Source organism: Streptomyces sp. CA-106110, assembly GCF_050936285.1.
Classification (GTDB): domain Bacteria; phylum Actinomycetota; class Actinomycetes; order Streptomycetales; family Streptomycetaceae; genus Streptomyces.
In genome coordinates this window covers 12,327,230-12,408,889 of record NZ_JBNJNB010000001.1, presented here as the reverse complement: position 1 = coordinate 12,408,889, position 81,660 = coordinate 12,327,230, and the positions used below count along the sequence as shown (strand labels likewise).

Here is an 81,660-nt window from a genome sequence, read left to right as displayed (position 1 = left end):
GCCGCCACCGACCTGGGTCGCGCCGACGTCGAGCGTCGCCGCTTCCTCGCGGTGGCCGCCTTCACCACCGCCGGCGTCGCCATGCCGCTCGCCTACGAGCACGAGGCCACCGCCCGCATGCTCCGCGCCCGCACCGGCACGTCCATGGTCGGCGCGGAGAACGTAGACGTCATACGGCAGATCACCGCCGCCTTCAGCGCCGCCGATGAACGCCTCGGGGGCGGGCATGGCCTGACCACGGTCACCGCCTACCTGGCCGACACCGCCGCCCCCATGCTCCGGGGCCGCTTCCCGAACGAAGCGTTACGCCGGGCGGCGTTCGGGGCCGTTGCCGAACTCGCCTACCTGGCAGGCTGGAAACACCACGACCTCGGCCAGGAAGGCGCCGCACAGCGCTACTACCAGGTCGGCTACCAACTCGCCTGCGAAGCCGACCCGCACGGCCACGCCGCCTGGATGATGCGCGCCCTCGCCCACCAGGCCCTCATCCTCAAACAAGCCCACCACTGCGTCGACCTCGTCGAAGGAGCCCTCACCCGCGACCTCGGCCACGTCGACGGCCAGACCGAAGCCCTCCTCCACATCACCCACGCCCGCGCCTACGCCGCCGTCGGCGAAAAGGCCTCGGCGGCCCGCGCCCTGCTCGCCGCCGAAGACGCCCTGCTGCGCGACGACGACCCTCAGCCCAGCTACTCCCGCGTCAGCGGCCCCGCCGCCGGCACCGTGGCCAGCCACACCGCCCGCACCCTCACCGACCTCGCCGACCACATCGGCACCGAGCAACAGCACCGCGACGCCCTCATCCGCTGGGACCCGAGAAGTACAAGCGCGTCCACGCCCTCACCTACGCCGACCTCGGCGACAGCCTCGCCGCCCAAGCCCGCGCCGACGAAGCCGTCGCCGCCTGGTCCCAGGCCCTCACCCTCATGGACGGCATGACCTCCGACCGCACCCGCAAGGCCATCACCTCGCTCCGCTCCACCCTCTCCGTCTACCAGCGCCGCAAAGTACCCGGAGCCACCGAACTCGCCCGCCGCGCACGCGAAGCACTGGCCTAAGCTGCCCACCAACCGGCCGACGAAGGGACACCAACCGTGGCTCAGCCGACCACCGACGACCAGGCCACAGGTCGCGTCGTCCTCCTCCAACGCAGCCACAACGCCACATTCGCCCAAGGCATGTGGGACCTGCCCGTCGGCAAGAGCGAACCCGGCGAACCCATCACCGAAACCGCGGTGCGCGAGCTGCATGAGGAGACCGGCCTGACCGTGAAACCGGAATCCCTGAAGGTCGCCCACATCATCCACGGCGCCTGGGGCGTCGAAGCCCCAAACGGCTTCCTCACCGTCGTCTTCACCACCCACGAATGGACCGGCGAACCCGAAAACCGCGAATCACGCAAGCACGCCCAGGTCCACTGGGTCGACATCGACGCCATCCCCGCAAACTTCGTCGACACCACCGCCAGCGCCCTCCACCGCTACCTCACCAACGGACCCCAGGTATCGCTGGACGGCTGGACGTAGACATTGCCACCAGCCCGTCCCTGTGCCTTCTGGCTCGCCCGAACCTGGACGGGCAGCTGGTGCTGATGCTGGAACGGCCCTTGGCCAGAGAGAAATGCACCGCGTGAGGGCAGCTACTCAGTGACCTTCCCTCCTGGTCATCGGGCCCGCGCAGCGCTCGGTGCGGAGGCAAGGCGGCGTGGATGGGCCGATGCAGAGGTCGCTGCAGACTGCCCGGCTATCGCCGAGCAATTTGGGTTGCAGCCGCTGGCCGTCGGTCCTGTCGCGCTGACGCTGCGCAATCAGATCGCTGCATGCACGGACTCCAACGCCGCCGTGAGCTGGAGGAGCCGGTCAGGTCTAGCCCGGCCGCGGGTGCTACACGTGGCGAACGAAGCGGTGGTACTGGTGGACCGAGCGTCGTTGGAAGAGGCGACCGCCGCTGAGCACGCTCGTGGACCCGTACAGATCCTCCCCGCCGCCGGCGGGGGATGTTCGGCATCGCCAGCTACTTACAGGCTGATGTGGGACGCGAAAACGGCAGTTCATCCAGCGGCTGGGAGTCAAGAATCTTATTGAATGACTCCCATGAAAATGTCCGTGGATAGTAGCTGAATTTCTTGAGGTTAAAGTAGTCCCGATCGGACATGTACCGTCTCGATATTCTGCGGGTCAATTCAATAGCCCGTTCATGCGGGATACTCGAATTGAGGTGAACGAAAGAGTATCCATCTCGTTCCAGCCGCTCACTGTCGACCAGAGTAGCGCCCGCCCGCGAGAGTTCAGACACGTAAGAATAGACGTCACCGCTAGATCTATAGACAATCAGAGGGGTCACCGATACACCCTTTATGCAGTCCCGCCGGCCGTCAAGCCATTGAACGGTCTCGGCGATCGTGTCTTCCGTCTCCCCGGCATACAGCAGCACATTCACTTTCGCCCATATTCCGTTATCCCTGCAAGCATGCAGTAGTTCGTTCGCCCTCTCGAGGTATCTCGTAGGGTTTTTTGTTTTCCCCATCGCCACCAACTGCCGGGGGCTGCCGGATTCGAGACCGAGATCGATCACCTTCAGGCCACACGCGGCCAGGTCGGATATATCAGAAACACGCCACGAGTCCACCCTGGTCTCGCAACGCCAGGTCACTTCCAATCCGTTACTTCGATATTCTTCCTCGAACTCTCGCACCCATGCACGTGAAGGGCGAAAATAGGACGCCTCAAAGTACGGGTGAATAAACTCCGACTCATATTGCTGAATATAGCGACAAAGTTCATGCACTGTCGATGCGGGACTTCGTATAGTCTGTAGCTTCACATTCCGCTCTAGGCAAAAGGAACAACTAAATCCACATCCTCGAGACATCTCGAGACTTGGATGATAATCTCGATAATCATCCATCAGGAAGAAATTAAGGTTCGGTGGCTGAACAAGCGCGGCTTCCGGGGAGCGATCTGGAGATGCACTGCACGAACTGATTGCGCTCCAACGCTGAGGGCCACCCAATAGACTGAGTATTCGACGCTCTGCCGTACCATAAACGAATAGGTCCACATCGGGGAGCCGCTTTTTCGCCCATGCCGGATCAGGGTCGATGACCCAGCGCCCTCCGGCGATAATGGATACTTCCGGAAAACGCTCTTTGAGTGTACGCGAAAATACATGCGCCCATTCAAGGCAAAAACTGCTCGGCAAGGAGAGCATCACCGGGTGGCGAGTTGGAATAATCCCCGACTGCTCTAACTCGCATAGGATGTCAGCCGGATCAGAAAAACCGCCGTGTACAAGTTTGACCTTATAGCCGTTGCTCTCCACCAATGTAGCCAGCCCCAGCAGCCCATAATTGAGATAGAGGTTCAGGCGATTTAGAGGGCTATTGCCCTTCTTCGGCTCGGTGATGCCTGCTGAAACGAAAATGACCGAGTCACGTCCGCCCAACGCTACTCAACCCCTCCAGTACGCAGGCCACACGTTCCGACAGATCAGCGCTTGTGATCGCTATGTAGTGCAACCCCCATTCCCCAAGCAGGCTCCGTATGCGTCGATCGATTCTCTCATGGAAGGAGACATCCTCCGACCTCCAACCGTCTGGATAAAAGGGAATGCTGCCGAAAGACAGATAGATGTGGATATCGTACGCTCGCGCATTCTCGGCGCACGGGTCGATCAGCATCATCTTCTCAAAGTGGGAACGATCGTGAGTGTCTCGCTCTATCCAATAAGCGGCAACGTCCACAAAGGACCGTTCGGTTATAAACCCTTCCCGGCATTTCCTTTCGTCACTCTCTTTTTGAATATAATAAGCAAGTTGGAAGTAGCGAGCCTCCTCGCGGCTCATCTTGTCCATCGCCGAGAAGCCAAGCCTCGCCAGAGTGTCACGCGCATTGATCGACCTTATCTCTGTCGCGTACTTCTGAAATCTGGCATCTCGAAGGAGCGCATGTGCAAGTGTTGTCTTTCCCGTACTCGATGATCCTGTGAGGGCGATCCTCATGAAGCATCCTTCTCCCAGAAAATTCGAGTGTGCTCGGGACTCGCCAACAGGTGTTCAACGTGTCGGCAAATTGCCCGCCCAATCTGTCCCTGGGCAGAGCACCGAAGCGTTGGATTGTTAGTACTGTCAGGTCCTGCGAGAAACGGGAAAAAGAAAACCTGATCGTCCACGATCAGGCACGTAAAATTTGCAACATGAGTGATGTCGACGATCCTTACACGCCCCGCGAGTTGAGTACCAATCCGATCGACAGCCTCTTGGACCTGTTCCTGCCGTACCCGAACCGTTTGCTTCAGGTCGTCGGACGATATATGTTTTCCTTCAAGTTGACTCTGGACTGAGAGAAGGTTTACGGATCCACTGGAAGAACCAGGCGCCGTCGGCCTCGAAACGGTGGTGTCCGGATCCCAAAAGGCAATTACCACATCCAATGGCTGTCTGTGTAGCCGCGCACAGATCTCCTGTAGGTGTTGGTGCACGAAATGACCGTTGGTCATACCGATTGCCCAAATTCTACTTTCGGCGCCGGAGATTAGCCGCTCATAGAGCGCCAGAACTCGGTCATCTCCGCGCTGGCTGAATACCTCCAGTATTCCTTGTTCTTCTACGATCTCTCGGTACGCGTTTTTCTCTACGCTTTCCTCTACTCCTTTCACGGCCTGAACAGCAGATTCTATAAATAGAAAGAGGGCCGTCGCGAACACGGATCCTGCCACATTGAGCCAGGTGTCCTTGCTTAGTCCGAGAATCTTTGCGCTGCTGGAAAGTTGTATGACGAGAAGCAAGAGAAACGAAATTAAGCATGTAAGGACAATGGCGGTGGTTCTTGCACGCTTTATCAGGCCGCGCAGCGTGCGCCAATAGGCGCCGAGGAAGAATCTCGCTGCTTCCGTACGTGAAATCGACACGCTGTGCCACTCCTACGTCTCTGAGAAGCCCGCTAATTTTCCGGAGTTATTCCTGTCCCAGCAGTGCCAGGACGCCACGCCTGCCCGTTCCCCTCCCCAAGGTCCGCCTACTCGCAGTGCCGCAGACATACCCGCTTTGTTCAGCGCCTACGCTGGCATACGACGGCTAAAGCTTGTCCCGTTACCTTGTGCGCCGGATCAGGCTCCGTTGCGGTCCGGTGAGGCCATGCACTCCAGCCACTTGTCCACCACTTCGTGGGACTCGTCCAGAGCCGGGTTGCGACTTCCACCAGGTGCGTAGGCCGGAGACCGGTGGGCGCGCAGCGGCAAGTGGGCGCAGTACCAGGCCCGCTTGGCGCCCGCTTGCTCCGCGTCCGTGCCTGTCCGCGCATAGTTGAGCAGTGCCGTCATGACTCGCCGACGCCCGAAGGTGTAGAGGGCGGGCTCGATGAACCAGCGGCAGAAGCTGGGGTCAGGGTCATAGACGGCTGCGGCCATCAATGGTGCGAAGAACTCCTCGGACAGGCTCAGGCCCCTTCACACGAATCAGCGTCTGCTGCCCGTTCGCGACGAGCTTGCGCCGGCGTCATGGACGACGAACACCTCCAGCTGGCACACCGTCAAGGTGCGCCCCGACTTCAGGACCGTCCCCACTGCCTCGATGCAGTCACCGACCGCGGGCGCAAGGAGGTTGATCTTGTACTCGACGGTGAGCACCTCGGTGTTCTCAGGGAACAGCGTGAACGCGGCGTAACCACCGGCACTGTCCGCGACGGCGCTGGTGGCGCCGGCGTGGAAGTAGCCGTGCTGCTGGGTCACTTCGGGCCTGCCCGGGAGTTCGATGTGGACGCGGCCGGGCGCGATGTGCCTGATCCAGGCACCGAGATGGTGAGCTGCACCCCTGGTCACTGTCGCTGATCGCCGCGGCCTTGATGCCGGTGACCGTCACGGGCTTTCGCACGGGGCTGTGGCTGTGCGGACTTTGTCCCGCAGCACCCGCGTCGCTTCCCGGGCTGCAGCGGGTCGCTGGGCGGGTTCGTGGTGCTGCCGATGTTCTCAAGGTTCAAGATCAAGCTCAGTGGGCCAGACCGAGCAGCAGGGTGGCGGCGGCCAGCAGCAGGAACGGGTACTGCAGACCGAGCGAGTAGTCGCGCATCCGGAGGTGGGTGGCGACTGCGGCGAGGAAGAACGCAACCAGACCGGCCGCCGCGGCCGTGCCCAGCGCCGGGATCCAAAACCCGGCGAGCAGTCCGAGTGCGGCGGCGGCCTTGGGAACCCCGAGGGCGGGCATCCAGGAGCGGGGCACACCCGCCTTGTCCATGCCCAGGGCGACCCGCTCGAAGCGGACGAAGTCGCAGCCCGCGGAGAAGGCACTGTAGGCGATGGTCAGAACCGCGAGGACCACGTAGGCGGCGAACATGACAACCCTCCTGGTCAGTTCTGGAACGCGGCGGCGTGGTCGGCGGCCCACTGGGCCACGGTGCGGGCGGGCCGGCCAAGCATGCGCTCCACCTCTCCCCTCACCCAGGCAGGCCGGCCGACCGTCCGCGCGAGATAGCCGGGCAGGGAGTCGATCGCCGCTTCGTGCACCCAGGGGTTGTGGGACAGCATGGCCTGCCCGGCCCTCTCGGAGGTGATGTCCTCGTAGCGCGGCCAACGGCCCGGCACCTGCCCGAGGATCTCCACCCGCTGCGTGGCAGTGAGCCCTTCAGGTCCTGTCAAGGACGGTTTGCGGCCGATCAGTTCATCGTCCACGAGCGCCCGCAGCGCGAGGGCAGCGAGATCCGCGTCGACGATCGGTGCGGTGCTGGATTGCGTGTAGGGGTCGCGCACCACATTTGACGCCTGCAACTGCGGCTTGCACTGCACCGCATGGGAGGCGAAGGCGCCGGGACGCAGATACGCCAACTGCCCGAATGCGGTCTCGACCGCCTCCCCCAGCTCCTGGTGGATCGCAGCGGTGCTGCCCCGTTCTGCGTCCGGGGTGGCCGGCAACGACCAACGAGGAGAGGGTGACGCCCCTTCGGACGCCTGCCGCCTCGCCGCCATCCAGCAGCGTCTGGGGGCGTTGCCGGAGGGCGGCGAGGTTGAGGAGGAGGGGGCGGTGACGCCGTCGACGTCGGGCTGCACGCTGTCGCACACCTCGACGCCGTCAGGGACGCGGGTGGTGGCGGGTGTGCGGGTCAACGCGCCTACCGTCGCGCCCTTGGCGGCCGGCTCCGCGACGAGCGGGCGCCCGAGGTTTCCGGTGGCCCGGGTGTTCAGGATCATGGTCTTCCCTTTGTTGTTCAGGGTGTTTGCCGGTCAGTTGATCTGAGTGAGCTTGTCGGGATTGGTGACGGCATAGATCTGCGAGACCTGCTGCTCGTCCGGGGTGAGTTCGATGACCATGACGGCGAACGCGGAGTCGTCCTTGGCGAGCACGGCGGCGGGGTCACCGTTGACCGTTCGGTAGCGCAGGTCGACGCCGTCCGGGGTACGGCCGGCGACGCCGGCGATCAGACGGGCGACCTTGTCCCGGCCGTGCAGCGGGCGCAGGATCGTCTGCCGTACCTTGCCGCCACCGTCGGTCCACAAGGTCACGTCCGAGGCGAGAACGTCCATGAGCGCGTTCAGGTCGCCGCCGAGCGCGGCGGCCAGGAACCGTTCGGTCACCTGCTGCCGGACCCGCGGCTGCGCCGGATACTTCGGGCGGCGCTCTCGGACGTGCTTGCGGGCGCGCCGGGAGAGTTGGCGAACCGCCGACGGCGCGCGGTCGAGGATCTCGGCGATCTCGGTGTGCCGGTAGCCGAAGACCTCGTGCAGTACGAATACCGCACGCTGCAGCGGAGTCAGTGATTCCAGGACCACCAGCAGCGCCATCGACAGGGCCTCGGCTCGCACCACGGCCTCGGCCGCATCACCGAACTGCGAGGTTTCGGCCGCCACAGCGCCGCCGGCCGGCGTCGTGATCACCGGCTCCGGCAGCCAGGGGCCGACATAGTCCTCCCGGCGGCGGCTGATGCTCGCCCGGCGGGCCAGCGCCTGGTTGACCGCGATCCGCACCAGATAGGCCCGCACCTGCGCGATCGGCTCCCCCGCCCCCTTCCGGCTGCGCGCCGACCAGGCCAGCCAGGCATCCTGCAGCACATCCTCGGTATCCGCGACGCTGCCCAGCAGGTTATAGACGATCGAGAACAGCAGTTCGCGATGGGCGACGAACTCATCCGTCACCCGCTCGATGCCCTCTGCCTCGGACTGGGACATGGCGGCCTCTCTTGTTCGCTGCGCGTGTCGCAAGCTATGAGCGAACCCGCAGCACGGAGTGTGACGCGGATGCCGAGATGTGGCCCACATCACCCGCGCGCCGGACTCAGCGCAGGGCGATGAGCAGCTTCGCAGCGCGGTCTGGATCGTGGCGGCCTTGGCGGTCCGGTTGTACCGGCGGTGCCGGGCCAGGACGGCGGTGATCTGCGTCCGGGTCAGTCACGCCGCCGCGGCGTGTATAGGCGGGCCCACCATCCGCTCGATCCGCGCCCTGGTCGTTCGCCTGGCGCGCGAGAATGCCTGGTGGGGCAACCGGCGGATCCACGGCGCGCTGGCGGCACTCGGCATCAAGCTCGGCGTTGGTCAGTCCGCCACCCTGTGCGTACCTCACATGCAAGGGCTACCGCCACCGAGGCCGCCTTGTCAGGCAACCGATCCCGACGTCCCCCAAGGTGTCAGGGTGTCCCTGATACCTTGGGGGGTCAGGTGACAACTGGTATGTGCGTGGCACCGCTCTCAACACTTCGCTGACAACACCCCAGCAGCTGGGGAGTGTCGTGAATCAGGTGCAGCAGGCCTCCAACGCCCAGAGGCCGGTCGGGGCGGGCGAATCGCGACGCGGGGCGTGAGCGCCACGATTCGTCGCTTCATGGAATGAACTTGACCTCTGGGAAGGCCGCGTTCGGGCCGTCGAGCAGGTGCTCCCGGTGGTGCCGGAGGTGCAGGTCGAAGAACGCGAGCGGGTAGGCCTGCTGGATGTGCACCGCCCGGGCGGGATCGAGTGTGCCGATCCAGCCCTGGAGGTCCGTGTCGCTCATCCCGACGGCTTGTGCCAGTTGCGGGATCAGGAACTGGACGTCGCAGTACGACGAGTGCACCGCGCCCTCTGCCTGGACGTTGAGCCGCCATCCCCGCAGGTGCGACCAGAACTCGGCGACGCTCGGCTGCGTGGCCCGGGGGGACTCGGCGGTCATCAGCATGAACGGCCGGTCCAGGTCGGTGGTGACCATTGGCTGCATCGGCCCGTCGAAGCTCAGACCGGCCCGAACGCGCTGGTCCTCGCTCATCACGAAGGCCGTCGCCGTCGCGCCTTTCGACCAGCCGAACATGCCGATGCGCTGCGGATCGAGGGCGCCGAGCAGGCCGGCCGGCAGCGGCCGGTATTCGGCGTCGGGGTTGCGGCCGGCCGCGAGGTCCTCGACGCGGTCGAGCACGAATCGGATGTCAGTGGCGAAGTCCCGTGGTGTCAGGGCGGGTACGTCGAGCGGGACCGTGAGCCTGCCGTCGGGGAACTCGCTGAAGGCGTCGTATGTGTGATCCACCGTGACCACCACATAGCCGTGGCTGGCGAGCTCCTGCACCACGATGGTGGTGTCCGCGCGTTGATCGTGCGCGCCGTGCGAGAAAACGACGACGGGCAGTCGTCCGCGGGTTCGCCGAACCGGCGCGCCCTCGTGGCCGGCCGTGAGTGGCGCCACCGCGACGTCGGCGGGAAATCCCGCCGACATAAGGAGCGCTCGTGTCACGGCCGGAGACGTCCAGCGGGCCAGTGGATACCGTTCGACGCCCCGGGCGGGGTACCAGAGGGCGGCCATCAACTCGCGGTGATGCCCGGGGCCGGCCACTGGATCCGGACGGGAAGCGTCGACCAGGTGCAGAGGCACCGTGCCCACCGGGTACGGTCCGGTGGGCACCGGCACAGTGAGCTGCACCGGGCCCGGGGCGGTCGAAACCCCCCACGCCTGGTGTGCGGCGCCCATCGGCACGGCGACCCCAACTGCCAGCGCGGCTTTGAGCATGCGACGGCGCGTCATTCCTTCTCGGTTCATGAACGGTGTGGTTGTCACGGACCCTCCCTGGGTTTCTGGACAGCACTGGGCTACGCCCGGCACTTGGGCCGCCGGGCGCAGCCCGGCCATGGTTTGGTCTTGATCAGCTCAGTGGCGTGACCAAGTGCAGCCTTCACGCGGCACGGACATGAGGTAGGCGAGCACGGCCAGCACCCGGCGGTTGTCGTCGTCGGAGGGGGCGAGCTCCAGCTTGGTGAAGATGCTGGTGCTGTGCTTGGACACGGCCTTCTCGCTGATGAACAGCCGGCCGGCGATGGCGCTGTTGGAGCGTCCCTCGGCCATGAGCTCAAGCACCTGGCGTTCCCGCTCGGTGAGTTGGGAGAGGGGTTCGCGTTCGCCGCGGCGGCGGCCGAGCAGCTTGGTGACCACCTCGGGGTCCATGACCGTGCCGCCCGCGGCGACCGTACGGATCACGTCGACGAACTGGTCGTCGCTGAACACCCGGTCTTTGAGCAGGTAGCCGACCCCTCCGCGCTGGTCGGCGAGCAGTTCGCGGGCGTAGATCTGCTCGACGTACTGCGACAGGAGCAGGATCGGCAGTGCGGACATCCGTTCCCGGGCGGCAAGCGCCGCCCGGAGCCCGTCGTCGGTGTGGGTGGGCGGCAGCCTGATGTCCACGATCGCCAGGTCCGGCCGGTGCTCCAGCAGCGCCTGAAGCAGGCCCGGCGCGCTGTCGGTGGCAGCCACGATCTCGAACCCACGCGCTTTGAGAAGCCTGACCAGCCCCTCCCTGAGCAGAAAGAGATCTTCCGCGACCACTACGCGCACGGCACCTCCATGACCACGATCGTCGGCCCCCCGGGCGGGCTGCTGACCGCCAGGATGCCGTCGAAGGCCGCCAGCCGTCGCTCCACCCCGGCCAGCCCGGTGCCCTGGGCCAGATCCGCGCCGCCCACCCCGTCGTCGACCACCTCGATGCGCAGCATCCCGTCCGCGCGGGCCATGCGAATCTGCAGACCGTGCGCCGAGGCGTGCCGGACGGCGTTGGTGACCACCTCGGCGACGGCGAAGTAGCAGGCCGACTCCAGCGGGGCGGCCAGCCGCTCGGGCAGATCGATGTCGGTCTCACACGGCAGGGGCAGGTCCAGTGCGAGCGCCCGGACCGCCTGCCCCAGGCCCCGGTCGGCCAGCATCGGCGGGTGCATCCCTTTGATCAGGCCGCGCAGTTCCTTAAGTGCCGCCGCCGAGGCGACGCGGGCCTCCACAACCAGTGCGGCGGCCTCGTGCGGATCGCTGTGGATCATCTCCTCGGCGACCCTGAGGTTCATCCCGATGGTGACCAGCCGTCCCTGTGCGCCGTCGTGCAGGTCCCGCTCGATCCTGCGCAGCTCCGCGGCCGCGGAGCTGACCGCATCGGCCCGCGTCTCGGCCAGCTTTTGTATCCGCCGGGCCAGCGCCGCATCCGGCCCCCGACCGAGCAGCCGACCAGCATCCGCCAGCACGGTCCTCGGCAGCAGCCACAGCCCAAGGGCCAGCAGCACCGCCCCCTGGATGCCGCCGAGGACCGACGCATGGTGAGCAACCATCTCCAAGGGGAGGGACGGCGCCGGCATGCGTGGGGAGCCGAACTTCCGTACCTCCACCAGGTGTTGCCCGAACCCGCTCTGGGCGACGTCGTATGCCCCGATCCCCACCAGTGCCAGGACAGCCAGGTTCGCCGCCGCCCCGGGCCAGCGCACCAGCCCGGCCACGACGGCCGCCAGCAGCGCCAGCCCCACCAGGTAAGCCATCACCGCCGGCCCGATCCCGGTGCCCGGCGGCGCCGACTGCCACAGTTCGAGGCCGAGCAGGTCGCCGGTCATCACCACGACGGCGGGCAGCAGCAGGGCCCAGCGCGCGGACCTCGACGCGTCGGCTCCGGCCAGACGCGCGGGGCCGCCGCTTACCGGCCGGAGCACAGCCGCACCGGCAAAGGCGGCGAGCGCCGGGACGCTCACGCAGCCCACCAGGACATTCAGGGGCGTCAGGGCATAGAAAGCAGGGGAATGCGTGAGCGCATGCGTGAGCCAATACGTCCATTCCAGCAGTTCGCCGGTCACCGCTGCGACCACCGGCAATACCCACCGCCTTATCACGCGCGCCGAGAAGGGCAGCGTGGTGGCCAGCAGGCCGGCCATCAGCAGCGCCGACGCGAGCAGCCCGTCGGGTTGCAGATCCGGCGCGGTGACGATGTAGCCGCCCGTTCCGGCGGTGTTGTGCAGGGCGAACAGCAGAGCCGGCACACTGCCGTACGCGGCCACACCCACCAGTCCCGCCACGAGGGGCCAGCCGATCCGCCCAGCCGCTCGCGCGGTACGCCCCGGCCGCTCTCGCGCCTGCTCCGCCCTGAAAGCCAGCACCGCGCAGACCGCGGTCAACGCCACGAGCACGCCCCCCGGCCAGGGCGCCCCGTCCACCGGAAACGGCCACATATCCGCCCCCCGTCTCGTCTTCCGGGCCACGCGCTGTGGCCTGGAGATCATGCTGCTTCCAGCGGGCCGGCAGGCGCCATGGGCCGAAACCTACTTTCGAGGTAGGCAAACACCTACCCCGACCGGGCAGCCTCTGCCGGACGTTTCGACCGGAAAGCGACAGGCGCAACGTGCGGGAGCCAACGACCGAGGTGGCGCCTCCAACCGATACTCACCATGATCGGTACGACAACGGCTTCTTCCTGAGACACGCCCTGGCGGCGGCCAAAGGGAGGCGGTGTCGACGCTGCGGCCGCGCTCGCTGCGCAGGGCGGCAGGGTGGCAGGGTCACCGTCGGGGTTTTCACACGCAGGCGCGAGGGTCCTGACAGAGGCCGGTGCGACTGTCACAGCCGATACCCGGTGCGGATGCGCCCGCTCACGTGCGATCAGCCGGGCAGACTCCACTGCCCGCCCCGCAGGCAAGGAGCGTGGCGGGGCGGGCACAACGCACTCGATGCGTGGTACCCGGGGCATCCAGCCCGTGTGGCCTGGATGCCCCGGCGGCAGGCCAGGTCAGCCGATGCCGGTGACCTGCAGGGCCGTGGTCCAGTTGTTCTTGATCGCGCTGCGGGCGGAGGACAGGGTGATGGTGCCCGCGCACACCGCGTTCTTCAGCTTCGTCTCCACCCCGTCCTTGGAGTGCGCGGTCTGCGAGCCGGAGTAGGGCTCGGGCCACAGGTTCCCCGTCGCCCGGGGCGCGCCGCCCAGTTCGAGGGGGACGAGGTGGTCTTCCTCGTAGTCGGCCATGTTGGTGTCGGAGTAGCCGTAGTCGATGATGCCCTGGGCCTTCAGCGGGTTGGTGTAGGACGTCGGGGGGCGCACGGTGGCGGTCCAGCCGGACACGCAGATGGTGCTGTGGATGTTCGACTGGGTGACGTCCGGGTTGTAGGCGCCGGGCGTGCACGAGGAGTCGGGCAGCGGCAGGTAGGCATGCGAGCAGGTCGACGCCTGGGCGGTGCCCGTGGAGGCGGCGATCAGACCGGCGGCCGCCAGGGCCAGGGCGCAGGTGGTGGCGGTGAAACGACGCATAAGGAGGTACTCCCGCAGGGTCGGCCCGGACAGTGGGGTACCGGGCGGCTGACGGCATGACACCACCACCCAGGTCTATGCGAGTAGACCCCTCGGGTGAACAAGAAGCGACCTGCGCAATCCTTACCTCGCCCTGACCAACCCTTTCCGAAGTTCCCTGTCCCGTCGTAGAGTTGGGCGCCGTTCAGTCGAACCTCGACACAGGCCACGTGGCACAGGGGTGGTGGCCTCTGCGCCCCGCCTGAGGGGCCATCTCACGGGAAGCACGCCAACTCTCCTGGCACGGAGATCAGTAGTGCTTGACCGCACCGCATAGGTTCGCCGAGTTGGTGCTCGCGGCTGTCGTGCCGGTTGGATGTGATGACACGTCCGATCAGTATGGGGAGGCGGGATGGCACAGCCGGTCCGAGTGCGTAGATTGACCGAGCAGGAGGGGCAGAAGCTGCAGCGGATCGTGCGCCGGGGCAGCACCAGCACGGTGCGCTTTCGTCGCGCGATGATGCTGCTCGCGTCGGCGGGCGGCAACAGCGTCCCGGTGATCGCGAAGCTCGTGCAGGCAGACGAGGACACCGTCCGCGATGTGATCCACAGGTTCAACGAGATCGGCCTGGCCTGCCTGGACCCTCAGTGGGCGGGAGGCCGTCCCCGCCTGCTCAACAATGATGACGAGGATTTCGTCGTCCAGACGGCCACTACACGCCCGACTACGCTCGGCAAGCCCTTTACCCGCTGGTCGATCCGGAAACTCGCCGATCACCTGCGTCGCAACGTCTCCCGTCCGGTGCGGATCGGCCGTGAGGCCCTGCGCTGTCTTCTCGCCCGCCGCGGGGAAGAAGTCCACCGACCCGAACTTCGACGCGAAGCTCGACCGGATCGAGTACGCCCTGAACGAGCGACCCGACCGCACCTTCGCATTCGACGTAGTTCGGGCCGCTCGGCATCCGACCGACCGTCGGGACCTGCTGGGCCGGGCAGGGTAGGCCCGACCGGTTGCCGGCCACCTACCACCGCACCCACGGAGTGCGCTACTTCCACGGTTGCTACTCGGTCGGCGACGACGCTCTCTGGGGTGTCAACCGGCGCCGCAAGGGTGCCGACCACAGTCTCGCCGCGCTCAAGACCATTCGGGCGGCCCGTTCGGACGGCGCCCCGATCTACGTCATCCTCGACAACCTCTCCGCCCACAAAGGCAGCAAGATCCGCCGGTGGGCGGCCAGGAACAAGGTCGAGCTGTGCTTCACGCCGACCAACGCCTCCTGGGCCAACCCGATCGAGGCGCACTTCGGGCCGCTGCGGCAGTTCACCCTCGCCAACTCGAACCACCCCAACCACACGGTCCAGACCCGCGCGTTGCACCGCTATCTGTACTGGCGCAACCAGAACGCCCGCCATCCTGACGTCCTGGCCGCCCAGCGCCGGGAACGCGCCCGTATCCGCAGCGAGAAAGGCATCCGCTGACGCGGCCGCCCTCTCAACCCCGCGGCCTGACCGCCCGCCTCCCGTGATCGTCAGTGACCCAGCTCGGGCGGCCTCGCCGCAGGAACCTGCCCTGTCAGGGCCTTTCGGGCTTGCGGGCCAGGAGGCAGGCGTGCGGTCTGTTCACCCGTCCGCCGGGCTCCTGCTCCAATCGCGCGGTGACGACGAGCCCGGCCTGGCCCAGCAAGCCGACCATGCGGTCCAGTGGCAGGAGGTGTGACTCGTAGGACACCACACGGCCATAGCCGCGGGTCGGCTGCAGCCGTTCATCGCCGACGTAGTCTCCCCAGAGCAGGAAGCCGCCGGGCGCGAGCGTGCGGTGGAATTCAGCGAACACCGCCGGCAGCCACTGCGGGGGCGTGTGGTGGGTGGAATACCAGGCCAGGATGCCGCCGAGTTCGTCGTCCCCCGTCTCCAGGGCGGTCATCGAGCCCTCGGTGAACCGCAGGTCCGGATAGGCGTTGCGGGCCAGCTCGATCATCTTCGGTGACAGATCGACGCCGAAGGCGGACACCCCCAGCCCGGCGAGGTGCGCCGTGATGCGGCCGGGGCCGCACCCCAGGTCCGCGACCGGCCCCAGACCGGCCATCCGCACGAGTTCAGCAAACCCCGCCAGCATCGCGCGGGACATCGGGTCCATCTCAGCTGGAGGCGGGACGCGTTCGACGTAGTCGGCGGCGACCGTGTCGTACGACTCCCGAACAGCGGTCAGAAACGAGGGCTCGGCCATGCGGGCGACCCTAGACCAGACAACTGACAGGCCGTGGCGCGGCCTTGCTGGCCTGCCTGACATCCACCACTGCAGACACCCGGCCCTCACACTGACCCGACGAACCTATGCGGTCACAGCGTTAGCGAAGCCCAGCCGCTCCACCGACGCGCCGAACATCGTCACCCCTCGCGCACTGAACGACGTCAGGCCCGTCACCTCGAGGGTGTGACGGGCCCGGCCCACGTCCACGCTGCCACACCCCCAAAATCCCCGCCCACGCTTGGGAAGGACCGCTGCCCCCCAGGCGGGCGGTGCCTTTCCCCGTTGGGTCCGGGGACGGTCTCAGCCGATGCCGAGGCTGCTCAGGGCCGTGGTCCAGTCGGTGACGATGACGCGCTGGGCGGCGGCAAGGGTGACCTGGCCGGCGCAGACCGCGGTGTGCAGCTTCGTCTCCACCGGATCCTTCTTGTTGTTGACCCCACCGCCCGCCTTGTGGCCGGGGTCCGGGGGTTCGACCCACAGGTTGCGGGGGTCGTTGGGGTCACCGCCCAGCTGCAAGCTGATCAGGTGGTCGTATTCTGCGTCACCCATGCGGCCGGTGTAGCCGTAGGAGGCCGCATTCCCTTCCTTCTCCTTGCCGGTGATGGAGACGGGCGGGCGGATCCCGGCGGTGTAGCCGCCCTTGCGGCAGATCGTGGACTTCAGGTTCGCCTGCGTGACAGCCGGGGAGATCGCGCCTGGGGTGCACGCCGGATCCTCCAGGGGCTCGCCCTTCTGGATGCGGTAGTGGCAGCTGCCCGCCGCGGGCTGCTGTTGCACGGTGTACGTCTTCTGCGGACCAGCCCCCACAGCGATCGCCCGCTCAGGCGACCCGCCCAGCGCGCCGGTCCCCGCCGCCGACGCGCTCGTGGACGGCGCCGGGGAGCCGAGCGACGTGGACGAGCATCCCGTCAGGAACACAACAGCGAACAGCACCGACGACACGGTGTGCACAGCAGAGCGCATGACGACCCCTCACCGACAGGCAATAGCTGGGCAGATCTTGCCCGACCACGTCGTCACCATGCCGAGCAGGGGCCCGCGCGAGGAAGCACGGTCGGCGGCAGAAAGGCGCTCTTCGGCATCAGACGGCCCGAACCTGCCGCCGCAGGATCCGAGCGTCCGAACGGCTTGGCTCGCGCCGACCGGACACCCCAACCTGCCTACAAACGACGATAGTTGGGGACATTCGATGAGAAAACAAGCAACAGTTGGCAGCCCCAACGCACAGCGTGTGACCGACTGGTTGAAGTCTGCAGAACACACAGCAGCCCCACGGGCAGACCACGGCGCGGACTGCCACAAATTTCCGACACGGAACACAAGCATGAAAATGAGCGACCACACAAAAATCATCGTTCTGGGAGCAGTCGCCCTCTTTCTCGCCGGCGGCCTCATCGTGATGCTTCAACACGCCTACAAGGCCTGAGAAGCCATCCGCTCACCGATCAACGGGCTTGTCTGGTCGAACGGGGCAGTCGAAGCCGTCCTGAACCGAGCCCGCTCGATCACCGAGCAGCGGGAGCCAGGCCGACCCTCCCTGGTCCAGCACGAACCGAGCGGTGCGCTCAGCAGGATGCGCCCGGACCCAACCGGACACCTGCACGTCATGGCGCGGGACATCAGACTCATCCTGCGCGAACACGACCAGGAACGGCTGGACCGGCTCGCCGAAGTACGCAAGGACAAGGCGGTCTCAAAACACCAGCGCAAGTACGAGCAGAGAAAAGCATCAATACCTGAGCGACGACGCGCTGAAGAACACCGGCAGTGCGGTCGTCCGACGGCTCGCCAAGAACGACGACCTGTGGAGAAGACCATGGCGGACCTCGGTCTGCTCGCCCGTCTGAGCTCATGTGGTTCCACGCGCGGTGTTCGGCGCGGGCCACCAGGCTGCGTCTGAGATCGGGGTCGCCGGTGAGCCGGTGAGCCGGGGGACGACGTCGGTGACCACGGAAACCTCGCCCCTCTCGATCGCCTGGTACCACGAGATCCAGGTCTCGATCTGTTCCCCGCTCATGCCCAGCCGCCACCGCCGCGCGAAGGCTTCCTCAAGGGTTTCGGGTTCGTAGCGGTAGGGCCGGCCGGTGGCCACGGCGATCCGGGTGACCGCTTCGTCGAGGGTCAGGGCCTGGGGCCCGGTGATCTCGAGGATCGCGCCGTCGTACTCGGAGTGGGGACCCTCGTCGAGGGCAACAGCCGTGATCACGTCGGCGATGTCCTCGTGGGTGACGAAGGCGGCCCGGCCGGTGCTCGCGGGGCCGCTCACGACGAACTCCTCGTCGGCGAGGGCGGCCGGCGTCGACGTGTAGAAGCCCGCCCGGAGCACCGTGTGGCGGATCCCGGCCCCCGCCAGGAACTGTTCGGTCAGCCACTGGTCGCGGGCGTTGAGGTAGGTGGCGACCGGCGCCGCGCCCACGAGGGACACATACAGGACCCGGTCCACGCCGACCGCGATCGCGGCCTCGACCGCGGTGGCGTGCTCCTCCAACCGGCGCCCCGTGCGGTGTGCGGAGACCAGGACGAGGGTCGAGGCGCCCTCGAGCGCCTGGCGCATGTCCGAGGCGTCGGCGTAGGCGGCCGGCCCGCGCCGCTGCGCGCCCGGCAGTTCAGGCATGCGGCCAAGGCTGCGTCCGACGAGGAGTTGGGGGACGCCATGGTCGGCGAGTCGGGCCGCGATCCGGCTGCCCAGCGCCCCGGTCACCCCGGTGACCGCCACCGTGGCGTGGTTCTTCTCAGACATGGGTCTCCCTCCATCCGGGGCCGCTGTCGATCGCGGAACCCCTGTTTCCGATGACGTCCGGCGAAGAAAGCGATACCTCGGCTGCGTCCTCCCGCTGTGCGAGGGCGCGATAGTTCACCGCCACACGCATGCCCCGGCCCGCCGGGAGCCGCAAGTCGGCCGCCCCCATGCCGCCGCCTTCCACCAGCGACCAGCGGCAGAGACGTCGTGCCATCCACCGACCCGCAGACATACAAGGAACCGATAACCCCCAGCGCCGCCCCTGCCCGTGATCGGGCCGCGTGACAGGTCGGTGAGCGGTTCAATAACGCATCAGCTCGTGCTGCCATTCGGCCTCGGGCTGGTTGTGCAGTTCGAGGTATGCCTGGGCGAGCACTGCCGGGTCGAAGCGCGCTTCGCCGCCGCCGATGTCCCTCGTGATCGTGACGCTGGTCGCGTGCACGCCCGTTCCCGCCAGTTGGTCGTGAAGCACGTGCACATACGCGCGCAGCGCGGCCTTACCGACGGACAGGGATGCGTGTTCCTTGGAGGGCGACAGCGCATAGCCGCCGCCTGTGTCAGGTGCCCCATGCTCCGGCTCGACCTGGCCCAGGAGCCCCGGCTGCTGGAGATCGAGACCAACACCCGCCAGCGCCTCGGAGAGGCCCAGCGGATGCAGTGGCTCGGTGAGGTCGCCGGCCTGCAGGAGAGCCTGCGGCACATCGCCGACAAGAAACAGCAGGCCGAACGTCTACGAGCCCAAGCCGGCCGAGGTGAGGACGGCGTCGCTGCCCTGGGATAGCCATCACGCCTCCGCGATCCGGAATACTCCCTGGGGCGTCAGGCCACCGCCTCCTACGATCATCAAATGATTAATCCCCTCTATCCCCCCAAGCCCCGCCCCGGAGACCGGGTCGCGGTGCTGTCCCCCTCCTCCGGTCTGCCTGGTCTCTTCCCTATGCCCTACGAATTGGGCCTGCGCAGGCTCCTGGAAGACTTCGGTTTGAAGGCAGTCGAATATCCGACGACCCGGAAGATGGGTGCCACGCCTGAAGAACGGGCCGCCGACATCCACGCGGCCTTCGCGGACCCCGACATCAAGGCGGTGATCGCCAGCATCGGCGGGGACGACCAGATCACCGTTCTCCCGCACCTCGACCACAGTCTCCTCCGCGCCAACCCCAAGCCGTTCTTCGGCTACAGCGACAACACCAACCTGCTGCTGTTCCTGCGGAACCTGGGCATCGTCGGCTACCACGGCGGCTCAGTAATGGTCGAGCTCGGCCGGCCCGGCGCGATGCACCCGATGACCGAGGACTCCCTTCGGTCGGCGTTGTTCACCTCTGGCGAGTACGAACTCACCTCTTCAAGCACCTATGGGGACGTCAGCCGCCCGTGGGAGGACCCGCACACCTTCGAGTCCGAACCGGAGATGGAACCCGCCGACGGCTGGTCCTGGCACAATGGCGACCGGGTGGTCGAAGGCATCAGTTGGGGCGGCAACCTGGAGATCATCTCGTGGCTGCTGATGGCCGACCGCGCAGTGCAACCGGTTGACGCCTACGCAGGCAACGTGCTTTTCCTGGAGACTTCCGAGGAAATGCCACGCGCCGAAGAGGTCTACCGGATCCTTCGCAACATGGGCGAACGCGGGCTCCTGCAACAGTTCCCCGCGCTGCTGATGGGCAGGGCTAGGAGCTGGTCGTTCGAGAACCCGCTCAGCACCCAGGAGAAGGCGCACTTCCGCCAGCAACAGCGAGAGGCCGTCATACGGGCTCTCCAGCAGTACGCCCCCGACACCATGGCAGTGTTCGACGTCGACCTTGGCCACACCGACCCGCAACTCGTGGTCCCCGTCGGAGGACGAATCCGGGTGGACGGCCCGGCACGCCGGATCATTGTTACCTACTGAGCCTGAGCCGTTCGGATCACCGTCACAGTGACGGCGATCCGAACGGGCTCTCACAGATTCGCGACAAACGGACCCCGTCGAAACTCCTGACGATCACACTCCACCAAAGGTTCAGAAGCACATCGCGACTACTGAAGTGCAGAGAAGGATCACCGCGTCCTGCGGGCAGGAGGCCTTCCTCGACGGCCACGTCCACGCTTTTCGCACGCTGGGAGGTATCCCGGCTGGCCAGATCCGCTACGACAACCTGTCTCCGGCGGTCTCGCGGGTGATCCGCAAGAGCCGCTCGCGCGAAGAGCATCCTCGCTGGGCCGACTTCCGCAAGCACTTCTCGATCACCCCTTTCTACTGCGAGCCGGGCCTTCGCGGGGCGCACGAGAAGGGCGGAGTGGAGGGTCAGGTCGGCTACTGGCGCCGCAACTACCTCACCCCCGTGCCCCGCGTCGACAGCCTCGACGAGCTCAACGAGGCCTTCGCCCGTTTCGAGCAGGCCGAGGAGAGCCGCCGGATCGGGTTGCGGATCCGCACTATCGGCCAGGACTTCGCCCACGAGGCCCCCCTGCTGCTGCCGCTGCCCGGGGAAGGGTTCGAGACCGGCCTCGCCTTCAGTCCGCGCGTCGACCGCTACGGCATGGTCGCGGCCGGGTCTGCCGTTACTCGGTCCCGGCCCGGTTCATCGGCCGCACCGTCCACGCGCTGCTGCGGTCCGACGAGGTCGTGGTCTTCCACGGCCGCACGGAGATCGCCCGCCACCCGCGGCTGACCGCCAAAGGCGCCGAACGGATCGTGCTGGACCACTTCCTGGAGGTCCTGCTAGCCAAGCCCGGTGCCCTGGCCGGCTCCGAGGCCCTGGACCAGGCCCGCCGCGAGGGCACCTTCACCCCCGCCCACGAGGCGTTCTGGGCCGCCGCCAAGCACACTCTCGGCGAGACGGACGGCACGAAAGCCCTGGTCCACGTCTTGTTGCTGCACCGGCACCTGCAGCACCGCGACGTCGTCGCCGGGATCCGTGCCGCCCTGGCTGTCGGAGCCTGCACTGCGGACGTGGTCGCGCTGGAGGCCCGCAAGGCCGCCGAGACCGAAGGCCGGTCCCCGACGGTGACCGCGAGCGCCATGCCGGCGGAGCTGGTCACACCGCCCGAGCTGCCGCTGCCCAGTTTGACCGAGCGCCGGGCCAGCCGGCTGCCCGCCGACCAGCGACCCCTGCCCGCCCTCGAACGCTGGGACCAGCTGCTGCACCGTCCAGGAAAGGAACAGCCATGACCGGCCCGCACCACACCCTGACCGAGCCCGCCTCCGATGCCGCGATCGATACCGCCTGCCGGGTCCTGCGGCTGCCGACCATGCGGGCCCAGTTCGCCGACACCGTCAACCGAGCCGAACGCGAGCACCTGTCCTACCGCGGCTTCCTTGCCGAACTGCTGATGGCCGAGTGCGAGGACCGCGACCGACGCCGGTCCGAACGCCGCATCCGCGCGGCCGGCTTCCCACGTTCGAAGTGGCTGTCCGACTTCGACTACACCGCGAACCCCAACGTCACCCCAGCCCTGGTCAACAACCTCGCCACCTGCGAATGGGTCAAGAAGGGCGAGCCGCTCTGCCTCATCGGCGACTCCGGCACCGGCAAGACCCACCTGCTGATCGGGCTCGGCTCCGCCGCCGCGATGGCCGGATTCCGGGTCCGCTACGCGCTCGCCGCCCGCCTGGTCAACGAGCTCGTCGAAGCAGCCGACGACAAGCAGCTGACCAAGACCATCGCCCGATACGGCCGCGTCGATCTCCTTTGCATCGACGAGCTTGGCTACCTCGAACTGGACCGCCGCGGCGCCGAGATGCTATTCCAGGTTCTGACCGAGCGCGAGGAAAAGAACAGTGTTGCGATCGCCTCGAACGAATCGTTCGGAGGCTGGACCAAGACCTTCACCGACCCCCGCCTCTGCGCGGCCATCGTCGACCGCCTCACCTTCAACGGCACCATCATCGAGACAGGCACCGAGTCCTACCGACTTGCCCAGACCAGAGCCAAACAGCAGGCCAAGCGATAGAAGCAGCCCATCGCACCCGACCGCCAGCCGTGTGGTTGGATCACGCGGAACGAATCTTCGCGGCGGTGGGAGGACACGATGGCGGCTCGCGCGGTGCTCTTCGCTCTGGAGGCCCAGGACGCCGAACGCTTCCTGGCCTGCCAGGACGACGACGAGGTCATCGAACTCGTCGCAGAGGTCGAGGACCAGTGGGACATGGACCACCTGTTCGAACTCGACAAGTCCTGGGACGCCCTGCACCGGTGCTTCACTGACGGCGACCTCGCCTTCGACAACGGCGACTACCCGTTGTCGCACGTCATCCTCGGCGGAGTGCCGTTGCACGAAGGTGACAACTACATCGTCTGCTACGTCACTGCGGATCAGGTCCGCGAGGTCGCGAAGGCCCTGGAGCCACTGGACGGGCAGTGGCTGAGCGATCGCTTCGTCACGCTCACGTTCGACGCCTACCAGGGCACCGGCGACGCCGACGACATCGCCTACACTCAGGCGTTCCTGCCCGGACTGAGGAGCTTCTACCTCACTGCGGCGCAGAACGGCCGAGCGGTCATCTTCACCGTCAGTCAGTAGACCGGGGCCAACTCAAGCCGGAACCCGGGGCCAACTCAGACCGGAAGCAGCTCTCGCTCGATCTTCTGGTGGGGCCAACTCGGGCCGGAAAAGTGGGGCCAGTTCAAACCGTTAACGCCACTCACGTGCGATCAGCCGGGCAGACTCCACTGCCCGCCCCGCAGGCAAGGAGCGTGGCGGGGCGGGCACAACGCACTCGATGCGTGGTACCCGGGGCATCCGGCGCGTGTGGCCTGGATGCCCCGGCGGCCGGCCAGGTCAGCCGATGCCGGTGACCTGCAGGGCCGTGGTCCAGTTGTTCTTGATCGCGCTGCGGGCGGAGGACAGGGTGATGGTGCCCGCGCACACCGCGTTCTTCAGCTTGGTCTCCACCCCGTCCTTGGAGTGTGCGGTCTGGGAGCCGGAGTAGGGCTCGGGCCACAGGTTCCCCGTGGCCCGGGGCGCGCCGCCCAGTTCGAGGGGGACGAGGTGGTCTTCCTCGTAGTCGGCCATGTTGGTGTCGGAGTAGCCGTAGTCGATGATGCCCTGGGCCTTCAGCGGGTTGGTGTAGGACGTCGGGGGGCGCACGGTGGCGGTCCAGCCGGACACGCAGATGGTGCTGTGGATGTTCGACTGGGTGACGTCCGGGTTGTAGGCGCCGGGCGTGCACGAGGAATCGGGCAGCGGCAGGTAGGCATGCGAGCAGGTCGACGCCTGGGCGGTACCGGCCGAAGCGGCGATCAGACCGGCGGCCGCCAGGGCCAGGGCGCAGGTGGTGGCGGTGAAGCGACGCATAAGGGGGTTCTCCCGCAGGGTCGGCCCGGACAGTGGGGTACCGGGCGGCTGACGGCATGACACCACCACCCAGGTCTATGCGAGTAGACCCGTTGGGTGAACAAGAAGCGACCTGCGCAATCCTTACCTCGCCCTGACCAACCCTTTTCCAAGTCCCCTGTTTCGTCGCAGAGTTGGGTGCCATTGAGACACACGACAACACAGGCCACGCGGCAGAGGGGTGGTGACCTCTGCCCCCGCCCGAGGGGTCATCTCACGAAAGGCACGACAACTTTGCGGGCGCCGATTATTCATCCATCCTGGTCACGCAGTATGTTGGCCGCAGCCGCCGATGGTGATCATCCACAGCGGTGCTGGATGCGGGTGCGGCCGATCGCCCACCGCCGAGCGGCGGAAGATGTCGTCGTGCTCGGTGCGCACTGTGTCTTCCGTGGTCTAGGGACGGTGGCCGCTCGGGCGGAATCTCTACATCCGTGAGGCGGCGGCTCCGGCGGGCAGACCGCAAGCGGCGTCGTCCGCCGCACCACACACAGTGTTCAGGAACAGTTGCCGGTAGCGTTCGCGGTCGACGCCCATCGCCACTTTGGCGTGCGGGCCGCCGTCGCGACCGGACAGATCGATGTCGCCGTTGCTCGTGCGGTGGTCGACGATGGTCTGCCCGCGGGCGGGCCCGTCGGCCAGGCAGACCTCCACTGGCAACGTTCGCGTGCTGAGTCCGGCGGGGTCAGCGACCGCGCACACCGCTCCGGCGTCGCCGATCGACGCTCCCCCCGCCACCGGGATACGGGCCTCACCGGCGCCCGATACCGTCAGGTGGCGCAGAAGCCTTCCTGCCAGCCTCGGCACGTGGTTCTCGCGGAGGATGAGCTTCTCGATGTCCTCGCCGCTCACAGCGACCTCGTAGGAGACGTCGAGCCCGTACATCGTCGTCGGCACACCGGATCCGAGCACGATCGCGGCGGCCTCTGGGTCATGCCATACGTTGAACTCCGCGACGGGTGTGGCGTTGCCGAAGCCGGCCGAGCCGCCCATGAAGACGATGTGTTCGAGGTTCTCGGTCACTTCGGGGTAGGTACGCAGGAGCAATGCGATGTTCGTCATCGGCGCCAACGGCACCAGCGTCACCGGATCGGGGCTGGTGAGTATCTCACGACGCATCAGCTCCACCGCGTGGACGCCGACCGGCTGCCCGCTCGGCGCGGGCAGGCCGAGATCGGCAAGCCCGTCCTGACCGTGGAAGTGAGTCGCGTCGTGCGGCGCGGAAAGCAGGGGGCGTTCCGCGCCGCGTGCGACCGGCACATCGACTCCGGCCGCGTCCAACACGGTGAGGGTGTTGCGGACGACGGCGTCCACGTGCGTGTTGCCGGCGACACAGGTGACGGCCCGGAGCCGCAGGCCGGGATGGCGCACGGCGAACAAGAGGGCAAGCGCGTCGTCGACACCCGTGTCCACATCGAGGATGAGGTTTTTCATGGCTGGGGGTTCCTACTCCTTGTTCTCCATGGCTTCGGCGACCTCGTCCAGTGGCGACTCACCGGTGAAGGTGATGAACACGTGGTCGAGCGCGTGGGACGGAAAGGGGAAGTCGCCTGCGTAGGCGGCTGAGACCTGGCTGACCGCATCGCGTCCGACGTCCAGACCCCAGAAGGACAGATGCGGGGAGGTGAGGGGTACTGCGGCCTTGCCGACCGGTTCGGATCGGTGGAGCAGTGTGAGCTGCGCCGAGCGGTCGGCGTGACGATGCAGGGCGAAGCCCACCTCGCAGTCGTCCGTGGGCAGTTCGCTGTCGGCGGTGCACACGACACGCTCGCCGAGTGCGAGATGCTCGAAGGTGAGCCGCCCTTCGAGGACGTAGAGAACGTAGCCGCCCTGCACGCTACCGCTGGCCAGCAGCACACCCTCGTCGCTGGCTCGGTGACCTCGCAGGCTGGCGGTGACCCGCATGGAGCGGTCGGTTCCGGTGATCATGCTGGAAAATGGGACGTGCCCCTGTCCCGGACGCAGAACGATGTGGTCGCGGCCCATCAGTCCGTTTGAGGGGCGCACTCCCTGAAGTTCGACGAGTGTGCGGTCGTCGAGCGGTAGCACGTCGTTGGCGCGTGCCACCACAGTTCCTGCAGAACGGCCAGGCGTTGCGGGTGCCGGGTTGCGACGTCGTGGCTCTCGGAGAAGTCCGTGGCCGTGTCGTAAAGCCGCCATGTGTCCTCCTCGTAGGGAGTCCCCTGGTCATGCTCGGTGACCGCCTTCGAGCCGCGGTGCCAGATCCCGCGGTGTCCGATCATCTCCCCGTACTGGGTGTCCCGTGTGTGGGTGCGGCGGGATCGGCGAAAGAGCCATCACCACACCACTTCCCCGCCAACCGCACCCGACATCGACCGGCGATGACGGTTGGTGTCCGACTGAGCCGCCGGACTCGCGTTTACGGCAGCGGCTTGACGTCCACTCAACTCCCGTGCGATTGCGGTGTCCAAGCATCCGTCCACGCATGTAGGCGAGCCGTCTCCGGGAGGAGCCCGAAGCGACCTGCATGCGGTGGTCAGTCTGCGAGCGAGTCGAGTTCCTTCTCGAGGTCGGCCTTCGGCCTGGCGCCCACGATGGTCTTGACCACCTCGCCCCCGCGAAAGAGCTTCATGGTCGGGATGGACATGATCCCGTAGTGGGCCGCGATGGCGGGATTCTCGTCGATGTTGAGCTTCGCAACGGTGAGGCTGTCACGACGTTCAGCGGCGATCTCCTCGAGAACAGGGGCCACGACGCGGCACGGGCCACACCAGGCGGCCCAGAAGTCCACCAGGACGGGCTTGTCTCCCTGCATGACTGTCTCATCGAAGTCGGCGTCGGTCACTGTCACGGTGGCGTGAGGCACAGAAATCTCCTTGTACACGATTGTGGTCACCGGGCTGTACGCCGCTCGGCTGAAGGATGTCGGCCAGTCAGGCCGGCAGGGACCCGGGGGCGCAGCACCATCAGCCGTTGAGAACGTGCTGCGCTGCTCCGGGAGCTTGGGCGCCGCCCTCTCGCCCGTGTCACCGCCTCAGCGGAGGGATGCCCGCCGATCACGGCGAAAGGATCGGCTCCGCCGGCCGCCGGCCGCCGGCAGGTGCTTGTCCAGCTTCACCTGGGCCTCCGCACGGCGCAGGCCTCCGATATCCACCCCGTGCGTAGAAAGGGCGCGCGGGCCGCCGGTCGGCAGGACAGGGGTGGCGGCCCGCGCGGCTGGGGGTGTCAGGCGTGCTGGTGCGGTGTGACGAGGGGGAATTCGTTGTCGGTGTCGGCGACGATGTTGAAGTAGTTGGTCAGGATGTTGAGGGCGAGGTTGCCGATGACCTCGGCGATTTCGGCGTCGGTGACGCCGGCGGCGCGGGCGGTCTTCAGTGTGGTCTCGTCGATGGTGCCGCGGCCGCGGGCGATGGCGTCGGAGAGGGCGAGCAGGGCGGCCGTGTGCGGGTCGGTGGACTGTGCGTGACGGGCGCGTTCGACCTCGTCACTGTCGAGCTCGGCGACGTTCTTGCCCAGGAAGGTGTGGGCGGACAGGCAGTAGGAGCAGCGGTTGTACTCGGCGGTGGCCAGGGAGAGGCGCTCGCGGACCGGGCCGGGCAGCACGCCACCGGCGAGCGCCTCGGACAGGCCCATCCACCCCTTGAGCAGGGCGGGGCTGTTCGCCATCGCCTTCGCCATGTTCGGGACGGAGCCGATGCTCTTCTTGAGTTCGGCGAGCAGGGCGGCGGCCTCGCCGGTGGCCTCTGCGGGGTTTATCTCCGGCAACGTCGACATTGCAGTCTCCTCCTGATGACAGAAACCAGCCACTAATGGCTGCATCAACTTTTTGGCGTTAGGATCGTGGCATGCCGCACGACCGATCGTCAAATGGATAGAGACAACGGCATCCATTAGTCTGGTGTAGTGTGGAGGCATAATGCCGAGGCCGCGACCACAAGCGCGGCGCTGCTGAGTGAATCGCTGCCGCTCGAACTGATGAACACCCCACCCTCGACCGCGGCCGCGATGCCCTCGGCACCGCAACCGAGACCACAGCTTGGCTGCGGGCTCTTGGCGACCGGAAGCAAAAGGGTGCAGACGGGACCACGGCAGGGTCACGCACAGGACCGTCGGAGTGCTGCGGCCCTACTCAGCGGCCTCAGCTGCTACGGCGCCGCGCACCGCCCTCGCCGCCGCGCCCCACGACGAACCACGCCCGACCCCCTCAGCGACCCAGCCTCCAAGCAACGGCCACGGCACGGACAGCATTGATCAAGGACGAATGGCCGCATGTGGAAATGGCCCTGCCCACGACCGGTTGCGCAGTACCGACTGCAACGCCAGGGGTGCTGGCGCTCCGCTTCACCCCGTAGGAGTTCTCGTGCCCAAGTCCCGTAAGCGGGTGCCCGACAAGCGCAAAATCCGTCAGCCGGCAGCCAGTCCGCCCGGCCGGCACGGGGGTAGCCCGAGTCGGCCCACACCACAGCCCCCTCAGGCGCGGATCATACTTCCGCCGCTGGAGCAGATACTTCCCCCCGGCGTGTGGCCGCCGTCGACCACGCCCGCGTCGACGTCCCCCGCGACGGGTGTCCCACCGGTACCGATCCCGGCACCTTCGGCGACGCATGCAAGGGGTGCCTCGCCCATCCGCCCCGCACCCCAGGTCACTGGGACAGAAGCGGCCCCAACTTCCGAGGTTCGGGGCACAGGACGGGCGACCTGGCGGCAGGAGTTTGCCGAGCAGGTACCCGGACTGGCGGCAACCTACTGGTTCGACGCTGGACCGGATACCCATTCCGGCCCTTACACGGTGGCGATCACATTCGTCGGCCTCCGCGAGGGCGGCGAGCCCGGAGAAGATGCGCGGGACCGGTTCGAGCGCGTGGAGACCGTGGAAGGGATAACCCCGGGCAGCGGCCGGATATCGGTCACTGCGAAGGTGGAGGACATCAACCCGGGGACCTGGCATGTCACCGCGACACCGGTCACCCTCGCGCCTGCCGGGCACAGTGGCACCCCTGAACCAGGGCCCCGGCTGGAACCCACGGTGGTGACGACCTCGACGCGCTTGGCGCCGCTGGTCCGTGGCCCGGGCGTACGCCCGTTCGCCTGGCCATTGCTGGTCGCTGTCGGTGTGGCGCTCGCCGTTGTCGTGCAGGTGTTGCTCGCCGCCCGGGCCGGGCTGGACACCGGGACGGCGGTCGTCGCCTCGCTCGCGGGATCCGTGGTGGGTTACTTCAGCGCGAAGGCTTACTACATGGTCCAACACCGCCAGCACCTCCGACGGTTCGTTGGCGCCGGTACCTGTATCCAGGGCTTCCTGCTGGGAGCGTTCGGCACCGCGCTCGCGGTGGTCGCAGCGGCGGGCATCCCCGTGGGGACGTGGCTGGACGTGGCGGCACCGGGAGCGTTCTTGGCCATGGCTACAGCCCGGCCAGGATGCTTCCTGGGCGGCTGCTGCGTGGGACGGCCCACCACCTCACGATGGGGAGTCTGGTCATCCGACCGAAGGGTGGGCATCCGACGCGTACCCACCCAACTCATCGAAGCCCTCCTGGCCCTGACTCTCGGCGCGGCGACACTCGCCGCGGACCTGACATGGCGCCCTGCCATTCCAGGCATGCTCTTCGTCGCGGCCATGGCCGCCTACACCTTGGGACGGCAACTGCTGTTCCCGCTGCGCGCGGAAACCCGCAAGACGAAGGCCGGTCGGCCGCTCACCGCTGCCGCCACGCTCCTTGTACTCCTGGCCGCGCTCACGGCACCCATCCTGGCCTGACACCGGCCGTCCACATACCTCCTCATGCTGCAGGGGCAGGGCAATCGTGCCGCTCCTGTCGCAGGCGTCAGCAACTCGAAGACAAATCCCCACGAGGAGTGGGCGCCGGGACCGGGTAGGCAGCGGGTCCCCCTGGACTCGCGGCCGCGGCGCCAGTGGACCGGCCTGCAGAGGCATCTTCGACACACAGGCCGGAACACTTGGCAAGTCTGGTGGGGAGGACATCACCTGCGCATCAGTCACACGACGGTGATCGTGGTGGAGCATCAGGACCGGCTGACCCGTTTCGGCGTCGAGGGCATCGAGGCCGCCTCTCGGCATCCGGTCGGCGCCTGGTGGTCCTTGACCCGCAGGAGACCACGGACGAACTGGTGCGGGACACCACCGGGGATCTAAATGGGTGCCGCCTGTACGGGCGCGCGGTCGCAAAGAACCGCGCCGCGCACGCCGCCGCTGTCATGACCGGCAAGGCTCCCGGGTGAAGTCACTTTGCAAGGGAACTCTTGCGGCAATCGCTTCGCCCAGGCGCAGATGGGCGGTCAGCCAAGGGCAGGTGAGCAGGCGATCAGCAGCGACGTCAACGGCAGTAGCGGGATGGTCACGGCCATCACCGCAAGAGAGCCGCGCAGGACGGGGTGCGGTGCCTCTCGCGAATCGAGAACGCGCTGGATGCGGATCACGGCGCTGTTGCCGCCTGCAGCCAATGCCCCCTTCGGGGCGCGCGCCGCGGCCATCTCGTACATGGCGGTGGCCAGTACCTCGTGGGAGTGGCTGCTCAGTGCTCGATCGTCCGCGATCATTTCCAGCAGCAATGTCGTCTGCTCCTGGGCGTGGCGAGCGAGTGGCACCCATCGGAATATGGAACGGAAGGCTTGCATTGCGGCCAGGGGAAGGTGGTGGCGGCCCCTGATGTGGCCCTGTTCGTGTTGCAGCACGGCGCCCAGTTGCTCGGGCGTCAGCTGCCGCACCGTCGCATCGGTGATCACGATGCGGGGACGGCGACCGGGTAGGCAATAGGCCGCGGGGGCGTCGTGCGACAGCACGATGGCGCCCAGCTGAGCGGAGTGGCGCCCCACCAGGTCGACGGCTTCCTGGTGTCGGGTCCGTGCACGTCGGGCTCGCGTGAGGTGGAAAGCGAAGCTTGCGATGAGGGTGACTCCGATGGCCGCGGATACGTTGGCCCCCAAGTGGCTTCCAATATCGGGGGCGAGCCGGCCCACGCCCGTGCCCACCGTCCAACCGTCCAGAATGCCCACCAGAGGTTTGATCGGCATGGCCAGGTTGCAGACGGTAAGCGCCACCGCGATCGAGAAGGAGATCGCGAGCGACTGCCACACTGCCGTTGCCAGAGCGGGAGCCCGATACGGCCAACGGCTGCGAAGCATGATCCGTGGGGCAGCGAAGCCCACGGCTGCTGTGTAGCCGACCAGGGCGGGGGCAACGTTCATGGCATTCCCTTGACTTGTCGTCCCACGTTCCGCAGGGCTTCGCGCAATGCGGCGACCTCTTCCTCGGACATGTTCTCGACGAAGTGGACAAGCGTTGCTGGGCGATCTTTACTTTCTCCCAGGGCATCCTCCATGAGCGCGGCGGCGTACGCCTCGCGGCTGCGTACCGGCGTATACAGCCAGGCCCGACCATGTTTGGCTCGGAGCAGCCAGCCCTTGGTGTAAAGGATGTTCGTGACGGTCATGACCGTGGTGTAGGCAACGGGACGTGTCTCGTTGATGTCGTCGACGATCTCGCGGACTGTCGCTGGGCGGTTCCAGGTCCAGAGACGATCCATGATCTCCGCTTCAAGATCCCCCAGCCGCCGCATGGCCCTGACTTCCCTTCGCCACTGAATACGCAAGGTCATGGTAGATGCCTGCCACGCTGGGCCTCCGAGAAGGAAGCGGAAAGGCGCACTGCGCAGGACCCGAAGTCCGGATCTGGTCTGTGCCCCACCAGCCCATCGTGGGAGTCGAGTACAGCTGCGGGGGATGGCTGCGCCAGGGCGAAGGCCGAACGCGATGGTTGCGTTCCTCTCCCCCGGCGGCCGGGCCAGTCATCGCCGCCGCACGTCAGGCTCGCTCCTACTCCTTCTCGGGGTAGACGAATGCGCGGACCACCAAGTGGTTGGGACTTGTCTCCGTCTCGCGCACGATCCGCCCCTCGGCGTCCAGGGCAAACTCAACCTGTACCTTCTCCGAGGGGTAGCCGATCAGCAGCGTGGCGGTTCCCCCAGGTCCGGGTACGAGGTCCGCGTAGGCGGCGCGGCCGCCGCTGTAGGGCTCGGAGGCCAGGAGGTACTTTCCGGTGATGTGTGTGGAGTAGGGGCTGCCGCTTCGGGCGGTGTCGCTGGTGACCCGCTCGTACAGGGTGAACTCACTGCGGCGAAGGATCTGTACGGTGCGTTCCAGCGCCTTCGCGCCGTCTCGGGCGGGCCAGGGTACGGCCAGCGAAACCGTGCCCCCGTCCCATGCGCGGGAATCGGCGCGTAGGGTCACTTGGTTGGTGCCGGACTCCCAAGCGACCGGGGCAACGAAGCAACCAACGCCACAGTCCCGCAGCCGCAATGGGCGTAGCTTGCCGGAGGGGGTGGCCAGCGTCGCAGCCAGCCGGTATCCGGCGTCGGCACCGGGCATGTCCGCGCCCGGTGCGGTCAGCCACACCACGACCTGCCCTGCGCTCGCCTGTACGCTCAACCCGATTTGGCCGATCCGCGCACCAATGGGCACCACCAATCCGGAGGGCGGCGGCGCTGCGGACAGCGCCGCCGCTGTCTGCCCGGGCGGAGCTGCTGCGGTCAGGGAGGCGGTCACCGCCAGCACCCCGACCAGCAGCCACGTTTCCGCACGAACCAACCGCACAGGCAGTCCTCGCTCTCTACGACCCCCTAGCCGAGCGCGGGCCGCCAGCGCGCACCCGGCCACTGCCACCACGAGCGCGGCCTTCAGAAGCACGAGCCGTCCGTAGTCCGTGGTCACCCAGGCGTCAAGCGGTACCACGATCAGTGCCGACAGCACTCCGGACAGCACCACTGCCCCGAACAGCCACGCCGCCATCCACGCGTAGGTGGTCAACGCCGCCCAGGCCGCACCTGGTGCGGACCGCCAGGCCCTCACGCAGCGCAGTACGTAGACCAATGCGCCAGCCCAAAGCCCGGCGGCGACCAGGTGCAGCATCGTGGCCAGAGCGCCCCATCCGGGGAGGAATGACTCCGGATGAGCTCGCCAGCCTTCAGCGACGACCACCGCCACCAGCGGCATCCAGGACGAACGTGGCCGCACGCGCCCGAGTACGGCCGCGACCGCGAACGCGCCGGCTTCCACCAGAGTCAGGACAGCGGGACGGCTGGTCAGCTCACCTGCTGCCGGATCCACGAAGGCAGCGAGCAGGCTGCCTTCACCGACGATCAGCCCGACCAGCCCGAGGCTGGCCAACGTCCCAGCCAGCGAGGCGGGCAGCATCCATGATCGTGGCACCGCCATCTCATCGGGTCGATACCGTCCGACCAACCGCAGGGCCGCCGCTCCCCCGACGGCCAGCGCCAGGGCCGCGAACAGCACCCATCGCAACACCGTCGTTGCCGCCTGACCGCTGGTAGCGGACGCCCCGAGGCTGCCGGTCGACAGCCTGCTGGATGCCCTGGGGCCTACCCCGAACTGGTAATTGCCGGTGACCACGTCCCCGTCGTCAGCGACCACTTGCCAGGTCACCGTGTACACCCCAGGTGCCATTGCCTGCCGGACCGCAACGGTGACCACACGTCCGGCCTTGTCCCGCGCGGCAGAGCCCACTGCCGCTGACGCTCCGTTCTGCGCGGCGATGCGCACTGTGTTACCGGTCAGGGTCACAGGTTGATCGAAGATCAAAGTCAAGGTCCTCGGTGATGACGACACACTCGTGCCTGCACCGGGTGTGGTGAACAGCAGTGACGCGTGCGCGGACGCCGACGGGGCTCCACCCATGGAGAGCGCGAACATGGCCAGAGCAGCGGCGAGCACGACGAATACCCGCTGTCGCACTCCTACCGCACGGCGGCGCCCCCACCCATCCGGTCGCGAGTTCATGCAAAACACTCCAAGCTCTTGGCTCTGAACCCTCAAGATCTAGTAAGCTACTTAGTAGATTAGATGCAGCACTTTGAGCCCTATCAAGCGGGGCCGTGGAACAGGTCGCGAGCGACCGAACCTGGGGTGCCTGGCCAGGTGAGCAGCACTGAAGAGAGCTCAGGGGGTTGGAATGGTGGAGGGATTGGCCAGCAGACGCGACATACCGCGCCCCGCCGCCGTGGCCGGCGGCTTGGGTGATACGCCTTCAGGAGCAACACGGGGACGGTCGGCCGCCCCTGCCCGGGGAGCGCCACCGCGGCGTGCGGCCCGGCGCCAGAACAGACGTGTGGGCGCGCTGGTTGCTGCGCTCATCCTGTCAGCGAGTGCCTGCGCTTCCGGCCACCAGGCCGAGGGCACGGCCCCTCGGTCCCCGGACGTCTCGGAGTCGGCCACGGCGGGAGCCCTGGTGTCCTCGGTTCCCGGTCACCTGACGGTCAACGTTCTCGGAGGACGGGATCTGCCGGCAATTACGGTCGCGCACGCGAGGGTCAGCCTCCTTGCCAGTGGCGACGGCGAATTGTCGATGTCCGTGGTCAACGACGGTAGCGCGCCCGAGCACCTCGCCTTCGTCTCTACCCCGGATGCGGCCCGCACTTCGTGGCGCGGCGCCGTATCGCCTGCCGGAGTGGAGCTCCCCACCGGCAGGACTGTCACCCTCGGCAGCCATGGTGCACCGCAGGTGTCCTTGCACGGTGTCCATGGCATCCATGCCGGACGCGCCGTTCCGTTCATCCTCGGCTTCGCCAACGTCGGGTTGGTTCATCTGCAGGCCCTGCCGCCACCTCGCTGACTGTCTTCGGCAGAAGGCACGTGCCTGTGCCGTCGCCATGTGGACGAGTCCGCGACGCTCGAGACCCCAAATGTACTGTCCTGCCACGACAGTTCGGCACAGCCGCCAACACCGCCACGTCTTCGGCCGCGGAACCACTTGCTACGAAAGCGGCCGCCGTCCGATGACCCACAGTCTCGGGCATCTCGACGCGGCCCTCCGTCGGCACCAGGTAAAGCGAGCCTCGTGAGATCCGGGTGGCCGCGACCTTGTCCATGCCGCAGGTGAAGCAGTGTGCGAACAGGGCGTACGCCCGCGGCTTGCCCTCCGGCACAGTTCCAGTCGTGCAGCGAGCGGTGCGTCCTGCGATCCTATGAACTCGACCTTCTTGCTCCGCATCGGGCGTATCCCTTAGCTCTGCGGGGCTGGGTGGTGGCGCCGGTAGTGGCGGGCGACGCGCACGCGGTTGCCGCACGCCGGAGAGCACCATTCCCGGCGAGCATGGTTCTTGACGAAGAAGAGCGGACAGTTGGGCGCCAGGCAGGGGCGCAGGCGGTCGCGGTCGGCTCCGGTGAACAGGTCGACAGCCTGGTGCGCGATGAACTGCACGGCAAGGTCCGCGGCCGTCCCGGGGCCCCGATAGGCACGGGACGGTTGCCCGTCGGCGGGCCAGACGAGCTCGGGCCAGGCTTGCGCGAGAGCGTTCAGCGTGGCAATCGCCTCCCCTCGCGCCAGCTCCGGCGCCGTAGCCGCAGGGCGCGGATCGTCGGTCGCCTCCGCTGCCAGGTGTCGCAGCGCGTCACGCAGCGCACGCAATGCTCCGGCGACCGGGCGCACCATGTCCTCGTCCATCTGATCGGCCTCGACCGCGGCCTCGACTCCGAGCCGGTGGGCCACCGCGCGAAGCCAGGCGGTGGCCCCCGCGTCGCCGTCAAGGGCGTCGTGGGTGCGGCCGCGATCGAGGGTGACGGTGTTCATCAGCTCGACCGGCAGCGGTTCCCCCAGCAGCGTCGCGCTGGTGGTCACACCTTCCGTAGTCATACGTCCACGATATCACCTGACTAATGGATGAAGTCCGTCTCAATCATTTAACGAAAGGGGAATGGCGTGCCACAGCCCTAACGTCAGAACGTCGCTTAACGGCGGCAGGTGCTGGAGACGTTCTCGGCGGGGATCGTGCGAGACGTGGCGGCGGAGCTGTGCATGCTGTCGTCGGCGCGGGTGCGGGGTAAGCGGGGCAGCGCAGGGACTGCTGCGGTTCTCCACCACGCGGGATCCGGTGCAGTTGGCGGCGTTCGTCCGCGCACGCGTCCTCAAGCCCGAGGGCGAGTACTGGCGGCGCGGGCTGCAGGCGGCGATCGCCTACCGTGCGGACCAGGACCATCTGCGGGTCCCTTACGGGCATACGGCGCCCGACGGGTTCGCGTTGGCGTCGGATTGCCGTGGCTCTCGGCCCGCGCTGCCGGCGTTGCCACTGTGGCCGCAATGCGTATCGGCTGGACCGCGGGTGCGCAGGTCGTCACGCGTGGACGGGATCGCCGGCGTCGAGGGGCTCGGCATGGCGTCGGTAGAGCCATCCGTACGGAAGCAGGTCCATACCGCCTTGCCGCTGCCGGTGGGGGTAGTACGGACTCCCCACTCGTCGCTGAGCTGCTGGACGATGCTGATGCCTCGCCCGGCTTCCTCGCTTGGTGAGGTGTGCGGAGTGTGGACAGGAGTGTGGGTGGTGGTGTCGTGCACTTCAACGTGAAGGCAGTATGGGTTCTGGACGAGCCGGATCATGTAGTCCCGGTGTTCCGGGCTTCCGTGTTCGACGGCATTGCCGGCCAGTTCCGAGACGCATGTCCGGATGTCGTCGCGGCGGGGGCATACGCCCCAGTTGTCGAGGGTCTTCATCGCGAAGTCTCGGGCTGCGCGCACGGTTTGTGGAGTGGCCTTGAAGGTGCGTTGGGCCAGGTACTGCATAGCGGATCCTTGCTGGCGGCGGCACTCAGAGCGTGGGTCTGGTGCCACTGGCGGCCCCGGAACTCGCCGTTAGCACCCAGACTGTCAGGAGGAGGACCTGACAGTTGCGTCAGCTGCGGGGGGTGACGAGTTCGGGGTACTCGTTCTCGGGGCCCACGAAGACGTTGAAGTAGTTGGTCAGAACGTTGAGAGCGATGTTGGCGATGATCTCAGCGATCTCCGCATCGGTGACACCAGCGTTGCGAGCGTCGTCGATGTCCTGCTTGGCAACCGAGCCGCGGCCGCGGAGGATCGCGTCGGACAGCCTGAGGATCGCGTCCACGTGGGCGTCGTTGGAGGCGGCGTCGCGGGCTCGGTCGATCTCGGTCTGGTCCAGCTTGTGTTCTTCGCGAGGAAGGTGTGGGCGGACAGGCAGTAGCTGCATCGGTTGTATTCAGCGGTGCTCAGGGCCAGGCGCTGGCGGACAGGTGCAGGCAAGGTGCCCTGGTTGAGAGCCCCGGACAGCTCGAGCCATGCCTTCAGGACGGCGGGGCTGTTTGCCATGTGCTTCGTCATGTTCGGAACGGCCCCGATGGTCTTCCGCAATGTGGTTGTACAGCTCGGCGACCTCACCGGTGGCGGCGGTGTGCTCGATGCGGGCGAGCTCGGTCATGGTGGGCTCCTTTTCGTCTGGGGGAGCTTTCGCTTCCATTGACGAGTCTGCGCCTTACCAGATGACACGGCCAGCTCATATCAGATCCGATTTCGGCCTCAGAGTCTCACCGATGCGCTGTGGGCTTCGGGTGAAAGGGCCTGAGAAGACGGAGCGGGGACTGCTCCCCCGCACCTACCTCGCCAGCGGGCTGAGGCCGCCACCGACCCAGAGCGCGGCGACCTGAACGGGCTCGGCAACCAAGTCCGCCCTGATTGAAGCGGCTCGACCACAGCGCAGCTGCACTGCGCTGTCCGGACTCCCCCACCCACCGGAAGAACCAGTTCTGGGCGGCAGTTGAGCACCACCGGTTGTCGGTCGCAAGAGCTGACTCGCGCACGCGGTGAGTGCTTCGTCTGGTACAGCGCTGGAACTGGCGGACAGCCGAGGCGCCGGCTGGGGCGACTTCGCCGGCATGGTGGCCGACGAGGGTTCCTGCGGCTCTTGTGCGCTCGACGCCGCAGAGGCGTCTCCCGAAGGCCTGGGCCTCGCGCGGGTCCTTCGGTCCTCGTCGGGCCCTGGGTCCGATGTCCGCTGCTCTGCTCGGGGGAGGCGCACTCAAGGCGTGGAGTGGATCAGGGAACTCGCCGGGTGTAGGTCTCTATCTCGCAGGCGTGAAGGGAAGAGCAACATGACATCCGATCGCGCGTATGCGAGCACTGGGCGCGAACGGGCTCGGGAAGCTGTTCGGCCAGGCGCATGGGTCAGCCGCGATGTCTGGCCTCCGCAGGGGCGCTACTGCGGCCCTGCTACGCGATCTCGCTGCTGCTGGCCCCGTCGGAACTTCGCCGGCGTCGTGCCGATCTGGGCACGGAAGGCGCGCGAAAAGGCGGACTCCGACTGGTAACCGACTCGGAGAGCGATCGCGGCGACCGTGGCGTCTGTGGAACTCAGAAGTTCGGCTGCAGTCATCAATCGAGCTTGGGCGAGGAAGCGCCCCACGGTCATTCCGGTTGCCTTCCCGAAGCGGCGCAGGAAGGTCGCGCGCGACATCGCCGTCTCGCGACTAAGCCGATCGATTGTCCAGTCCGCTGCCGGGTCGCTCAGGACGGAGTCGATGGCCTCCGCGATTCGTTCATCGGCCGCTGCGGTCCACAAGGTGTTTGCCGTGATGGCGCCCGGCGAGGATCGCAGCATCATCGCGAGCAGCGCCGTGCAGAGTGCCGAGAGGATCGCCGCGGTTCCCCTGCCTTCACGCTGAGCCTCCCCTCGCATCAGGGCGCTCATCATGCGCAGGACCTCATCGCTGTCGGCCGACTGCCCGAAGGAGACGTGGATCGGCTCGGGGAGGCTGCGGAACAGCATCTCCCCGGCGCCGGCGTCGACCGTGTAGTGACCGCAGAAGAGGTCGATGACTGCGTCTCCTCCACCTTCGCTGCGCGTAGTTACAAACGCATCGCCGGCGACCTCGGCTATACCCTGCTTCGGGCCCGGCCCGGGGACGATCACTCGATGGGGGGCGCCACTGGGAATCAGGGCGACATCTCCCGGTCGCATATCGAGCACAGTGGCCCCGACGTGCAGTTGGCACTCGCCCTCCAACAGCACATGGAAAGGTGCCTCCAGCTGGTGGTACCGAGCGACATCCATGCGCGTGGACTCGCCCAACAAACAGCGCTTATCAAGGCTGGCCCGGAGACGTGCCATGCGCAGCAGATAGCTCACTGCGTCCATTGTTGAAACTTTCAGGCTAAAAAATTTATTTTGTTAGCTCACTTGTATCACTTATGTCGGATTGCCTCAAGGGAAAGCAGGCGTGCACTGAACACAACCGGGCCGTCACCTCGGGGGTGTGACGGGCCCGGCCCACGTCCACGCCGCCGTGGCGCACAGGCAACGGCATGACCGCGCCCCAGGACGGTGCGCTGCCGGCGCAGGATGGTGTCCGGGCGCTCCAGCAGCCGAAGTCGTCGAACCTTGCCCAACGGCAGGTGATGGAGCAGTCCGGCGACCAGAAACCGGTCGCCCGGCGTGAACACCGGCTTTGCTGCCTGGCGTTGCAGGATCGAGATCCTGGTGCCGGAGCACCAGGATCTCGATCTCCTTCTCACGTCCACTCATCGGCAGCAGGCGTATCAGAGAGAACGTGCTGGTGACGGCGAGGGAGGCCAGGCGCAACAGCACGGCTGATCATCATGCCAAGGCAAGGGCCCCGGCAGTAACGGGCCGCGGACAGCTGATCGCTGATCAGCGGCCTGAACCGGGCGGATGATGTACCGGCCCCCGCATTGGGACTGCGTCTTGTCGTACTGCCGCACCAGCGCCGGATCCAATCGGGGGTATTCCTCCCCCTGAGCGGCTCGCCCGATTGCGGGCCAGGTGACGTCACCTTAGCTTCAACACGGGCGGAGGAGTCCTGAAAAAGCCGAGATAATCCCCTTATGTCGGCTTCCCCTGGCGTCGAATGGAGCATTCATGTCGGTGATGACCGGTACACCACCCCAGCAGCAGATCGGCCAGCAGATCGGGGCGCCGCAGCAGCAGCTCTCGCAGGTGGTCCAGCAGGCGATCCAGCAGGCGTGCCAGCAGGCCAGCCAGCAGGTCGCGCAGCGCATGCAGCAGACGCTGCAGCAGATCCAGCAGGTCCAGCAGCAGCTGCAGCAACAGGGCTTGGCCCACCAGGCGCACCCGTACCTGGCTGTCGCCCTGCAGCACACGCTGCGCGAGGGCGTGCGGAACGCTGTGGAGCAGTCCGTGCAGCAGGCGCTGCCGACCGCGATCCTGACGCTGGTCCAACAAAGCCAGCAGGGCCAGCAGGGCCAGCAGGGCCAGTGGGGCGGCGGCTACGGCCAGCAGCAGTTCGGCCAGCCGTTCCCGCAGTTCCAGCAGCCCGGCTTCGGTTTCGGGCAGCTGGGTCAGCCCTTCGGTATCGGCTGACGCCCGGGCGGCTCCCTGTGCGGTGTGCCCGGAGGGTCGTCCCGGGCACACCGCATCACCGTGAAAAGCGCGAGCCGCCCGTCCCCGGACCAGGAGCACAAGGACGACGTAGACGTAGGCGTGGTGAAGGTGGACGTGATGGTCAAGGAAAGGCCCGGGAACAATCGCGAGAGCGAGTCCGGGGGCGCGGCGGCGGGTGGGCCGGGACCCGAGGGGAAGGAAGCGGGAGAACGCAAGGAGGGCGCACCGTCACCGTTCACGGTGCGGCCGCGCCGACAGCGGTACATGGTGACACCGCTGCCGCAGCATCTGCTCCCCCTGGGAGTGCCCGAACTGAGCATGGACGCGGTCTGCGACCGCCTCGAGCGGATGCCCGAGGTCAAAGTGATCCGCAGGCTCCGGCCCTCGGAAAAACTCCAGTCGAGCGGACTGCAGCCCTCCTGCCCGGAGATCGCGGTCGTCGAGGCGGCCGAGGCCCAGGTGCCGGCGATGCGATCGCTGCATGTGCACATCGAACCGGACCTGCCGCTGTCCGCGGCCGGGCCGATCGCCACGCCGACCGCCGCAGCCGTGCCGCTGCGTGATCCGGGGCTGGTCATGCCCCTGGAACACCCCGTGGACATCACATTGCGCGTCTGCGGCCCCGGCGGCGAACCGCTGGCGGGCGCCGGGGTGTTCCTGATCGGCTCGACCTGGCCGGCCCAGGGCATCACCGGGGCCGACGGGACGGCCACCATCACCCTGGCGACGGAATCCGAACACTCCGTCCAGTCCCTCTACATCCGGCCCAAGGACGGCTACACGGACCGCTGGATCCACCACCCCGACCTGTCGGCGACCCAAGAGAACGTCGTCACCCTCACCCCGCTCGCCAAGGTGTACCCGGAACTGGAACAGCGCCAGCAGTACGGCTGGGGCCAGCAGGCCATGCGGCTGGACCGGCTGCCCCCCACCTTCCGCGCCTTCGGCGTCAAGATCGCGCTCATCGGCTCCGGCGTCAGCGCCGAGCACCCCGATCTGAAGCAACGGGTGCGTTCCGGGACCGATCTCGTGCACGGCACGGACGAGGGCTGGGCGAAGGACGAGGTGGGCACCGGTACGCATGCGGCGGGCGTCATCGCCGGGGCGGACACCGGCAAGGGCGTCATCGGCATCGCGGTCGACGCCGAGATCGACGTCTGCAAAGTGCTGCCCGACGGCCACTTCAGCGACCTGATCGCCGCCCTGGACCACTGCATCGACCGCGAGATCGACATCGCCCACATCGCGGTGGCCACCCCATACCCCTCGGCACTGGTCTCCCGCAAACTCGCCGACGCCGGCGCCGTGGGCATCGCCTGCGTCGCCCCCGCCGGCGACACCGGCGGACCGGTCACCTTCCCGGGCTCGCTACCCACCGTCTTCACCGTGGGCGCGCTGGGCACCTACGGCTCCTACCCGCCCGACACCTCCCAAGCCACCCATACCGGGCCCCAGCTGACACCGGAAGGCCTCTTCGTCGCACCGTTCAGCTGCCACGGCCCCGGAGTCGACGCCGCCGCACCCGGTGTGGCGGTCCTGTCCTGCGCACCGCACGGCGGCTACGCGGCCCTCGACGGCACCGGCACCGCCTCGGCCCACATCGTGGGCCTGGCCGCCCTCGTTCTCGCCCACCACGAAGACTTCCACGGACAACTGCTGCCCCGTGGCCCCGGCCGGGTCCAGCACCTGTTCGAGATCATCGCCGCCAGCTGCCGACAACTCGCCGCCCTGGGCACGGTGGAGGCGGCACGCGTCGGCCGCGGCCTACCCGACGCCCTCGTCGCCCTGTGGCTGGTCCCCGGAGTACAACTCCCCTCGGCCCTGGCACCCTACGTCCTGTCCATCGCCGGGTAGATCCCCACCCGGGCCAAGCACACGGAACGGCACCCGCCTCCAGAAAACGGGTGCCGTTCGGCCTGCAGGCCATCCGGAGGAACCACAGGACTTTGTCAGGGGCCGAGAAAAGCCGCCGCCCACCCACCGACAAAAACCAGAGCAATCGACTCCCCCCACGCCGTGGCCAAGACGCACGGCGATCCCTTCCGCCCCTACGACGGATGCGCCGCCCCGGGCGCCGCCCCGTCGACGCCCCTCTCTTCGAGAGCGCGCCGGCGGCGAGCGGATGCGACCCACGCCAGACGGCGCCAGCCGAAATGGACCAATGACATCGCCGCTCAATGGCCCAAGCCGGCAGACCACTGCGCGACTAGCGTGACGGACATGACGAACACCGCACCCACCCGTGTCGACTTCTACTTCGACCCCGCCTGCCCCTTCGCCTGGATCACCTCCCGCTGGCTGCTGGAGGTCGAACGCGAGCGCCCGCTCGACCTCCGCTTCCATGCGATGAGCCTGTACCTGCACAACACCGGGAACGAACTCCCCGGGTGGTACAGAGAGTTGGTGGACAAGTCGATCGGCCCGGTGCGGGTCGCGGCGGCCGCCGCCCAGCGGCACGGCGACAAGGTGCTGCGGGACCTGTACACCGCGTTCGGCACCCGAATCCACGAGCGCAAAATAGAGGACTTCGACCAGGTGGTGGCCCAATCCCTCGCCGAACTCGGACTTGCGGCCGACCTCGCCGCCGCCGCGCACGATCCGGCGTACGACGAGGCCGTACGCCGCAGCCACGACACAGGCGCCGAACCCGACTCGGGCGGCTATGTCGGCACACCCACCCTGCACGTCGACGGCGCCGTATGGTTCGGTCCCGTGCTACGAGCCATCCCACGAGGCGCCAAGGCCGCACAACTCTTCGACAGCTTCCGGGTACTGGCCGCCCACCCCGACTTCTTCGAACTCAAGCGAACCAGGACCGGAGGGCTTTCGTTCGACTGAACGGGTCCGGCGCGGCCAGACTCCAACCCACGCCCCCCGCGTCGAGGACGCCCTGCCACAGGGCGCTCAGGGGTGGGAAGAGCCCGTTGCCCAAACCCGCCCGACGTACCGGCCGCTTCCACGCTCCCCCGCGCCACACCCTGACCGAGAGTCAACAACGCTCAGCCAAATGTGTATGTCACGGCGGCGAAAGCCTCACCGGCGAGAGCCACCCCGGCCTCGGCGAGCACAGGAGCTCCCTACGCGGCTCCACCACGCCTATACGGTGGTTCGCGCGTGCCTGCCACACCCGTCGCCAACCACGCCCGCCACGGCCTGTTCGCCCCCTACACGACGTGCACCGGCGGTGCGGACGAGGCCGGCCGGTGCGAGAGGGGGCAAGGCCAGTACCGCCTCGTCAGGAAGTGCCGCCGATGATCCGCGCACGCTGCTGCGAGTGGTGGATCAAGCCCGGCCAAAACTACGTCAAACGCGACGTCGAGACAGGGTCGGCGGCCCTCTACCTGCACGCCCGGTGCCGACAGGCCGCCGAGCACCTCGCCGCCCGCCGCACCTTGACACCCTGACCACAGCTCACCGGGCCGCGGGCGCGAGCGGGACACCGTAAGACCGCGGCATCAGGCCCGAAGGGAACGACGAACAACCAGCGGGCCGAACGCCAAGCTGGCGGCAGCAATGGCGGCCGCCCCGTCGGCTTCGGCAAGACGATCTACAGGCGAAGGAACGAAGTCGAGAAGGCGATCAACGCGCTGAGGAGCTCCGGGCCGTGGCCACGCGGTATGACAAGCGCGGCTACGTCTTCCTGGGCAGCGTCACCGCGGCGGCGCTCATGATCTGGCTGCGCACATAGCCGTGCCCCGGTTCTGGGGGTTGAGGAACGTCGGGACGAACGTCGTCATGCCAGGACCGACGCCCCTCAGCGGCCGAGGTACCGGGAGCCGGCCCGGGGCATCTGGAAAACTTCGGGTAAGCCTGTCGAATGCGCGTCGCCCGTCCGACGTAGAGGCGTACCGACCAGACACACAGCCAGAAAGACCCGTGATGGCCCAGTACGCGATCCTCATCTTCGACAACGCCGCGGCCGGCGACTACACCCTGGACCAGCAGGCGGCGAGCAAGCGCCACGCCGACGACCTCATCGACTCCGGCGCCATGATCACGGCGTACGCGCTGCAGTCCGCCGACACCGCCACCTCGCTGCGCGGTGATGTGGTCACCGACGGCGCGCCGCCGGCTACATCGTGCCCTGACCGCCGTCCCGGCCTGACGGCCCTACCGGCTCGGGGGCCGGGCTCAGTTCACCAGAGCGGAGCGCCGCAATCACGCCGCCGTCGATCGGACCCGAGAGCAGCGGTCTTTGCGGATATGAAAGACACGAGAATCTTGGTCTGATTACCCACAGCAGAGGAGAGACCAGCTCACCGCGAAAGAGTCGGTGTGCTGCCGATGTGCACACTTGTGTAAGGTGGTGTTCATGACGGAGACGACCTACTCAATCGTGGAAGCTCGCGCCCGGCTGGGCGCCATCGCGCGCGAGGTCAGCGCCACCCGTGAACCGGTCGCCATCACCGACCACGGCCAGACCATCGCCATACTGGTCAGCCCCGCCGATGCCCTCGAACTACAGGAGATGCGGGCCCTGGCCGCCTACCGCGCGCGCCAGGCGCAGGGCGAGAACGCTGGAGTCCCGCAGGCCGAGGCGTACCGCCGCGTATTCGGCGGAGATGAGGCGTGAGCTACGAAGTCATCTGGGAGCCCGAGGCTCTCGCTCAGGCCGAGCGGTTCGCCAAGGACGACCCTCGGGGCGTGCGGCAAGTGTTCACCGCCGTCGACCGCCTCGCCGACGACCCGCGCCCCGAGGGCGCGTTCGGCAGCGCCGACGTGCTACGCATCCACGTCGGCCGCTACCGCGTGATGTACGAGATCAGCGACCAGCAGGTCCGCGTCAGCGTGATTCACCTCGGCCGTCTGCGCTGAATACGACGGATGGGGGCGACCTCTGCACGAGGCCGCCCCCATCCGTGTTCGCGGACATATCCCCGACCGGGACCAGACGGAAGAAGCGCCCAGGGTGGTGTTCAGCGTGTTGCCAGACGGGGTCATGCGTGCGTGCAGCAGGGCGCTGCGGGTGAGCTCGGCGCCGCGCTTGCATTCCTTGTCGAAGTCGAACAACGCGGTCAGGCCGGAAGCATCAGCGGTGATCACATCCTGGCCGCACCCCGGAGCCGGGAGCTCACCTGACGCGGGCCCCTGCGGCCCGGCCGTCTGCGGTCTCAGCGAGCCGTAGGATCGGGCTGAGGGCGGCGCACCGGATAAGGCTGGGAGAGCACGCGCGGCGGGGAGTGCGAGGGAACGGCTGGCCGAAGTGCTCTGCGGGTCGTAGCAGGCAGGTGCCTTCAGCGCCCAGGTCAAGGCACCCGCGCATATGCTCGGGCTCGCGGGGGCCGGTGTCGGGCCGGTGAGTCTTCCACTGCGCGCGCCACAGGCGAAGAAGCTGATCGCGGTGGCGCGCCCGGCGTTGTTCGGCCGGGGCGAGGAAACACTGAGCGACACCAGCGTCCGCGACATCTGGCAGATCGCGCCGGATCAGATCACCCTGGCAGGCCCCGCGCTGCCAGGGGCTGTGCGGGTCGGCGAAGTAGACCTGGAACCCGGCGTCGATGCGGAGTTGGGCGTGCTGGGCCAGTTCCGTGCCGCGGTCCCAGGTCAGTGACCTGCGCAGTTGCTCGGGCAGCGTGGTAATCGTCGTGGTGATCGCGTCCTTCAACGGCCTCGGCGCCCCGGCCGGCCAGGGCGGGCCCGTTCTTGGTGCGTGGTTCAGTGCCGAAGCCCTCCATCCGGGGCAGATGTAGCAGCATCGTGAAACGTGTGGTGCGCTCCACGAGCGTGCCGATCGCGGGGGTAGGGGACGGGGGTAGGGGACAATCGCTGTGGGCGAGCGCTCACGTAGAGCGTGTCCGGCCAGCTCCATTCGGGCACCACACCATTGCCGCGCGGACACGAGCCGAAGCCGGCCGCCGTGCCACGAAGCTGCCCTTTGACGCAGTCGGGTGCCTCACCGTGTCTTGTGTGTGGAGACCACGGCCCAAGCCTGTCGGCGCGACCAGCGCCCCGGGCGAAGCCGGCGCTGGGACGCTGGGCCCGGCGTCCTGCCCCTCGGGGGACCGTGATGCGCTGCAGCCGCAGGCCGACCCTGAGATGCCGGCGGCGCAGGCCCTTGACATGATGGGAGAAGTGCCAAGGAAACGTCCCTCCCGCTCGGTCGAGTTGAGGGACACGGGTTGAGGCCGGTGCACACACGATACGCGGGCAGAGTCCGCCTCGGGCCTGCGGCTGCGCCGGGAAGCGCAGACGCCACCACGGACCGGCCGTCGGGGCAGCCATTGTGCGAAGACAGGAGAAGCCATGGCCGCGCACACAGCTATCGCTGGGTTGCACTCCGGAGGGATCACGGCGAGCCGATTCGGACTCGCGCTGAACCTCGCCAGCATCGGACGGCTCAAGTTCGAGGATTACGAGGTGGAGAACATCCGTCCTGTGGTCGTCTCGAGCCCACTGCTGCGACGGCCGTTGAGAAGGCTCGGAGAGACGAGACTGGCCAGAGCAATCGGGATCACTGAGATCACGATCGCCGGGATGATCTCCACCGGACGGTGGGCGCCCAGAGTCTCGGCGGCTGGCAGCCTACTCGCGGCCGGGATGTTCACCGTCACGCTCAGTTTCCTGATCAGCACTCCGGAGGCGTGGCACCAGCGGGTCCGAGAGCCGAAGCTCTCGCCGGCCGGCCAATTTCTGATCAAGGACGTGGTGCTGCTGGGCGCTTCCCTGATCACCGCCGCGGAGTCGCTGAGCAGAAGCCGACGACCATGGCCTGTCACGGCTCCCCAGCCGTGAGTGGCTCCGCCCGTGACGCCACCGACGTCCATTGACCCCCTGACTTGCCGGTGGCCCAGCACTGGATTCATCTCCAGACCACGAACCCGATCGAGTCGACGTTCTCCACGGCGAAGCTGCGGACGAAGGTCACCCGGGGCGTCGGCAGCCCGGCCGCTGCCCTGGCGATGGTGTTCAAGCTGGCCGAGGCCGCCCAGGCTCGCTGGCGGGCGGTCACCGCACCCCACCTCGTCGCCCTGGTCCGCTCCGGCGCCCGCTTCGAAAAGGGGCCGGCCGTCGCCGGGCGCCTACGTGAGACGTCGGCGTCTGGTGACGGTGACCCACGAGCTGGGCCGGCACTGCCCAGAGGCACGATCGGCACACTGCCAGAGTCGTAGGACGGCCTCGACAGTGAAGCGGAGGACCACCACTGCGTTGGTCAGAGCCGTCACCCCTGCCAGAGTGACCTGCTTCGTCCCGCGTTCTGCGAGGAAGTTACACAAGGCGTCGTCAAGGCGGCCGGCCGCCGAGGCCGCCCATCGGCGCTCGGCCTTCGGCACAGAAACCGACCGCACGAGCCCGTCGTCACGGGTCAGCGCGAACTCGACCGCGCTCTGAAGGTAGCGGGCGTCGAGGCGTGGCGGATAGCGTTGGTGACCATCTCCCTGACGATCAGCACCGTCCCGAGCTAGACGCCCTCTCCTGGACCCCATGTGTCCCGTTGGCACTGCACAAGGGCCCACGCGGTGCCGACGACGGCGACGTCACTCGCGAAAGCCCAGACCGCCAGGTGGTCAGGACGCGGTGCGCGCGACGACCAGTCGGCCGTCGCTGGACGCGACGGCGCCAGCACGATCCCTGCCGCCTGGAAGCACGCGTCCACATCCGTGCCCGGCCTGTCGAGGGCGACCTGCAACAGCGTCGCCGCTACGGGCCGGGCACGAGCGATGGGGGCAGCTTGAGCGGCCCTTCCTCGTTCTCCCGTCCCGGCTGTGGGGGGAGGCAGCCGGGCTCGCGTCGGGCGGCCGCCTCTGACCACCACTTCAACGGTCCGCCCGTGCACCGCGCCCTGGGCAGGCCCTCGCCCTCGGCCCCAGCACCCCTCTGCCACGCGGTAAGAGTCCGGGCGATGCATGACGCGAATAGGGTAGAAGAGACACTCCAGCACCGTCTGGGAGGTAGGCATGCCGGAGTACAGCAAGAGCCAACAGCGCATCTCACAGCTCACCGACCGGCAGTACCGTGTGACCCAGCGGGACGAGACGGAGCCCTCGTTCTCCAACGCCTACTGGGACAACAAGGCACCCGGTATCTATGTGGACATCGTGTCCGGGGAGCCCCTCTTCGCCTCGGTCGACAAGTACGACAGCAGGACCGGCTGGCCCAGCTTCACGAGGCCTCTGGAGTCCGGCCACGTCGTCGAGAGGCCCGATACCAGCCACGGCATGGTCCGTGTCGAAGTACGGTCGGCTCAAGGGGACAGCCACCTCGGGCACCTGTTCCCGGACGGGCCCAGCGACCGCGGAGGACTGCGGTACTGCATCAACTCCGCCTCGCTGCGCTTCGTCCCCCTGGAGGATCTGGAGCAGGAGGGGTACGGCCAGTACCTGAGCGTCTTCGAGACGACGGAAGAGGACACCGCCGAGAGCCGATGACCGGCGACCAGGGCAAGGCCCCGGAGCCCGAACGGCATGGTGGCTCGGCGCACCGTCATGCGGCTCGGGGCCCAGCAGGGCCCCAGCCGATACCCGTGTACAGCAGTACGGAAAACGCTCATGTGCTGCGGAACCCAAGGGGTCGAGTCACCTCCACGGAGCGGAGGCAGCCAAGACAATAGAGCAGACCCCCTCCAATAGGGTCATCTTCCGCAGCGCTGAGCCATAAGACGCCCGCCGGACCTCACGAGCAACGGAACCTTCGGGCCCGGAAGAAGGACCGCACAGTGACCAGGAACATCGACAGCCTGCACCCAGAAGACGGCGCCATCGTGCCGCCTGAGCAGATCCCCACCGCTGTCACCGCAGGCCGCCTGGCCTACGGCGATGGCACGACCCAGATCTTCCAACCCGATGGGAGCACGTCATACTTCGAGACAAGACGCCAGACGGAGGGCACCTGGTCCGTCGACGAGAATGGGCGCTTCTGCTCCTTCTGGCCGCCCTCCTACCAAGCGTCCTACGATCTGCGCTGGGTGGTGGAAGGGGGAGCAGTCGTCGGCCTGCGGTTCTCCGACCTGAGGAGCGGTACCTGCTTCGACGGCCGTTTCCAATAGCCCCAGGTTCCGCTTGATGTGGCAAACCCGAGCGGTGGCCCGCCAGCTTCCAGCGGCCCCGCCTTCCGGTCGTGGCCGGCAACACCGAGCGGAAGGGATGACCGTTCTTGCCGCCCCGACGGCGATGGCGTGCCATCCGCGGGAGAGGCCTCTCTCACCGTAGGGACGTGTCAATAGCCCCTGGTCCCGCCCCCCAGGGCGCTCTCGGTCGATCAGGCCGGTCTCGACCTCCTGCGCAAGCGCCTCCGCCTGGCCGGGTGACGGGCTGCTGCCAGTACGGACAGTGGCCTCTCGCCAACTCAGCACCAAAAGTGATCCAGAACCCAAATTCAGCGGTTGCCGACAGCCGGGCATACGATTCAGGAGAGCCGTGTCCCGTCGTGGGGAACCCAACAAGAGGCACCATCGTCCGTTCCGCCGATGAGGTGCCGGTCCATTCCGCGTTCCGCGCTGGGTGCCCCAGTACCCCGTTCCGTCGATGTGTCGGCGAGATGACAGCCGTCGGCAGTCCCGTGCCGGAGCTGGGCGGCGCCTCCCAGCAGTCAGACAGGCGGTGGTCCCCCAGAGAAAAGGCCCGGCCGCGTAAGAACTCGACCGTCCACAGCGCTAAAGACCCGGGCTTGAGTCGGTCGCTGACCCGTCTCGGGGCAGTGCCGGCGCGGCCGGCTGTCCCGCACAGAACGAGGCGCCCCGCTGCCGCCGACGCCGCGGCGGTGCCCGACGAGGAGAGAGAGCGTTATGAGAGCGACCATCCAGGGCCGAGTGCTGGCCGAGGCGTCCGACGACGAGATCGTCATGATCGAGGGGAACGTGTACTTTCCTCCGGGCACAGTGGCGCACGAACTCCTCAGCGAAAGTGAGACCCCCTACGTGTGTCCCTGGAAGGGACGCAGCCAGTACTTCAACGCTGTCATCGACGGGAAGGTCGTGGACGATGTGGGTTGGAGCTACCCCGCCCCTCTCGCCAGCGCCGTGAAGCGCGTCGGGCGAGACTTCTCCGACTTCGTTGCCTTCAGCCCCTTCGTAACCGTAGACAGCCACGGCTGATCTCACGTACAGACACACCGGATGCTCCTGGCACCGCACCCGCGCTGCGCAGTCGCACCGTCACGCCCCGTCGCCTGCGCCAGTGCGACTCGTCGGCCATGAGATGCAACGGAACAGCGCCCGTGCCCAGGACATGTCCCTCCGGCACCCCGCCCAAGCGGGCCAGCAGACAGGTTCAGGGCGGACGAAAGCGCGCCCTCTGAGCGTCGCCGTACTCCCAGCTGCAGGCGGGACCGCCGTGGACACAGGCGGAGCGTCCCGACTGGCGGTCCAGCCCGGGTCGGCGTAGGGATGGTCTGGTGGGCGTAGGGCACACCGCCAGGGCCGCCACTGCGCAGACGTGGGCACGCTCGGGCGGTCTGCACGGCTCGCCTCACCACCCCTGGAAGGTGCGGGAAACATGACGAGCGCGTTGAAGGATCTCTCGGACGCTGGTGTGTCCGTGTGGCTGGACACCCTGTCGCGCGAGCGGATCATCTCGGGCAGCCTGGCGGAGCTGATCAGCAGCCGGCACGTGGTGGGCGTCACGACGAACCCGACGATCTTCGGGGACGCAATATCGCACGGAGCGGAATACGGGGCCCGGATGTCCGAGCTCGCGGTTCGCGGAGTGTCAGCCGAGGAGGCGGTCCGCACCATCACCGCGTCGGATGTACGCGATGCCGCCGACATCCTTCGCCCCACTTTCCTCGCGTCCTCCGCCGGCCAGGACGGTCGCGTCTCCATCGAGGTCGACCCCCACATGGCTCACGACACCACGGCGACGATCGCCGAGGCACGTCACCTGGCCTGGCTCGTAGACCGCCCGAACACATACATCAAGATCCCTGCAACCAAGGCGGGCCTGCCCGCCATCGCCGAGACCATCGCCCAGGGCATCAGTGTCAACGTGACCCTGATCTTCTCGCTGGCACGCTACCGGCAGGTTGCTGACGCCTATTTGACGGGCCTCGAGAAAGCCCGTGCCGCTGGGCGCGACTTGTCGCAGATTTCCTCGGTCGCATCGTTCTTCGTCTCCCGCATGGACACGGAGGTCGACAGGCGCCTCGACGCCCTCGACACGCCGGAAGCCAGAGCCCTCCGGGGCAGGGCCGCCGTCGCCAACGCCCGCCTGGCCTACGAAGCCTTCGAGGAGGTCTTCTCCAGTGAGCGCTGGAACCGCCTGCACCGTTCGCGGGCGAACAAACAGCGCCCGCTGTGGGCCTCCACAGGCGTCAAGGACAGCGCGTACGAGGCCACCAAGTACGTCGCCGGGCTGATCGCCCCCGACACAGTGAACACCATGCCCGAGGCAACGCTGCTCGCCGTCGAGGCACAGGGGCTGGCCGCAGGCGGCGACGTCCGCAGCACATACGACGAGGCCCGGGCCGACCTCGAAGCGATCGAGCGCCTGGGGATCCCCTACACCGAAGTCGTCCAGCAGTTGGAGGACGAGGGCGTGGCAAAGTTCCAGGAGTCCTGGGACAGCCTTCTCACAGCGACCGCGGCCCAGCTCGAAACCGGCACACACAGGCTGCACACGCGGCAATGAGAAACGCCCCTCCGGAACACCCCGATTCCCGGGGGCTGCCGCACCTCCCGCACGCTGTTCCCTCCTCCCGGGAGGGCAGGGTAAACCGCGTCCAGGGAGACGGCAGCGGCATTCCGACATGGCTCGAAAGCGCGGCCTGCCGGGATCTCGTCACCGAACTGTTCTTCCCCGTAAGCCCGAAGTGCCCCGGCCGGCGTCAGGCCGACGAAGCGAAGGCCGTGTGCAAGCCGTGTCCTGTCCGCCAACAGTGCGCCAGTTGGGCTCTCGCCACAGCACAGCAGTACGGAATCTGGGGCGGAATGGACGAGGAAGAATTGGTCCTGGCCCGCAGCAGAATACGCCTCAGAACCCGGAAACGGTCCAGCTCCCGGCCTGAAGCCTGAGCCCGGATCCACCGGCTTGATGCCTGTGGATCCGGGTTCAGGGAAGCGGCCGGGCGGCCGTCTCGGGAGCGGCGGGTGTGGATGGCGTCAGCGACGTGGTCCCGGCCGTCGTCCAGGTGGTTGGGCGGGTTCGGATCGGGCTGTGGGCGGCTCGACAGATCGGGTCTGCACCGCTTCTTTGGACAAGACTATGACCTCCCCGCGGTGGCTGATCTGAAGGGGTTCGCCCTCCAGCAACGTATAAGTCACCTGCGAGCCGGTGAGATCGATCCGCAAGCAGCGTTGCCTGAAGTCAAGCGAGAACGAAAGTCGGTTGAGCCTTTCAGGCAGGCTGGGAGCGAAGTGCAGGACCTCTCCGTGGTCGCGCATCCCGCCGAAGCCGGCAACCAGTCCGATCCAAACGCCTGCGAGGGAAGCAATGTGCAGGCCGTCGCAGGTATTTTTCGCAAGGTCCGCGAGGTCCACCAGGGCGGCCTCCCCCAGGTAGTCATAAGCCAGACTCAAGTGGCCGACTTCGGCGGCCATGACGCATTGGATACAGGCCGACAGTGAGGAGTCCCGGACGGTCAGCGGTTCGTAGTAGGCGAAGTTCCGTGCCTTCTGTTCTTCTTCGAAGGCATCACCGCACAGGTACATCGCCAGGACCAGGTCTGCTTGTTTGACCACTTGTTTTCGGTACAGGTCGAAGTAGGGGAAGTGCAGCAACAGGGGGTACTGCTCGGGGCGTGTGCCCGCGAAGTCCCACACGTCGAGGCCGGTGTACCCCTCCGCCTGCTCGTGGACGCGAAGCGCGCGGTTGTAGGGCACAGCCATCGCCTTGGCCGCGTCACGCCAACTGGCGGTCTCCTCCTCGTCGACGCCGAGCGCAGCAGATTGCGCGGGGTGGCGTTCAGCGGCCTCGGCGGCGGCCTGCAGGTTCGCCCGGGCCATGAGGTTGGTATAGGCGTTGTCGTTGGCTACCGCGCTGTATTCGTCGGGACCGGTGACACCATCGATGTGGAAGTGGCCACCAGGGTCGTGGTGGCCGAGGGAGCGCCACAGCCGGGCGGTCTCCACCAGCAGTTCCAAACCGGTCTCGCGTTCGAAGTCCGCATCGCCCGTGGCCCAGACGTAGCGCACGACGGCGGCCGCGATGTCGGCGTTGATGTGGAAGGCGGCAGTGCCTGCCGGCCAGTATCCGGAACACTCTGCTCCATCGATCGTCCGCCAGGGGAAGGCCGCCCCGCGCAGTCCGAACTGGCGAGCGCGGTCGCGTGCCGCGGGCAGGGTGTGCTGCCGCCAGCACAAGGCCTCAGCGACGCAGTTCGGCGAGGTGTAGGTGAGGACCGGCAGGACGTAGGTCTCCGTGTCCCAGAAGGAGTGGCCGTCATATCCGGAACCGGTAAGGCCTTTGGCCGGGATCGCCCGCTGCTCGGCCCGGCGGGCGGACTGCAGCACGTGGAAGAGCGCAAACCGTACTGCCTGCTGGATCTCGGCATCACCGTCGACCTCGACGTCGACATGCCGCCAGAAGTCGTCGAGAAAGTCTCGCTGCTGGTCCACCAGCCCTTGCCAGCCGATGCTGCGCACACGGGCGAGAGCGGCCTCCACTTGATCCCGGACCGCTGGCAATGAGCGGAACCCGGACCAGCCGTACGCGACGAATTTCTCGAGGCGAAAGGTCTGTCCCGGGCTGAGGAGCGTGGTGACGGTCAGGCGTCCCACGTCGTCGCTGCTCTCGCTCCAGGCTCGGGTCGAGTCCGGACCGTGCAGCACGTGGTCGGCAGCGGCAGCGACACGCAAATTGGTGCGGGCTGTGCGGTGCACCAGGCGTAGCCGCGTGTCGCAGGCAGTGTGTTCTTCGGGCTGAAGGCAGGACTCGATGGCGGCGGAGGCACGGGGATCGCCGGTCCGCGTGGGCAGTTGCTCGTTGGCGACGAGTTCCGACTGGATGACGAGGTTCGTTTGGGCGTCCACCGGTTCCACTTCGTAGGCGACCGCGGCAATGGCCCGTTGGGTGAAGGAGACCAGTCTGGTGGAGCGCACCCGGACCGTCTTGCCGACCGGTGAGGTCCACTCGCAGACGCGGTGAAGCAGTCCACTGCGCAGATCGAGAGTGCGCTCGTGCGACCGCAACCGTCCGTAGCGCAAGTCGAACGGTTCGTCATCGACCAGCAGGCGGATCAGCTTACCGTTGGTAACATTGATCACCACCTGCCCGGACTCCGGGTATCCGTAGCCGGCTTCCGCGTAGGGCAGCGGGTGGAGCTCGTGCACACCGTTGAGGTACGTGCCAGGCAAGCCGTGCGGCTCGCCCTCATCAAGGTTGCCGCGCCAGCCGACATGACCGTTGGACAGCGTGAAGACGGATTCGCTCTGGGCGAGGCCCTCCAGGCGGAGCTCGCTCTCGCGCAGACACCACGGCTCGATGGCGTAAGCGGGGTGGCTGATCATGTGCGGCCTTTCAACGACTCGGAGAAGCCCTTCACCACGATGTCGGCACCGGGCCAGCGCAGGCGCCCGCCTGGCCTACTGCGACCGAAGCGCACCACGGCCCCGGCGCCGCTTCGACCGCGCCCGGCGGCGATCGCAGTGTCGATCCGCGCGGAAGCCGCCTCCATTGCCCGTGGAGATCAGAATCCCGCGGCACTGGCACTGGCACTGGCACTGGAGGAGAAATCAGCCCTAGTACGTCCGCTCGTGCTCCCCGGCAACACGTTCCCGCCTGAGGCCGTGCACGGGCGCACCCGCCAGTGCGGGCACCCGTCGACGCGCTGCCCACAGAAGCACGTCGAAGCGACGGAAGGTGGGTCCCGCCGCTTACTGCAGAAGTCGTCGGGGGCTTCCTTCCATGCGGTGACGCGAAGGACTGCGGCCTTTGCCAGCACACAGTCCACATCCCAAAAACACACTGCACATCGTCCGGAAGATTGCGTTTTATCACCCTTGACGTTCTACCCCGTTCCGGCCCGCTGCAGCCATCCGGGGACAGGGCGCTCGCCCCTGGGCACAGGATGTCGGACAGCCGCCCTCGTGGTTGCCTGGCGCCAGTGGCTGTGTACAAGCGCAACCTCTTGGACTCGGCAGGGTGGGCCATGAACGGCCAGGAGGACATGACTCTTGAAGGCTCCCCCGCCCGAAGGCGGGGGGATTCCCGTCCGGCCTTGCGGCCGGACGCCCCTTGCGGGGCGCCTTTGGGCGTGTGTGGGGATTCCAGGCTCAGGCAGCCTTCCGGGCCAGCGGCCCGGAAGGTCTTACGCCCTCAGCACCTGCCGGGCACCAACCCGCCCGGACCAGCATCACGAACGCGGAATTCTTGTCCCGAGGGCGCACGGCTCCGCATCGCGTGCAGGTATACGTTCGTTCCCAGAGAGGCAGCGCGTGCTTGGTTCTCGCTCCGCAGTCTGCGCACTCCATCGTGGTGTGCGCGGGATGCACCAGCCGAGACCGCCCATGCGCCGTGCCACATCCGTGGTTACACGGCCGGCCGTCCCGTCTTCGACACCGGGGGCACTGCACGTGTGGCTGCGGCGGGGCTGCCCGCAGATCGCAATTCACGCGTGATTGGTGCGTGAGCGATCAAGCGAGCTGGCCGTGCTCCTGCCTTCGCGCCGCCCCGCGTGCCGGTCCTCCCGGACAGGACCCCGACGACGTGCCCCGGCGTGGTCAATGAGCGGGTCTCGCCTGCGCGAGGAGGCTCCTGGTGCCGTTCGGTCCCGCTGGGAGAGTTGGCGTGCCGCAGCCTTCGCATCGGACGCCCGGCCCGCGCGAAGGCTGCGAGGAAAAAACAGTCCCCGGTAGTGCTGCGCGTGTCCTGAAACTTCAGTCGTCACTGTCGCCTCGGTATCGCGCCGGCTTGCCGGGGGCCTAACCCACATCCTGTCCAAGTCACTCCGTCGATCAGGCGCCTCATCGACTTTGTAAACTCTTTCGGTGTTGTGACCTAATAACCACAATGCACCGCATATTTTCTAAGTCAAGACGTTTTTGCGTTAATTTGATGGGAAGTTCGACGTGATCACCCTCCGGCTGCCGCACTCGGCACCCGGCGGCCTACTCCATGAAGCCGGGCACGGCATCGGCACGGCAGTGCGTGCACGCCGACACCGAACCGCCGCAGCGCGTAACGCAGCAAGGGCCCCAGGAGAACGTACTTAAGCACGCAATAGAACACGGGCACCTCCCGCCGAATCTCTCCGGTATGCATGTGTGGGGCTTTCCCTGGCAGTGTCGGCATCGCCTGAAAGCCTGGCCGAGGGGCGTCGGCAACATCGGCCAGGTAGGAGCTCCGTCTACCTAAAGAGCACGCCTCGGAATGCGGTCCGGATCTGCCTGGGAGACGCTGAAGTCATGGTCGAGCGTCCCCTAACCGTCGAGGCACCCGGCGGATCTGGCGGCCGCAGTGTACGCGTCGGTGACGAGACCCTGGGCACGGCCAATTCGTTGCACGACCTGACCGTTTTCCTGCAATGCATCGGGCTGGTGGGTTGGGATGAGTTGGACGTGGCCGAATCGGACCTCATCGAGTGGCACGGCGGTGGTCCGGAAGTTTGGCCGTGCCAGGGTGGTGGGCCGGATTGCTGGCCGGGTGAGCCCGCCCCACCGCTGAGGAAAACGAGGCGCGCCTGACAGCGTCCCCTTTGGGCCCGAACAATGAAGTAAGAAACTCCTCAAGATCAATGCTCGTCGGGTTAATCACTCGTGAATTCATACCATTCATCAAATTTAACCTCGTTCGGTCAGCCAGCCGACGCGGCAGCACCGCCCCGCATGCCGGATCAGTCCCTCACGACTGCTCAGCCCGGATCCACCGGCTTGATGCCTGTGGATAGCTTCTCCAGAAACGAGGAAGTGCCTTGTGACCTGCGATGATGGGAGTTCTTCAGGCTTCCAGCACGCACGATCGGCAAGGCACTTCCGAGATGCAATCTTCCCATGCCGCGGCGAGGGTCTCCGCACGGTTTGATGATCCGAATCTGGTCGGCTACGGCGGGCTGGCCCCGGTGGTACGGCTGGCCGAGCGGTGCGCACTGCCCGCACTCGTCGACGAGCACGTCCGGCTGCCGGCCTCGAAGGACGGCACCGGGGCCTTCCCCGCGGCGAAGCTGATGTCGCTGGTCGGTGGCATGGTCGCCGGGTCGGACAGCATCGATGACATGGACCGGCTGCGGCACGGTGGGCTGCCGCGGCTGTTCAGCGGGGTGCGGGCGCCGTCCACGCTGGGCTCGTTCCTGCGCTCCTTCAGTCACGGACACGTGAAGCAACTGCACGCGGTGGCCCGCCGGTTCCTGCCCCACCTGGCCGCGCACACCCCGCTGCTGCCCGGCGCCGACCAGGTGGCCTACGTGGATATCGACGACACGATCCGCCGCACCTACGGCTTTGCGGTCCGCATGTACTGGGTAGGCGGTCCCGTCAGGTGCGGTCCTTAAGCAACCAATGCATGCGGAGGTAGGCATCTCGCTAACAGGAGTACACAATGCATCGTGGAGGTTTGGGAGGTATTCTCACCGAAAGTCGGGCTGAACCTGGGTGTGTGGGAAAGGTGTCAGGCAGGTGACCGTGCTGCCGGTCAGCGGACGCGTGACCGACGCAGAGTAGGTCATGCAGCTGCGCCGGCGAGGGCTCTTCGCACGAAGACCTCACCCACCGCCTGAGGGGTGAGCTGCCGGAAGGGTTTGCCCCGGAGGGCGACGGGAGACACGGCCGACACCGACGGAGAGCGCATCGACGACCAAGTCGGCGACGAGTGTGCGGGACGCCGCTTGGGCTGGGACACCAATGTCGTTGGCGCCAGCTACGACGGCGACGACTACTGGGCTCGAGATGTCGGTCCTGACGGCGGTGCGGCTTCTGCGCAAGAGGCGGCCGTACACGTAGTTGCAGACACCAGGGACGACGAGTGAGTCGCGGCCCAGAGCCGTTCGGAGCCGACACGTTCGGGCTGCTGCCCCCGGACGGTGCCGTTCGAGCGGGGCAGGCGCACGGCCGACTGGGTGATAGGACGGGTATTTCGCCCCGAAGGGTATGGGGCGCACTGTCATCGCTCGGCAGTGTGGGGAGTCATGGACGGCCTGATGGGGCAACTGACGGCGGCAGAGGTAGCGAGGCAGGCAGTTTCAACGCTCTCTACGAAGAAGCAGTCACAGAGTATCCACGCTGAACACCGAGGATGGCGAACATGCCGATCATTTCGCGAGGATTCCACGGGCGGCGCTCTCCTTCGCAAGGGAAGCTGCCACCCGGGCAGTACGAGACGACGGGCTTTCCCGTGCTGGCGGCTGGGCCCACGCCCCGTGTACCGATCGACGATTGGGAACTGACCGTGGTCTCGGAGTCCGGCACTCAGCACACCTGGGACTGGCCCGCCCTGAATGCGCTTCCGGTGGAGTCCCCGACGGTCGACCTGCACTGCGTGACCAAGTGGTCTAAGTTCAATACCCAGTGGCAAGGCGTGTCCCTCGACGTTCTGCTGGCAGATGTACGGACGGAGGCCGAACACGTCCTCGTGTCCTCGTACGGCGGCTACACCACCAACGTGCCCCTGACGGATCTGCTCGACGGTCGGGCGTGGATCGTGTTCGCCTACGACGGTCACCCTCTTGCACCCGAGCACGGCGGACCGGCCAGGCTGCTCGTGCCGCACCTCTACCTGTGGAAGTCCGCGAAATGGGTCCGCAGGATCGAGCTTCGCGAAACGGACGAGCCGGGGTTCTGGGAGAGCGCCGGCTATCACAACTATGGAGACCCATGGCGAGAACAGCGGTACAGGGGAGACTAGGCGACCGCCTCCGCTGGAGGGTGGCCGACGTGACCAGCCGACGTGAGGAGTCCGCTTCGGCCCGCACGCTGTCCCTGGAGGTCTTGGGCTGGCCCGGACACCTGGCAGGGCAGCACGTGGACGTGCGGTTGACCGCAGAGGACGGCTACAGCACTCAGCGGAGCTACTCGATCGCCTCGGTGGCGGACGGCGCCCGCGTGGACCTCACGATTCAGCGCACACCCGGAGGAGAGGTGTCGCCTTACCTGGCAGATGAGCTGATGCCCGGTGACCAGTTGGAGCTGCGGGGGCCCGTCGGAGGGTGGTTCGTGTGGAGCCCGGAGCAGACCGAGCCGGTTTTGCTGGTTGCCGGTGGCTCAGGGCTCGTCCCGCTCATGTGTATGATCCGCTCCCGCGCTGCGACCGGCAGCCGCACGCCCTTCCGGCTCGTGTACTCCCTGCGAACACCCGCCGAGCAGCTGTACGTGCCCGAACTGCGCGGCGGCTCACCGGGTCTGGACACGGCCCTTATCCACACCCGTGAGGCTCCTCCGGGAGCGCCCAGGCCGCCTGGACGTATCACCCCGGAGGACCTGGTCCAGCACAGCTGGCCGCCGGATTTCGAACCGACCTGCTACGTCTGCGGACCCACAGCGTTCGTCGAGAAGGTCGCGGCTTACCTCGTGCTGCTCGGGCACGACCCGGGACGCATCCGCACCGAACGCTTCGGCGGCAGTGGAGGTTGACATGATTCCTGCAGAGCAGGGCGTAGCGGATGCCGGCTACGTGGACGGCAACGTGCTGGCGGGCCCTTTGTCCGAAGTCTTCGTGGCCGACGTGACCGTCGCGACAAGCCAATGCGCCCATTGCGGATCCACAGGACCTGTAGCACTCCTCCACGTCTACGCAGACGCGCCGGGGCTCGTGGCCCGGTGTCAGCGCTGCAGCGAGGTCGTCCTGCGGATCGTGCGTACGAAAGAGGCAGTCTGGGTCGACATGCGCGGCACCGTGGCCCTGTCAATCCCCCTGGAGGCGGAATGAGGCGCTCCGGGCTGGCTTCGAGGCGGACCCGCGCTATCTGGCAGACCCTTCCGACCCCGACGACGAGGACGGCCATCACGACTACGTGATGGCCGGCAGATGGACATCCCTGGACTCGCGGTCTGGTCTCGGGGATCAAGCAGAATGCGCGGAACTGCGGCCGTGCGCACCGGAAACGAGCAGCTGTGCGATTCTCGCGGAAGCCCACGGGGGTGCGTTACGTACCAGTTTGGTCACCGTTGTTCCTTACCGCCGCAGTCGGCGATGTCGCCGACGGTCAGGTGAGGGACAATTACTTCCGACCTGGCCTCGCTCGGGGCGCGAGGCCGAGGGGGTAGGCCCTTGGGGCTGCAACGCCGCTGTCTCATGCTACTCGCCAGTTCGGCCCGCCTCGTCGTTCCTGATGCCTTTTTGAGCCTCGGTCTCCTCGGCTGCAACCTCTTGTGCGACGCTGAGGACCCTGCGCAGGCTCGCAGAAGGGATCACTACACCCCCAGCGCTGTCCATGTAGACGTAGTCGCCTGGTTCTACACAGGCACCGGAGATTTCGACGGCTACGCCGAAGGCGTGAGGCATCACTGTGTCGCCGCCCCATCGGACGGCCTCCCCGCTGCACCACGTAGCGAAGCTGTAGCTGCGCAACTGAGCGAAGTCCCGTAGTCGGCCGTCGACCAGGACGCCCGCCAGCCCGCTGCGGTCCGCTCGGGCCAGCTTGGTGCCGCCGCCGTGGGACACGTCAGGGTAGCCGCCACTGGAGAGCACCAGTACTTGGCCCGCGAGTGGCCTCTCTCCGACCGCCCCGCGGTAGAAATATCCGAAGTCAAGGTCTGCCGCAGTCAGGTCCTCACGGTAGGGCACGTAGGAGATGGTGGCCGCGGACCCGAACAACGGGCGACCGGGGTCGGGGCTGGTCATGGACGGAATGTGCGCCCGATGGCTGTGGATCCGGCCCATGGCATCTACGAGCGTGGCGCAGCCCAGCCGGGCGGCCTTCGCAGCCAATGATTCGTCCTTCATGTCCCGCCTCTCTATACCCGTCCAGCACAGGGCCGGTAACCGCCGGGTGCTGGACGGCCCTGGAAAGCGCGGAGAAGCACGGCTGCTGGCGGCTCCGCCAGCCCAGACTCCCGGCAGAAAATCTTGTAGCCGTCCACCATCTCGTCGCGGTGGTGCACGTAGCCATATCCCACACCATTTCGCGCGCTGCCGGCGGAACCTGAAGCTCCGCGCCGAAGAGGCGCCGCAGGGCGCCAGGCAGCGAGCCGCGACGCGTCGGAAGGCGTCTGGTCCGAAAATAACGTATGCCTGACCGCGGGTTATGGGTAAGGTCACGCCGCTTCGATAGGTTCGAAGCGGACGGTGAGGCCGAGGGCGTTGGCTTGTCAGGTGATCCGGCGAAGGGCTCGATCCGGGTCGTGCTTGGTGTAGTAGTTGCCGCCCAGGTCGTGTGAAGCAGTGTCGTGGGTGAGCATGTGCCGCACGGCGGTGACGATGGAGTGCTCGAGGGCGGCCAGGGCTATCTTCTTGCCCAGGCGGGGCATCAGCTGCATGTAGCGGGCGCCGAGATAGGTGCGGTCGCGGTCGCGGAGTCGCCGCCGACCACCAGCGTCGCGCACGCAGCCAGCACCAGGATCACCACCAGAGGATGCCGCCGCCCTCGCTCCGCTCGCCGGTCAGGGACCTGGCGCAGCCTGCTAGCGAGTAGCCGGGAGGGATCTCACCTCCCGGCTCTCTCAGAACCGTGCGTGAACCTCTCGATTCACACGGCTCCCATCACCCAGTCGTTCGAGGCCGGAGGATTCTCCAGTGGGCGAAGAGCCCCGGGTAGAGCTTGGCGGTCCTCTCCAAGCCCTGCCACGCCCGGCTCCGGCGACGTCGGAGCCGCTTGTACTTCTGCGTGGCCCATCGCATCAGGTACTGATCGATGCCCTTCAGGCTCGGGACCAACGCGGACGGATAGAACCGACCGTAGTAGTTGATCCACCCCCGCACGATGGGATTGATCTCCCGTGCGAGGTCTGCCAGGGACGATCCACTGCGCTGGTGCAGCCGCCATCGGCGGATCTGCGCCCGGATGCGCTTGGCCGCCTCGTCGCTGATCGCCGGGTTGAAGCCGAAGAAGTAGCTCCCCGTCTTCGCCCGGACTTTCCGCGAGCGGAACGTGTATCCGAGGAAGGTGAACAAGACGTGCTCGTACGAACCACGCCTCTTGCCGTCCTTGCAGTACACGATGCGGGTCTTATCGGGATGCAGCCGCAAGCCCCCGCACTCGGCCAGCCGCTGGCCGATCGCCTGACGCACCCGGTGCGCCTCGGCCTCCGTGCGGCAGTGAACCACCATGTCATCGCAGTAGCGCTCGAACCGGACGCCCGGGAAGACCCGATCCATCCAGGTGTCAAGTAGGGTCGGGGACTGGCGCGGTGGATGAGTCTCCGTTTCCAGTCCCCGCCGCTTCAAACCGGACATGCGGTTCTCCCGCATCCGGCTTTCCGACATCGTTCACCGCTGGGCATGCACCGTCGCCCCGTGCCACTTTCCGGACAGGCGGAAGACCCCGAGCCGACTGATCCACCCGTAGTTGTAGCGGGCAGCCCAATTCCGGCCTGAGAGGCCATGTTTCCTGCTGGTGAAAATCGCCAGCCGCTCGTGGACGTACTGGTCCACCGCTTCGAACTTCCGCGCAGAATTTCCCTTACGGAAGTACCCGGCCCATCCCCGGAGCACGGGGTTGAGCTCGGCCACCACGGTAGCCACCGGCCGCTCGGTCCGAGAGCGCGAGGTAGCAGCGCGGACCTTGTCCCGCAGCACCTTCAACGCCCGTTGCGAGGGCCACCGGTACAGGTAGAACCTGCCCCGCCACTTCCACGACTCCACTTTCCGGTGGTGGAAGCCGAGGAACTCGAAGCCCTGCCCACCTCGGGTGAGGCAGGTGATGCCGGACTTCTCGGGGTGCAGTCGCATCCCGAGAAGTCCCAGCACTCTCGCCGCCAGCTGCTGGGCCTGCTCGGCCCGTTGTCTGGTCGGCGACAGGACCACGAAGTCATCGCAATACCTCACCAGCACCCCCAGCCGGCGACCCTCGCCCTGCCACGCCTCATCGAGGACGTGCAGAGCGATATTCGCGAGCAGTGGGGAGAGTACGCCCCCAACGCAATGGGCAACTTCTGCTTCGAGGTCACGCTGAGTTACCGGCGGGTGGAGCGGCCGCGGCGGGGCGGGGGCGGTTGAGATGGCCGGCGGTACGGTCGGCTCATGGCCAGTGGTCTCGGTGCCGGCGGCCAGAGCCCTCCCCGGTGGGCCGAGGCGACAGCCCGGCGAGTACGGCGATGAACGGGGCGAAGGTCGAGACCGCGTGCGTCTTCGACCGCCTGGCGGCCGCGGACCTCTCGGCGGCCTACGCCATCTTGGTACCTCCGCGGCGGGCCCGCGTGCGGCGGGCCGGCCAGGAAGGAGCGCCGCATCATGACGAGCGCGGCGATCTACGCCCGGGTCTCCTCGGCCCGGCAACGGCAGGATCAGACGATCGGGTCGCAGACGGCGGCGCTGCGCGCGCACGCCGCGAAGCTGCGGCTTGAGCTGCCCGAGGAGTGGGTCTTCGAGGACGAGGGGCACTCCGGGGCCACCTTGATGCGGCCCGAACTGGAACGGCTGCGGGACCTGGTCGCGCAGGTCGGGGTGGACGTGGTGCTGTGCTACGCGCCGGACCGCCTGGCCCGCAAGTTCGCCTACCAGGCCCTGCTGATCGAGGAGTTCGCCCGCGCGGGCACCCGGGTGGAGTTCCTGCGCGGCCCGCGCGGCGACAGCCCCGAGGACCAGCTCCTCATCCAGTTCCAGGGCATGTTCGCCGAGTACGAAAAGGCCCAGCTGATGGAGCGCTACCGGCGGGGAAAGGCCTACCGGGCCCGGGCCGGCTCCATCAACGTCCTCGGCGGTGCCCCGTTCGGCTACCGCTACCGGCGCAAGAGTCCGGAGTGCGGGGCCACCTACGAGATCGTGGAGAGCCAGGCCGCACTGGTCGCGGAGCTGTTCCGCCGCTACACCGACGAGGGCGCCTCCATCGCGGAGCTGACCCGCTGGCTCACCGAGTCCGGCACCCGCACCCGCACCGGCAAGACACGCTGGGACCGCAGCGTGGTCTGGGGCATGCTCCGCAACCCCGCCTACGCGGGCACCGCCGCCTTCGGCAAGACCCAGGCCGTCCACGAACCGGCGGGCCTGAACCGCCGGGCCCGCCTGGAAGGCCGCACCACCCCCAGCCCGGTCAAGGCCGTCGCCCGCCCGCCCGAGGAATGGATCACCATCCCCGTCCCCGCCATCATCAGCCCCGCCACCTTCCAGCGGGCCGCCCAGCGCCTGACGGACAACAAGAAATTCGCCTCCCGCAACAGCAAGGACCCCTCCCTGCTGCAGGGCATGATCGCCTGCGCGAGCTGCGGGTACGGCTACTACCGCAGCCACACCACGACGACCGCCAAGAACAAGATCTACTACTACCGGTGCCTGGGCTCCGACGACTACCGCCACGAAGGGGGCCGCGTCTGCGCCGGCAAGCCGGTCCGCGCCGACTACCTCGACGCGGTCGTCTGGGACCACATCACCGCCCTGCTCGCCGACCCCGCCCTGATCCGCGCCGAGATCGACCAGCGCCTGGCACAGGCCCGCGCCGGCGACCCGGCCACCCGCCAACGGCACCGACTCCAGCTCGCCCAGGCCAAGGCAAGCACCGCGATCACCCGCATGATCGAAGCCTTCCAGGAACAGCTGATCACCATCGACGAGCTACGGGCCCGCATGCCCGGCCTGCGGGCCCGCGAGGCCGACCTCCGCCGCCAGCTCGACGCCCTGGAAGCCCAACTCGCCGACCGCGACGCCTACCTGAAACTCGCGGACGACCTGGAAGGCTTCCTCGCCCAGCTCCGCCACCACGCAGCCACCGCCACCCTCCAAGAGCGCCAGCGCGTCCTGCGACTGCTCGTCAAGGACATCCTCATCGGACCCGAGAAGATCACCATCCGGCACCGCATCCCCATCCGCGAACCCACCCCCACCAGCCGACCCCACGACCGCGCCCCCGACACGGAGAGTGACACGGAGAGTGACCGCGGCCCGAGTTATCTATTGCGTTGGGGGCGTAATTGGTGAGCCCTGTGGGGTTCCCGCCCCGGTCGGGGAGGTCACCCCACCCTCCAGTACTCCCATCCGCAGCCACGACCGGATCAGCTTCAGCATCGACCGGTCCACCACGCGCCTCGCCAGCTGAGCGACGAGTGCGTCGTGCCCGATCGTCCCGAAACAGTTCCGGATATCGGCCTCGAACACCCACTCCCGACCTTGGTTCGCCGCAACGCGCACAGCATCGCACGCGTCGGTCGCGGACCGTTTCGGCCGGAATCCGTAGCTCGCCTCAGCCCGGATCCACCGGCTTGATGCCTGTGGACGGTTTCTCGGGGAACGAAGAAGTGCCTTGTGACCTGCGATGATGGGGTTTCTCTAGGACCACATCAGGCACGATCAGCAAGGCACTTCCGAGATGCAATCTTCCCATGCCGCGGCGGCGGTCTCATCCGCGTTCGACGACCCGAACCTGATCGCGTACGGCGGCCTGGAGCCGGTGGTGCGGTTGGCCGAGCGGTGCGGTCTGCCCGCACTGGTCGGGGAGTACATCCGTCTGCCGGCCTCGAAGGACGGCACCGGTGCCTTCCCCGCGGCGAAGGTGATGTCGCTGGTGGGTGGCATGGTCGCGGGCGCCGACAGCATCGACGACATGCACCGGCTGCGGCACGGCGCGATGGGCCGCCTGTTCTCCGGTGTGCGGGCCCCGTCCACGCTGGGGTCGTTCCTGCGTTCCTTCACCCACGGGCATGTGAAGCAACTGCACGCTGTGGCCCGCCGGTTCCTTCCCGAACTGGCCCGTCACGCCCCGCTGCTGCCCGGCGCGGACCAGGTCGCCTACGTGGACATCGATGACACCATCCGCCGCACCTACGGCTACGCCAAGCAGGGCGCCGGTTACGGATACAGCAAGGTCAAGGGCCTGAACGCGCTGCTCGGCATCGTCTCCACACCCCTGGCCGCCCCGGTCATCGCCGCCACCAGGCTACGCAAGGGACCCTCGAACTCCGCGCGCGGAGCGGCGGCGTTCGTCGCCGAGACCATCCACACCGCCCGCGCCTGCGGCGCCAGCGGCCTGCTGGTGATGCGCGCGGACTCGGCGTTCTACGGCGCCGATGTCGTCAACTCCTGCCGGGCGCTGGGCGCGCGGTTCTCCATCACCGTGCGGATGAACGCTTCCGTCAAGACCGCCATCGCCCGCATCGATGAGGACGCCTGGACGCCGATCAAGTACCCCAAGGCGGTCTGGGACGAGGAGGGCCAGTGCTGGATCTCCGACGCCGAGATAGCCGAGACCACCTACACCGCCTTCACTTCCAAGCCAAAGAAGCAGCAGGTCACCGCCCGTCTGATCGTGCGCCGCGTCAAACGCCTGAGCGCGCAAGCCGTCCCCGCCGGACAGGGCACGCTGTTTGACACCTGGCGCTACCACGCCGCGTTCACCGACTCCCCGCTCTCCTTGAACGATGCCGAGCGTGATCACCGACGGCACGCCGTCGTCGAGCAGGTGATCGCGGATGTCAAGAACAGCGCCTTCGCCCACGCGCCCTCCGGGCATTTCCAGGCCAATGCCGCCTGGCTCGCCCTGGCAGCCCTGGCACACAACCTGACCCGCGCCGCCGGCGCACTGGCCGGCACGTTCCATGCCAGAGCGACCACCGCCACCATCCGGGACCACCTGATCAACGTGCCCGCCCGCCTGGCCCGCTCGGCCCGCCGCCTCACCCTGCACCTGCCCGAACGCTGGCCCTGGAGCACCAACTTCACCCAGCTCTTCAACATCGTGCACGCGCCACCAGCCCCCTGACACTCCCTGACCGACCTGCCCGAAAGAGCCCGAGACCTGCGGAAAAGTGGAAGAGCTGGACAGACCAGCGGCCACCCCACGCCCGAATCCGCAACTCAACCCCGACACGGCCTGCACGACCCCGAAACGATCACACCGAAATCAAGCCGGTGGATCCGGGCTCAGTGAACCCGGCCTCGAAGACCGGTTCGAGAACCATCTTCGCGGCCGTCATCACCACCCGGTCCGCCACGGTGGGAATCGACAGCGGCCGGAACTCCCCCGGCCGCCCCGGCTTGGGAATCTGGACCCGCCGCAGCACCGACGGACGATACGTATACGTCCGCAGTCGTTCCGCCAGGTCCTGGAGGAATGCGTCCACCCCCGAGGCCGCCACCGCGTCAACGGTCACACCGTCCACGCCAGGGGCTCCCCGGTTCGCGCACACGACCGACCATGCCCGCCACAGGACGTCCATGCGGTGGACGTGGACATACAGAGCATGGAACCGTCGTTCGGGTTCTTGCTTGGCACAGCGGTAGAGCGTCCACTGCAAGGCTCGGACCTTGTCCAGAGGACGGCCATCCAGTCGTGCGACGCCTTCCTCCCGGCGGATGGAACTAGCCGAAACGGCACTCATCCGGGCCCCTCCCTGTTCGCGAATCGCATCGATGAAGCAGGGGCCCTTCGCTCCCGGCGGGTTATGTTGTCCCGCCGATCGGCACTACTACGACCCCCTCCGACTGCCTCTCGACAACCCGCCACTTCCCGGTTCCGCCGGTTATAGGCGAGCCACGCTCCCGGGCCGCATACCCGGGGCCGAGTAGGCCCTCTCCAGTTCCCAGGACAACCTTCCAGCCGTTCCACGCCCCTTACGCCGGGAGGTTCTTCGGCGCCCGCTCCAGGTTCCCGGACGCCTTCCATGGCCTTCGCCCTACGCATACGGACTCGGCACCCCCTTGGCCCACCCCAACGGGCGGGGTCTGCATATCGACGCTGCAGGCTTCACTTGATGTTGCGGACCGGCCGTTCGCACGCCCCCGAAGGACGCTTGTCACCCCACTTCGACGCCGCCCTCTCGAACGACGCCGGGAGTCAGCTACCGGGGACCCTGGCGTCTCCCCGGACCGGACTTGCACCGGCTGGCTGCCCTGAGCTTGACGTCCGGTTACATCCCCTCCCCCTCTTTCAAGCTGGGACGATGCCCGAACTCCTGGACGTACACGCATAATGCAGAAACAGGTTCGCCAACAGGGGCGAGATCGCCGAGCCCTGGGGACTCCCGCGCTCTCGCGCGGCCAGCTCGCCACTCCTGTGCTGCAGCGGGGCCTTCAGCCAGCGCTCCACATACAGCAGAATCCACCGCTGGTCGGTGTGGTGGGCCACCGCCTTGAGGACCAGGTCATGATCGAGGTTGTCGAAGAACCCCTGGATGTCGATGTCGACCGTCCAGTCGGTCCTCCAGCACCGTTCCCGGCAAGCCGCGACCGCGTCCAGCGCGCTTCGGCGGGGCCGGTATCCATAGGAATCCGGATGGAACAGCGGTTCCACCTCCGGTTCCAGGACCATGGCCGCCGCTGTCTGCGCGATTCTCTCCGCGACTGTCGGCACTCCGAGAACTCTGACCTTGCCTGCTCCCCCGGGCTTGGGGATCTCCACCATCCGCACCGGCGGCGGGAAGTAGCTGCCCGACGACATCCGATTCCACAGTTTGTAGAGGTTGCCCTGCAGGTCAGCCTCGAACTGCTCGATCGACTCGCCGTCGACCCCGGCCGCTCCCCGGTTCGCCTTGACCCTGAGATACGCCTCCCAGACCACACGCTTCGAGATCTCAAACGGCTTTGGCCCGCTCATCCGGCTCCTCCCGGGAACTCCGGTTGACCGCCAAGCAGACCTGGATGATCCGTCCCCTTCGCTCCACCCGCATTACCGGGCTTCCTCACTACTACGAGACGGTCTGCCCCCGTGCCCCGCATCGGTACTCGGCCCCTTGCGGTGTCGGCCGCTTGGGGATCTCCCTCTCGCCGCCGGCCCCGCGGGCCGGCAGCAGTATCGGGGCGACAGGTTCTCACGTTCCGTGCAAGAGCCCGGGTCAGGCTCGCGCCGCCTACATGCCGGACGCCATCCGGGCAGTCAGCAGGCTCCCCCCGGACTTGTCCCAGAGCCCTGGTCTCGCCCTGGTTTCGACGCCACTGAAATCTGTTACGACACGTCATCAGCGGTTCGCTCCCGCTCGCCTTCCTGACCCATACCTGACGCGGTCGTTGCCGCGCCTTTTCCCGCAGCGCTCACTACGAACGGCACTTAACCGACGCAGCCTGCGGTCGAGTAGCCGGGGGGAATTTCACCCCCCGGCCCTCACAGATCCCGGCGTGACAGTCTCCCGTCACCGGGCTCTTGTCATCCTGATCACCAGAACGTGGGAACCCATGCCCAATGGGCGAAGAGCCTGGGGTACTGACGGGTGATACGCCGCCAGCACGCATGGGCCTTCTTGAAGGTCCGCAGCCGCTTGAACTTCTTGCGGATCCAGCGCATCAAGTAGGCGTTGATGCGCTCCAGGAGAGGAAGCAGCGCCGTCCGGTAGAACGCACCGAAGTACTGCATCCAGCCCCGAACGATCGGATTGATCGCCCGTGCGAGCTCGGCGAAGGTCCGGCCGATCTGTCGGTGAAGCCGCCATTGCCGCACTTCACCACTGATCTTCTTCGAGGATTCCTTGCTGATCGCCGGCAGGAACGAGGTGAACCTCTCCCCATTCCTGTCGATGGCCTTGCGAGCCCGGAAAGTGAACCCCAGGAAGGTGAACTCCGTCTGCCCGTACGGACGTCGGCGCTTATTACCATCCCGGCAGTACACGATCTTGGTCTTGTCGGGATGCAGCCGCAACCCAACTTCCCGCATCCTGTTCGCGATTGCCTCCCGTAGTTTCCGGGCCTGACCCTCGCTGACACAGTGCACAACACCGTCGTCTGCGTACCGTTCGAACGGTACGCCCGGATACTCCCGGGCCATCCACATGTCGAACGCATAATGCATGAACAGGTTAGCCAAAACAGGCGAAATCGCAGAACCCTGCGGGGTTCCGCGATCGCGCTGCTGCAAGGTCCCGTCAGGCAGTTGCAACGGCGCCTCAAGCCACCGCCGCACATACAGAACTACCCAGGGGAGATCCGTGTGGGCCCGAACCGCTTTGACGACAAGGTCCCATGGCACGCTGTCAAAGAATTTCTGGATGTCCAGATCGATCACCCAGTCATACTTCCAACAGCGTTTCCGGCACGCCGCGACCGCATCCAACGCGGACCGCCCAGGACGGTAGCCGTAGGAGTCCTGATGGAAGATCGGTTCGACCTTCTCTTCAAGACGCCGGGCTACTACCGTTTGAGCGATTCGGTCAGCCACGGTGGGCACACCGAGCAAACGAACCCCACCACCATGCGACTTCGGGATCTCCACACCCTTCACCGGAGGCGGAAAGTAACTCCCCGAAGACAGACGATTCCAGATTCGATAGAGATTACCCTTCAGATCCTTCTCGAAGTCCTCGATGGAGCGCCCGTCCACCCCTGCCGCACCCTTGTTCGCCTTGACCTTCTCGTACGCCTCCTGAACCTCCCACTTCGAGATCTCAAACGGCTTGTCCGATGATTTCAACTGGTCCACCCAGCTCCTCCCGGAGAACTTCCGGTTGACCGAACGAACAATCAGTCACGGATGACCCGGCCCCTTCGCTCCCCCTTCATTACAAAGGGTTCCTCACTACTACGAGCCGGTCCGCCAGCACACCCCGCGTCGGTACTCAAACCCTCACGGTTCTTCCGCTTGGGCCGCTCCCTCTCGCCACCCGCATGACTCAAGCGGCACTATCAGGGCATGCCTTCTCACGTTCCATGCGAGAGCCGCAGATCAGGCTCACGTCGCCTCCGTGCCGGACACCGCCTGGCCAGTAGACGGGACTCCCGCCAGACTTATCCCGGAGCAACCACAAATCTCCGGTTCTGATGTCACCTGTTTTCTAACGACACTTCAGCAGCGATTCACTTGCGTTCGTCTTCCTGATCCCCACCTGACGGCTCTACCGCCGCCTTTTCCACATCGCTCACCACGACGGTCGTCAACCAACGCAGCATGTGGCGGTTTGGCACCATCCCCCGCAGGACGGAACCGAGGGGCCAAGTCCCTCATCTCTCGCACAGCACCGCATCGCGAAGCTCTCCTACCTGAACTCCCCTCTGCGTTCGTGACACACGTGGTTTGGAGCCTCCCCCTGCAGGGCGACCCCGGAGGACCTACCTCCATCTCCTGCACAGCACCGCTTCCAGAAGCTCCTACACCGACGCCTCCTTCAACGTTCGTGACACACGACCAGCGCAGACTCCGCTGCCGCAGGGTCGGCGGCGAGCTCGGCCTCCCACAGCGCGAGGTCGGTGAGCTGGCCAAGGACAGGGCTGATCAGAGAGGATGCGGACACGAGCGCGGCTCCTGAGACGATCTTCTGGCGTAGGAACCTGAAAGATCATCAGAGGCCGCGCTCGCCTTGCAACTTGCCACCTCACCCCACGGACAAACGACCCAAAACCCATCAAAGATCAACTACGCCGGGGCCGTGGACAGCAGACGATCAACGACACCTCATCGCCCCAAGCGAAACGCCGAGGTTAGTTGCGGCCAGCCATGACCCCGCCGTCGACGTTGAGGATGGCGCCGGTGGTCCAGCTGGAGTCCGATGATAGGAGGAAGGTGATGGCGGAGGCGATGTCCTGGGGGGTGCCGGTCCGGCCGAGCGGGTGCAGGCCGCTGAGCTGCTCCAGCGCCCCTTGCAGCTGGTCGGGGGGGAAAACCTTTGCAAACAGCGGTGTATCGGTGACGGCGGGAGCCACGGCGTTCACCCGGATGCCGTTGCCGGCGAGTTCCATGGCCAGGTTGTGCGTGAGGGCGTGCAGGCCCGCCTTGGCCATCGAGTAGGCCGACGAGGGTGTCACGGCGAGTGCCTGGTGCGCCCACATGCTGCCGACGTTGACGATGGCGCCGCCTTGACCACCGGCGATCATGCCCCGGACGACGGTCTGTGTCAGGAAGAACGTTGACCTGTTCAGGTCGTGATAGGAGTCGTAGTCCGCGACCTCGTAGTCGAGGAAGGGCTTGGGTAGGAAGAACCCCGCAGAGTTGACGAGGAGAGTAGCGTCGGAGTGGTTCTGCGCCAGCTGCATCTGCGCCTCGACGACCTGGCCCCAGTTCGTCAGGTCGGCTGCGATCGACCATGCGCTGCCCGAGCGTGACAGGTTTGCCACTGCGTCGTCGAGTTTCTGGCCCGGGCGGCCGATGATGACCGCGCTGCCGCCCTTCTCGATGACGTTCTGCGCGGTTTTGAGGCCCATGCCGCTGGCGCCGCCGATCGCGACGAGTTTCTTGCCTTCGAAGTCGGAAGCCATACAGATCACATTCCGTTCGGGTATGAACAGTTCCCTCCGGTCATTCCACCCTTTTGCTGCACTACACCGGTCTCTACCGGAACCATGGGCCGCATGGTGTCCTCCGCTCATCCGTGCAGAGCAACGGCAGTGAGGCTCCCCCGAGATGCGGAAGGAGCGGCCACCCCCATCAGGCGTGCGCCCCCGGCAGACACCCGCGCACGCCCACACCTTGATCCGCTACACCACGACAAGGGCACTTCATGGGACGCGATCCAGACGGCGGCCAGCGCGCTGATGCGCATACCTGCCAGCGTACGGCTGAACCTTCCCGTGCAGTGGAAGGTCTAACGTCCGGCATAGAGGCATTGACCTGCGAGGACGACCCCATGCGTATCACCGTGCTGACCGTGCCGGACTGTCCCAACGCCCCGGTGGTTCACGAGCGGATCGCCCGCGCGCTCGACGGCCGCAGCGCGAAGTTGGAGCTGGTCGAGGTGGGCGATCACGAGCAGGCGGCGCGGCTGGGAATGACCGGCTCGCCCACCGTTCTGATCGACGGCGTGGACCCGTTCGCCGTGCCGGGCGCCCCGGTTTCTGTCTCCTGCCGTATCCGCGCCGTGTCTGGAAGGCGGGCGGGCGGGAGGCCCTGCGCTCCAAGGGGGCCCCGGGCTACGACTGCCGGCTCAGCCCCCACCTACAGGTCAGACTTGCCGCCTGGCTGGACGAAGGACCGGCTGCACACGGCTGGGCGGACGACCAGGTGTGGACCGCCGCCCGGGTGCGCACGCTGATCGGGCGGAGGTTCCACATCTCCTACAGCGTCTCCGAAGTGACCCGGCTGCTGCACCGGATGGGCTACAGCGTGCAGATGCCCGCCCGGCCCGCCGCCGAGTGCGACGAGGACGCGATCACCGCATGGCGGGAGGCGACCTGGCAGGAGGTAAAACCCTTGATACCGATGCTGCGCCATGCGGCGCACACACTGCCGACGGACACCCGGCGCGCGGCAGGGCTCGACGCGCTCGCGCGCGACTGCGCGGACCGGCTCCGCGCGATCACCGCACGACAGCTACGTGCCGCGGACGACTGGTCGATCGCCTGGACCGGTTGCGGCTGCGGACTGTGCGCCACCCTGGAGACGTTCCTCGCTTCCCGCTCACTGCGCGTCCCTGGAATGGCCGCTGGCGAAGGACGGGCGCCGGCACGTGCACACCAAGATCGAGTCAGCCGAGCTCCCGGTACGCCACTAGACCAGAAGGCAGGGACGCCCGTACACCCTCGTGCTGACCAAGACCGAGCAGTTGCTCACCCGCGAGCAGACCGCCCGCCGCCGGGCCGATGCCGACCTGACCTGGCTGGCCTCGGCCTGGAACGCCTCCGCCGCCAGGCCGTGTTGAGCCCGCGGCACCTTGCCGACGAGGGCGTACCCGAGCCCAGGCCGAGTGACCCGCGCCGAAAGAGGACCCCAGACTGGTGTCGGCAGGCCGCCGAACACCTCGCCGCCCGCCGCACCTCGACACGCTGACCGCAGCTCACCGAGCCGCGGGCGCGAGCGGGACACCGTAAAACCGCGGCATCAGGCGCAAAGGGAACGACGAACAACCAGCGGGCCAACCGCCAAGCCGGCGGTAGCCATGGCGGCCGACCCATCGGCTTCGACAAGACGATCTACAGGCGAAGGAACGAAGTCGAGCAGGCGATCAACGCGCTCAGCAACTGCCGGGCCGTGGCCAGGAGATTCGACAAGCGCGGCTCCATCGTCCACGGCACGCTCACCGTCGGCTCGATCCGGCTCTGGCTCCGCCCATGATCTTTGCCGGATCTAGTCGCCGGTCGTGCCGTCGAGCATCTCGCGCAGGATGTCCAGGTGGCCGTTGTGGCGGGCCGTCTCCTCGGTGAGGTGGAGGAGGATCCAGCGCAGGTCGACGTGGAGGCCGTCGCGGACGGCTCGCTGGGCCCGCTTGTCCAGGCTGCTCCCGGCGACCAGTTCGCGGTAGCGGGCGCTCTGTTCGGCGTATTCGTGAAGCAACTGCGCCAGCGGAAAGTCGACGGCGATCCGCATCTCGCGGTCGGGGTCCTCCTCGGTCCAGGGGCCCCGGTCTTCCTCGCCGAGGAAGACCACTTGGAACCAGTAGTACTCGACCCAGCGGAGGTGATTGACCACTCCGCTCAGGGTCATCAGCGGTGAGCCCGGCAAAAGCGCCTTGCATGCGTTCTTAGCGGAGACGCCCTCGCACTTGGCGCGGGCGGTGTCACGTGCGTAGTCCAGGAACGTGGTGAGCTGGGTGCGCTCGTCCCACGCGGGCGGCGTGTCATCGATTCTGGTCATCGCGCGAAGCGTGGCCGATCACCGTGGCCGATGTCGAGGCAATTACCGACAGGCCCGCCCTGCTCCCCCACCTCCTTGTCCGGCAGGTCGCTCCAGCAACTTGGCGCCGGCAAGGCCGCCCGGCATCATCCGCCGGACACCCCCCGTGCTGTCAGTCCTTCCTCGAGCCGGTTCGGTGGGTCTTGGCACAGGACGGGGCTCGCAGGTTCTCGGCCCGGCGTTGTCCTACCCGGGGTGTAGCGTCCGGGCCAAGGTCAGGTTCGTGCTCTGCGGTTGACGAAGGAGCCGGGGATGACGAGGACGACAGGCGAGCCACTGGTGGTGGTCTCCCGGCGTATCGACGCCCCGGCAGGGGACCTCTTCCGGATCCTGGCCGCTCCCGGACGGCACCCGGACATCGACGGCTCGGGCATGCTGCGCGCACGGCCTGGCTCGACGGAACCAGCACGATCACACCTGCCCAGCTGGTGCGCTGCGCCCCGATCCTGCAGATGCCTGAGGATGCACTGCTCACCTGCCTGGGCGGCGGCCGGCATGGTTCTACTGGCCACTGCCTCAACCCGCACCGGACCAGGTCGCCGGCAGCCGCTGACTGGCGGCTCCACACCTGCACCGGCGCCCGCCGGCGGCCGTGCCGCCGCCGTGCCATCACCCCGTGGGCAGGCGACTGGGAAACAGCCCGCACAGCACACGCGCCGAGAAGCGGAGTGGAGCGTGCCCCGCGAACATCTGCCTACTGGCGTGGGGTCTCCGCGCCGTGATGTGAGGTGGAGAAGCTGGTTGGGGGCGGACAGCGCGCACCGGAGCAGACTGGGTGGTACCCGTTCAGGTACCATCCCGGGTACCGTAGGGATATGCCAGCACTCAATGTTGAATTTTCCCCGGAAGAGATGGCCCGACTGCGGGAACGGGCAGCGATCACCGGCAAGAGCCTCAAGCAGCACGCTCACGACGTAATCGTGGATGAGGCCGACCGGCTCGCCTTCGTTGAAGGCGCCGTCGCCGAGGCCGTTCGTGTCCTGCCTGGTGTGGTGGCGCGTTTCCCTGAAGGCCTCCGTTGAGCCCGATCATCCGCGTCGACGTCGGGTGGGTCCTGCAGGTCCAGTCCGCGATCTCCCCGCTCAATGTGCCGATCGCCGACTGGGGCGCCCTCGGGTTCATGGCTGATCGGCACAAATTTGAACGCGAGCGCGACGTCCTCTACTACGAAGAGGTCCCGGCCAGGGCAGCGACATTCCTGCATACAGCGCTGTTGGAGCGCCCCTTCGCCGACTACAACCTGGTCATCGGGTGGGGATGTACCTATCAGTACATGCACCTCTCCGGCCAGCCCGTGCGGGTGAAGGACGAGGAGCTCTACGAGCTGGCACAGACGGTGCGCGCGCAGCAGGCCGACCTCAGAGCGGTCGCGCAGCGCTTGGAGGCCTGGCGAAGCGTCTGACTGCGGCCACCGAGGCAGGCCCCGGCCCCTGAGAGCGTCCCGGGAGCGCTCTTCACCGCGCTGGACGCATTCAGCGCTGCTGAGCAGGCCCGACAGCTCCTGAGCGGATGACGGCCCGCTCCCAGTTCCTGCGCCGAGACCGCGGCGGCGTCGTTCCGCTCCCCCAGATTTGGGTAGCCGGGCACTCGCAGCCCATCCCGTTGGATCCGCCGGCACGCGGAGCGGACGTCCTCACCCTCGTGAATGAGGGACATCTGTACAAGGTCGCCGGGCGTCGTAGCCGCATCGACGACGCTCTCGAACTGGCGGCCGCCGTCAACCGAGGGCCGCTGGCCCCGGCCGTCGCGGGCGCCTGGGCAGCTGTCGAATCGCTGCTGTCACACCCGGACGATCCCAAGTCGGAAAACGAGCGGTCCGGCAAAGCCGTGGCGGCTGACCGGATGGCTGCCATCATTGGCTGTTCCTGGCCGCGCGCTGAGCTGACCGCTCTCGCTCACTGGCACAAGCCTCGTGCCGCGGACGAGCTCGCGAAGAACATCGCGGACTGCGGGATGAACCAGGAGCGCGCCCGCCTCGTCGCGGACGCCCTGCGTGAGCGGGGTGCCGGCGCGCTGGAGGTAGACGACCGAGCCGTCCGCCCAGTCCTGCCGCGCCATGACTGTCGCGTACCGCCACGCGCCGCCCGATCGCACCCACAGTGCTGGGGGGTCGCTCCTGGGCCAGGTCCACACCACGGGTTGCCGCCCGTCCTCCGGGCGCCACGGGCGGGCCGGCTCCGGGATAGTGTCCATGCCCTCGACCGTAAGCGGCCGCGCCGCAGGTCAGGCAGTAGGAGCGACGCAAGGCCTTCCAGCCTTCCAGCCCTCGAGCATCCGCGGCCTCAACCTCTCTCCGCCTGAAAGGTGACGCCGTGTAACCCCGAATCGACCGCCGCTCCCCCACCCTGATCCTGGCCGTTTGCGCTTGGATCGTCGTCTTCGCCCTGGTGCTCCTCGGCTGCGCGGTGGGCCGCGCCCTCGACGACGACGGGGCGGCGAGCTGGCCGGCCACGCGCACCGCGGCGGGCGACTACGTCCCGACCGGTCCGCGGCCGTGCACCCTCCACGGAACCAGCCACAGTGGCACGGGCGCCGCGGGTACCAACAATTCGTCGAGTGCCTGGCACGGCAGCACCCGGCAGTCGGCGAAGACCCCGAAGGCCCCGGCCGCGAAGGCTCCCGTGGCGAAGGTTTCGGCCGCGCCGAAGGCTCCCGCGGTGAAGGCCCGGTCGTGAAGGCGCCGCCCGTGCGCCTGTCGAAGTGACGCGGGAAGGGACCAGCCGATGAGCACCCAACCCAGCGTTGACGCCAAGGCCATCACCCGTGCCCTCGAGGGGATGACGCGGCAATTCGCACGCGTCGCCACCGCCCTCGAGGCCACCACACAGCAACTCCAACGGGTCGCCGACGTCCTGGAGACGCCGCCCGGCGAGGACGTCGCCGAGGTGACCTCCGCCCGGCCCGTCGCCGACGTCTCCGGCCCTCTGTGGATCGGCCCCGACGGCGACCCGCTACGGCGCTGCGGGAACGCGTACGAGACCAAGCACGACGGCGTGGCCAAGTGCCACCGCGGCGTCGACCACCTGGGCGCGCACTGCGGGTTCAGCGAGGCCGGAAGCGAGTACACGTGGCCGAACCAGGGGGAACGCCCCGCGCACCTCGTAGGGCGGCCGCCACGGCGCGCCACAAGCTGCGCCGGGCGTGCACGCTCCGCCGGTCATCACCCAACTGACCGGAAGGACCCTCCCGATGCTGAGCAAGCTCGGACTGTCCCGTCGTGGCCTCGTGGTCCTGGTGGCCGCGGTCGCCGTGGCGTTCGCCGTCGGCGTCCTGATGGGCGGGGCATCGTCGACACGGGGGTGGGCGGCACCCCCGGCCCGCGGTCGACCGTGACGCGTACGCCGACGACCACCCCATCGAAGCCCTCGTCTCCGTCGCCGACGCCGCCTGCGCCGACCAGCGCGGTCCCGACCCCGACCCCGACCCCGACCCCGACCGCGACCCCGAGCGACGTGCCGACCGGTCCCGCCCCGTCCAGCCCGTGCAACATGTTCGATCCCGAATGCTCGAGCGGCTCCGGAGGTGCCGGAGGCACGCAGGGCCCGTAGCCTGGCACCTGGACACACCCACCCGTGCCCCGGCCGTCACCTGACGTCCGGGGCGTACCTCATGTCGGCGTCCGCATGTCGGTGTCCGCCCGTAAGGTGCGGGCATGACCGACTCCGCCCCGCTCAGCGACAGCCAGACCGACCAGCTCGTGACCGCGCTCCGGACCGGTCAGAGCGTGGACGCCGCGGCAACCATCCTGGGCCTGGAGTTGTCCGCGGTGTGGGCCAGGGCGCGCACCGACACCAGGCTGACGATCGCCCTGGCCGGCCGGGACCCCGAGACGGGCGACGAGCGTGCCAGGGTCGCGCGGGCCGAGTACCTGCGGCTCCTGGCGCTCGGCGTGCCGCCGGGCCGGGCGCAGCTGATCTTGGGCTCCGGGCACCCGGGTTCATGGCGCGGTGACGATCCCGCGTTCGCGCAGGCCTGCGACGCGGTCTCCGCGGCGGCCGCGCCGTTCGGGTACACGGGGATGACCCGCCTCACCACGGAACGGGTGGCCCGGTTCCTGCAGGCGCTGAGCCAGCCCGAGACGACGGTCCTCGCGGCCGCGGCCGCCGTAGGGGTCACCCAAGCGGCGATCTACCAGCGGCGAAGGCGCGACGCGGAGTTCGCCGTCGCCATGGACAAGGCGCGGGCCGCTGCCGCCCAGGAGACCAGCCGCGTGTGACGCGGGCGCGGCTGCTTCGTTTGGTCTGGTGGCGCGTCTGGTCCGTGCCCCTCACATGGACCGGCGCGCCACTCGAGGGGCCCCGTCACCCGCGGTGCGGGGCCCCTCCAAGGAGCCGTCACCGTGTCCGGACCACGGTGACCACCCCGTGCCTGGTGCTCCCCGCCAGCACCTCAACGACCGGCCCGTCCACGGCGAGCACCTGGTAGAGATCCCCCTCGAGGGTTCGGCCATGCCTGGCCGCGCTCGAGCCGGCCAGCCGCTCACCGATGCGCGTGGCGGGGACGCTCGTCAGCCACTGTGACAGGGCGACGCTTCCGTCGGGGAGTCGTACGGCCAGGGCGTGCGGGCGGGCTTGCGGGCCGGTGAAGCCAACGACGACCCCGTCGACGGTGTCCGCGTGCCGCTGCTTCCGTCAGATGCGCCGGTTGCCGCGGTACGGGCCCGCCTCGTGCTTCCACACCAGGCCCTCGATGCCCCGATCCCGCAGGACCTCTTACCAGAAGGCTGCGACGTCCCGGTCATTGGTCGCGGGCACGGCCTGCAGGGGCGGCCCCAGGCCCTCGAGGAGCTCGCGGAGCAGCGCGCGTCTTTGTAGGTAGGACAGGTGGCGGGCGTCGCCGTGGTCAGGATGCTGCAGGACGTCGAACGCCGCATACGAGGCGGGGTGGAGCTGGGCGAGCGCTCGAGCACGGGCCGGGCGTGAGGCGCTGCGGGACTGCGCGGCAGAGAAGTCGACGCGGCCGCCGACGTACACAACTGCCTCACCGTCGAGGACCGTGGCGGCGCGGAGTTCCATGGCGGGGACGGCCAGGTCCATCCACTGGCTCGTGACGTCGCGTCCGGCTCGGGTGTGCAGGCGCACCGTGTCTGGCAGACGCCAGATGGCCACCCGGTGACCGTCGAACTTAGCCTCGATCCACCGACCGATGCCTGTGGATGACGCTTGGGAAAATGAAGAAGTGCCTTGTGACCTGCGATGATGGGAGTTCTTCACGCTTCCAGCACGCACAATCAGCAAGGCACTTCCGAGATGCAAGTTTCCCATACGCCAGCGGCGGTCTCCGCTGCGTTCGATGACCCGAATCTGATCGCGTATGCCGGGCTGGTCCCGGTGATGCGGCTGGCCGAGCGGTGTGGTCTGCCGCGACTGGTGACGGAGAAGGTCAAGTTGACCGGGGTGACGAACGGCGCGGGTGCGGCGGCGGACGCGAAGGTCACCAGCATTGTGGCCGGCATGGTCGTGGGTGCGGACAGCATCGACGACCTCGACGTCCTGCGGCACGGTGCGATGCCGACCATGTTCGGCGGCATTCGTGCCCCCTCCACGCTTGGCACTTTCCTGCGCGCGTTCACCCACGGCCATGCCCTCCAACTCCACGCCGTACACAGGAGGTTCCTGGGTGCGCTGGCCGCGCATACCCCACTGCTGCCCGGGGCCGACCAGATGGCGTTCATCGATGTCGACTCCACCCACAAACGCGTATACGGCCGCACCAAGCAGGGCGCCGAGTACGGCCGGTTCAAGGGCATCCGCACCCTGCACCCACTGCTGGCCACGATCTGCACTCCACAGTCCCGGCCGGTGATCGCCGGGGTGCGGATGCGCCGTGGCAAGGCAGCCGACTCCCGCGGCGCCCCGAAGTTCGTCAGTGAGGCCCTGGCTACCGCCGCGGAGGCCGGCTGCACCGGCCTGCGCGTCCTGCGGGCGGACTCCCAGTTCTACAACGCCGGGGTGATCGCCGCCTGCCGCCGGGCCGGCGCCCACTTCTCGATCACCGCCGGCATGAACCCCTCCATCAAGCGGGCCATCCTCGCCATCCCCGACCAGGCATGGCGGCAGATCACCTACCCGACCGCGGTGCCCGACCCCGAGACGGGGGAACTCATCTCGGACGCCGAAGTCGCCGAGATACCCGCCTACACCGCGTTCGCCAGCCGCAAGAAGACGGAGCGGGTCACCGCCCGGCTGATCGTGCGCCGGGTCCGCGACCTGGCCAAACCCGCCACCATCGCCGAGCAGGGCGAGCTCTTCCCCGCCTGGCGCTACCACCCGTTCTTCACCGACAACCCCGCTCCGACGCTCCAGGCGGAGCGGGAACACCGCCACCACGCCGTCATCGAGCAGGTCATCGCCGACAGCAAAGCCTCTGCCATGGCCCACCTGCCGTCCGCGCACTTCCACGCCAACGCCGCCTGGCTGACCCTGTGGGCCATGGCCTACAACCTGCTGCGGGCCACCGGCGCACTGACCTCCGCCTTCCACGCCAAGGCCACCACCGCCACCCTCCGCGCCCACCTGATCCACGTCCCGGCCCGCCTCGCCCGCTCCGCCCGGCGCATCACCCTGCACCTCCCGCACAACTGGCGCTGGCAGCACGCCTGGACACACCTCTTCGACACCGTCCACGCCCCGCCCGAACCCGGCTGACAGTCCCTGCCCACCCCGCCCGCCAGGGCCCGACCGGAACCGAACCGTGGAAAAGCTGAGCAGACCAGCGGATACCACCTGCCCAGACACAGACACCGACCCGAAACCCGCTCAAAAACCGGTCAGAAGATCCATTCCAGGCCACGTCGGTGGATCAAGGCTTAGGCTCCGCCCACCATCCCGACCCCGTAGGTGGGGAGGTCACGGACTCGGCCAGGGCGAGCGGCGCGGGGTACTCCACGAGCCCACCTTGCGCCCGCGTGTTCGATCACGCGCGGCAGCGCGCTCACACCCCCCACTACCGGTAGTTTGGAAGGCGCCGTATGCGGATGGCCGCTGACTGGCGACTCCCTGACCTGGTCCGGTGCGAGGTTGGCGCCGCCGTTCCTCGTGAGTTCCCGCTGCGTTCTCACCGAACGGGCACGCAGCGGGCACGCCCGCCAGCAGTCCTGACTAAGCCCGGATCCACCGGAGAGCCGCTGAGTTGTCGGCGGTTGGTGATGGTTGCTTCCGCGGCCTTGTTGTGGGCTTTGAGGGCATGCGGGATCCGCCGGTCTGCCGGCCTCTCCAAGGTCCTCGGGTCGTAGGGGCGGGGTTGGTGTTCAGCATCGTTGGGGCAGTGCGGTGATGGTCTGGAGGGCCTTGGTGTATGCCTCGGCCCAGGGCCATCGCTCGGGAAGTCGTAGCCGCAGT

Annotated in this window: 79 protein-coding genes and 11 pseudogenes; 44 read left to right on the top strand and 46 right to left on the bottom strand. The window is 67.5% G+C overall.

Annotated elements, in window-relative coordinates; all coding sequences use genetic code 11:
* Positions 1–1,058 (top strand): annotated as a pseudogene (locus tag ACQEXA_RS57610) (tetratricopeptide repeat protein); the annotation flags it as partial.
* 36 nt (positions 1,059–1,094) lie between these two features.
* Positions 1,095–1,526 carry an NUDIX domain-containing protein gene (locus tag ACQEXA_RS57605; RefSeq protein WP_433134386.1) on the top strand — a complete coding sequence of 144 codons (432 nt, stop codon included), beginning with the start codon at positions 1,095–1,097 and terminating at the stop codon, positions 1,524–1,526.
* Between the two features lie 487 nt (positions 1,527–2,013).
* Here the strand turns inward: ACQEXA_RS57605 and ACQEXA_RS57600 are convergent, their stop codons facing one another.
* The 12 genes and pseudogenes from ACQEXA_RS57600 to ACQEXA_RS57545 form a co-directional block, all read right to left on the bottom strand.
* Positions 2,014–3,444, bottom strand: coding sequence for a B12-binding domain-containing radical SAM protein (locus tag ACQEXA_RS57600; RefSeq protein ID WP_433134384.1), 1,431 nt, complete (start codon positions 3,442–3,444; stop codon positions 2,014–2,016).
* A complete protein-coding gene (locus ACQEXA_RS57595; protein WP_433134382.1) occupies positions 3,431–4,000 on the bottom strand; it encodes an AAA family ATPase in 570 nt (189 codons plus the stop codon). Before ACQEXA_RS57595 ends, ACQEXA_RS57600 begins: the two co-directional genes overlap by 14 nt.
* Positions 3,997–4,908, bottom strand: a complete 912-nt coding sequence (locus tag ACQEXA_RS57590) for a hypothetical protein (protein ID WP_433134380.1) — start codon at positions 4,906–4,908, stop codon at positions 3,997–3,999. Before ACQEXA_RS57590 ends, ACQEXA_RS57595 begins: the two co-directional genes overlap by 4 nt.
* A gap of 198 nt (positions 4,909–5,106) precedes the next feature.
* The gene (locus ACQEXA_RS57585; protein ID WP_433134378.1) at positions 5,107–5,406 is read right to left on the bottom strand and encodes a hypothetical protein; all 300 of its coding nucleotides are present in this window, start codon (positions 5,404–5,406) and stop codon (positions 5,107–5,109) included.
* Positions 5,387–5,817, bottom strand: a pseudogene (locus ACQEXA_RS57580) (PaaI family thioesterase). Before ACQEXA_RS57580 ends, ACQEXA_RS57585 begins: the two are co-directional and overlap by 20 nt.
* Before the next feature lie 166 nt (positions 5,818–5,983).
* Complete coding sequence (locus ACQEXA_RS57575) at positions 5,984–6,328, bottom strand: DoxX family protein (RefSeq protein ID WP_433134376.1); 345 nt, start codon at positions 6,326–6,328, stop codon at positions 5,984–5,986.
* A 14-nt stretch (positions 6,329–6,342) separates the two neighbouring features.
* The gene (locus tag ACQEXA_RS57570; RefSeq protein ID WP_433134374.1) at positions 6,343–7,179 is read right to left on the bottom strand and encodes an NAD(P)H-binding protein; all 837 of its coding nucleotides are present in this window, start codon (positions 7,177–7,179) and stop codon (positions 6,343–6,345) included.
* 33 nt (positions 7,180–7,212) lie between these two features.
* Complete coding sequence (sigJ, locus tag ACQEXA_RS57565) at positions 7,213–8,154, bottom strand: RNA polymerase sigma factor SigJ (RefSeq protein ID WP_433134372.1); 942 nt, start codon at positions 8,152–8,154, stop codon at positions 7,213–7,215.
* A gap of 647 nt (positions 8,155–8,801) precedes the next feature.
* Positions 8,802–10,001, bottom strand: coding sequence for an alpha/beta hydrolase family protein (locus tag ACQEXA_RS57560; RefSeq protein ID WP_433134370.1), 1,200 nt, complete (start codon positions 9,999–10,001; stop codon positions 8,802–8,804).
* 90 nt (positions 10,002–10,091) lie between these two features.
* Positions 10,092–10,772 carry a LuxR C-terminal-related transcriptional regulator gene (locus ACQEXA_RS57555; protein ID WP_433134368.1) on the bottom strand — a complete coding sequence of 227 codons (681 nt, stop codon included), beginning with the start codon at positions 10,770–10,772 and terminating at the stop codon, positions 10,092–10,094.
* Positions 10,763–12,367, bottom strand: a complete 1,605-nt coding sequence (locus ACQEXA_RS57550) for a sensor histidine kinase (RefSeq protein ID WP_433134366.1) — start codon at positions 12,365–12,367, stop codon at positions 10,763–10,765. The genes ACQEXA_RS57555 and ACQEXA_RS57550 overlap by 10 nt, the downstream gene beginning before the upstream one ends.
* A 602-nt stretch (positions 12,368–12,969) precedes the next feature.
* Positions 12,970–13,485: a hypothetical protein gene (locus ACQEXA_RS57545; RefSeq protein WP_433134364.1), complete on the bottom strand. Its 516-nt coding sequence runs from the start codon at positions 13,483–13,485 to the stop codon at positions 12,970–12,972.
* Between the two features lie 391 nt (positions 13,486–13,876).
* Here ACQEXA_RS57545 and ACQEXA_RS57540 point away from each other — a divergent pair.
* Positions 13,877–14,943, top strand: a pseudogene (locus ACQEXA_RS57540) (IS630 family transposase).
* A gap of 94 nt (positions 14,944–15,037) precedes the next feature.
* Here ACQEXA_RS57540 and ACQEXA_RS57535 read toward each other — a convergent pair.
* The 4 genes from ACQEXA_RS57535 to ACQEXA_RS57520 all read right to left on the bottom strand — a co-directional run bounded on the left by ACQEXA_RS57535 (position 15,038) and on the right by ACQEXA_RS57520 (position 18,897).
* Positions 15,038–15,691, bottom strand: a complete 654-nt coding sequence (locus ACQEXA_RS57535; protein WP_433134362.1) for a class I SAM-dependent methyltransferase — start codon at positions 15,689–15,691, stop codon at positions 15,038–15,040.
* Positions 15,692–16,015: 324 nt separating this feature from the next.
* Complete coding sequence (locus ACQEXA_RS57530; protein ID WP_433134360.1) at positions 16,016–16,678, bottom strand: hypothetical protein; 663 nt, start codon at positions 16,676–16,678, stop codon at positions 16,016–16,018.
* An 886-nt stretch (positions 16,679–17,564) separates the two neighbouring features.
* Positions 17,565–18,455, bottom strand: coding sequence for an NAD(P)H-binding protein (locus ACQEXA_RS57525; RefSeq protein ID WP_433134358.1), 891 nt, complete (start codon positions 18,453–18,455; stop codon positions 17,565–17,567).
* Between the two features lie 301 nt (positions 18,456–18,756).
* Positions 18,757–18,897 carry a hypothetical protein gene (locus ACQEXA_RS57520; RefSeq protein WP_433134357.1) on the bottom strand — a complete coding sequence of 47 codons (141 nt, stop codon included), beginning with the start codon at positions 18,895–18,897 and terminating at the stop codon, positions 18,757–18,759.
* A gap of 126 nt (positions 18,898–19,023) precedes the next feature.
* Here ACQEXA_RS57520 and ACQEXA_RS57515 point away from each other — a divergent pair, with 126 nt between their 5' ends.
* The 6 genes from ACQEXA_RS57515 to ACQEXA_RS57490 all read left to right on the top strand — a co-directional run bounded on the left by ACQEXA_RS57515 (position 19,024) and on the right by ACQEXA_RS57490 (position 22,961).
* Complete coding sequence (locus ACQEXA_RS57515; protein WP_433134356.1) at positions 19,024–19,236, top strand: hypothetical protein; 213 nt, start codon at positions 19,024–19,026, stop codon at positions 19,234–19,236.
* Positions 19,237–19,302: 66 nt separating this feature from the next.
* Complete coding sequence (locus ACQEXA_RS57510; RefSeq protein ID WP_433134354.1) at positions 19,303–20,346, top strand: S66 family peptidase; 1,044 nt, start codon at positions 19,303–19,305, stop codon at positions 20,344–20,346.
* Between the two features lie 136 nt (positions 20,347–20,482).
* The gene (locus ACQEXA_RS57505) at positions 20,483–21,109 is read left to right on the top strand and encodes a hypothetical protein (RefSeq protein WP_433134352.1); all 627 of its coding nucleotides are present in this window, start codon (positions 20,483–20,485) and stop codon (positions 21,107–21,109) included.
* Entirely contained in the window at positions 21,022–21,609 is a 588-nt protein-coding gene (locus ACQEXA_RS57500) for a hypothetical protein (RefSeq protein ID WP_433134823.1), read from the top strand. The genes ACQEXA_RS57505 and ACQEXA_RS57500 overlap by 88 nt, the downstream gene beginning before the upstream one ends.
* On the top strand, positions 21,606–22,391 hold the full coding sequence (gene istB / locus ACQEXA_RS57495) for an IS21-like element helper ATPase IstB (RefSeq protein ID WP_433134350.1): 786 nt from the start codon (positions 21,606–21,608) through the stop codon (positions 22,389–22,391). The genes ACQEXA_RS57500 and istB overlap by 4 nt, the downstream gene beginning before the upstream one ends.
* 78 nt (positions 22,392–22,469) lie before the next feature.
* Positions 22,470–22,961: a DUF1877 family protein gene (locus ACQEXA_RS57490; RefSeq protein WP_433134348.1), complete on the top strand. Its 492-nt coding sequence runs from the start codon at positions 22,470–22,472 to the stop codon at positions 22,959–22,961.
* A gap of 258 nt (positions 22,962–23,219) precedes the next feature.
* Here the strand turns inward: ACQEXA_RS57490 and ACQEXA_RS57485 are convergent, their stop codons facing one another.
* The 6 genes from ACQEXA_RS57485 to ACQEXA_RS57460 all read right to left on the bottom strand — a co-directional run bounded on the left by ACQEXA_RS57485 (position 23,220) and on the right by ACQEXA_RS57460 (position 27,509).
* Positions 23,220–23,735, bottom strand: coding sequence for a hypothetical protein (locus ACQEXA_RS57485; RefSeq protein WP_433134346.1), 516 nt, complete (start codon positions 23,733–23,735; stop codon positions 23,220–23,222).
* 465 nt (positions 23,736–24,200) lie between these two features.
* Positions 24,201–25,208, bottom strand: coding sequence for a nucleoside hydrolase (locus ACQEXA_RS57480; protein ID WP_433134344.1), 1,008 nt, complete (start codon positions 25,206–25,208; stop codon positions 24,201–24,203).
* A 12-nt stretch (positions 25,209–25,220) separates the two neighbouring features.
* On the bottom strand, positions 25,221–25,703 hold the full coding sequence (locus ACQEXA_RS57475) for a hypothetical protein (protein ID WP_433134342.1): 483 nt from the start codon (positions 25,701–25,703) through the stop codon (positions 25,221–25,223).
* 56 nt (positions 25,704–25,759) lie between these two features.
* Entirely contained in the window at positions 25,760–26,017 is a 258-nt protein-coding gene (locus tag ACQEXA_RS57470) for a hypothetical protein (protein ID WP_433134340.1), read from the bottom strand.
* 254 nt (positions 26,018–26,271) lie between these two features.
* Positions 26,272–26,601: a thioredoxin gene (gene trxA / locus ACQEXA_RS57465; RefSeq protein ID WP_432920164.1), complete on the bottom strand. Its 330-nt coding sequence runs from the start codon at positions 26,599–26,601 to the stop codon at positions 26,272–26,274.
* 359 nt (positions 26,602–26,960) lie between these two features.
* Positions 26,961–27,509: a carboxymuconolactone decarboxylase family protein gene (locus ACQEXA_RS57460; protein ID WP_432920166.1), complete on the bottom strand. Its 549-nt coding sequence runs from the start codon at positions 27,507–27,509 to the stop codon at positions 26,961–26,963.
* Between the two features lie 1,015 nt (positions 27,510–28,524).
* Here ACQEXA_RS57460 and ACQEXA_RS57455 point away from each other — a divergent pair.
* Positions 28,525–29,493: a prolipoprotein diacylglyceryl transferase family protein gene (locus tag ACQEXA_RS57455; protein ID WP_433134338.1), complete on the top strand. Its 969-nt coding sequence runs from the start codon at positions 28,525–28,527 to the stop codon at positions 29,491–29,493.
* Positions 29,494–29,742: 249 nt separating this feature from the next.
* Positions 29,743–29,975: pseudogene (locus ACQEXA_RS57450) on the top strand (IS607 family transposase); the annotation flags it as partial.
* Between the two features lie 57 nt (positions 29,976–30,032).
* On the opposite strand, the gene ACQEXA_RS57445 reads toward ACQEXA_RS57450, so the two are convergent.
* From ACQEXA_RS57445 to ACQEXA_RS57435, 3 genes are all read right to left on the bottom strand, one after another.
* Positions 30,033–30,941 (bottom strand): M56 family metallopeptidase, encoded by a 909-nt coding sequence (locus ACQEXA_RS57445; RefSeq protein WP_433134336.1) that lies wholly within the window; start codon positions 30,939–30,941, stop codon positions 30,033–30,035.
* Positions 30,938–31,312 carry a BlaI/MecI/CopY family transcriptional regulator gene (locus ACQEXA_RS57440; protein WP_361002700.1) on the bottom strand — a complete coding sequence of 125 codons (375 nt, stop codon included), beginning with the start codon at positions 31,310–31,312 and terminating at the stop codon, positions 30,938–30,940. Before ACQEXA_RS57440 ends, ACQEXA_RS57445 begins: the two co-directional genes overlap by 4 nt.
* 256 nt (positions 31,313–31,568) lie before the next feature.
* Complete coding sequence (locus ACQEXA_RS57435) at positions 31,569–33,446, bottom strand: copper resistance CopC/CopD family protein (protein WP_433134822.1); 1,878 nt, start codon at positions 33,444–33,446, stop codon at positions 31,569–31,571.
* A 550-nt stretch (positions 33,447–33,996) separates the two neighbouring features.
* Here ACQEXA_RS57435 and ACQEXA_RS57430 point away from each other — a divergent pair.
* The gene (locus tag ACQEXA_RS57430; protein ID WP_433134334.1) at positions 33,997–34,380 is read left to right on the top strand and encodes a hypothetical protein; all 384 of its coding nucleotides are present in this window, start codon (positions 33,997–33,999) and stop codon (positions 34,378–34,380) included.
* A gap of 390 nt (positions 34,381–34,770) precedes the next feature.
* On the opposite strand, the gene ACQEXA_RS57425 is transcribed toward ACQEXA_RS57430, so the two are convergent.
* The 4 genes and pseudogenes from ACQEXA_RS57425 to ACQEXA_RS57410 all read right to left on the bottom strand — a co-directional run.
* Positions 34,771–35,400: a CGNR zinc finger domain-containing protein gene (locus tag ACQEXA_RS57425; RefSeq protein ID WP_433134332.1), complete on the bottom strand. Its 630-nt coding sequence runs from the start codon at positions 35,398–35,400 to the stop codon at positions 34,771–34,773.
* A gap of 354 nt (positions 35,401–35,754) precedes the next feature.
* On the bottom strand, positions 35,755–36,324 hold the full coding sequence (locus ACQEXA_RS57420) for an ATP-binding protein (protein WP_432920178.1): 570 nt from the start codon (positions 36,322–36,324) through the stop codon (positions 35,755–35,757).
* Between the two features lie 109 nt (positions 36,325–36,433).
* Positions 36,434–36,748, bottom strand: a complete 315-nt coding sequence (locus ACQEXA_RS57415; RefSeq protein WP_432940012.1) for a hypothetical protein — start codon at positions 36,746–36,748, stop codon at positions 36,434–36,436.
* Positions 36,745–36,867: pseudogene (locus tag ACQEXA_RS57410) on the bottom strand (carboxymuconolactone decarboxylase family protein); the annotation flags it as partial. The gene ACQEXA_RS57415 and the pseudogene ACQEXA_RS57410, both read right to left, overlap by 4 nt.
* Here ACQEXA_RS57410 and ACQEXA_RS57405 point away from each other — a divergent pair.
* Complete coding sequence (locus tag ACQEXA_RS57405; protein WP_432940014.1) at positions 36,812–37,018, top strand: hypothetical protein; 207 nt, start codon at positions 36,812–36,814, stop codon at positions 37,016–37,018. The pseudogene ACQEXA_RS57410 and the gene ACQEXA_RS57405 sit on opposite strands and share 56 nt — an antisense overlap.
* A 732-nt stretch (positions 37,019–37,750) precedes the next feature.
* On the opposite strand, the gene ACQEXA_RS57400 is transcribed toward ACQEXA_RS57405, so the two are convergent.
* On the bottom strand, positions 37,751–38,689 hold the full coding sequence (locus tag ACQEXA_RS57400) for a cupin domain-containing protein (protein WP_432920182.1): 939 nt from the start codon (positions 38,687–38,689) through the stop codon (positions 37,751–37,753).
* Between the two features lie 741 nt (positions 38,690–39,430).
* Here ACQEXA_RS57400 and ACQEXA_RS57395 point away from each other — a divergent pair.
* From ACQEXA_RS57395 to ACQEXA_RS57355, 9 genes and pseudogenes are all read left to right on the top strand, one after another.
* Positions 39,431–39,892: a hypothetical protein gene (locus ACQEXA_RS57395; RefSeq protein ID WP_432920186.1), complete on the top strand. Its 462-nt coding sequence runs from the start codon at positions 39,431–39,433 to the stop codon at positions 39,890–39,892.
* 60 nt (positions 39,893–39,952) lie between these two features.
* Positions 39,953–41,767 carry a S8 family serine peptidase gene (locus tag ACQEXA_RS57390; RefSeq protein ID WP_433128074.1) on the top strand — a complete coding sequence of 605 codons (1,815 nt, stop codon included), beginning with the start codon at positions 39,953–39,955 and terminating at the stop codon, positions 41,765–41,767.
* A 366-nt stretch (positions 41,768–42,133) separates the two neighbouring features.
* Complete coding sequence (locus ACQEXA_RS57385) at positions 42,134–42,751, top strand: mycothiol-dependent nitroreductase Rv2466c family protein (RefSeq protein WP_433128076.1); 618 nt, start codon at positions 42,134–42,136, stop codon at positions 42,749–42,751.
* Between the two features lie 276 nt (positions 42,752–43,027).
* On the top strand, positions 43,028–43,168 hold the full coding sequence (locus ACQEXA_RS57380; protein WP_433134330.1) for a hypothetical protein: 141 nt from the start codon (positions 43,028–43,030) through the stop codon (positions 43,166–43,168).
* The gene (locus tag ACQEXA_RS57375; protein ID WP_432920192.1) at positions 43,165–43,317 is read left to right on the top strand and encodes a hypothetical protein; all 153 of its coding nucleotides are present in this window, start codon (positions 43,165–43,167) and stop codon (positions 43,315–43,317) included. Before ACQEXA_RS57380 ends, ACQEXA_RS57375 begins: the two co-directional genes overlap by 4 nt.
* Before the next feature lie 75 nt (positions 43,318–43,392).
* A pseudogene (locus ACQEXA_RS57370) lies at positions 43,393–43,601 on the top strand (IS5/IS1182 family transposase); the annotation flags it as partial.
* Between the two features lie 191 nt (positions 43,602–43,792).
* Complete coding sequence (locus ACQEXA_RS57365) at positions 43,793–44,143, top strand: hypothetical protein (protein ID WP_432920193.1); 351 nt, start codon at positions 43,793–43,795, stop codon at positions 44,141–44,143.
* 82 nt (positions 44,144–44,225) lie between these two features.
* Positions 44,226–44,486 (top strand): type II toxin-antitoxin system Phd/YefM family antitoxin, encoded by a 261-nt coding sequence (locus ACQEXA_RS57360; RefSeq protein WP_359412087.1) that lies wholly within the window; start codon positions 44,226–44,228, stop codon positions 44,484–44,486.
* On the top strand, positions 44,483–44,728 hold the full coding sequence (locus ACQEXA_RS57355) for a type II toxin-antitoxin system RelE family toxin (protein WP_359412085.1): 246 nt from the start codon (positions 44,483–44,485) through the stop codon (positions 44,726–44,728). The genes ACQEXA_RS57360 and ACQEXA_RS57355 overlap by 4 nt, the downstream gene beginning before the upstream one ends.
* A gap of 580 nt (positions 44,729–45,308) precedes the next feature.
* Here the strand turns inward: ACQEXA_RS57355 and ACQEXA_RS57350 are convergent.
* Positions 45,309–45,648 (bottom strand): annotated as a pseudogene (locus tag ACQEXA_RS57350) (transposase); the annotation flags it as partial.
* Positions 45,649–46,156: 508 nt separating this feature from the next.
* Between ACQEXA_RS57350 and ACQEXA_RS57345 the strand changes: the two are divergent.
* The 7 genes and pseudogenes from ACQEXA_RS57345 to ACQEXA_RS57315 all read left to right on the top strand — a co-directional run bounded on the left by ACQEXA_RS57345 (position 46,157) and on the right by ACQEXA_RS57315 (position 51,857).
* Positions 46,157–46,645, top strand: coding sequence for a DUF417 family protein (locus tag ACQEXA_RS57345; RefSeq protein WP_432920196.1), 489 nt, complete (start codon positions 46,157–46,159; stop codon positions 46,643–46,645).
* Positions 46,646–46,698: 53 nt separating this feature from the next.
* A pseudogene (locus ACQEXA_RS57340) lies at positions 46,699–47,022 on the top strand (hypothetical protein); the annotation flags it as partial.
* Between the two features lie 786 nt (positions 47,023–47,808).
* Positions 47,809–48,279, top strand: coding sequence for a peptide-methionine (R)-S-oxide reductase MsrB (gene msrB, locus ACQEXA_RS57335; RefSeq protein ID WP_359409836.1), 471 nt, complete (start codon positions 47,809–47,811; stop codon positions 48,277–48,279).
* A 287-nt stretch (positions 48,280–48,566) separates the two neighbouring features.
* Positions 48,567–48,896 (top strand): hypothetical protein, encoded by a 330-nt coding sequence (locus tag ACQEXA_RS57330; RefSeq protein ID WP_361826119.1) that lies wholly within the window; start codon positions 48,567–48,569, stop codon positions 48,894–48,896.
* A 738-nt stretch (positions 48,897–49,634) separates the two neighbouring features.
* Complete coding sequence (locus ACQEXA_RS57325) at positions 49,635–49,943, top strand: DUF427 domain-containing protein (protein ID WP_359409832.1); 309 nt, start codon at positions 49,635–49,637, stop codon at positions 49,941–49,943.
* A gap of 400 nt (positions 49,944–50,343) precedes the next feature.
* Complete coding sequence (gene tal, locus ACQEXA_RS57320) at positions 50,344–51,474, top strand: transaldolase (RefSeq protein WP_432920202.1); 1,131 nt, start codon at positions 50,344–50,346, stop codon at positions 51,472–51,474.
* Positions 51,471–51,857: a WhiB family transcriptional regulator gene (locus ACQEXA_RS57315; protein WP_432920204.1), complete on the top strand. Its 387-nt coding sequence runs from the start codon at positions 51,471–51,473 to the stop codon at positions 51,855–51,857. The genes tal and ACQEXA_RS57315 overlap by 4 nt, the downstream gene beginning before the upstream one ends.
* 87 nt (positions 51,858–51,944) lie before the next feature.
* Here ACQEXA_RS57315 and ACQEXA_RS57310 read toward each other — a convergent pair whose 3' ends face one another.
* Both ACQEXA_RS57310 and ACQEXA_RS57305 read right to left on the bottom strand, forming a co-directional pair.
* Complete coding sequence (locus ACQEXA_RS57310; RefSeq protein WP_432920206.1) at positions 51,945–54,290, bottom strand: glycoside hydrolase family 65 protein; 2,346 nt, start codon at positions 54,288–54,290, stop codon at positions 51,945–51,947.
* A 765-nt stretch (positions 54,291–55,055) separates the two neighbouring features.
* A pseudogene (locus tag ACQEXA_RS57305) lies at positions 55,056–55,301 on the bottom strand (zinc ribbon domain-containing protein); the annotation flags it as partial.
* Positions 55,302–56,758: 1,457 nt separating this feature from the next.
* Here ACQEXA_RS57305 and ACQEXA_RS57300 point away from each other — a divergent pair.
* From ACQEXA_RS57300 to ACQEXA_RS57280, 5 genes are all read left to right on the top strand, one after another.
* Positions 56,759–57,268, top strand: coding sequence for a hypothetical protein (locus ACQEXA_RS57300; RefSeq protein WP_432920208.1), 510 nt, complete (start codon positions 56,759–56,761; stop codon positions 57,266–57,268).
* A 228-nt stretch (positions 57,269–57,496) separates the two neighbouring features.
* A complete protein-coding gene (locus ACQEXA_RS57295; RefSeq protein ID WP_432920210.1) occupies positions 57,497–57,742 on the top strand; it encodes a DUF5709 domain-containing protein in 246 nt (81 codons plus the stop codon).
* Between the two features lie 275 nt (positions 57,743–58,017).
* The gene (locus tag ACQEXA_RS57290) at positions 58,018–58,617 is read left to right on the top strand and encodes a sulfite oxidase-like oxidoreductase (RefSeq protein ID WP_359409816.1); all 600 of its coding nucleotides are present in this window, start codon (positions 58,018–58,020) and stop codon (positions 58,615–58,617) included.
* Entirely contained in the window at positions 58,587–59,342 is a 756-nt protein-coding gene (locus ACQEXA_RS57285) for a ferredoxin reductase (protein WP_432920212.1), read from the top strand. Before ACQEXA_RS57290 ends, ACQEXA_RS57285 begins: the two co-directional genes overlap by 31 nt.
* Position 59,343: 1 nt before the next feature.
* Positions 59,344–59,637, top strand: coding sequence for a DUF6510 family protein (locus tag ACQEXA_RS57280; RefSeq protein WP_432920214.1), 294 nt, complete (start codon positions 59,344–59,346; stop codon positions 59,635–59,637).
* A 369-nt stretch (positions 59,638–60,006) separates the two neighbouring features.
* On the opposite strand, the gene ACQEXA_RS57275 is transcribed toward ACQEXA_RS57280, so the two are convergent.
* The 4 genes from ACQEXA_RS57275 to ACQEXA_RS57260 all read right to left on the bottom strand — a co-directional run bounded on the left by ACQEXA_RS57275 (position 60,007) and on the right by ACQEXA_RS57260 (position 63,192).
* Positions 60,007–60,654, bottom strand: coding sequence for an RraA family protein (locus ACQEXA_RS57275; protein ID WP_432920216.1), 648 nt, complete (start codon positions 60,652–60,654; stop codon positions 60,007–60,009).
* A gap of 365 nt (positions 60,655–61,019) precedes the next feature.
* Positions 61,020–61,253 carry a hypothetical protein gene (locus ACQEXA_RS57270; RefSeq protein ID WP_432940016.1) on the bottom strand — a complete coding sequence of 78 codons (234 nt, stop codon included), beginning with the start codon at positions 61,251–61,253 and terminating at the stop codon, positions 61,020–61,022.
* Positions 61,254–61,410: 157 nt separating this feature from the next.
* Positions 61,411–62,103 carry a group II intron maturase-specific domain-containing protein gene (locus tag ACQEXA_RS57265; protein WP_433134329.1) on the bottom strand — a complete coding sequence of 231 codons (693 nt, stop codon included), beginning with the start codon at positions 62,101–62,103 and terminating at the stop codon, positions 61,411–61,413.
* A 33-nt stretch (positions 62,104–62,136) separates the two neighbouring features.
* Positions 62,137–63,192, bottom strand: coding sequence for a group II intron maturase-specific domain-containing protein (locus tag ACQEXA_RS57260; RefSeq protein WP_433134327.1), 1,056 nt, complete (start codon positions 63,190–63,192; stop codon positions 62,137–62,139).
* On the opposite strand from ACQEXA_RS57260, the gene ACQEXA_RS57255 reads away from it, so the two are divergent.
* On the top strand, positions 63,100–64,779 hold the full coding sequence (locus ACQEXA_RS57255; RefSeq protein ID WP_433134325.1) for a recombinase family protein: 1,680 nt from the start codon (positions 63,100–63,102) through the stop codon (positions 64,777–64,779). The two genes, ACQEXA_RS57260 and ACQEXA_RS57255, sit on opposite strands and share 93 nt — an antisense overlap.
* Here the strand turns inward: ACQEXA_RS57255 and ACQEXA_RS57250 are convergent.
* On the bottom strand, positions 64,753–64,989 hold the full coding sequence (locus ACQEXA_RS57250; protein WP_433134323.1) for a reverse transcriptase domain-containing protein: 237 nt from the start codon (positions 64,987–64,989) through the stop codon (positions 64,753–64,755). The genes ACQEXA_RS57255 and ACQEXA_RS57250 overlap by 27 nt on opposite strands.
* A 178-nt stretch (positions 64,990–65,167) precedes the next feature.
* Between ACQEXA_RS57250 and ACQEXA_RS57245 the strand changes: the two genes are divergently transcribed.
* Positions 65,168–66,556, top strand: coding sequence for an IS1380 family transposase (locus ACQEXA_RS57245; protein ID WP_433134321.1), 1,389 nt, complete (start codon positions 65,168–65,170; stop codon positions 66,554–66,556).
* A 130-nt stretch (positions 66,557–66,686) separates the two neighbouring features.
* On the opposite strand, the gene ACQEXA_RS57240 is transcribed toward ACQEXA_RS57245, so the two are convergent.
* The 5 genes from ACQEXA_RS57240 to ACQEXA_RS57220 form a co-directional block, all read right to left on the bottom strand.
* Complete coding sequence (locus ACQEXA_RS57240; RefSeq protein WP_432920224.1) at positions 66,687–67,175, bottom strand: hypothetical protein; 489 nt, start codon at positions 67,173–67,175, stop codon at positions 66,687–66,689.
* A gap of 548 nt (positions 67,176–67,723) precedes the next feature.
* A complete protein-coding gene (locus ACQEXA_RS57235; RefSeq protein WP_433134319.1) occupies positions 67,724–68,389 on the bottom strand; it encodes a reverse transcriptase domain-containing protein in 666 nt (221 codons plus the stop codon).
* 555 nt (positions 68,390–68,944) lie between these two features.
* Positions 68,945–70,201 carry a group II intron reverse transcriptase/maturase gene (gene ltrA, locus ACQEXA_RS57230; protein ID WP_432920871.1) on the bottom strand — a complete coding sequence of 419 codons (1,257 nt, stop codon included), beginning with the start codon at positions 70,199–70,201 and terminating at the stop codon, positions 68,945–68,947.
* Positions 70,202–70,883: 682 nt separating this feature from the next.
* A complete protein-coding gene (locus tag ACQEXA_RS57225; RefSeq protein ID WP_432931326.1) occupies positions 70,884–71,009 on the bottom strand; it encodes a hypothetical protein in 126 nt (41 codons plus the stop codon).
* A 187-nt stretch (positions 71,010–71,196) separates the two neighbouring features.
* On the bottom strand, positions 71,197–71,970 hold the full coding sequence (locus ACQEXA_RS57220) for an SDR family NAD(P)-dependent oxidoreductase (RefSeq protein ID WP_432920236.1): 774 nt from the start codon (positions 71,968–71,970) through the stop codon (positions 71,197–71,199).
* Between the two features lie 595 nt (positions 71,971–72,565).
* On the opposite strand from ACQEXA_RS57220, the pseudogene ACQEXA_RS57215 reads away from it, so the two are divergent.
* Both ACQEXA_RS57215 and ACQEXA_RS57210 read left to right on the top strand, forming a co-directional pair.
* Positions 72,566–72,898 (top strand): annotated as a pseudogene (locus ACQEXA_RS57215) (helix-turn-helix domain-containing protein); the annotation flags it as partial.
* A 654-nt stretch (positions 72,899–73,552) separates the two neighbouring features.
* A pseudogene (locus ACQEXA_RS57210) lies at positions 73,553–73,762 on the top strand (IS5/IS1182 family transposase); the annotation flags it as partial.
* Positions 73,763–73,774: 12 nt separating this feature from the next.
* Here ACQEXA_RS57210 and ACQEXA_RS57205 read toward each other — a convergent pair.
* Positions 73,775–74,281: a DinB family protein gene (locus ACQEXA_RS57205; protein WP_432920238.1), complete on the bottom strand. Its 507-nt coding sequence runs from the start codon at positions 74,279–74,281 to the stop codon at positions 73,775–73,777.
* Between the two features lie 854 nt (positions 74,282–75,135).
* Here ACQEXA_RS57205 and ACQEXA_RS57200 point away from each other — a divergent pair.
* Positions 75,136–75,342, top strand: a complete 207-nt coding sequence (locus tag ACQEXA_RS57200; RefSeq protein ID WP_359412544.1) for a hypothetical protein — start codon at positions 75,136–75,138, stop codon at positions 75,340–75,342.
* Positions 75,339–75,722, top strand: a complete 384-nt coding sequence (locus tag ACQEXA_RS57195) for a hypothetical protein (RefSeq protein ID WP_432920240.1) — start codon at positions 75,339–75,341, stop codon at positions 75,720–75,722. The genes ACQEXA_RS57200 and ACQEXA_RS57195 overlap by 4 nt, the downstream gene beginning before the upstream one ends.
* Positions 75,723–76,099: 377 nt before the next feature.
* Here the strand turns inward: ACQEXA_RS57195 and ACQEXA_RS57190 are convergent, their stop codons facing one another.
* The gene (locus ACQEXA_RS57190; RefSeq protein ID WP_432920242.1) at positions 76,100–76,513 is read right to left on the bottom strand and encodes a hypothetical protein; all 414 of its coding nucleotides are present in this window, start codon (positions 76,511–76,513) and stop codon (positions 76,100–76,102) included.
* 194 nt (positions 76,514–76,707) lie between these two features.
* Between ACQEXA_RS57190 and ACQEXA_RS57185 the strand changes: the two genes are divergently transcribed.
* From ACQEXA_RS57185 to ACQEXA_RS57175, 3 genes are all read left to right on the top strand, one after another.
* Positions 76,708–76,995 (top strand): hypothetical protein, encoded by a 288-nt coding sequence (locus ACQEXA_RS57185; RefSeq protein ID WP_432920244.1) that lies wholly within the window; start codon positions 76,708–76,710, stop codon positions 76,993–76,995.
* A 514-nt stretch (positions 76,996–77,509) separates the two neighbouring features.
* A complete protein-coding gene (locus ACQEXA_RS57180; protein ID WP_361006143.1) occupies positions 77,510–77,653 on the top strand; it encodes a hypothetical protein in 144 nt (47 codons plus the stop codon).
* Positions 77,654–77,972: 319 nt separating this feature from the next.
* Entirely contained in the window at positions 77,973–78,536 is a 564-nt protein-coding gene (locus ACQEXA_RS57175) for a hypothetical protein (protein ID WP_433134317.1), read from the top strand.
* A 496-nt stretch (positions 78,537–79,032) separates the two neighbouring features.
* Here the strand turns inward: ACQEXA_RS57175 and ACQEXA_RS57170 are convergent, their stop codons facing one another.
* Positions 79,033–79,584 (bottom strand): hypothetical protein, encoded by a 552-nt coding sequence (locus tag ACQEXA_RS57170; protein WP_433134315.1) that lies wholly within the window; start codon positions 79,582–79,584, stop codon positions 79,033–79,035.
* Between ACQEXA_RS57170 and ACQEXA_RS57165 the strand changes: the two genes are divergently transcribed.
* Positions 79,570–80,967, top strand: coding sequence for an IS1380 family transposase (locus tag ACQEXA_RS57165; RefSeq protein WP_433134313.1), 1,398 nt, complete (start codon positions 79,570–79,572; stop codon positions 80,965–80,967). The two genes, ACQEXA_RS57170 and ACQEXA_RS57165, sit on opposite strands and share 15 nt — an antisense overlap.
* The last annotated feature ends 693 nt before the right edge of the window (positions 80,968–81,660 follow it).

What these genes read in the sequence shown, in the direction of transcription:
- tal (WP_432920202.1), top strand. Translation starts at nt 50,344, where the DNA reads ATGACGAGCGCGTTGAAGGATCTCTCGGACGCTGGTGTGTCCGTGTGG.
- ACQEXA_RS57490 (WP_433134348.1), top strand. Translation starts at nt 22,470, where the DNA reads ATGGCGGCTCGCGCGGTGCTCTTCGCTCTGGAGGCCCAGGACGCCGAA.
- ACQEXA_RS57480 (WP_433134344.1), bottom strand. Translation starts at nt 25,208, where the DNA reads ATGAAAAACCTCATCCTCGATGTGGACACGGGTGTCGACGACGCGCTT.
- ACQEXA_RS57175 (WP_433134317.1), top strand. Translation starts at nt 77,973, where the DNA reads ATGACCGACTCCGCCCCGCTCAGCGACAGCCAGACCGACCAGCTCGTG.
- ACQEXA_RS57315 (WP_432920204.1), top strand. Translation starts at nt 51,471, where the DNA reads ATGAGAAACGCCCCTCCGGAACACCCCGATTCCCGGGGGCTGCCGCAC.
- ACQEXA_RS57275 (WP_432920216.1), bottom strand. Translation starts at nt 60,654, where the DNA reads ATGAAGGACGAATCATTGGCTGCGAAGGCCGCCCGGCTGGGCTGCGCC.
- ACQEXA_RS57300 (WP_432920208.1), top strand. Translation starts at nt 56,759, where the DNA reads ATGCAATCTTCCCATGCCGCGGCGAGGGTCTCCGCACGGTTTGATGAT.
- ACQEXA_RS57290 (WP_359409816.1), top strand. Translation starts at nt 58,018, where the DNA reads ATGCCGATCATTTCGCGAGGATTCCACGGGCGGCGCTCTCCTTCGCAA.
- ACQEXA_RS57435 (WP_433134822.1), bottom strand. Translation starts at nt 33,446, where the DNA reads ATGGGTGGAGCCCCGTCGGCGTCCGCGCACGCGTCACTGCTGTTCACC.
- ACQEXA_RS57180 (WP_361006143.1), top strand. Translation starts at nt 77,510, where the DNA reads ATGCTGAGCAAGCTCGGACTGTCCCGTCGTGGCCTCGTGGTCCTGGTG.
- sigJ (WP_433134372.1), bottom strand. Translation starts at nt 8,154, where the DNA reads ATGTCCCAGTCCGAGGCAGAGGGCATCGAGCGGGTGACGGATGAGTTC.
- ACQEXA_RS57360 (WP_359412087.1), top strand. Translation starts at nt 44,226, where the DNA reads ATGACGGAGACGACCTACTCAATCGTGGAAGCTCGCGCCCGGCTGGGC.
- ACQEXA_RS57425 (WP_433134332.1), bottom strand. Translation starts at nt 35,400, where the DNA reads ATGACTACGGAAGGTGTGACCACCAGCGCGACGCTGCTGGGGGAACCG.
- ACQEXA_RS57310 (WP_432920206.1), bottom strand. Translation starts at nt 54,290, where the DNA reads ATGATCAGCCACCCCGCTTACGCCATCGAGCCGTGGTGTCTGCGCGAG.
- ACQEXA_RS57245 (WP_433134321.1), top strand. Translation starts at nt 65,168, where the DNA reads ATGCAATCTTCCCATGCCGCGGCGGCGGTCTCATCCGCGTTCGACGAC.
- ACQEXA_RS57205 (WP_432920238.1), bottom strand. Translation starts at nt 74,281, where the DNA reads ATGACCAGAATCGATGACACGCCGCCCGCGTGGGACGAGCGCACCCAG.
- ACQEXA_RS57200 (WP_359412544.1), top strand. Translation starts at nt 75,136, where the DNA reads ATGCCAGCACTCAATGTTGAATTTTCCCCGGAAGAGATGGCCCGACTG.
- ACQEXA_RS57525 (WP_433134358.1), bottom strand. Translation starts at nt 18,455, where the DNA reads ATGTCTGAGAAGAACCACGCCACGGTGGCGGTCACCGGGGTGACCGGG.
- ACQEXA_RS57240 (WP_432920224.1), bottom strand. Translation starts at nt 67,175, where the DNA reads ATGAGTGCCGTTTCGGCTAGTTCCATCCGCCGGGAGGAAGGCGTCGCA.
- ACQEXA_RS57545 (WP_433134364.1), bottom strand. Translation starts at nt 13,485, where the DNA reads ATGCGTCGTTTCACCGCCACCACCTGCGCCCTGGCCCTGGCGGCCGCC.
- ACQEXA_RS57585 (WP_433134378.1), bottom strand. Translation starts at nt 5,406, where the DNA reads ATGGCCGCAGCCGTCTATGACCCTGACCCCAGCTTCTGCCGCTGGTTC.
- ACQEXA_RS57285 (WP_432920212.1), top strand. Translation starts at nt 58,587, where the DNA reads ATGGCGAGAACAGCGGTACAGGGGAGACTAGGCGACCGCCTCCGCTGG.
- ACQEXA_RS57220 (WP_432920236.1), bottom strand. Translation starts at nt 71,970, where the DNA reads ATGGCTTCCGACTTCGAAGGCAAGAAACTCGTCGCGATCGGCGGCGCC.
- ACQEXA_RS57375 (WP_432920192.1), top strand. Translation starts at nt 43,165, where the DNA reads ATGATCCGCGCACGCTGCTGCGAGTGGTGGATCAAGCCCGGCCAAAAC.
- ACQEXA_RS57395 (WP_432920186.1), top strand. Translation starts at nt 39,431, where the DNA reads ATGTCGGTGATGACCGGTACACCACCCCAGCAGCAGATCGGCCAGCAG.
- ACQEXA_RS57445 (WP_433134336.1), bottom strand. Translation starts at nt 30,941, where the DNA reads ATGAACGTTGCCCCCGCCCTGGTCGGCTACACAGCAGCCGTGGGCTTC.
- ACQEXA_RS57485 (WP_433134346.1), bottom strand. Translation starts at nt 23,735, where the DNA reads ATGCGTCGCTTCACCGCCACCACCTGCGCCCTGGCCCTGGCGGCCGCC.
- ACQEXA_RS57420 (WP_432920178.1), bottom strand. Translation starts at nt 36,324, where the DNA reads ATGCAGTACCTGGCCCAACGCACCTTCAAGGCCACTCCACAAACCGTG.
- ACQEXA_RS57570 (WP_433134374.1), bottom strand. Translation starts at nt 7,179, where the DNA reads ATGATCCTGAACACCCGGGCCACCGGAAACCTCGGGCGCCCGCTCGTC.
- msrB (WP_359409836.1), top strand. Translation starts at nt 47,809, where the DNA reads ATGCCGGAGTACAGCAAGAGCCAACAGCGCATCTCACAGCTCACCGAC.
- ACQEXA_RS57325 (WP_359409832.1), top strand. Translation starts at nt 49,635, where the DNA reads ATGAGAGCGACCATCCAGGGCCGAGTGCTGGCCGAGGCGTCCGACGAC.
- ACQEXA_RS57400 (WP_432920182.1), bottom strand. Translation starts at nt 38,689, where the DNA reads ATGGACGCAGTGAGCTATCTGCTGCGCATGGCACGTCTCCGGGCCAGC.
- istB (WP_433134350.1), top strand. Translation starts at nt 21,606, where the DNA reads ATGACCGGCCCGCACCACACCCTGACCGAGCCCGCCTCCGATGCCGCG.
- ACQEXA_RS57170 (WP_433134315.1), bottom strand. Translation starts at nt 79,584, where the DNA reads ATGGGAAACTTGCATCTCGGAAGTGCCTTGCTGATTGTGCGTGCTGGA.
- ACQEXA_RS57280 (WP_432920214.1), top strand. Translation starts at nt 59,344, where the DNA reads ATGATTCCTGCAGAGCAGGGCGTAGCGGATGCCGGCTACGTGGACGGC.
- ACQEXA_RS57440 (WP_361002700.1), bottom strand. Translation starts at nt 31,312, where the DNA reads ATGCGGCGGCTGGGGGATCTTGAAGCGGAGATCATGGATCGTCTCTGG.
- ACQEXA_RS57165 (WP_433134313.1), top strand. Translation starts at nt 79,570, where the DNA reads ATGCAAGTTTCCCATACGCCAGCGGCGGTCTCCGCTGCGTTCGATGAC.
- ACQEXA_RS57595 (WP_433134382.1), bottom strand. Translation starts at nt 4,000, where the DNA reads ATGAGGATCGCCCTCACAGGATCATCGAGTACGGGAAAGACAACACTT.
- ACQEXA_RS57255 (WP_433134325.1), top strand. Translation starts at nt 63,100, where the DNA reads ATGACGAGCGCGGCGATCTACGCCCGGGTCTCCTCGGCCCGGCAACGG.
- ACQEXA_RS57235 (WP_433134319.1), bottom strand. Translation starts at nt 68,389, where the DNA reads ATGAGCGGGCCAAAGCCGTTTGAGATCTCGAAGCGTGTGGTCTGGGAG.
- ACQEXA_RS57470 (WP_433134340.1), bottom strand. Translation starts at nt 26,017, where the DNA reads ATGATCGGACACCGCGGGATCTGGCACCGCGGCTCGAAGGCGGTCACC.
- ACQEXA_RS57345 (WP_432920196.1), top strand. Translation starts at nt 46,157, where the DNA reads ATGGCCGCGCACACAGCTATCGCTGGGTTGCACTCCGGAGGGATCACG.
- ACQEXA_RS57365 (WP_432920193.1), top strand. Translation starts at nt 43,793, where the DNA reads ATGGCCCAGTACGCGATCCTCATCTTCGACAACGCCGCGGCCGGCGAC.
- ACQEXA_RS57530 (WP_433134360.1), bottom strand. Translation starts at nt 16,678, where the DNA reads ATGCGCTCTGCTGTGCACACCGTGTCGTCGGTGCTGTTCGCTGTTGTG.
- ACQEXA_RS57475 (WP_433134342.1), bottom strand. Translation starts at nt 25,703, where the DNA reads ATGATCACCGGAACCGACCGCTCCATGCGGGTCACCGCCAGCCTGCGA.
- ACQEXA_RS57460 (WP_432920166.1), bottom strand. Translation starts at nt 27,509, where the DNA reads ATGTCGACGTTGCCGGAGATAAACCCCGCAGAGGCCACCGGCGAGGCC.
- ACQEXA_RS57190 (WP_432920242.1), bottom strand. Translation starts at nt 76,513, where the DNA reads ATGGACACTATCCCGGAGCCGGCCCGCCCGTGGCGCCCGGAGGACGGG.
- ACQEXA_RS57415 (WP_432940012.1), bottom strand. Translation starts at nt 36,748, where the DNA reads ATGCAGCTACTGCCTGTCCGCCCACACCTTCCTCGCGAAGAACACAAG.
- ACQEXA_RS57385 (WP_433128076.1), top strand. Translation starts at nt 42,134, where the DNA reads ATGACGAACACCGCACCCACCCGTGTCGACTTCTACTTCGACCCCGCC.
- ACQEXA_RS57265 (WP_433134329.1), bottom strand. Translation starts at nt 62,103, where the DNA reads ATGTCCGGTTTGAAGCGGCGGGGACTGGAAACGGAGACTCATCCACCG.
- ACQEXA_RS57510 (WP_433134354.1), top strand. Translation starts at nt 19,303, where the DNA reads ATGATTAATCCCCTCTATCCCCCCAAGCCCCGCCCCGGAGACCGGGTC.
- ACQEXA_RS57515 (WP_433134356.1), top strand. Translation starts at nt 19,024, where the DNA reads ATGCTCCGGCTCGACCTGGCCCAGGAGCCCCGGCTGCTGGAGATCGAG.
- ACQEXA_RS57575 (WP_433134376.1), bottom strand. Translation starts at nt 6,328, where the DNA reads ATGTTCGCCGCCTACGTGGTCCTCGCGGTTCTGACCATCGCCTACAGT.
- ACQEXA_RS57535 (WP_433134362.1), bottom strand. Translation starts at nt 15,691, where the DNA reads ATGGCCGAGCCCTCGTTTCTGACCGCTGTTCGGGAGTCGTACGACACG.